Genomic DNA, 115,343 nt, shown 5'->3' on the forward strand with positions numbered 1-115,343 from the left:
TGTCCCAAGTTGCCTCGGCTGTCACACAGTTGTCATGAATGCTTGGCAAGGTACTCCCTGTAGACAAGAAGCCAACACTCAGTGGCTCATTCTTTTCGCAAGGAGTTTCAGGCATGCAGGCGTTCCTCAAAACGGGTATTGCAGTCGCGGTCATGGCCGCTTCCATCAGCGCAGCACAAGCACGTGAGCAGCTGCGTATTGTTGGCTCTTCCACGGTTTATCCGTTCTCCAGCTATGTGGCTGAAGAACTGGGCGCTACCAGCGACTTCCCGACGCCGGTCATCGAGTCCACCGGTTCCGGTGGTGGCATGAAGCTCTTCTGTGAAGGTGTGGGCGACAACACGCCGGACATTACCAACGCGTCTCGTCGTATGAAGACTTCCGAGTTTGAACGTTGCGCAGACAATGGCATCACCGACATCACCGAAGCCAAGATCGGCTTCGACGGTATCGCGTTCGCTCAGTCTGTCGATAACGGCAACATCAACCTGACCCGTGAGCAGATCGCCATGGCCGTGGCCGCCCAGGTCCCGGTCGATGGCAAGCTGGTCGACAATCCCTACATGAAGTGGTCTGACATCGACAATTCGCTGCCGGATCGCAAGATCACTGTCTACGGGCCGCCTTCTACTTCTGGTACGCGTGATGCGTTCGAAGAGCTGGTGATGGAAGTTGCCACTGAAGACATGGAAGGTTACGGCGGCGAAGGCTATACCAATATCCGCCAGGATGGTCACTACATCGCTTCCGGCGAGAACGATAACCTGATCATCCAGAAGCTGACGGAAAACACGGCAGCCTTCGGGATCTTCGGCTACTCCTTCCTCGAAGAGAATGCTGACAAGGTCGTGGGAGCTTCCATCGACGGTGTTGAGCCGGAAGCTGATGCCATCTCCTCTGGTGAGTATCCGGTCTCCCGCTCCTTGTTCTACTACATCAAGAACCAGCACAAGGATGACGTTCCTGCGCAGGAAGCCTACAACACGCTGTTCATGAGCGAGAAGATGATCGGTGAACTGGGCTACCTCAAGGGGATTGGCTTGATCCCGCTGCCGAAGGCAGAGCGTGAAGCCCTGCGTCAGCAGGTCGAGAGCCGTACCCAGCTGACCTTGGCTGACCTCAAGAAGTAATTGACGCAGCTGACCCTCGACGCGGCCGGCTGCCAATGGCAGCCGGCCCGTTTGCATGATTGCCCGCGGGCCTGTTTGAAGGCCATTGGCCTCAATCCCGCGGACAGCGCGACTCCGGGACCCGAAAGATGCAGACCCAGCAGATCTTTCTCTTCTTTATAGGCATCGTGGTGTTGTTTGGCCTCGCAGCCTTCTTCATCGGCCGCGGCAAGGCACAGAAAGTGCGTGCCGGCGGTGCCGAGATGTATGCCCAGCCTGATCAATACGGCTGGTTCACGGCGATCTCCAGTGCTGGTCCCGCCATTCTGGTCGGTCTGGCAGCGGTGATCGCCATCGCGACCACTGGCATCGACATCGAAGGCTTCACGCTGTTGGCGACCTGCCTGGTCGTGGCGGGGCTTGGTCTGATGCTGGGACTGTATCTGGTCAAACCCGACTTTCATGCGCGCACCGCCATTGAGACGCTGATTCGTTATGTTCTGATCGGGGCGGCGATGATTTCCATCGTCACTACGTTCGGCATTCTGATCTCCATCGTCTTCGAGGCCATTCGCTTCTTCCAGATGGAAAGCTTCTGGACCTTCATTACGGGCACTACCTGGGATCCGGGTAACAGCTTCCAGCTGTCCGCGGGTCGTGGCGAGGGTGTCGAGAGTACTGCCAACTTCGGTGCGGTACCGCTGTTTGCCGGTACCTTCATGATCACCTTGATCGCGATGCTGGTCGCCATTCCCATTGGCCTGCTGGCAGCGGTCTACATGGCAGAGTTCGCTCCCGCCAATGTGCGCACCATTGCCAAGCCGGTATTGGAAGTGCTCGCGGGTATCCCGACCGTGGTCTATGGCTTCTTTGCTGCCATCAGCGTTGCGCCGCTCGTCGTGGATATCTTCTCGCCGCTGGGCTTTGATGCGTCTTACAACAATGCGCTGGCGCCCGGTCTGGTCATGGGCATCATGATCATTCCCTTCATCTCTTCACTCTCCGATGACGTCATCACGTCAGTGCCTGACACCATGCGTCAGGGGTCGCTGGCACTGGGCATGACGCATGGAGAGACCATTCGTAACGTCATTCTGCCGGCTGCACTGCCGGGCATCATCTCGGCTTCATTGCTGGCGGTATCACGTGCGTTGGGTGAGACGATGATCGTGGTCATGGCAGCCGGTATGCGTCCGAATCTGACGGCCAACCCGCTGGAAGACATGACGACCGTCACGGTGCGTATCGTTGCTGCATTGACTGGCGATCAAGAATTCGCCAGCGCCGAAACGCTGTCAGCCTTCGCGCTGGGGCTGGTGCTGTTCGTGGTCACTCTGCTGCTCAACATGGTGTCGGTGATCTTGATTCGCCGCTTCCGTGAGAAGTACAGCGCCAATAACCTGTGAGGCCGAGACAAGACATGAGCCATTCATTCGACGACATCTCGGCCCAGCTGAAGGGCCGTCATCGCCGCACGCGGCGCCTGAAGATGATGTCCATGGGCGCTTTGGCCCTGGCGGCCAGCTTCCTGCTGGTGTTCATCGGCGACATGGTCATGCGTGGCTATCCTGCCTTCCAGCAGGCGGAGTTGAACGTCCCTGTCACGTACAGTGAACAGTCACGCGAGATCCCGCTGGCGGCGGTAGAAGAAGATGTCCGTAGCCTGGTCAGCCGTGGCTGGCTGCGTCAGCTGCCTCGTGCGATGAAAGCTGATCCGACATTGATGGGGCAGACGATCGACAGCTGGGTAATCTCGGATGACCAGGTCGATCAGTACCTCAAGGGTCACAAGTCACACCTGAAGCCGAAAGAGCAGCAGGTGCTGGACCGCATGATCGAAAACGGTACCGCCGAGCTCAAGTTCAACGTCAACTTCTTCACCACAGGTGATTCGAAGCTGCCGGAATATGCCGGTATCTGGTCTGCTGCGATGGGGACGATCCTGACACTGCTGGTCACCTTGGCCTTTGCCTTCCCGGTCGGCGTGATGACAGCGGTCTATCTGGAAGAGTTTGCACCGGACAACCGTCTGACGCAGGCCATCGAGATCAACATCAACAACCTGGCTGCCGTGCCGTCGATCCTGTTCGGTCTACTGGGCTTGGCAATCTTCATCAACTTCTTCGGTATGCCGCGCTCCTCACCGCTGGTCGGGGGGCTGACGCTGGGTTTGATGACACTACCGGTGATCATCATCACCACACGTTCGGCCCTGCGCAGCGTGCCAGATACCATCCGACAGGCGGCCTTCGGCGTGGGGTGCTCGCAATGGCAGGTAGTGCGTGACCACGTGTTGCCCTTGTCACTGCCGGGTATTCTGACGGGCTCGATCATCGGCCTGGCACAGGCGATGGGTGAGACGGCACCATTGATCATCATCGGCATGGTGGCCTTTATCCCGGATGCGCCGGAGTCTATTACTCAGGCAGCTACCGTGCTTCCGGCCCAGATTTTCACTTGGGCGGGCGAGCCGGAGCAGGCCTATGTTGAACGTACTGCGGCGGGCATCCTGGTGCTACTGTCAGTGCTGATCTTCCTCAACGCGGCAGCGGTCATGCTGCGCAAGAAATTTGAGCGTCGTTGGTAGGCAAGCGTCTGGCGACCTGTTGCAAGCAGGTCGCACCGTGCACGTCCTGGCCCACGACTGAATAAGGAATACGAGATCATGAGCATCACTGTCGCCAAGCAGCCTGCCGCAATTCAGCGTCTGGGCACCCCGATCAGCACCAACGAAGATGCCAATCACGAACTGGCCATTCGCGTCGAAAACCTCAATCTGTGGTACGGCGAGAAGAAGGCACTCAAAGATATCAATATCGATATCTTCCAGAAGAATGTCACCGCATTGATCGGCCCGTCAGGCTGCGGAAAGTCTACCTTCCTGCGCTGCCTGAACCGCATGAATGACCTGATTCGCAGCGTGCGTATCGAGGGTCTGGTCGAGATGGACGGTCGTGACGTCAACGCCCGCAAGATGGATGAGGTGGCTCTGCGTCGTCGTGTGGGCATGGTGTTCCAGAAGCCGAATCCGTTCCCCAAGTCGATCTATGACAACATCGCCTATGCACCGACCATGCATGACCTGGTCAGCCGTCGCGCTGACAAGGATGATCTGGTCGAGAGCGCGCTGCGTGATGCGGGCCTGTGGGAAGAAGTGAAGGATATTCTGGATCAGCCTGGCACCTCGCTATCCGGTGGTCAGCAGCAGCGTCTGTGCATTGCGCGCGCCATCGCGGTCAAGCCGGATGTCATTCTGATGGATGAGCCGACCTCGGCACTTGACCCGATTTCCACCGCGACCATTGAAGATCTGATGGACAAGCTCAAGTCTCAGTTCTCGATTGTCACCGTGACGCATAACATGCAGCAGGCGGCGCGTGTCGCCGACTACACCGCCTTCTTCCACATGGGTGAGCTGATCGAGTACAACGACACCAAGACGATGTTCTCCAATCCTCATACCAAGAAGGCCGAGGATTACATCACCGGCCGTTACGGTTAAGCCGTGGCCTGTCTGTGACGTCAGGCATGAGCTATCAGGTATGAGTCATCAGGCATGAACAAGAAAGCCCGGATCCATGATCCGGGCTTTCTGCGTTTTCACGAGCTCTGTTCAGCGGAGCTGGTGGACAGCGTTGCGTCAGCTTGCCAGCTCGACCGCAATGGCAGTCGCCTCGCCGCCGCCGATGCACAGTGCCGCGATGCCGCGTGTCTTGCCACGACGCTCCAATGCATTGATCAGCGTGACGATGATACGTGAGCCAGTCGAGCCGACCGGATGCCCCTGGGCACAGGCGCCACCGAAGACATTGACCTTATCGTGAGGAATCTTGTGAGCATCCATCGCCAGCAGCGTGACGACGGCGAAGGCTTCATTGATCTCGAACAGATCGACATCGTCGGTGGTCCAGCCGAGCTTCTTCATCAGACTATCGATTGCCCCGATCGGGGCCAGTGTGAACTCGCTGGGATGCTGGGAGTGAGTGCTGTGGCCGAGAATACGCGCCTTGATGGCCAGGCCACGGCTGTCTGCTTCGCCTCGGCTGGTCAATACCAGCGCTGAGGCGCCATCGGAAATGGAGCTGGCGTTGGCGGCAGTGATGGTTCCGTCCTTGGCAAATACCGGACGCAGTGTCGGGATCTTGTCGATATTGGCCTGGAAGGGCTGCTCATCGCGTTCGACGACGGTATCGCCCTTGCGGCTGGTGACGGTGACCGACGCGATTTCTGGCGTGATGTCTCCGGACTCGATGGCGGCCATGGCTCGCGTGAGCGACTCTATCGCGAAGTCGTCCATGCGCTGCCGAGCATACCCTTGCGCATCGGCTACGTCCTGGGCGAATACGCCCATCAGCTTGCCAGTCTCGGCATCTTCCAGGCCGTCGAGGAACATGTGGTCTTTCAGCTCACCGTGGCCGAGACGATAGCCACCACGTGCCTGCGTCAGCAGATGAGGAGCATTCGACATCGACTCCATGCCGCCCGCCAGCATGATGCGGTTGGTACCGGCGCGAATCAGATCGTGGGCCAGCATGGTGGCTTTCATGCCGGAGCCACACAGTTTGTTGATCGTGGTCGCGCCGATGCTGTCGGGTACGCCCGCCAGACGCATTGCCTGTCGTGCCGGCCCTTGCTTGACGCCAGCGGGAAGCACGCAGCCAAAGATGCCTTCGTCGATATCGGCAGGTGTGAGTCCTGAGCGCTCGATGGCGGCCTTGATGGCCACGGCGGCAAGCTCAGGGGCGCTCATGCTAGATAGCGCGCCCTTGAGGCCGCCCATTGGCGTGCGGGCACCGGCAAGAATGACGATGTCATCGGCGCTGGTGGCCGGAGAAAGAGTAGACATGGCGGTCTCCATTATTGTTGTCAACACTGTGTCAGAAGGTGGGGCTCACGACTGAATGAGCGGTATCCAATCACTGATGTGGCGCGGTATGACAGGCTCCCATGGCGTGTCATCAGTGGTTGCGTGGGCTGGGATGGCGTTGTGATCACTGCGTGGCTGTGCTTTGATCCATTCAATCCCATAAACCAAGCAAGCGCTAGTTATACGATGAATGTAGCCACCGCCTCACCCCGTCGCAAGGAGCTGGTCCGTATCGCCGCCCGCCTGTTTGTGGAGGAGGGGTACGACCGCACCACCGTCCGTATGCTGGCCCAGGAAATGGGCATCAAATCCGGCAGCCTGTTTCATCACTTCGCTGACAAGCAGGAAATCCTGTGTGCCGTGATCGAAGAGGGCATGTTCAGCGCGCTGGCCATCGCCCGTGAGCATCTGGCAACTCTCGATAGCTCTCTGGCTGCTGATACTTCCCGTGATCAGGCCCATCTGCGTCTGCTAGCGCTGGCGCGCGCCCATCTGGACACGTTGCTGACGGACCGCAACGCGCATGTCGTTGCGCTTTATGAATGGCGGCGTATTGAAGGCCCTGCCCGTGAGCACCTCGTTCAGCAACGTGACGAGTATGAAGCCTTGTGGCGCGATGCCATCGAGGCGGGCGTCGCGACCGGTCTGCTGCGTGGCGATGCTTCGTTATTGCGTCAGTTCGTGTTGGGCGCACTCAACTGGAGCGTGCGCTGGTACCGCGCAGATGGTGAACGCTCGCCGGATGAACTGGCAGAAGCCTTGATTGATAGCGTGTGTCATCCGCAGTGAGTGTTTCTCGTTGCCTTCAACTTTCGGCCAGTAGGGCCAACCAGTGCTTGCCGTGCGTCTGGCTTGCCGCTAAGTTGACGTTTACGTTAACTGTAAATCGGAGTTGCTGGCAACGACGGCTTCCCCGTAAAGCACTTACTGTGCTGCCCTGCGCCAGGAGTCTACCCTAGGAGCCAGACACGCCATGACGACACGCGATACAACAACAATCCGCACGTCACGCGCTAGCAAGGATACCCATCCCACCAGCCTCATCTCTCGCGCTATTTCTCGGTCCTCTGTCGCGGGCCATGCTTTCGAGCCAGCCCCCAATCAGACACTGAGCGATTATCTGGCTAGCTTCGATATAGACGCCCTGTGTAATGAGCTGCTGACGCCAGAGGCTGATGGCTTTATCGGCAATGCCTTCGAGGCATGTGTGGGTCGCCATCTACGTGCCGGGCATGGCGAGGCACTGGTGCTGGTGCACGAGGATGAGCACGGCAATGTCAGCGAATTGAGCTATGCGGAATTGGATGGCTTGAGTGCGCGGATGGCCACGGCGCTGGCAACTCAGGGTGTTGGGCCGGGAGATCGTGTGGCTTGCATGTTGTCGCGCACGCCGGAGCTGATGATTGCGCTGGCGGCGACATGGCGTTTAGGGGCGGTCTATCAGCCACTGTTTACGGCCTTCGGACCTGATGCACTTGAATATCGTCTGATGCGTGCCGAGACAAGAGTGGTGATTACCGAGACGGGACAGCGATCCAAATTCGATGCGTTGGAGCGCCATCCCCCCATCATCTGTGTGCGGCGTGAGGATGAAGCGCTGCAGGGTGCTGATCTTGATTGGCACGCACTCATGCAAAGTGAGCCGTTATCGCAGCCGCCAGTACAGTTATCAAGTGATGCGCCTTTCTTGCAGATGTTTACTTCCGGCACTGTTGGCAAGCCGAAGGGCGTGGCTGTGGCACTGAACGCATTGCCAGCCTTTTGGCTCTATCAGCGGTTGGCCGTTGATCTGCGTCCCGGCGAGCGTTTCTGGAACATGGCGGACCCCGGCTGGGCCTATGGTCTCTACTACGCCATTACTGGTCCGCTGCTGTTGGGGGCAACAACCTACTTCATGCAGTCGCCGTTCACGGCTGAGGGCGGCCTGGCCTTCATGGAGCGTCACCGCATCGACAACTTCGCGGCCGCCCCCACGGCCTATCGCATGCTCAAGGCCTCTGGTGTCTGCGAAGGCGCTTTTGAACGGCTGAATCTGCGTGTGGCCAGCTCTGCCGGCGAGCCACTGAATACCGAGGTGGTGGGATGGGTCGAGCGCGAGCTGGGCTGTACGGTGATGGATCATTACGGCCAGACCGAAACAGGCATGACCTGCTGCAATCATCACGCGCTGGCACATGAGATCGTCGTCGGTAGCGTCGGCTTCCCGCTGCCCGGCTATCGTCTGGCAGTCTTGGACGCCGAGTATCGTGAGCTGCCGCCGGGTGAGCCGGGCGTGCTGGCGGTGGACATCGCACGTTCTCCCGCCCACTTCTTCGCGGGCTACACCTGGCAGGAGAAGCAGCCTTGCGTGGAGGGTTATTACCTGACCGGCGATGTGGTGGTGGCCGAGGCCGATGGCCGCTTCACCTTTGCAGGGCGCGATGACGACATCATCACCACGGCGGGCTATCGCGTCGGGCCTGCAGATGTCGAGAATGCCATTCTGGTGCATCCAGCGGTTGCTGAATCTGCCGCTATAGGGAAGCCGGATGATATCCGCGGCGAGATCATCAAGGCCTATGTCGTGCTACGTGACGGCCATGTCGGCAGCGAAGCATTGGCGGATGAAATCCGCCAGAGTGTGCGTCAGCGACTCTCCGGACACAGCTATCCACGTGAGATTGCTTTCGTCGACAGCCTGCCCAAAACACCGTCAGGCAAGATTCAGCGCTTCCTGCTGCGCGCCGAGGCACGTGAAGATTGAATAGTCTAAGCCATAGTCGCTGACGGGCTGACAGCTAGCCTGCCTTGCCCTTTTTGGGAGAGTTTTGCATGAAGATTGCCAATCACTGCTTCTTGATCACGGGGGCGGCTTCCGGTCTTGGTGCTGCAACCGCTGCACGCCTTGTGGCGGCAGGTGGACGAGTAGTACTGGCAGATGTGTCTGAAGCTGCGCGCGCGCAAGCCGAAGCGCTTGGCGAATCTGCTCGCTTCTGCCATTGCGATATTACTGACAGCAGCAGTGTCGACGCTGCACTCGATGTTGCTGAGCAGATATTCGGCAGTCTGCAGGGCGTGATTCACTGCGCTGGCATCGTCAGCGTGGCCAAGCTGGTGGATCGCGAAGGGGAGCCTGCGCCGCTGGAAGGGTTCGAGCGAACGCTTGCGGTCAATCTTGTCGGCACCTTCAATGTGGCTCGCCTCGCAGCGGCACGCATGGCGCGCAATCCGACGGGAGACGAGGATGGCGAACGCGGCATCATCATCAACACCGCGTCGGTGGCGGCGTTTGATGGTCAGGTCGGCCAATGCGCCTACAGTGCTTCCAAGGCGGGGGTGGTGGGTATGACATTGCCGATGGCACGTGAGCTGGCACGCCACGGTATCCGCGTGATGGCCATCGCGCCTGGCGTATTTGAGACGCCGATGATGGCGGGTATTCCAGAGCCGGCCCGCGAAGCGCTATGTGAAGCGGTACCGTTTCCCAAGCGCCTTGGGCGGCCCGATGAGTTTGCCAGACTGGCCGAACACATCATCACCAATACCATGCTCAATGGTGAAGTGATTCGCCTCGACGGTAGCATTCGCATGGCCTGATACCCGCTATCCAAAGGGAATAGCGTCTGAGACAAGACATCGAATGCATGAATTGCTGGACTGTTTATCTCTGGGGGAGATATTGCTCGACCGCACTAGTGGTCGGGCTTTTTTGGGTCCGTCATTTGCCGTTTGTCAGGCTTCTGCCACCAATGTCTCAGGCTATTAATCAAACGATCGCTTGACTGAGCAGTGAGTGAAAGGCTAATTTCAAACGAATGTTTGATTGCGTGTCATGCTTTCCAGCGAGAACATGACGATCGCCATCCTGTTAACGCCCCCATCATTCAAGTACGCATCATTCAGGTATGCATTTTTTCGTGCACATGAGTGTCTGCGTCAGGTCAGCGCCGCCGCGTCGCGACGGCTCAAGGAGAACAGCATGCCGGACTATCAGGCGCCCTTGCGCGACATTCGCTTCGTGATGAATGAACTGCTCGATTATCCGACTCATTACGCACGTCTGCCCGGAGGTGATGAGGCGAGCGAAGATATCGTCAGTGCCATCCTGGAAGAAGGCGCGCGCTTCGCCAATGAAGTGCTGACTCCGCTCAATCAGTCTGGTGATCGCGAGGGCTGTACCTTTGAGGGCGGTGAAGTCAAGGTGCCGAGTGGCTTCAAGGCCGCCTATCAGCAGTACGTTGAGGGCGGCTGGCCGAGTCTGGCGGCTGCGCCTGAGCATGGTGGGCAAGGGCTGCCACCCTCACTAGCGATGGTGTTGTCCGAGATGGTCGCATCGGCCAACCTGTCATGGGGCATGTATCCGGGGTTGTCGCATGGCGCGATGGATGCGCTCAAGCATCATGGTAGCGAGACGCTCAAGGAAACCTATCTCACCAAACTGGTAGAGGGCCGCTGGACCGGTACGATGTGTCTGACGGAACCTCACTGTGGCACGGATCTTGGCCTGATCAAGACCCGTGCCGTGCCGCTGGATGCGATGGATGACAACGGTGGCTATGCCATCAGCGGCACCAAGATATTCATCTCTGCCGGCGAGCACGACCTCTCCGAGAATATCGTTCATCTGGTGCTGGCCAAGTTGCCGGACGCGCCGGAAGGTTCACGCGGTATCTCGTTATTCGTCGTACCCAAATTCCTGCCGAATGCCAATGGTGAAGCGGGCGAGCGCAATGGTGTCAGCTGTGGCTCCATCGAGCACAAGATGGGTATTCACGGTAACTCTACCTGCGTGATGAACTTCGATTCGGCTATCGGCTATCTGGTTGGCCCGCCTCACAAGGGCTTGGCCTGCATGTTCACCATGATGAATGCTGCGCGCCTTGGGGTGGGTATTCAGGGAGTGGCACTCGCGCAGGTCAGTTTCCAGAACGCCTTGGCTTATGCGCGCGATCGTTTGCAGATGCGGGCTCTCTCGGGCGCCAAGGCACCGGAGAAGGTCGCTGATCCGATCATCGTGCATCCGGATGTGCGCCGCATGCTGCTGACTCAGAAGTCGATTGCCGAAGGTGGGCGTATGCTGGTGATGTACGCCGCTCAGCTCAATGACATTGTCGAGAGCTTCGAAGATGGCGAAGAAAAGACGCGTGCCGAGACTGTATTGGGGCTGCTGACGCCCATCGTCAAAGCCTTCCTGACCGAGGCCGGCTTCGAAGCCACCAATCATGGTGTGCAAGTCTTCGGGGGGCACGGCTTCATTCAGGAATGGGGCATGGAGCAGTTCGTGCGCGATGCGCGCATCACGCTGCTCTACGAGGGCACCACCGGTATCCAGGCGCTGGATCTGCTCGGTCGCAAGGTGTTGATGAGCCAGGGCGAGTCGCTGAAGGTCTTTACCAAGGAAATTCACAAGTTCTGCCAGGCCAATGAAGGCAGCGAGTTTACCGGCCCGCTGTCTGAACTGAACCGCGAGTGGGGCGAGCTGACCATGGCAGTAGGCATGAACGCGATGCAAGATCGTGAGGCTGTCGGTGCTGCCAGTGTCGATTACTTGATGTATGCAGGCTACGTCACGCTGGGGTATCTGTGGGCACGTGCCGCGGAAACCGCCAGTGCGGCGCTCGCCGCCGGTGAAGGTGATGCTGCTTTCTATCAGGCCAAGCTGGATACCGCTCGTTTCTACTTCCAGCGCATCCTGCCCCGCACCCAAGGCCATGCTGCCATGATTCGCGCTGGTGGCGAGACGCTGATGGCGCCCACTGTCGAAGGTTTGGGCAGTGGTTTTGAGATCTAGGCATGTCGCCAGTGTTGCGAGGGCCACTGAGTCTGCCGTCAAGCCGGCTGATTGAAGCAGCCCTGATAAAGCGAATCGTGGTGAAACACGCTGTACGAGAAACATAAATATTTATCAGAAACAGCGGCTTGCAAGACGCCGTTGCTTGCATGAAACCTATACCTTCAGTCAGTGCGCTCTGACTCGGTACTCTTGGGGAGACTTCGGTCTCCCCATTTTTATCTGTGGTTCTGCGGGACCTTGAATGACAGGACTTGGCTTGGCTCACATAGGCGGCCAATATAAGCGAATTGCGGCACTGCATTGGGCAGTGAGCCGCAGGGCATGACAGCACAGGTGGCAGGATGCATAGGGACGATATTCATGAAACGTCGCAGATGGCAGGGGAGACGGCGATTTCTGCTGGAGAGGCGAGTGAGCAGGAGCCAAGCGACAATGCCGGGCTGAGTGAAGGCACGACCAGTGAAGAGGCTACCACGCGTATGGAGGTACCGCGGGATGAGCGGCAGCAGGAAGCACGCGTGCTGTCTGGTCGCTCCATTGCCAGGCCGACAGTGCATAAGGCGTTGGAAATCCACCCATTGCTACTCGGCATGGCTGCGCTGGTCATCATCATCGGTGGCATGAAACTGGCGGCCGATCTGGTGGTACCGCTATTGTTGGCTGTATTCGTGGCGGCAGTGTGCGATGCCCCCGTGCGCTGGTTGTCGCGGCATGGCATTGGTCAGCACTTTGGGGTGCCTATCGTCATACTGACGGTCTGTGTGCTGTTCTCTTCACTGGCGGCATTGCTGGTGTCACGCTTTACGGCGTTCAGCGATGAAATGCCCAAGCTGGAGGAGAGCCTGGGTGAGAGTTATCAAAGCTTTCTGGAGTGGCTGACCAGCCATGGCCTGTCTTTTGCGCCAGCGAATATCAGTGATCTGATTGATCCGGCATCAATGACACCGTGGGTACCCAACCTGCTCACAGGGCTGAGTGGTCTACTCTCTTCCGGTGTCATCATCATACTGACGGCGACTTTTCTGCTGTACGAAGCACTGTCGTTACGTGACAAGCTGGTCAGTACGCTACGCAGCCCACATGTCAGCCTGAGGCGCTTCACGCTCTTCTCACTGACGCTGCGTCGCTACCTGGCGGTCAAGACCTTGATCAGCCTGATCACCGGTGCCCTGGTCGGCGTCAGCTGTCTGGTGCTCGGGGTCGAATACGCCTTCCTGTGGGCGACGCTAGCGTTCTGTCTCAACTATATTCCTAATATCGGTTCAGCTTTGGCAGCCATTCCGGCAGTGATGTTGACACTGATAATGCCCGAGGGCGGCCCCGTCACGGCGCTGCTGCTGGGAGGCTGCTATCTGGCGATCAACTTCATTCTTGGCAACATGATCGAGCCACGAGTGATGGGCCGTACGCTGGGCCTCTCGACACTGGCCGCCTTCCTGTCGCTGGTCGTATGGGGGTGGGTGTTCGGACCGGTGGGGATGCTGCTGTCGGTGCCAATCACCATGACGTTGAAAATCGCGTTCGATTCTCATCCCAGTACCCGTTGGGTATCACGCCTGCTGGGTCCCTCGGTGAGACGCATTCGACGGCGCCAACAGATGTCGGGATGAGGTGAGCCAGTGAAGTGATGGTCTGAGCAGACAGCTTGCAATCAGTCATACAAAAAGCCCCGTCACGTGATACGTGACGGGGCTTTTCCAGTCGTGGGCCCAGGTGATTCCAAGAGGCCCACCATGCTACATATCGGGCTCAATCATTGCATCGAGACCGTAGCGCTCAAGCAGGCTCTATCAGAGGTTTTGCTCGATGAACTGGCTCAGCTGGCCCTTGGACTGGGCACCGACAAGTGACGCAACCTTGGCGCCAGACTTGAACAGGATGACAGTCGGCACGCCGCGCACACCTTGCTCGGCAGCAATTTCCGGCGCGTCATCGACATTGACGTTGACGATCTTCAGGCCTTCGCCTCGCTCGTTGGCCACTTCTTCGACCACCGGCGCCATCATCTTGCAGGGGCCGCACCACGGAGCCCAGAACTTCAGCAGTACCGGGGCTTCAGCGTTAAGAACTTCCTGTTCGAAGTTAGCGCCGGTGACATCGACGTGATTGGACATCTTGTTTCTCCAGGGGATTCGTTTCGCTGTCTGCGGCAATGCCGGGACATGCAGGCTGTGTCCGATGGTAGCGCCACTTTCCATCACTGACAAATGGACATTCACCATCGGCACAATAGCAGGGGGTTATGATCGCATGTGTTTTTATAGCTGTTTTATTGGTTTGAGGGAATATCTAGACACAGAGAAACGGCGCTGACCCGTGATTGATGGCCAGCGCCGCTACGATCAAACGCGCTGATGGGACAGCTTTCCTGCGATCAGAAGAAGGCGTAACGAATGCCCAATACCAACAGCAGTGTGGTTAGCAGGCCCTGCAGCAACCCGCTGGGCATATGACGCGTCAAGCGTGCGCCAAGGCTGATGGCAGGGAGTGAGCCGACCAGCAGCGCACCTAGCAGCATGAAGTCGACATTGCCTAGCCACAGATGCCCAAGCCCCGCGACCAGTGTCAACGGGACGGCGTGAGCGATATCGGTACCGACGATACGTGCCGTTGTCAGCAACGGGAACAGCATGATCAGTACTGCGGCACCGAAGGCGCCCGCCCCGACGGAGGACAGCGTGACGCAGACACCAAGCACGATGCCTGACAGGACTGTCAGTGGTGCGGCGTGACGCACGATGAAGCTTTCCGGGGTGATCAGGCTGAGCAAGCGCTTCTTGAACAACAGCACTGCGGCGGTGAGAATCAACATCACGCCAAGCATGCCCTTGATCAACCCGGCGTAGGCCGTCGGGTCAGTGAAGAAGGTATGCAGTACTGCAATGGTCAGCAGCGCTGCCGGCAGTGAGCCAATGGCCAAGCGTCGCGCGATGGTCCAGTCCACATGGCCTTGACGATGGTGCGCCCAGGCACCCCCCGCCTTGGTAATGGCGGCATAAAGCAAATCGGTACCCACGGCGACATGCGGTGGGAATCCGAACATGAGTAGCAGAGGCGTCATCAGTGAGCCACCGCCAACGCCAGTGACACCGACCGCGAACCCTACTCCGGCGCCTGCTAGCATGTATAGCAGCAGTTGTGTGACTTCCATCCCTACCTACCCCCTTGTCAGGTTACTGTCGCCAATCTACTCTTGAGCGTATATTCCCGAAAGGAATCATTATTCATGATTTTATCGCCCGATCATCTTAGCAGGGTGGCCGGCCATGTTTGGGCCACTGTCACGCTACCTTGCGTTGACGGGGCTTCTCAGGAGAGTGAAGTCGCATGAAACTCCAGCAGTTGCGTTATATCTGGGAAGTGACCCGTCACAATTTGAATGTGTCGGCCACGGCGCAGAGCCTCTATACCTCTCAGCCCGGTATCTCCAAGCAGATTCGTCTGCTGGAAGATGAGCTGGGTGTCGAGATCTTCGCGCGTAGCGGCAAGCATCTGACGCGTGTGACACCTGCGGGTGAGTCGATCGTCGAACTGGCAAGCCAGGTGCTGCGCACAGTAGAGAACATCAAGCACGTCGCTCAGGAACACAGTGATGATCGCCGTGGCAGCCTGTCGATTGCCACGACACATACTCAAGCGCGTTACGCCTTGCCGCCGGTGATTGCCGACTTCACGCGCAAATACCCCGACGTTGCACTGCACATGCAGCAGGGCACGCCCAAGCAGATCGCCAGCATGGTGAGTGAGGGGCAGGCGGACTTCGCTATCTGTACCGAGTCACTGGAGTTGTTCAACGATCTCATCCTGCTGCCCTGCTATCGCTGGAATCGCTGCATTCTGGTGCCGAAGGGCCATCCACTGGTGGCCGTCGCCGAAGGCAGCGGCCTGACGCTTGAGTGCCTGGCGGACTACCCGCTGGTTACCTATACCTTCGGCTTTACCGGACGTAGCCAGTTGGACGATGCCTTCAAGACGCAAGGGCTGACGCCGAACGTGGTGCTGACGGCTTCGGATGCCGATGTCATCAAGACCTATGTGCGGCTTGGGATGGGCATCGGTATCGTGGCCCACATGGCGGTGGACGACGTCGCCGATCAGGATCTTGTCGCGCTGGATGCCACACATCTGTTCGATAGCTCCACCACCAAGATCGGCATTCGTCGCGGCACCTTCATGCGCAGTTACATGTTTGAATTTGTCGAGCGCTTCGCGCCACATCTGACGCGTGATCGGGTCGAGGCAGCACTGGCGGCAGGGCCGCGTCATGAGCACGAGATCTTCCGCGATATCGAGCTACCGGTACGCTGAGTCTCATCAGCCGCGCATGAAAAAGCCCGCCTCCTGAGAGGCGGGCTTTTTGCATTCTGGCAGCATACTCACATGATGTGAGCGTTGGCACGGTTACCAATGTCAATGTGCCAGGTGCAGGCCACATTCGCGATTGTCTTCCGCCTTGGTCGGATCGACATAGTCGAACTCGTTGGGCAGATCATGAGCGACCAGGTATTCATGCATCTGCTTGGACGACCAGTTCAGTACCGGAGCGACCTTGAGCAGGCCATCGCCATTCAGCGATATCGGCTGCATGCCGGCACGGAAGGCGGTATCACTGGCACGTACGGCGGTGAACCACATTTCCGGATTCAGCTCACGCAGGGCACGTTCGAACGGCTCGAGCTTCACTTCACGAGTGAAGGCTTCGTGACGCGGATCATCGATATGCGGCGTCAGGCCATCGACCGCTTCACGGTGCGCACGAGTGCGCTGCGGTAGATAGATGATCCGATTGAGATTCAACTTGCGCGTCACTTCATCGGCGAAGCGATAAGTCGCATCGGTGTTGTAACCGTTGTCCATCCACACGATGGGGATGTCGGGCCGATAACGTGTGACCAGATGAAGAATTACTGCCTCAAAGGGACGGAAATTGGTCGTGCAGATGGCACGCTTATCCAGCGATAGCGCCCATTTGGCAAGTGCTTCAGGGTCATTGCCAAGCTCGGTATTGATACCAGCGAGATCGAAGGTATTAGACATGATGAGGCTCCAGAACGAAGGCACGTCCGAAGAAGCGGAGCGCAGGGCTGATCAGCGGGTGTGACTACCATCAGCAGGCGGAGATCGCTCAAGGAGACGTGCGGGAATGCACCTACCCTATCAAAGGCAGGCACCACTTCCCCAATACGAATTGGTTTGAAGGTTATATGCTATTGAGTTATGGAAGCGTCATGAGCTTATAACGCTACCCTCATCCTCATCTTCTGTCCGGATGCTCGTGTTCCCCTCACTCGGCGAGTGCTTCCATCAGACGCTGAATCTTGGCCAGGCTTTCACGATATTCGGACTCTTCTTCTGAGTCGGCCACCAAGCCGCCGCCGCCCCATAAATGCACGCGACCCTGGGCGATCACGGCGGTGCGAATGGCGATGGACGTGTCCATGTGGCCGCGGATATCCAGATAACCGAGACTGCCGCAGTAGGCGCTGCGGCGAACTGGCTCGAGCTCCTCGATGATCTGCATGGCGCGTACCTTGGGGGCACCGGTGATGGAGCCTCCCGGGAAGGCGGCCCCGAGCAGATCGAGTGCATCACGACCTTCCGCCAGCTCGCTGGTCACGGTACTCACCGAGTGATGCACATTGGCGTAGCTCTCCAGTGCAAACAGTGAGGGCACCTTGACGCTGCCGGGGGCTGAAACACGGCCGAGATCGTTACGTAGCAGATCGACGATCATCACGTTCTCGGCGCGGTCCTTGGGGCTTGCCATCAGCTCTTCCGCCAATCGAGCGTCTTCTTCGTGGGTCTCACCGCGCGGACGGGTGCCCTTGATGGGCTTGGTTTCGACGGCGCGATGATTGACCTCGACGAAGCGCTCCGGCGAGGCAGAGACGATGGCCATCTCTTCACCCTTGCCATCCTGCCAGCTGAGATAGCCGGCGTAGGGCGTCGGCGTAGCCTGGCGCAGGCGACGATAGGCATCCCAGCTGTCGCCATTGCAGTGGGCGGAGAAGCGTTGCGTCAGATTGATCTGATAGCAATCCCCCGCGTGGAGATAGTCCATCACCTGTCGGAAGCGGATGCCATAGTCTTCGCGATCGAGAAGTGGCACAAAGGGCGTGTCGAGTACGAAGTCTTCTGTGCTCGGCGCTGGCTGCTCAAGCCATTCAAGCACCTGCTTGCGTCGCTGTGGCGTGGCAATCAACCAGCTTTGCTGGCGTTTGTGGTCACAGATCAGTGCCCAGTCATACAGCCCGAGTCGGGCCCAGGGCAGTGGGATGTCGTCCTGTGCCGCCACCGGCAGCTGCTCCAATGCACGCCCGAAGTCATAGCTCCAATAACCAAGTAGGCCCGCGATGAACGGCAGGTCATTCGAGGCCAGATCATGCGCCGCAAGTTGCTCGCCGGAAAGCGAGTGGGGCAACAGCGACAGCAGTTGGCGCTGGGCATCAATCACCGGCAGGGTTTCGAGACGATCAAGTGCTGTACTGAATCGGTCCAGATCGCTGAGCGAGTCACGCAACGGGCCACTTAGCTTACCGCCCTGTTCGGTCTGCTCCAGGAGGGCGATGGGATCACTGCTCATGATGTCGAAGCGCCCGCCCGCGCTGGAGGGCTGTCCGCTATCGAGCAGCACTGCCTCCGGGCGCACGCGTAGCCGTGCGAAGCGGGAAAGTGTAGAGGCCTCGTCTTCAGAGGCGATGGAATAGGGCAGTGCGACGATTTCGAGCGTGATAGTCATGACAGCTTCCGTTGGCGGACAGGGCATTCTAGGCATCCCGAACCGATTTGTCCGTAGGTGTCTGCCAATTCACTCACTCGTCTTGCGTTAGTGCCTTGTCGTCAGCGCAACAGCTGATTAAGGTGCCTGTTTTTGAGATTGCGTCTCCTCTGACGCGTCAGTCGCTCAACCGGAGTCCATCTCATGCATCCTGAGTTTGAACACAGCCGTCATCTGCTCTCGCGCCCTGATCAGCAGATCTTCTGGCAGCGCCTGATTCGCCGCGAAGGGCAAGGTGGCCGACGCTTGCTGATGCTGCACGGTGCAGGTGTCGCCGGCACCCTGACATGGTCGCCGTTGGTTGGCCATCTCAGGGCTCATGATGAGCTGATCATTCCTGATCTGCGCGGGATGGGTGAGACGATGGCCCCCGAAGGTGGCGAGCCTTCCTTTACGCTCGAGCAGGTCGTCGATGATGTGATGGCGTTGCTGGAGACACAGCGCATCACACACTTTGATCTGCTGGGGTATAGCTTTGGTGGGTTGGTCGCCATGAAGCTTGCCCAGCGGCTGCGTCATGAACGCCCTGAGGTGCGCATTGGCAATATCAGTCTGCTGGAGCCCGCGCTATTGGAGCGTGAATGCCACTCCACCATGCTCAAGGTACGCGAGGGTTACGCTGAGGCTGCCCGAGCCATGCGCGAGGCGGCCAGCCCCGAGACCGGGATCACGACGTTTCTGGACCTCATCTCGCCGCACCGCACACGTAATCCACGGGCCGAACGCATGATGGTGGCGCGGCTGGCGCATCGCCACCTTGGCTTTGCCAATGCCCTGGATTGCGTCACCCACGCGGTGCGTGAGATTGATCGCGAGGCATTGCTGGCGGATGTTCTGGCAGTCGGTGGCGAAGTGCGCAGCATGGTAGGTGGCAAGAGTCCCGATACTTTGCGTGAGTATCATGATCTGTTGGCAAGACGTCATTCAGGTTGGCAGTCGCTGGAGATACCTGGTACCGATCACTCGTTACCGTTTCAGAAGCCACGCCGCATCGGGGCAGAACTGAGCTTTGAGTGAGCGCTGTCGGTGAGTGCTTGTGAGCTACCGCGAGAAGATTGTCGACAAGTCGTCTGATATCTCGTCATAGACCGTTATTGAAAAAGCCCTGTCAGTGGTTACTGACAGGGCTTTTTCTCATCTGTTATTCCACGCAAAATCGCTTTTTTTGATATCGAGCGAGTATGGATGTTGTGCAATATCAGGCTAATGGTGGCTGTTTTATCAGGCTTTTCTTTGGCGTAGCTATCATCGTCTACCGCCAAAGATGTAGACGTTGAGATGGATTGCATCTTGACCCCTCGGCGTGGTCTGGCTAGTCTGCCTATTATCGAATGATTGTCGACAATGGTGTGTTGTCATGATCGATATGCCCTTGCGCTGATTCCTGTCCCTTGCTTAGCCGGATTGCCTGACTGCCATGACCACCGATGCCTTTCACAACGCCACCACAGCCCGAAGCCTCGCGCGCGGCGCGACTGCCGAGCAGGCGGGCCATGTCGCTTCCACTGCTGCGGTGACGCCGGAAGTGCGCACGCTGGCCGAGCGTGTTTTCCACCAGCTGCAAGACGCCATCGTGCGTGGCGAGCTGGCGCCAGGCAGCAAGATCACCGAGCCAGGTCTGGCGCAGGCCTATGGCATCTCACGTGGGCCGTTGCGTGAAGCCATGCGCCGCCTTGAAGTGCATCGGCTGATTGAACGCGTGCCGCACGTCGGTGCGCGGGTGGTCAAGTTATCGATGACCGAGCTGTTGGAACTGTTCGATGTACGTGAGGCGCTGGAAAGCATGGCCGCACGACTGGCGGCAAAGCATATGACCCCAGAGGAGGTTGCTCGTCTGCGCAATGTGCTCAAGAGTCATGAACAGCAGTCGGACCTCAAGGCCGGTACCGCCTACTTCCAGAAGGAAGGGGATCTCGATTTTCATTACCAGATCGTACTCGGCAGCCATAACCACATGCTGATGACGCTTCTGTGCGATGACCTCTACTACCTGGTGCGCATGTATCGTACCCAGTTCAGCGCCAGCGGTTCACGTCCTCACAAAGCCTTTGTCGAACATCATCGAATCGTGGATGCCATCGAGTCCGGTGACGAGGAGTTGGCGGAGCTATTGATGCGTCGTCATGTCAGCGCTTCACGCGAGAACGTGGCACGTCGTTATGCCGCCACGCTCAAGGAAGAGCAGGGCGAGGATTAAGTCCGTTTCCAGCTCCAATGTTCCAACACTTCCATTACTTACATGGGCCTAGCCCGGGAGATGTCATGTCACGCCACCTGAGTTCCACCGCCTTGCCAAGCCCTGGCGCACGTTTTCGCGCCGCGCTTGAGGCCAATCGTCCGCTACCTATCGTCGGCACCATCAATGCCTATACCGCGATCATGGCGGAGCGCGTCGGGCATCAGGCGATCTATCTGTCGGGGGGGGGGGTGGCCAATGCCTCTTACGGCCTGCCGGATCTTGGCATGACCAGCATGAATGATGTGCTGGAAGATGCTCGCCGCATCACTGCGGCCAGCGAGTTGCCGTTGCTGGTCGACATCGATACCGGGTGGGGCGGTGCTTTCAACATCGCCCGCACGATCCAGGAAATGGAGCGCGCAGGCGTTGCAGCGGTACATCTTGAAGACCAGGTCGCCCAGAAGCGCTGTGGACATCGTCCCAACAAGGCCATCGTGTCCTGTCAGGAAATGGTTGACCGTATCAAGGCGGCCGCCGATGCACGCCGAGATGACAGCTTTTATCTGATCGCGCGTACCGATGCCTTCCAGAAAGAAGGGCTTGAAGCTGCCATTGCACGTGCCAATGCCTGTGTGGAAGCCGGTGCTGATGCCATCTTCGCCGAAGCGGTACACACGCTGGAGGATTATCGTGCCTTCTGTGAGGGGGTTGATGCGCCGATTCTGGCCAACATCACCGAGTTTGGTGCGACACCACTGTTCAACCAGCGCGAGCTGGGCGACGTCGGCTGTCGGATGGTGCTTTATCCGCTGTCCGCCTTCCGCGCCATGAATGCCGCCGCGCTCAATGTCTATCAGAACATTCATGACAAGGGGGATCAGAAGGATGTCGTCGATAGTATGCAGACGCGCATGGAGCTTTATGATTTCCTCGATTACCACACCTTCGAACAGAAGCTGGACTCACTTTTTGATGCCGAGAGCCAAAAAGACTAGTGGGCCGCGGTATTTACCTCCCAGAAGCGTACGGCACTGCTTCTGAGGAATGGCGATGTATGCCCTATAAGAAAAAGAACAATTCAATGACGTCACTGCCAAGGAGATCGCGCCATGTCTGATCACACCTCTGCGCCTGTAACCAAACCTGCTGCCACTGCTGGCTTGCGCGGCCAGAGTGCCGGCGAAACGGCCCTCTGTACCGTAGGCCAGACGGGTTCTGGACTGCGGTATCGCGGTTATGATCTGGAAGACCTCGCGGCCAATGCCGCCTTCGAGGAAGTTGCCTACCTGCTGCTCAAGGGCAAGTTGCCTAATCGTGCGGAGCTCGCTGCCTATATCGCGCGACTCAAGAGCCTGCGTGGCCTGCCGGAGGCGCTCAAGGCGGTATTGGAACAGATACCGGCCAGTGCTCATCCGATGGATGTGATGCGTACCGGTTGCTCGATGCTCGGCAATCTGGAAACCGAAGAAAGCTTCGATGAGCAGGCTGATCAGGCCGACCGAATGCTGGCCGTATTCCCGTCGATCATCAATTACTGGTATCGCTTCAGTCGCGATGGCGTGCGGATCGAGACCGAGACCGATGACGACTCCATCGGTGCACACTTCCTGCATCTGCTGCATGGGGAAGCGCCGAGTGAGTTGCATGCGGCGGTCATGAACACCTCGCTGATTCTCTATGCCGAGCATGAGTTCAATGCCTCGACCTTCACCGCACGTGTCTGCGCCTCGACGTTATCTGATCTGCATTCCTGCGTGACAGCCGCGATCGGCTCACTGCGTGGGCCGCTGCATGGCGGTGCCAATGAAGCAGCGATGGCGATGATTGAATCCTGGCGGTCACCGGAAGAGGCCGAGCGCGAGATTCTCGGCATGCTGGAGCGCCGGGAGAAGATCATGGGCTTCGGTCACGCCATCTATCGTGAGCGTGATCCGCGCAACGCCATCATCAAGGACTGGTCGCGCAAGCTGGCGGACGATGTGGGAGACAAGCAGCTTTATGTCGTCTCTGAGCGCGTCGAAGCCGTGATGTGGCGCGAGAAGAAGCTGTTCTGCAACGCCGACTTCTTCCATGCCAGTGCTTATCACTTCATGGGTATCCCCACCAAGCTGTTCACGCCGATCTTCGTCTGCTCGCGACTGACGGGATGGGCAGCGCATGTGTTCGAGCAACGTGCCAATAATCGCATCATTCGCCCGAGTGCCGACTACACCGGCCCAGAGCACTGCGAATGGCAGCCCATCGAACAGCGTGACTGAGCGTCTTCTCCACGTGTTGCTATCTCTCGGTAAGCCCTGACAGCAGGCACCTGCCAGCCCCACCTGTTCACCGGTGGGGTGTCATGACAACAATACTGACTGATCTGTCTCCTTACTTGATCCACTCCATTGCCTGATGAGTCCGGATACCCATGAATACCGACTATCGCAAGCGCCTACCCGGCACCGCGCTGGACTACTTCGACACGCGCGCCGCAGTAGAAGATATCGCACCTGGTGCCTATGACGGTCTGCCTTACACCTCTCGTGTGCTGGCCGAGAATCTGGTGCGTCGTTGCCCGCCTGAGCAGCTGCGTGAGAGCTTGGTCCAGATCATCGAGCGCCGACGAGATCTCGACTTCCCGTGGTATCCCGCGCGCGTGGTGTGTCACGACATCCTCGGTCAGACCGCGCTGGTGGATCTTGCGGGCTTGCGTGATGCCATCGCTGAGCGCGGCGGTGATCCTGCCAAGGTCAACCCGGTGGTGCCGACCCAGCTGATCGTCGATCATTCGTTGGCGGTAGAGCATGCCGGTTTTGATCCAGAGGCTTTCGAGAAGAACCGTGCAATTGAAGATCGCCGCAACGAGGATCGTTTCCACTTCATCAATTGGACGCGTCAGGCCTTTGAGAACATCGATATCATTCCGCCGGGTAACGGCATCATGCATCAAATCAATCTGGAGCGGATGTCACCGGTAATCGAATCGCGGGATGGGGTGGCCTTCCCGGATACGCTGGTCGGTACCGACAGTCATACGCCACATGTCGATGCACTGGGTGTACTGGCCGTCGGGGTAGGTGGCCTGGAAGCCGAGAGCGTAATGCTGGGGCGCGCATCTTATATGCGTCTGCCGGATATCATCGGTGTACGTCTGAGTGGTCGTCCGCAGCCAGGTATCACCGCGACGGATATCGTGTTGGCACTGACTGAGTTCCTGCGGGCTGAGAAGGTCGTCTCCGCCTATCTGGAATTCTTCGGCGAGGGGGCTGCGCACCTGACCTTGGGCGATCGTGCCACCATTTCCAACATGACACCGGAATATGGTGCAACGGCAGCGATGTTCCATATCGATCAACAGACGTTGGACTACCTCACGTTGACCGGCCGCGAGCCAGAAAATATCGCACTGGTCGAGCGTTATGCGCGTGAAACGGGTCTGTGGGCAGATGCGCTGACCAACGCTCACTATGAGCGCGAGCTGAGCTTTGATCTCTCCTCGGTGGTACGTACCCTGGCGGGCCCGTCCAATCCGCATAGTCGAGTGCCGACCAGCGAGCTGGCGGCACGTGGCATCTCGGGCGTGATCGAACATGAACAGGATGAAGAAGGTCGCGATCTGATGCCGGATGGCGCCGTGATCATTGCCGCCATCACCAGCTGCACCAACACCTCCAATCCGCGCAATGTGATTGCTGCCGGCCTGTTGGCGCGGCGTGCCAATGCGCTGGGTCTGACGCGCAAACCGTGGGTCAAGACCTCACTGGCACCCGGCTCCAAGACCGTGCAGCTGTATCTGGAAGAAGCGGAACTGCTGACGGAGCTCGAGCAACTCGGCTTCGGTATCGTCGGCTTTGCCTGTACCACCTGCAATGGCATGAGTGGTGCGCTGGACCCTGCCATCCAGAAAGAGGTTGTCGAGCGCGACCTATATACGACCGCAGTGCTGTCCGGTAATCGTAACTTCGATGGCCGCATCCACCCGTATGCCAAGCAGGCCTTCCTGGCATCACCGCCGCTGGTGGTCGCCTATGCCATCGCGGGTACCATCCGCTTCGATATCGAGAAAGATACACTGGGATACGCGCCGGATGGTTCGCCGATCATGCTCAAGGATCTGTGGCCCAGCGATGAGGAAATCGACGCCATCGTTGGTTCCAGCGTCAAGCCTGACCACTTTCATCAGGTCTATATCCCGATGTTTGAGGTCAAGGACGATCGCGAAGCCGGTATCAGCCCGCTCTATGATTGGCGTGCGCAGAGCACCTACATTCGCCGTCCGCCGTATTGGGAAGGTGATTTGGCTACGGCGCCCACTCTCAAGGGCATGCGAGCATTGGCGTTACTGGGGGACAACATCACCACTGATCACCTGTCGCCCTCCAACGCGATCATGGCCAGTAGTGCTGCCGGTGAGTACCTCACTTCGATGGGCCTGCCGGAAGAAGACTTCAACTCCTACGCGACTCACCGTGGTGATCACCTCACCGCCCAGCGTGCGACCTTTGCCAATCCCAAACTGATCAATGAGATGGCGGTCGTTATCAGTGGAGATGGCAAGAAGGAGATTCAGCAAGGGTCACTGACGCGTCTTGAGCCAGACGGCAAGGTCACACGCATGTGGGAGGCCATCGAAACCTACATGCAGCGTAAACAGCCACTGATCATCGTCGCTGGTGCTGATTATGGTCAGGGGTCGTCGCGTGATTGGGCAGCCAAGGGAGTGCGACTGGCGGGCGTCGAGGCCATCGTTGCTGAAGGGTTTGAGCGTATCCACCGTACTAATCTCGTTGGCATGGGCGTGATGCCCTTGCAGTTTGAAGCGGGCACCAATCGCAAGACGCTGGCACTTGATGGTAGTGAGATATACGCCGTTGAGGGCGAGGCGATACCAGGCGCGACGCTAACACTATTGATCGAGCGTACGCAGGGCGAGCAGGCAGGTCAGGTCGAGCGCGTACCGGTCACCTGTCGTCTGGATACACGTGAGGAGCTCTCCATTTATTCCGCCGGTGGTGTATTGCAGCGTTTTGCGGAAGACTTCTTGAGCTCACAGGCAGCGGGCACAAATGCTGAGGAGGCCTCCGCATGAGTCGCCAGGCACAACTGAAAATCCCTGCTACCTATTTACGTGGCGGGACGAGCAAAGGGGTGTTCTTCCTACGCGATGAGCTGCCAGAGGCCGCCCAAGTGCCAGGCTCGGCACGTGATGCCTTGTTACTGCGAGTGATCGGCAGCCCTGACCCTTACGCCAAGCAGATTGATGGCATGGGGGGAGCTACCTCCAGTACCAGCAAGACGGTCATCATCAGCAAGAGCGAGCAGCCTGGACACGACGTCGACTATCTATTTGGACAGGTATCCATCGACTCGCCCTTTGTCGATTGGAGTGGGAATTGCGGCAACCTGTCCGCTGCCGTGGGCCCCTTTGCCATCGAGAAGGGGTTGGTATCGGCTGAGCGGCTACCACAATACGGTATCGCGGAAGTCCGCATCTGGCAGGTCAATATCAGCAAGACGATCATTGCGCGCGTACCGATGCATGAAGGGCGTGTGCAGGAAACGGGTGATTTCGAACTCGACGGCGTGACCTTCCCCGCGGCTGAAGTCGCGGTTGCCTTCCGCGACCCTGCGGCAGGCGAGGGCAGCATGTTCCCTACCGGCAATGTGATTGATGAGCTGGAGGTGCCGGAATCAGTGGTGTCGGGCGGGCGGATTGAAGCAACACTGATCAACGCCGGTATTCCGACCATCTTCGTGCGTGCGGAAGATCTCGGTTACAGCGGTACTGAGCTTCAAGACGCGATCAATGGTGATGCTGCTGCATTGGCCCGCCTTGAAATGCTACGTGCCTATGGTGCGCTCCATATGGGGCTCATCAATGATCTGGCGGAAGCCGCGACTCGTCAGCACACACCTAAGGTGGCCTTCGTCGCAGCACCGGTGGATCACATGGTCTCCAGCGGCCGTGAGATCAAGTCAGATGAAATCGATCTTCTGGTCCGTGCCATGTCGATGGGCAAGCTGCATCACGCCATGATGGGGACTGCTGCGGTCGCCATCGCTGCTGCCGCTGCCGTGCCAGGCACTCTGGTCAATCTTGCGGCTGGAGGGAGTGAGGCAACCGGCATGTCGCGTGACTCGGTGTGCTTCGGCCATCCCTCTGGCACCTTGCGAGTGGGTGCCAGTGCCGAGTGGCGTGAAGAAGATGGCCGCGGGGAATGGACGGTCAGCGAAGCAGTGATGAGTCGTAGCGCGCGTATCCTGATGGAAGGCTGGATACGGGTGCCGACAGAAACACGGGGGCTTTAGCCTGCGGCACTGGCGGCCGTTGCATGACAAATACTAGACCGGCCCTGCATGGGATGTGCAGCTGAGCCGGTCTTTTATATTCCAGATGACGTAGAAAGCGTAGTCAGCATATTCACCTGACGATGCAGTGCCAGGTACATGGTTCGATTCTCGATGGGAGAGCACCGACATGAGCGATACATTTCCAGAGACGCATTCAGAGACGCAAACTGATACCACGCAGGCCAGTGATAACCAGCGTCCTGATTATGACCCTGAGTTGCAGCAGATCGCCGATTACGTGATGAATTACTGCCAGGGAGATGCGGAAGAAAAGCCTGGTCGTGAGGCGATGAATACGGCGCGACTGTGTCTGATGGATACGCTGGGCTGCGGCATCCTGGCGCTGCGTTTTCCCGAGTGCACCAAGCATCTGGGCCCATTGGTGGCTGGTACGCAGGTACCGCATGGAGCGCGAGTGCCGGGCACCAATCTGAGTCTCGATCCGGTCAAGGCGGCATGGGATATCGGCTGTCTGATCCGCTGGCTCGACTATAACGATACCTGGCTCGCGGCGGAGTGGGGACATCCGTCGGACAATCTGGGCGGTATTCTGTCGGTGGCCGACCACCTGTCCCAGCAACGTGTCGCCGAGGGTGAACTACCGCTGGTGATGCGCGACGTGTTGGAAAGCATGGTCATGGCTCATGAGATTCAAGGCGTGCTGGCATTGGAAAACAGCTTCAATCGCGTCGGGCTCGATCATGTGCTGTTGGTCAAGGTGGCGACTGCTGCGGTGACCGCTCGTCTGATGGGGGCAACGCGTGATCAGCTACTATCGGCGCTGTCTCACGCCGTCGTCGATGGACACAGTCTGCGCACTTATCGGCATGCTCCCAATGCTGGATCACGCAAGAGCTGGGCGGCAGGCGATGCTACCTCACGTGGTGTGCGGCTGGCGGATATTGCGCTGCGTGGCGAGATGGGAATTCCTGCAGCGCTGAGTGCTCCGCAATGGGGCTTCAACGACGTAGCCTTCAGTCATCTCAACCACGATCTGTCGCTCAAGCCTGAAGGCGAGCGCCGGTTGCGTCTGTCACAGCCCCTTGGCTGCTACGTGATGGAAAATGTGCTGTTCAAGGTCAGTTTCCCTGCCGAGTTTCATGCACAGACAGCTGCCGAGGCAGCAGTGCTCTTGCATCCTGTGGTGTGTGAGCGGTTCGATGAGATTGAACGTATCGAGATCACCACGCATGAGTCAGCGATTCGCATCATTTCCAAGCAGGGGGCGTTAGCCAATGCGGCAGATCGTGATCACTGCCTACAGTACATGGTGGCCGTGCCGCTGATCTTTGGTGATCTGACGGCTGAGCATTACGAGGATGACTTTCATGCGGCACATCCAGAGATCGATCAGCTACGAGACAAGATGGTAGTCCGTGAGTCACCACGTTATAGCCGCGAGTACCTGGCGCCTGACAAGCGCTCAATCGCCAATGCCCTGCGCGTGGTCTTCTGTGACGGCACTCAGACTGACGAAGTCGTGGTTGAATATCCGCTTGGTCATCGTCGTCGCCGCGATGAAGCGCTTGCACCACTGACGGCCAAGTATCGAGCCAATCTGGCGACCTGTTTCCCCGTTGCGCGCTGCGATGCTTTACAGGCACTTTTCAGTGATCAGGCGGCGCTGGAGTCGATGCCAGTGCATCGTTTCATGCATTACTGGATACGTTGAGGTTGTCTCTGCCGGTGCATAGGCGAGAATGCCGCGTTGGCAAGCTCCAGCGTTATCCGCTGGTGCCAAGGCGCGGCATGGGTAAACTGAAGGCCTCTACGCAAGGGATTACACAAGGGACTCCTCATGAAGACACTCCTGCTGCTCGGCGGTATCGCACTGATCGTCATTTATGTGATTGCCATCTACAACAAGTTGGTCAGTCTGCGCGGGCGCTTTGAAAATGCCTTTGCCCAGATCGAGGTGCAGCTCAAACGGCGTTACGATCTGATTCCAAATCTGGTCGAGACAGCCAAGGGCTATCTAAGTCATGAGCGCGAGACACTTGAAGGTGTGATCAATGCACGCAACAAGGCGATGGCGGCACTGAATGCCGCGGCTGCGCATCCCGGCAGCATGGACAAGCTGGCGAGCCTGGCGGGTGCAGAGCAAGGGCTGGCGGCGAGTCTCGGCAAGCTTGATGTGGTGGTCGAGGCCTATCCGGAACTCAAGGCAGACCAGACCATGAGTGACTTGATGGAAGAGCTGACGGCTACCGAGAATCGCGTCGCCTTCGCGCGCCAGGCATATAACGATGCCGTGACCGATTACAACGTCTATCGCCAGAGCTTCCCGCAAGTGATGCTCGCGCCGACCTTCGGCCATCGCAGTGATGCAGGCCTGCTGGCCTTTGATGACAGCGTGAAGATCCGTCAGGCGCCGGATGTCAGCTTTTGATGAATCAGCCTCAACGAAATGATATGGGCCATGATCTCGGATGAACTTCTATCACGAACAGGACAGTGCTCGCCGGAGAACGCGGCTATTGCTGCTGGCCTTCATCATCATGTCGCTGGTGGTCTCGTTGGCTGCCGGTGCTGTGGTACATATCGCCATCAGCAGCTTTCTTGGTCGGCCGGCCGCCACGACATTTGTGTATGTGATGCCGGTCGCCAGCATCATCTTTCTGTGCAATGCCTTCGTTGCGGCACGTGAGTTGCGTCGTTTGCAGCAGGGTGGAGCAGTGGTCGCCGCGCGACTGGGTGGTCAGTTGGTGGATGTCGAAACACAGAACTCCTCGGAGCGGCGTGCACTGAATGTGGTCGAGGAGATGGCGATTGCCGCCAACTTGCCGCCGCCACAACTATTCGTATTACCCCATGAAGCGATGATCAACGCCTTCGCGGCGGGGTATCGACCCCATGATGCGGTGATCGCGCTTAGTCGCGGAGCATTGGAGCAGTTGGATCGCAATGAGTTGCAAGGCGTCGTTGCGCATGAGTTCGCTCATATCGCCAATGGCGACATCCGACTCAACCTGCGGCTGGCGAGTGCCGTGCATGGTCTGGTGTTTCTCTCCGAGGCAGGACGCTTCTTGATGGGGGCTGGCCGCATGGGTGTGCTGGTAGGCGGTGTGAGTTCTTCTCGCTCAGACAAGAAAGGTGGCATGGGCAAGTTGATGCTACTTGGTGTGGCACTATGGCTGCTGGGAAGTCTCGGTGGGCTTGGTGGGCGGCTATTGCAGCGTGGGGTGTCACGTTCCCGTGAGTACCTTGCTGACGCGAGTGCTGTACGCCTGACGCGCTTGCCTGATGGGATAGCGTCGGCACTCAAACGTATTGGCGGGATGGGGTGGCAGGGGCGTATTCAGCATCCACGTGCCATGACGTATAACCATCTGTTCTTTGTCGAGACGCGCCCACCTTGGCTGACCGGGTGGTTTGATTCGCATCCGCCGCTGGACGATCGTATTCGACGCCTGGAGCCGCGCTGGGACAATCAATATCTATCGGTACGTCAGCAGCCGGTGCATACCTTTGAACAACAAGCACCCATCGGGTCAGAAATGCTGGGGGGGATGATGGCCGGTGTGGCTGGTGCGGTCGTCATGAACAAGCTCGCGCAGGCACGTGGTGAGCTCGAAAACCTGACGCTGTCGCGCTTTCTATGCCCGCAATTGGTAGTGGCGATGATTGCGCCAGATGACCTCAAGCATCGTGGCGTGTGGTTTACCGAGCTTGAGCGCCAACATGAGTGGCTGGATGGCAAGCGAGTCCGTGAGGCGCGTCAGCGGCTCGAGACCTTGCCGAGAAGAGAGTGGATTGCCTTGCTAAGTCGCCTGCTGCCGCGCTGGCGTGAAGCAGATGAGCGTGCGCACCGAATGCTCAAGGCACTAATACCCCCCAATGATCTCTTTAGCTGGTGCTTATGGCAGCTATTGATGGAATCGCTGGACCCCAGGGTAGACCGCAAGAGCGATTCGCTGGGGCTGAATCAATGTCGGGAAGCATGCCAGCATTGGCTTGGATTGATGGTAGGTATGATGGATGACGAGACGTTACGGCAAGAAGTCTTTGAAGAGGCGACGGCTGAGCTTGGCATGGTACTGGAGTATTCGGTCACAGCGGCGGGTATTGCTAACCCAGCATTACGTTGCCGCTATCTCACTCATCTTGCGCATCTGCGGCCTATGGACAAGCAGCGCTGGTTTGCGGCACTTGTCCAGGTCGTGCATACCGATCAGCAGGTAGTAGATGAAGAGGTCGCCTTGCTGACAGTGCTTGCACGGGTGATGCAGTTGCCTGAGGCGCGCCTGGAAGCCGCGTTGGAGATAAGGGTGCGTTCACAGGGTGGCTGGCATGCACAGCCAGTCTCTCACTCGGCTGGCGACAAGCAGGCCTGATGGGCGCGGGAATGGTAGATGGGTGTAGGGCGCTAAAGTAAAAGGACATTCCTGCCTAAAAGGCCTTGCGCTGAACCAGTTCGGTGCGTAAAGTACGCATCCGCTGCCGGTGACGCAGGGCGTTACCAGCGGTGAAAGAGGTGTGCAGGTGATTGTTTCGATTGATGTTTTTCAAATCTCTCCGAAACACTCCACTTGACAATCCCGGCAGATTCGCTAGAATACGCCGCACACCTTACGGAACACGTGAACGGGCATCGCCCCTCACTACTTGATGATGCTTAGAGGCAGTCGACTGACTCATCACCAAGTGCTTGACTTCTCAAGCGTTCCTGGTAGAATATGCCTCCTCGCTTAACAGCGACGCTCTTTAAAAATTTGATCAGGTAATTCGTGTGAGCGCTTGCCGATGAGTGGTGACAAGGTCACCAAATATCGGAGCAAGCCTCTCACGAGAAGTTTGACTCTGAACCAAGTTTGGTCTGCTTAACAGACTATCAAGCTTATCAACTGAAGAGTTTGATCATGGCTCAGATTGAACGCTGGCGGCAGGCTTAACACATGCAAGTCGAGCGGAAACGATTCTAGCTTGCTAGAAGGCGTCGAGCGGCGGACGGGTGAGTAATGCATGGGAATCTGCCCGATAGTGGGGGACAACCTGGGGAAACTCAGGCTAATACCGCATACGTCCTACGGGAGAAAGCAGGGGATCTTCGGACCTTGCGCTATCGGATGAGCCCATGTCGGATTAGCTAGTTGGTGAGGTAATGGCTCACCAAGGCGACGATCCGTAGCTGGTCTGAGAGGATGATCAGCCACACTGGGACTGAGACACGGCCCAGACTCCTACGGGAGGCAGCAGTGGGGAATATTGGACAATGGGCGAAAGCCTGATCCAGCCATGCCGCGTGTGTGAAGAAGGCCTTCGGGTTGTAAAGCACTTTCAGCGAGGAAGAAAGCCTTTGGACTAATACTCTAGAGGAAGGACATCACTCGCAGAAGAAGCACCGGCTAACTCCGTGCCAGCAGCCGCGGTAATACGGAGGGTGCAAGCGTTAATCGGAATTACTGGGCGTAAAGCGCGCGTAGGTGGCTAAGTCAGCCAGGTGTGAAAGCCCCGGGCTCAACCTGGGAACGGCATCTGGAACTGCTTGGCTAGAGTACAGTAGAGGAAGGTAGAATTCCCGGTGTAGCGGTGAAATGCGTAGAGATCGGGAGGAATACCAGTGGCGAAGGCGGCCTTCTGGACTGATACTGACACTGAGGTGCGAAAGCGTGGGTAGCAAACAGGATTAGATACCCTGGTAGTCCACGCCGTAAACGATGTCAACTAGCCGTTGGGTCCCTTGAGGACTTAGTGGCGCAGCTAACGCAATAAGTTGACCGCCTGGGGAGTACGGCCGCAAGGTTAAAACTCAAATGAATTGACGGGGGCCCGCACAAGCGGTGGAGCATGTGGTTTAATTCGATGCAACGCGAAGAACCTTACCTACCCTTGACATCCAGAGGACTTTCCAGAGATGGATTGGTGCCTTCGGGAACTCTGAGACAGGTGCTGCATGGCTGTCGTCAGCTCGTGTTGTGAAATGTTGGGTTAAGTCCCGTAACGAGCGCAACCCCTATCCTTATTTGCCAGCGAGTAATGTCGGGAACTCTAAGGAGACTGCCGGTGACAAACCGGAGGAAGGTGGGGACGACGTCAAGTCATCATGGCCCTTACGGGTAGGGCTACACACGTGCTACAATGGCAAGTACAAAGGGTTGCAATACGGCGACGTGGAGCCAATCCCATAAAGCTTGCCTCAGTCCGGATTGGAGTCTGCAACTCGACTCCATGAAGTCGGAATCGCTAGTAATCGTGGATCAGAATGCCACGGTGAATACGTTCCCGGGCCTTGTACACACCGCCCGTCACACCATGGGAGTGGACTGCACCAGAAGTGGTTAGCCTAACCTTCGGGAGGGCGATCACCACGGTGTGGTTCATGACTGGGGTGAAGTCGTAACAAGGTAGCCGTAGGGGAACCTGCGGCTGGATCACCTCCTTATCGACACTGTTTATCGCTCGCGGCAAGTGCTCACAACGAATTACCTGATCAAGTTAGTTTATCGAGTAGTAGTGTCGGGTCTGTAGCTCAGTTGGTTAGAGCGCACCCCTGATAAGGGTGAGGTCGGCAGTTCAAATCTGCCCAGACCCACCAAAAGCTTCGTGCTTTTGTCGACACGGTTTTGCCGACTTTGAGGGGCCATAGCTCAGCTGGGAGAGCGCCTGCCTTGCACGCAGGAGGTCAGCGGTTCGATCCCGCTTGGCTCCACCACAAAGACGACAGTTCACGCTTCTACTACCTGATAACGCTGACAGTTCACAGTGACAAGCATATCGCCTTCCTCGTGAAGGTTGTGTGACTTCTCACTGTTCACTGAACAGCCGCTCTTTAACAATGTGAATCATGCTGACGATGGATATGTGCGCCAAGCATATGTCCGTCAAACGATATGTCGGAGTTGTTCGACAATTCGTAATCCTTGACAGACCCCTTGGGGTTATATGGTCAAGCGATTAAGCGCATACGGTGGATGCCTTGGCAGCCAGAGGCGATGAAGGACGTGATAGCCTGCGATAAGCGTTGGCGAGGTGGCAAATACCCTGCGACCCAACGATTTCCGAATGGGGAAACCCACTCACCATCAGGTGAGTATCTATAGGCCAATACATAACCTATAGAGGCAAACCCGGGGAACTGAAACATCTAAGTACCCGGAGGAAAAGAAATCAACCGAGATTCCCCAAGTAGCGGCGAGCGAACGGGGACCAGCCCTTAAGCGATACAACTGACAGACGAACAGGCTGGGAAGCCTGACGATACAGGGTGATAGTCCCGTAGTCGAAGTCTGAGTATCGTGAAATCGAGTAGGTCGGGGCACGAGAAACCTTGACTGAACATGGGGGGACCATCCTCCAAGGCTAAATACTCCTGGCTGACCGATAGTGAACCAGTACCGTGAGGGAAAGGCGAAAAGAACCCCGGCGAGGGGAGTGAAATAGATCCTGAAACCGTATGCGTACAAGCAGTGGGAGCAGACTTGTTCTGTGACCGCGTACCTTTTGTATAATGGGTCAGCGACTTATATTCTGTGGCGAGCTTAACCGATTAGGGGAGGCGTAGCGAAAGCGAGTCTTAACTGGGCGACCAGTCGCAGGGTATAGACCCGAAACCGGGCGATCTATCCATGGCCAGGGTGAAGATTGAGTAACATCAATTGGAGGCCCGAACCCAAGTATGTTGAAAAATGCTGGGATGAGCTGTGGATCGGAGTGAAAGGCTAATCAAGCCCGGAGATAGCTGGTTCTCCTCGAAAGCTATTTAGGTAGCGCCTCACATATCATCATCGGGGGTAGAGCACTGTTTCGGCTAGGGGGTCATCCCGACTTACCAACCCGACGCAAACTCCGAATACCGATGAATGCAGTGTGGGAGACACACAGCGGGTGCTAACGTCCGTTGTGAAAAGGGAAACAACCCAGACCGTCAGCTAAGGTCCCAAAATCCTGATTAAGTGGGAAACGATGTGGGAAGGCTCAGACAGCTAGGAGGTTGGCTTAGAAGCAGCCATCCTTTAAAGAAAGCGTAATAGCTCACTAGTCGAGTCGGCCTGCGCGGAAGATATAACGGGGCTAAATCAGGTACCGAAGCTACGGGTTCATCCTTATGGATGAGCGGTAGAGGAGCGTCGTGTAAGCCAATGAAGGTGGATTGAGAAGTCTGCTGGAGGTATCACGAGTGCGAATGCTGACATGAGTAACGATAAGGGGAGTGAAAAACTCCCCCGCCGGAAGACCAAGGTTTTCTGTTCTACGTTAATCGGAGCAGAGTGAGTCGGCCCCTAAGGCGAGGCGGAAACGCGTAGTCGATGGGAAACGGGTTAATATTCCCGTACCGGATATGGTTGCGATGGGGGGACGAAGAAGGCTAGGTGAGCCAGGCGTTGGTTGTCCTGGTGAAAGCATGTAGGCCGAGGAATCAGGCAAATCCGGTTCCTCTGAGGTCGAGATGCGAGACGAACTGACTACGGTCAGGAAGTTGCCGATGCCACGCTTCCAGGAAAAGCCTCTAAGCTTCAGATCATATGCGACCGTACCCCAAACCGACACAGGTGGTCAGGTAGAGAATACCAAGGCGCTTGAGAGAACTCGGGTGAAGGAACTAGGCAAAATGGCACCGTAACTTCGGGAGAAGGTGCACCGGTTTGAGTGAAGGACTTGCTCCGTAAGCTCTTACCGGTCGAAGATACCAGGTGGCTGCAACTGTTTATTAAAAACACAGCACTCTGCAAACGCGCAAGCGGACGTATAGGGTGTGACGCCTGCCCGGTGCCGGAAGGTTAATTGATGGGGTTAGGATTCGTCCGAAGCTCTTGATCGAAGCCCCGGTAAACGGCGGCCGTAACTATAACGGTCCTAAGGTAGCGAAATTCCTTGTCGGGTAAGTTCCGACCTGCACGAATGGCGTAATGATGGCCACGCTGTCTCCACCCGAGACTCAGTGAAATTGAAATCGCAGTGAAGATGCTGTGTACCCGCGGCTAGACGGAAAGACCCCGTGAACCTTTACTATAGCTTTACACTGGATGCTGATGTTGTCTGTGTAGGATAGCTGGGAGGCTTGGAAACCTGGGCGCTAGCTCAGGTGGAGCCAACCTTGAAATACCAGCCTGACATCATTGGCGTTCTAACTCAGGTCCATTATCTGGATCGAGGACAGTGTATGGTGGGTAGTTTGACTGGGGCGGTCTCCTCCTAAAGAGTAACGGAGGAGCACGAAGGTACCCTCAGCACGGTTGGAAATCGTGCATTGAGTGCAAGAGCATAAGGGTGCTTGACTGCGAGACAGACACGTCGAGCAGGTACGAAAGTAGGTTCTAGTGATCCGGTGGTTCTGTATGGAAGGGCCATCGCTCAACGGATAAAAGGTACTCCGGGGATAACAGGCTGATACCGCCCAAGAGTTCACATCGACGGCGGTGTTTGGCACCTCGATGTCGGCTCATCACATCCTGGGGCTGAAGTCGGTCCCAAGGGTATGGCTGTTCGCCATTTAAAGTGGTACGCGAGCTGGGTTTAGAACGTCGTGAGACAGTTCGGTCCCTATCTGCCGTGGGCGTCGGAAGTTTGAGAAGAGCTGCTCCTAGTACGAGAGGACCGGAGTGGACGAACCTCTGGTGTTCGGGTTGTCACGCCAGTGGCATTGCCCGGTAGCTACGTTCGGACGGGATAACCGCTGAAAGCATCTAAGCGGGAAGCCCCCTTCAAGATGAGACTTCCCTGAGGCCTTGCGCCTCCTGAAGGGCCCTTGAAGACTACAAGGTTGATAGGCTGGGTGTGGAAGCACAGCAATGTGTTGAGCTAACCAGTACTAATTGCCCGTGAGGCTTGACCATATAACACCCAAGGGGTTTGCTTCGGCGAACCGCCGGGATTACGACACATGACAGTGTGCGTCAGACAGCTCCGACATAGCGTTCAGCATGATTCATATTGCGAGTCACGAGGCCCAAAAGCCTTGAGACTCAGGTACCGCAAGGTGCCACCGTTTCGCCTGACGACCATAGCGAGCGTGAACCACCCGATCCCATGCCGAACTCGGAAGTGAAACCGCTTAGCGCCGATGGTAGTGTGGAGTTTCTCCATGTGAGAGTAGGTCATCGTCAGGCACTTATACTGAACCGCCCCTGTAGCCTTGCTACAGGGGCGGTTCTCTTTGCAAGTCAAAAAGTATGCGTGAGATGTACCACTTCGGTGATTCAGTCACCGTCGCCATGCGTGCACGCTTGTAGAAGGCAGGGGCGAGAGGCTAGACTCCCGAGCCTTCTGTACTGGAGATGATGATGCAACCCCAAGAACTGTTGCTGTATTGCCGCCCCGGCTTTGAAGCCGATCTGGCCGCGGAAGTCTGCGAGAAAGCCGCTTATCTAGGCGCGCCGGGTTACCCCATTGCGGCACGTAACAGTGGCTTTGTGCGTTACGTGGTGACTGGTGACGAGCCCGCCAATACTCTGCATCGTGAAATGCCATTGGAAGCCCTGGTATTTGCACGCCAGACGCTCGTGGCATTGGAGCCGATGGTGGGCATGTCACGTGAAAACCGCGTCTCTCCGATTCTGCAGCAGGTCGTTGATGCTGGCTGGAGCTTTGAAGAGATTCGACATGAAATGCCGGATACCAATGATGGTAAATCTCTATCAGGGCTTGGCAAGGCGGTAGGCCGTCCGTTGGAGTCTGCACTCAAGAAGCGCGGTGCACTGCGTCGCAAAGCGGGTGGGCGTGCACTACACGTGTTCTGGACGGATGGCGATGAAGTACAGCTTGGGATGAGCTTCCCGGGTAATCGCAGCGAGTATGCCAATGGTATTCGTCATCTGCGTTCACCGAGCCGTGCACCAAGCCGATCTACGCTCAAACTGGAAGAAGCGTGGCATGAATTTGTGCCGCGCGATCAGTGGGAGCGTCGTATTGCCACTGGTATGCAGGCCGCTGACTTGGGCGCTGCCCCGGGCGGCTGGACCTTTCAACTGGTAGAGAAGGGCATGTTCGTGTTCGCCATTGATAATGGCCCCATGAACAAGGATCTGATGGCGACGGGACAGGTAGAGCATCTTAAAGAAGATGGTTTTACCTGGGAGCCGCCGCTACGTCTTGACTGGTTGGTCTGCGATATCGTTGATCGCCCCATCCGCGTGACAGAGATGGTCGAGCGATGGCTGAAGAAGCGCTGGTGCAATGAGGCCGTTTTCAACCTCAAGTTGCCGATGAAGCAGCGCTGGAAGGAAGTGTCACGCTGCCTGGACTATCTCGCACAAAGTCTTGAGAACTCCCATGTTGGGGCTGAGATTCGCTGCCGCCATCTCTACCATGATCGAGAAGAAGTCACTGTTCACGTGCGAATCACGCACTAGGTTCAGCGCCTGAAGCCGTAGTCTGACGTATCAAAAAAATCCCACGCCTGTGATTACAGTGCGTGGGATTTTTGTTTCCTGGGCAAACCAGTAAGCAGAGCGCACTCAGGTATGCTCGAGCATCACAATGCGTTCAGGCTGAGACAGCATAGGACCGAGACGCGCCATCATTCGCTCTCTTGCGTTGCTGACCGACCATTCCTGCCAAGCCCTTGCATCCCGCCACGAGGTGATCACAATACGATGACCTGGCCGACCGCCTTCCACCAGGTTCTCACCAGAAATGAAGCCTTGTGCATGCATGGCCTCTCTTACGACTTCTCGTGAGGCCTGTTCGTAATCCTGTTCCAGCCCCGGCATGATGTGCCGTTCGATCAGTACCTTGATCATGCCTGTCTCCCCATTTTACACATGCCGTCTTTTGGCGGCAGGATTTCAGGAGTCTTCGATGACCGATACTACTCTGCCTATACCAGATGCTGAGCTTGAAACCAGTGGTTTATATTGCCCTGAACCTATCATGATGCTGCATAACAAGGTGCGTGAGATGGCTTCAGGAGACTTGCTCCGAGTGGTCGCGACAGACCCCGCGACCACTCGGGATGTGCCCAAATTCTGTGCTTTTCTTGGGCACACTCTAGAGCTAAGCCACGAAACGCCTGAGCAGTTCCTGTATTACATCCGTATCAGCTGATCTCCGTTAGCCAGTAGATCCAGATGTCAGGCTTCGTGGTCATGAACCTCTACGCTGACCTGATCGCCTTCGCCTGTCATCATCACCGCGAGGGCTTCCAGCGTTGCCGGGTCCTGCTCGCGGATCTGATTCGCCACAGCACGCTGGAAGAAGTAGACCACATCATGGCGGCTGCGGCCGGGGTACAGGCAGTCATCACCTGCCAGCACTGGCGTCTGGGTAACCCGAGCTTCATCGACCAATAGTGCTTCGATGTTACCATCACTGTACAGGCGCCAGCCGAAGACCTGCTTGAGCTGCCACTGCGATGCACCGCTGGTCATGCACAGAGCATGCGTTCCCAGCGTATCAGGCAGCTGCTGCAGTAACGTGGTCTTTTCCGACGCTTCGTAGTCGTAATAGGCCGCAGCGTGCTCCAGCTCGAACACCTTGTGTTCAGGTGCCAGCATGAAGACATCATCGGTTTCCGGATCGCGATAACCGACGAAGTGACCTTGCTGTGGGTCTTCAAGTTCATGGCAGGGGATTAGACTTTCCATCCACGGCACCATGCCGACGACTTCACCATCCTCGCGCAGCCCCCAAGCCAGTACCGGAATGCTGTAATAGCTCTCGGGGTCACTGTCGAGCTGATAGAGCATTTCCAGGCCATCATTCTCCGGTGCAAGACGCAGCACGCGGCGCCTTGCACGCATTCTGTCGCGCATGACACTCAGGTCGATGACCTTGGCACAGCGGGGGGAAGAAACTGGTACGCCCATGACGAACCCTCCTCAGCAGCTTGTCGATCGCCCTCGGCGTGTGCTGGTATGCCTTCACCTCATTCACACATGGTGAATCTCGGGATAAAGGACATACCGCCCTTACTAATCATTAGCACAGCCTGAGCAATGACGGTAACCCCTCTTTGGACGAAATGACCGTCTATCCGTACTTTTTTGTTTAAACGCAAGAGCCCACTGACTGGGTGATGAACCAATCAGTGGGCTCTTGCGACATGTATTACCGTGTTGGGAAAGCCTGCTGTCAGGCTTTCTATGGCGTAGCCCGCAACACACATGCCCCATATGGCGCCTATCCGGGAAGGCCATCACCGGCAATGGCACGACGTGCAATTATCCATAGTCGCCAGCCGAGTAGAATCGCGGCCACTGTGAGGCCCGCGACCATACCAATCCAATAGCCATAGACACCCATTTCTTCTACATGCCATGGCCAGACGGGGAACGCTTCGCTACCGACACCCAATAGGTGACCACCGCCCAGTCCGACGATCCAGTAGGCGAACATGGTAATCAACATGATGATGCGAGTGTCCTTGAAGCCACGCAATGCACCAGCCATTGCGACCTGCAAGGAGTCGGATACTTGATAGAGCATCGCTAACGTAATCAATGATAGCGCCAGTGCTTGTACCTTGAGGTTATTGGTATAGAGGGCGACTGCCGGCTCAGCCAGTACCCAGATCACCAGGTCATTGACCAGCGCCACCACTAACGAGAAGGCGACACCGTTCCAGGCGACGAAACGGGCCTCGCGCATATCGCCACGTCCGATGGTATGACCGACGCGCACAGTGAGTGCCATCGCCATGGAGAGCGGTAGCATGAAGAGTAGTGAAGTGAAATTGAGCGCCACCTGATGTGCAGCGACCTTGGTTTCACCAAAGCTGGCGACGAACAGGGCAATTACCGTGAATAGGGTAACTTCGAAGAAGATGGCGATACCAATAGGTAGACCGACCTTGAGCAACTCCGAGATCTTCTTCAGTTGAGGAGCGCTGGGATGGCACCAGAGCGCGACGGCCTTGTAAGCACTGCAGCGTCGGGTATAAACGAACATGCTCAGGCACATGATCCACATGGCCAGGCCTGTCGCGATACCACAGCCGGCGGCTCCCATGGCAGGAATATCGCCCAATAGCCCGGGCAAGGTGATACCCAGTAGCTCATCCACACCCGCGGAGCCGTAGATCAACATGTAGTTGAGCGGAATATTCGACAGTAGCCCTATCAGGCTAATGATCAGGGCAGGGCGGGTATGATTCATACCATCAGAATACGCTCTCAGCACTTGATAGAAGGCTGCCCCTGGCATGCCCCACGCAATGGCCATCAAGTAGAGCGTTGCTTGCTCGGCGACGGCGGCAGGCACGTCCATGGCCGTGAAGATAGGTGCTGCCAGATACCATAGCGCTAGCGCTGACACGCCACCGAGCACGAGGGAAATCCATAGCGATTGATGCACATTGTCGCGAACTTCGCCGCTACGATTGCCTCCCATCAGCTGTGCGACAACAGGTGTCAGTCCCATCAGTGTGCCAGCCATCAGCAACAGCAAGGGCACCCAGAGGCTTGAGCCTACCGAAACGGCGGCAAGGTCTGTGGCGCTAGAGCGTCCCGTCATCAGTATGTCTACAGCACTCATGCCCGCTTGAGCTAGTTGAGCGCCACAGATGGGTAGCGCCAGTGTAAGTAAACGTGAAGTTTCTGCACGCACCCGAGGAATAAGGGGGGGAGGCGAGCCTGAAGAGGGCAATGGATCAGCGGCGTGCACGATGGGCTCCTGCTAGTAATTGAGAATCATTCTTGCTTAAGGGCGCCATCCTAGCAGATAAGGCCTGCCTGAGGGACGGAGTAGAGTGAATTATCGTGGCTATGCAGTGGGCTGTCAGCTGGAATGACGTTCAATAGGCAAGCGACGTACAATGACCACATCCAGAGGGCGATAGACAGCCTGCTGTGTCTCCACTGACATTGTCACGCGTGCCGTGACTGCTGAGAGTTGCCCGTGCTGTTGTCTCCAGAGTTCCATTCCTCTCATTGCTCAAACAATGCCGGTATCGTTGCCTCTGAGGCGACTCGGTCTGAGGCGTTACGCACCGATGATCTGACACTTCTTATCGCCTTATTCGATCGCTTGTTCGACGATACCTTCAATACTCTCTTGCGCTGTGCGCCTGATGAGCCGCTCTATTTACCAGCAGGGGTAGGGCCGGCTGAAGCGGCTGATCTCCAGCACCATCGCATCTATCTGGCGCGTGGTTACTTTTCCAGTGCACTGCATGAAATCAGTCATTGGTGCATCGCGGGCGCAGAGCGCCGCCTCCGTGAGGATTACGGCTATTGGTATGCGCCCGATGGACGTAATGTGGCGCAGCAGAAAGCCTTTGAAAGTGTTGAGGTCGCCCCACAGGCACTGGAGAAGTTATTCCACGCAGCTGTCGGGAAGCCGTTTCATGTCAGTGTCGATAATCTCGAAATTGAGGTCGATCGTGAAACCTTTGCTTGCCGCGTCACTCAGCGTTCTGTTGAGTTTGCGCAACATGGGTTACCGGCAAGAGCTGCGGCATTTTGTCATGCGCTTGAACATGTCTGGCAGCACGGAGTGTCACTGGAGCAAGCGATAAAGGAAGCACTACCGCTATTACCCCCACCGGGTGAGGACGGACGAGTCGCGTGATACGTGCTTACCGTGGTTATGACGCAGTGGCAGGATTGCGCTTTACGCAAGTCAGCGTTGCACTCACGTTGCGGTTGGAAAGGGTTTGTGATTAGAATGATTCGCATTGTCACAATCATTCTGCTTTTCCCGGATTGTCGGGCATGGGCGGAGACCTTTGAACAGGGGTATTCGATGACGGCTGTATCCATGATTTCTGCATCCTCCGCTCGTAAGTTGCTACTTGGCGCACTTGTGGGTGTCACCGCGGTAACTGCAATGCCGGCGCAGGCCCAGGAAGAGGTCAATGTCTATTCCTATCGTCAGGCTTATCTGATTGAGCCGTTCCTCAAGGAGTTCACTGAGGAAACTGGCGTGAAGGTCAATGTCGTCTTTGCCAAGCAGGGCCTGGCAGAGCGCCTCAAGCGCGAAGGACGTAATACACCTGCTGATGTGCTGCTGACCGTCGATGTGGGTCGCCTTCAGGAGTTGGTCGATGAGGAGCTGGTCAAGAGCGTCAACGACAGCGTCATTGAAGCCAATCTACCGGCGCAGTATCACGGCCCGGACAACCAGTGGTTCGGTATCACTACTCGTGCTCGTGTGCTTTACACCAGCGTAGATCGTCTTGATGCTGGCCAGGTCTCGAGCTATGACGATCTGGCTGATCCGAGCCTGAAGGGCCGTGTCTGCTCGCGTGCCGGTGATCACCCGTACAACGTAGCGCTGATTGCCTCGCGCATTGCGCACAATGGCGAAGAAGCGACCCGTGAGTGGCTGGAAGGCTTCAAGGATAATCTGGCGCGCAAGCCTCAGGGTGGCGACCGTGACCAGATCAAGGCGATACGAGATAACGTCTGCGACGTAGCCATTGGTAATAGCTACTACTACGGCAATATGTTGAATAACGAAGAGCAACGCCCGTGGGCCGAGAAAGCACGCATCGAATTCCCGGATCAGAACGGCGTCGGCACGCACATGAACATCTCCGGTATGGCGATGACCAAGTACGCGCCGCATGAAGAGAATGCGCTCAAACTGATGCGTTTCCTGACCGAAAAGACCGCGCAGCACATGTATGCTGAGGTCAATTACGAATATCCGGCCAATCCGGAAGCAGAGAGTTCAGAGTTGCTCGCCTCCTGGGGTGAGTTCAAACAGGATGATCTGTCACTGACGGACATTGCCAAGTATCGCAAGCGCGCCGCGCAGATGGTCAATGAAGTCGGTTTCAACCAGTAAAGGCGCTCGCCGACGGGAAATACCGCCGAGCGAGACGTCATGAACGAAGAGGGGCTGTCGCCAAGCGACAGCCCCTCTTCGTTTGCTTAATCCATGTAAAATAGACGCAATTGCAGTTGGCGGGATAGCGAGGAAGTGAGATGACGCAAGGCAAGCGGCTGTTGGCAGAGCAAGGTGCGGGCCTTGAAGGTGCTTCTTTCACGATGAAGAGCAACGCAGGTGGCTCACCCAGTAGCGACATGACAACTGATGATGCTGCCATTCGGCGCCGTCAGCGTCGTCTCGGCACTCATATGGGATGGTTCGTCACTGCATGGGGCGTCGCAGTACTGGTGGTCATGCCGGTGTTGGCCATCATCTGGTTGGCATTGTTTGGCGATGACGGCAGTGATCAGGCAGGTGTTGGCATCTGGCCGCATCTGGTATCTACCGTGCTGCCGGATTACGTGATGACAAGCCTCGCGCTAGTGGCGGGAGTGGCGGTGCTAAGTGGCAGCATGGGCGTGGTCTCGGCCTGGCTGACGACCATGTATCAGTTTCCGATGCGGCGCACCTTTGAGTGGTCGTTGCTGCTGCCATTCGCGATCCCTGCCAACGTGATCGCCTATATCTATACCGATGTCTTCGAGTACGCGGGGCCCTTTCAGGGTGCGCTGCGGGCACTGTTTGGCTGGAACTCACCTCAGGATTACTACTTCCCAGAGATCCGAAGCCTGGGCGGCGCCATCATAATGCTGTCACTGGTGCTGTTTCCCTATGTCTTCATGCTGGCACGCTCAGCATTTCTCGATCAGTCGCCCTCGCTGAGAGATGCCAGTCGTACCCTGGGCTGCAATGGCTGGCAGAGTTTCTGGCGCGTGGCGTTACCCAGTGCTCGCCCAGCGATTGCCGTCGGCCTGGCATTGGCCATGATGGAGGCGCTCAATGATTTCGGTACGGTTGATTACTTTGCGGTACGCTCGCTCACGGCTGGCATCTTCAACGTCTGGCTCAACATGGGTAGCCTGCGCGGCGCGGCACAGATCGCGCTATGCCTGATGATCTTCGTGGTGACGCTTATCTGGTTGGAGCGTCATGCACGCCGCCGTCAGCGCCAGTTTGGCAAGGGCGATCGTTATCGCCGCTATCAGCGTCCTCGGCTAACTGGCTGGCGCGCGGCAATGGCGTCGCTGGCGTGCTTGCTGCCGCTGCTATTCGGTTTTCTACTTCCTGTCGGACTGCTGGCGCGTCACGCCATTCGCTACTTCGATGAGTCGTGGACGCTCGACTTTGCTGGCTACGCACTGAATAGTCTGATGCTGGCAGTCAGTGCAGCAGTACTGACCTTGATCATTGGTGTACTGCTGGCCTACGCCAAGCGACTGGACCGTACTTCCAGCGTGCAACAGGCGCTCAAGCTATCGAGCCTCGGCTATGCCATGCCCGGTGCAGTACTGGGCTTGGGTGTACTAGTGCCACTCGCCGGCTTTGATAATGCGTTGGATAGCTTCATGCGTGCCAACTTCGGTATCTCCACCGGTCTACTGCTGACAGGCACCATGGGGGCAATCATCATTGCGTATGTTGTGCGCTTTCTGGCGATTGCGGCCGGGGCAATCGAATCGAGCCTCGATAAGGTCACACCCTCCATGGACATGGCGGCACGCTCTCTGGGCGAGAATACGCTCTCGACGCTCAGGCGCGTCCATCTACCCCTGATTCGACCAGGGCTCTTGACCGCGGCGTTGGTGGTATTCGTGGATGCCATGAAGGAGTTGCCTGCCACGTTGCTGCTGCGGCCCTTCAACTTTGACACTCTCGCTACGCATGTCTATCAGTACGCCTCTGATGAAATGCTTGAACAGGCTGCCCTGCCAGCGTTAGTGATCGTCGTGGTTGGTATCCTGCCGGTGATCGTGATCTCGCGCACTATCGTTGCCTCGCGTAGCGAGAATTAAGCCTGACGCTGCCTGAGCTTATTTCCATACAGCAGTTGCTCGTGCCATGTGCTTCGCATAGTGTGCATTGCTCGATAAATAGCGTGGACTGCTCGAGAAGTACACCATGAACATGTGCGGATATTGAAGATATGATCAAGCCTTACGTTGCCAAGATGCGTGGTGGACCCCTGACACGAGGCAAGCCACATATTGCTGATGCACTGTGGTCATGGTTGGGTGCCTTTCTTGGTATGGCACTGATTGGCTGGTTGTCTTCACACTACTTTGCGGTCAGCTCTCTGTTGCTGGTGGGGTCTTTCGGTGCCACCTCGGTATTGTTATATGGTGCCCCCCATAGCCCGTTGGCTCAGCCACGTAATGTGGTGGGAGGCAATATGTTGTCGGCGCTGGTGGGAGTCGCCTGCTTTCAATGGCTAGGTGATAGCTGGCTGGCGGCTGCCATGGCCGTGTCGGTGGCGCTGCTGGTGATGCAGCTGACGCACACGTTGCATCCTCCCGGTGGTGCCACGGCCTTGATTGCCGTGATTGGTGGGCCGACGCTCCATGAGCTGGGGTACTGGTACGCACTGCTGCCAGTGGGGTTGGGCTGCCTGGCGATGCTGGTACTGGCGGTGTTGATCAACAATCTGGCGCGCCATCGCCGCTATCCGTTGCACTGGCACTGAGGCGTTTTTTTGTTGCTCCATCAAGTGGAGCAGGCGTGTCTTGCCCCATTATGCAAAGCCCCTCGGTGCTGCCACTCAAATACGTGTGACGTCGGCTTCTGCAGTATCGAGCGGAAAGTGGTAGACTGGGCCATCGCCTGACGCGAGCGACTGGCAGCAGCACGACGAGGTCTCCCTGACCGACTCCATCATCTCTGCGCCTGATACGCCTCGCCCCCCCTCCCGGCACGTGCCCGGCCAGGCGCCATTCCTTAATGATCGACCAGTACGTGGCCGGTCAGCCGAAGAGATATTGATGACTGAGACTACTGCCAATTCCGTCCCGGCTTTTGCCGCTCTGGGGCTATCTGCTCCTATTCTTAAAGCAATTGCCGAGATGGGCTATACCACGCCTTCTCCGGTACAGGCTGGTGCCATTCCTGCTGTGCTGGAAGGCCGTGATGTCATGGCTGCTGCGCGCACAGGTACCGGTAAAACTGCTGGTTTTGCACTGCCGCTGGTGGAGCGCCTGAGCCAAAGCACCCCTGCAGGTGCCCGCAAGATCAAGGCCTTGATCGTCACGCCCACACGGGAGTTGGCCGCACAGATCGACGACAACGTCACGGCGTATTCACGTCATCTCAAGCTGCGTAATGCGGTGGTATTTGGCGGTGTGAAGATCAACCCGCAAATCAGTCGCCTGTCGACTGGTGTCGAGATTCTGACTGCCACACCGGGCCGTCTGCTTGATCTGCACTCTCAGAAAGCCATCGACTTCTCTGACCTTGAAACACTGGTGCTGGACGAAGCTGACCGCATGTTGGACATGGGCTTCATCCATGACATCCGCCGTCTTCTCAAGCTACTGCCGACCAAGCGTCAGACGCTGCTGTTTTCAGCGACGTTCTCCGATGAAATTCGCAGCATGACCAGCAAGCTGCTGAATAATCCGGTTGCCGTGGAAGCTAGTCCGCGTAACTCGGCTGCCGAGAAAGTCGAGCAGCATATCCACACCGTGGAGAAGAGCCACAAGCCTTCACTGCTCAAGCACCTGATCATCAAGGAAGACTGGCGCCAGGTGCTGGTCTTCACCCGTACCAAGCACGGTGCCAACCGTCTGGCCACCAAGCTTGAAAAGTCCGGTATCAGTGCCGCGGCGATTCACGGCAACAAGAGTCAGAATGCGCGTACCAAGGCGTTGGCTGGTTTCAAGAACGGCGAAGTGCGTGTGCTGGTCGCGACCGATATCGCAGCTCGTGGTCTTGATATCGAGCAGCTGCCGCAGGTAGTGAACTATGAATTACCCAATGTGCCGGAAGACTACGTACACCGTATTGGTCGTACTGGACGTGCCGGTGCAAGTGGTCGTGCCATCTCGCTGGTATCCAGTGATGAGCGCAAGGAGCTGAACGGCATCGAGCGCCTGCTCAACGGCAAGCTCAAGCGTGTTGTCGTGGAAGGCTTCGTGCCAGAAGTCGATGTCGAGCCGGAACGTGAGCCGCGTCAGCCGCGCGGCGGTCAGCGCTCAGGTACTGCCAAGCCGAGTCCCAAACCAGCCGGTGGTCAGCGTTCTGGCGGCCAGCGTTCTGACAGCAAGCCGACCAGTGAAGGTCGTGGCAATGGTGGCGGCCAGCGTACGGGCGGTCAGCGTTCTGATAGCCAGCGTACGGGCGGTCAGCGTTCTGATAGCCAGCGTACGGGCGGTCAGCGTTCTGATAGCCAGCGTACGGGCGGTCAGCGTTCTGATAGCCAGCGTACGGGCGGTCAGCGTACCGGCGGCCAGCACTCTGACAGTCAGCGCCAAGCGACACCGCGTGTCGTGCAGGACGACGATAACCGTGGCAATCGCGCGCCTGCACCGCGTGAAGTTGATGGCAATCGCGTTGCCGCCCGCCCTGAAGTGGACGGCAACCGTGTGCCAGGTGCACAGCTGTCAAATGATGAGCAACCTCGTCGTCGTGCTCGCGGGGGACGTAATCGTTCCAGCGGCGGTAATGGTGGCCAGTCCAACTGATCGACTGATGCCGTGAATGCTGAGTGTTGATCGTTATTCCTCTCGGTATGACACGTGTAAAAAAGCCCCGGTAACCATTGGTTGCCGGGGCTTTTCTATACTGAGTAGATATCAGACATCCTCTTCCCAGTCGATTTCATAATCCGGGCCAGTACCATTGATTATCTCATCACCCCGTATGCCATCACCGCGTAGACGAGTATGAATGGCCAGCATGACCAGCACTTCGTTGTCGGGACGGAAGGGCTGAAGGCCTTGCTCGAACATCACATTATTACGCTCGCGAGCCCACTCACCTGGCGAAAATTCCGGGTAGAGACTTTCTGCCGGAGCGAACTCGATGAAGGGGTCCATGTTATAGGCATCGAACAGGCGTGCGAGCGAGTGCTCGTCGTCATTGATGCCAGTGGTATAGAGCGTGGTCTGGTAATAGTCCTGCTCCAGCTCCTTGAGAACGTCGAGCGGACTGACACCAAAGCTCCGCAAGTCCTCAAGGCTGTAATCCCCTAGTTCGAGTAGCTCGTTATCAAGCCATTCATCATCGGGCTGGATCAGGACATGTTTCATCTGGCCATCAGGCAGCGCCCAGGCGATGGCCAGGGGCAGGCTGGAATCTTCACCGGTCTCGACGGCGATGAAGGCCGGAAAGTCGCCAGTTTCGGGTTCATATTCGTGCATGAGGTCGTGTCCACAGCAGGTGAAATCGGGGTAATGGCGTATCTGTCGTCGAGTTAATCACGTTTCCAGAATGGCCTTGCATGCTGGCCTTTCAGAAAGAGTCTTGGCAGGTCGGCAGACGGAAGAAGTGGGTAGCGGTACGCGTGGTGGTGTCGGCGAGTTCTTCGATGTCCATGTCACGTAATGCCGCGACCTCGGCCAGAATCCATACCAGTAGTGAGGGTTCATGGCGCCGGCCCTTGAGTTTGGCAGGCAGGTTGCGCGGCACCAGGTAAGGGCAATCCGTTTCCAGCATCAGGCGCTCCAGCGGGATCTCACGGCACAGACTACGCAGATGTTCGCCGCGGCGTTCATCGCACAGCCAACCCGTCAGGCCAATGTGTAGATCCAAGTCTAGATAACCATAGAGTGTTTCGCGCTCTCCGGTGAAACAGTGCACCACGGCATGTGAAATATCGTCTCGCCAGTGCTTGAGCATCTCAAGCATTTGACGACCCGCATCACGCTCATGAAGGAAGAGCGGCAAGCCACTTTCTGCCGCCAATGTCAGCTGTGCTTCAAAGGCTTGAGTCTGTTCTTGTGGTGTCGAGAAGTTGCGATTGAAGTCGAGGCCACACTCACCCACGGCGACCACCTCTGGCTGACTGAGAAGCTCACGGATACCGCTTTCTACGCTACGATTCCACTGACTGGCCTCGTGGGGATGCACGCCGGCGGTAGAAAAAAGGCCATGATAGCGGGCCGCCAACCCCCATGCGTCGCGCGATCCGTCGAGGCTGGTGCCTGTCAGAATCTGCTGCTGAACACCTGCCGCTCGGGCGCGCAGAAGTACCCCTTCGATATCACTGGCGTAGCTTTCGTGCGTCAGATTGGCCCCTATATCCACCAGCGGCACGCGGCTTGCGAAGCGAAGTTCCGGCACGAGACGTGTCAGAGAAGCCTCCTTGTCCTCATCACTGAGGGCGAGATCTGCGCATGCCTTGGTCAAGGTGCCATCAGAGAGGCTTTCTGCGGTGTAGCGTGGCAGGGCAGCGGGATCAGCATGCGGGAGAAGTGCAGACATCAGACACCCTTGAATCACGATAAGACAGAGAGAGCGCCATCAGACATGGCGACAGGAAAAGCAGGCAGTAGCGTGCGGCCTGGCCGGCACGATGCAGCCCGCCATTCTACCCAAGCTGGCGTTGTATTTCAGTCATCGATCGTGAATACCCCCACGGTAACGTCGTCTGTGCATCGCCTGTACGCCATGCCTCGGGTAGAATGCTTCCATTCATCAGCGATATTCGCTGTCGGCGGTTGTCATCGCCAGATTCCCACTTCCTCCGTGGCCTTCCCGGCCGTGGACCCGTCACGAGTTGCTGTTGCACATGGCATTGTTACGACTGGAAAATCTTCAGCTGGCCTATGGTCATCACGTTCTGCTCAATGGCGCCGACCTCGTGGTCGAGCGCGGCGAGCGTCTGGCACTTGTTGGCCGTAACGGCACGGGCAAGTCCACGCTGCTCAAGCTGATTACCGACGAGTTCCAGGCGGATTCCGGTGAAATATGGAAGGCGCCTGGTCTCAAGATCGGTGTGCTATCACAGGATCTGCCGGCCCCTGAAGGCCGTACCATCTTTGATATCGTCGCTGAAGGGTTGCCGAAAGCCGGTGCTCTACTGGCGGAATATCATCATCTGGTCAGCGACCCGGACCCGGACCTCAAGCGTCTCGAACATGTTCAGGACGAGCTGGAAAGCGTCGATGGCTGGCAGTTCCAACAGCGCATCGACAATGTGCTGACCCGCCTGGGCCTGCCGGAAGACACCATGATGGAAGACCTGTCAGGTGGCTGGCGTCGCCGTGTCGCGCTGGCGCGTGCGTTGGTCTCGGACCCTGATCTTCTGCTGCTCGATGAGCCGACCAACCATCTGGATCTCGATACTATCGCCTGGCTGGAAGAGCAGGTCGCGGCCTTCTCCGGTGCCGTGTTGTTCATCACCCACGATAGGGCTTTCCTGAAGCGTCTGGCGACTCAGATTCTGGAGCTGGACCGCGGCCGCCTCGGGCGTTATCCGGGCGACTACGAAGGCTACCAGGCTCAGAAGCAGCATGAAATGGATGTCGAGGCGAAGGAGAACTCCGAGTTCGACAAGAAGCTGGCTCAGGAAGAGACCTGGATTCGCCAAGGGGTCAAGGCACGCCGCACCCGTAACGAAGGCCGTGTACGGGAACTGGAGAAGATGCGAAATGAACGTGGCCAGCGCCGCGAAGTGCAGGGTCGTGCGCGTATCGCCGTCGACACTGCCGAGCGCAGCGGCAAGCGGGTCGTGGAGTTGGAAAATGTCAGCTATCGCTACGACGAGGCGCAGGAACAGTGGGTTATCCGTGATCTGAGTGTCGAGATTCAGCGCGGCGACAAGGTTGGCTTGCTAGGACGCAACGGCGCGGGCAAGACGACACTACTGCATATTCTACTCGGCCAGCTCGAAGCCAGTGAAGGCAAGCGTATTGAAGGCACCAAGCTGCAGATCGCCTACTTCGATCAGCTGCGCAAGGGCCTCGACATGGAAGCCACCGTCTACGACAACGTCGCGCGCGGTAGTGACCGTGTCACGGTCGGCGGGCGTGACATGCACGTGATGAGCTACCTGCAGAACTTCCTGTTCACCCCGGACCGCGCCCGTCAGCCGGTGCGCTCGCTGTCAGGGGGGGAATCCAACCGGCTGCTGCTGGCGCGGCTGTTCACCATGCCGGCCAACGTGCTGGTACTCGATGAGCCGACCAACGACCTGGATGTCGAGACACTGGAGTTGCTGGAAGAACTGCTGCTCGACTTCGATGGCACTGTGCTGCTGGTGTCTCACGACCGTGCCTTCATGGACAACGTGGTCACCAACATCCTCGCCTTTGAAGGCGAAGGTGTCGTCAAGCCGTATGTTGGCGGTTACAGCGATTGGGTGCGTCAGGGCGGACGTCTGCCGCCGGCGCCGTGGGAAGTCGAGCGTGAGCGCGAGGAGAAACATCGTCGCGATGCTCAGACCGAGGATGAGCGTCGCAAGCGCGAGGCTGCTCAGGCGCAGCAGGCCAACAAGAAGGTCAAGCTGGCCTACAAGTTCCAGCGTGAGCTGGACCTGATTCCGGCGGTTATCGAGAAGCTCGAGGGTGAAATCGCTACGCTAGAGGCATCCATTGCGGCGCCGAGCTTCTATGCAGGCGAGGCGACCGCTATTACCGCTACGCTCGAAAAGCTGAGCCACAAGCAGAAAGTGATGGAAGAAACGATGGAGCGCTGGATGGAGCTCGAGGCAATGCAGGAAGGCTGAGTGACGGCTTTGCGTGTTCCGACATGATCACAAGGGCTGCCCATGGGCAGCCCTTGTGATTTGTGACGCTGTCGCTAGCAACAGAACAGTGACGAGTTCATTCTTCGCTGTCATCAGCACCGACGCGTACTGCCAGTACGTCGCATTGAGCACCATGCAGTACGCCCGTCGAAGTAGAGCCCAGTAGCAGAGCAAAACCGTGCCGACCATGAGAGCCAACAACGATCAGGTCGACATCATGTTCGGCGGCGAAGCGATGAATCTCGCTGTCTGGCATGCCGACGACGACATACTGGTCTTCGCTGGCGATGCCGTGAGGTGTCGCAATATCGCCCAGACGCTCACGAGCGTGAGAATCCAGCTGATCCTGGATACTGGTCAGGTCCATCGGGATATCGCCGCCATAGGCGAAGCCCAAGGGCTCCAGTGTGTGGATGATGGATACCTTGGCACCGTTCCGCTTGGCGATGGGCAGTGCGCGTTCCAGTACCAGGTGGGAATCCTTGGTCAGGTCGACCGCGACCAGTACATGCTTGTATTCGTTGCTCATCCTGAGATCCTCCCGTAGGGGGTTGGCCATTCTAGTGGCGTCGTGCACCTGCTTCCATGCTAGGCTTGCCGCCCCCCTGAAGACAATGACGTACATCAACGTATTTTGAATGCGTGATACGCAACGACGCCGGAAAGTGGCTCAACGTCACCGTTGCCGTGCATTCATGTGTGCGTAATCACGAGATTTTTCTGATACCTGCCTGCTGGATACTTCATGACCACTGCACTGATCATTATCTTCATCATACTGGCAATGCTGTCGCCGCTGACCTGGCTACGCCCTAGCAAGCGCGAGACGCGTACGGCACGTGTGCGCAAAGCTGTCATTGCAGAGGGGTTACGGGTTGATCTCAAGAGCCCGGTACTCTCGGATGCTCCCAAGGGCATCGTGGGTTACCGGCGGCCGTGGCCGACCGAGCGGGATGTGACGCCGTTCATTCTGGTACATGAAGAATGGGCCAGTGAGGCGCTGCGTGAGGCTGTGCCGGGCTATCGCTGGCGTGAAGAGAGCCGGCTGGCGCAGGATATCGAAGTTTCTGCAGCACTTGAGAAGTTTACTCGTGCGCTGCCCGATGATGCGCTGATACTGGAGTCGTCCCTTTCTGGGCTCAGACTATGGTGGGGGGAGAGTCAGGATCTCGAAGACAGTGCTGAGTGGCGAAGTGAGTTCGAGGCATTGCACGCACTGCTGATTCACAAGGCCCCCATCTCACACAAGCGTCGACCATTGGTGGGTACTGAGCCAAAGATGCCTGACGTATGAGATGTGTGCTCTCTTTTCTCGCAGTCTTGTCTGCGTACCTCACATGAAAAGGCCCCGTCGATTCAATCGACGGGGCCTTTTCATTGCAGAGCAAGCCATAGGCTTTGCCTGCCGTGTCACCCAATCCATACGAGAACAGATGTGCCGTTTCCTGTTCCCATTCAGCGTTTGTCAGAGACGCTTTTCAGAGAGAGGCTTTAGACGACATCAGGCGCTTTCCGGCACCTTCTCGGAAATTTCCAGGCCATTCTTTTCCATGACTTTCAGGCATTCACAGAACTGATCAACCTGTTCAATGCTGAGCCCTTCGAGCATTTCGATGCGTGTCTGCTCGGCGATGGCATTAATCTTTTCGATCAATGGCAGAGCCTTGCGTGTCAGGAAGATACGCTTGGTACGTCGATCTTCTTCGCAGGCGCGGCGCTCGACCAGCCCCTGCTCACTGAGTTGATCAAGTGTACGGACCAGTGACGGTGCCTCGATACCGATGGAGCGTGCCAAGTCGCATTGTGGCTGGCCATCGCCCATGCGGCAAAGATGAACCAGCGTCATCCAGCGTGTTTGGGTGAGGCCCAGCGGGGACAGTCGCTGGTCCAGGATGGCGCGCCATAGGCGCGGCAGGCGGGAAAGCTTGAGTCCGATATCTTCATGCATGATGGGGTGTCCGCTGAGTGCAAATGATGAATGGGTCTTTTGTCCATGATGGCGCCTTTGCGCAGCCCTTCCTGTCAGGATGCTAGGCAGCTAGTGTAATTACAAGCCTGCGAACGAATTTTACGCCCAAGGTCGGGTAACCGACAGTTCCATTTGTGATGTTTCACCGACAAGCCCAATCATGCCGTCACTGGCAATGATGCGAGCCTACAGCTTGGGAATCAAATTGGTGATACGCCAGCCAGGAATGCCGGGTGGGTGGCCAAGACTGCTATCCGCCAGCGTGGCCAATGACGGATCGTCACTCACCGTGAAGCGCAGGCTGCCAATTCGCTGGCCGTTCATGGTCTCGACATCAATTCGCCACTCGCCCTCACTGTCGCTTGAGAAGGCATTCTTGTGTGTCCACGCGCGATAGCCCTCGCCGCGTCCGCCATTGATATTGAGCGCGATGCGATCGACGACTTTTCCCTCATGACGCCAGACATGATAGACCTTTTCCGACAGGCCGCGCGGGGCTCTGATCGCCGTAAAGGCATACAGGCCATTGGCGGACAATTGGGCCGGTGTCAGGAGCATCTCACCTTTAGGTGCACGGGCAGCAGTATCAAAGGCGGGCGACAGGCTGCTCTCGTTGATCCACAGGGTGGCAGGCGGAATCCATGCACGTGCACTCCAGGCACCGATCCCCAACATTACGCTGATGCCGATCATCGCAAGCCCCCCCGTCAGCCCACGAGCAATTCGCAGGTTGGCAACGCTGGGCAACGCAAACAGGCTCATGGCTGCGCAGGCAGCCAACAGACTCTCGCCGGTGGTCAGCTCCAGCATCAGTGGCAGGGTGACCAGTACCACGACAAATACACACAGTGCATGGAAGCCGAAATACAGCCAGCGATGACGCTCCGCCAGACGGTAATAGAATGGGTCCAGAATCGATAGCAGAGTCGCGCCGCATAACAACAGCGTGAAACCGGCCTGGCCGCTAGCCCAGTCGGTGGTCGCCAGGAAGAAGGGCAGCGTGAAGCATAGCGTTTCCTGCTGGATCAGCTGCGCCACGAAGGTTGCCAGCTTGCGCGGCAGTGCATTCTGGCCACGGTGGCGACGGAAGCGACTCCATAGTCCTTCAGTGATCAGTATCAGCCAGGCCAGTAGCATGCCAATCGCCAGCATGGCACCTAGCCATTGCTGACGATTGACGAGAAAGAAGCTGCCGATACCTGCCGCAAAGCCGATAGGGGGCCAGAGCCAATGCCAGCGCTTGGTGTATTCGACCACACTGGTCAGGCGAAGATAGAGGGTGGTGAGAGTCTTGCTCATGACAGCATGGTATCGATGGGCCTTTGAAGGCGCGTTTGCCAGCGTTCTCTCACACTTGAAAGAAGTGAGAGGCAGTCAGCGCGCATGGAGAGAACAAAAAGCGCTACAGAGTAACGCGAGTGACTGCGCGGGTGTAGCGTCGATCATTCGACACGCGGACTGTCGAGATTCTGCGTCATGCCACCCAGCCCTCCAATCCTGGCTGTCCTCGGCGCTGCCGTATCGCCAGGCCTCTGATACACCCACGACCTTTCGCTAATATCAGCAAGCTTGATCTTTGTCGGCTGCTGGCCCAAGCTGAGGCTATTCAAACGCTTGTATGAAGCATTGGGGGGGCGGCATGCAAGACGCTTCTTCTGGTGCTTCTACCAGCGACGAGTTCGACGAGGTCGGCTGCGCGAGTGCCAAGCACCGTTGCGACCGCCTCCACCTCTTTCTCTTGTGGAGATCCGCGGATGATCTATTCAGGCAAAACGCTTTCGGTCGAGGCCAATCAGGATGCCATCGCCCTGTTGACCATTGATCTTGAGGGCGAGTCGGTCAACAAGCTGGCCAGCTATGTGATCAAGGAGCTGGGTGAGGCGGTCGAGGTGATCAAGGCCACTGCCGATCTGAAGGGGCTTGTCATCCGCTCCGGCAAGGAAGCGTTCATTGTCGGTGCCGATATCACCGAATTTCATCAGATGTTCGAGAAGGACGAAGCCTTCCTCGTCGACATGAACATGACCATTCATGGCATCTTCAATGCCATCGAGGATTTGCCATTCCCGACCGTCACGGCCATCAACGGCCTGGCACTGGGCGGCGGTTGCGAGATTACTCTGACTACTGATTTCCGTGTCATGGCGGACAACGCCAAGATTGGCCTGCCGGAAACCAAGCTCGGGATCATCCCGGGGTGGGCTGGCTGTGTCCGTCTGCCGCGCCTGATCGGGGCGGACAACGCCATCGAGTGGATTTGTGGTGGTACCGAAAACCGTGCTGATGCGGCGCTTGCAGTAGGAGCTGTGGATGCCGTGCTACCCGTGGCTGAACTGGACGCGGCCGCGCTCGACATCCTGGCACGCGCCAATAGTGGTGAGCTTGACTATCTGGCACGTCGTCTCGAGAAGACGTCGCCGCTCAAGCTCAATGCCATCGAGCAGATGATGGCCTTCGAGACGGCCAAGGGCTTTGTGGCTGGCAAGGCGGGACCGCACTATCCCGCGCCGGTGGAGGCGATCAAGGTCATCCAGAAAGGTGCGGGTGAAACTCGTGAGCGCGCTCAGGCGATTGAAGCCAAGACCTTCGCCCGCATGGCGCTGACAGACGTGGCGTTCAATCTGGTCGGCCTGTTCATGAACGATCAGGTGGTCAAGAAGAAAGCCAAGGGCTTCGAGAAGCAGGCGCGTGAAATCAAGCAGGCGGCAGTGCTGGGTGCGGGCATCATGGGCGGCGGTATCGCGTACCAGAGCGCCAGCAAGGGCACGCCGATCCTGATGAAGGATATCAACGGCGAGGCCATCGAACTCGGCTTGAAAGAGGCACGCAAGCTGTTCGGCAAGGGTCTTGAGCGCGGCAAACTGACCACTGCCAAGATGGCAGAAGGCCTGTCCAACATCCGCCCGACACTGAGCTACGGCGATTTCGGAACCGTCGATCTGGTCGTCGAGGCTGTGGTCGAGAACCCCAAGGTCAAGGCAGCGGTATTGTCTGAGCTTGAAGATAATGTCTCTGAAGACACCATTCTGACCTCCAATACATCGACCATCTCCATCACGCGTCTGGCCGAATCACTCAAACGCCCTGAAAACTTCTGTGGCATGCACTTCTTCAATCCCGTGCACCGCATGCCGCTGGTGGAAGTCATTCGTGGCGAAAAATCCAGTGATGCTGCTGTGGCCGCCACCGTGGCCTATGCCCGACAGATGGGCAAGACGCCAATCGTGGTCAACGACTGCCCGGGCTTCCTGGTCAACCGCGTGCTGTTCCCCTACTTCGGCGGCTTCAGCTTGCTGGTAGAAAAGGGGGCTGATTATCAGCACGTCGACAAGGTGATGGAGAAGTTCGGCTGGCCGATGGGCCCGGCCTACCTGCTGGATGTGGTCGGCATGGATACCGCCGTGCACGCCAATGCCGTGATGGCTGAAGGCTTCCCGGAGCGCATGGCGCGCGAGGGCAAGAGCGCCATCCAGGTGATGTACGACAACAAGCGTCTTGGTCAGAAGAATGGCGTGGGCTTCTATCGTTACGAAGAAGACCGCAAGGGCAAGCCGAAGAAGCTTGCAGACGAGACTGCGCAGGCACTGGTGGCGGAAGTGGTGACCGAGCAGGGTGAGTTCTCCGATGAAGACATCATTGCGCGCATGATGGTGCCGCTGTGCATGGAGACCATCCGTTGCCTGGAAGACAACATCGTTGGCTCACCGGCAGAGGCCGACATGGCCTTGATCTACGGTATCGGCTTCCCGCCGTTCCGCGGTGGCGCACTGCGCTATGTCGATGCCATGGGTGTGGCTGAGTTCGTCGCTCTGGCCGATAGCCTCGCGGAAGAGCTGGGTGCGCTGTATCGCCCGACCGAGGCACTGCGCGAACGTGCTGCCCGCGGCGAAGCCTTCTACGGCTGACAGGTCAGCACCTGTCGCTCGGGCCACTTGGCCCTGATGCGCGCTCGTCGCGGCAATGCCTCCGAGCGCGCCTGTTAGTCCCAACCGACCAGAATTTGTGGCCCGCGCGCAAGCGGGGGCCTTGAGGGAGCCAGACCATGAACCTGAATCCGAGAGATGTGGTAATCGTCGATGGCGTGCGTACCGCCATGGCCAAAACCAAGAATGGTGCCTTCCGCCATGTGCGGGCCGAGAACCTCTCCGCAGCCGTGATGCAGGCACTGTTTGACCGCAACCCCGGCCTGGTACCGGCTGAGGTCGATGACATCATCTGGGGCTGCGTCAACCAGACCCTTGAGCAGGCCATGAACATCGCGCGCAACGCCGCCATCATGACTGGTATTCCACGTAGTGTGCCGGCTCAGACGGTCAATCGTCTGTGTGGCTCTTCGATGAGTGCACTGCATATCGCGACCGCCAATATCAAAGCTGGTATGGGGGATTTCTATATCATTGGCGGCGTTGAGCACATGGAACATGTGCCGATGGCTCATGGTATCGATATCAATCCGAGTGCCAGCAAGTATGCCGCCAAGGCTGCAATGATGATGGGACTGACAGCTGAGCTATTGGGCAAGATGCACGGTGTCAGCCGCGAGAAGCAGGATGAATTCGGTGTGCGTTCTCATCAGCGAGCTCAGGCAGCATCTGATGAAGGCCGTTTTGACAACGAGATCATCGGTGTTGAAGGGCATGATGCGGAAGGTCACCGTGTGATGGTGACGCGTGATGAGGTTATTCGTGGTGATGCCAGCATGGAGTCCATGGGCAGCCTGAAGCCGGTGTTTGATCCCAAGAACGGCACCGTGACGGCGGGGACTTCCTCTGCCCTATCAGTCGGTGCTTCCGGCATGGCCGTAATGAGTGCTGAGCGTGCTGAAGCACTGGGCCTCAAGCCGATTGCGCGTGTACTGGCGACGGGCGTGGCAGGTTGTGATGCTTCCATCATGGGCTATGGCCCGGTGCCCGCAACCAAGTTGGCGCTCAAGGCAGCTGGCCTGACCATCGATGATATCCAGACCGTTGAGCTCAACGAAGCCTTCGCGGCCCAGTCGATCCCGGTGCTCAAGGATCTTGGTTTGCTGGAGCGCGCTGATGCCGTGGTCAATCTCAACGGCGGCGCCATTGCGTTGGGCCATCCACTGGGATGTTCGGGCTCACGTATTTGCACCACACTACTCAATGTCATGAAGCAGCAGAATACACGTATCGGGCTAGCGACCATGTGTATCGGCATGGGGCAGGGTGTGGCGACGATCTTCGAGCGTCTCGACTGAGCGATTCCTTGCAGGCGTAAGATCGTCACTCAGATCATCACGCCGGCCATTACACAGAAAGCGGCATGTCTTCGGACATGCCGCTTTTTTAGCTGGGAATAGTTGTCTGAGAGTTGCTGTCTAGCTGTGGCTGTCTGGAATTAGGGCAGTCAGCGCAGTATCGTGACAAGGACGGTAGCGCTTGGCGGCCGTCTGATTCTTCATGAGGTAGGTTTACGCGAGGGAGTCGTATCGATGGATTGGAATCATGTCGAGCAGGACCTGCCGAGCGCGGTGCCGCCCCGGGCTCTGCCACATCCGCTGACCTTCCGATTGCCGGCGGGCAGTATTGATTGTCACCTACACCTGTTTGATGACCCGGTACGCTACCCGCTCTCCGAGGATAGAACCTACAATCCTGCCGAATTCGGTCTCAAGGATGCGCTGGAGATGCATCATGCAATGGGGGCCAGGCACGGTGTGCTGATTCAGCCCAGCGTCTATGGCTATGACAACCGACTACTATGCGACAGCCTGATAGCCTGCCGTGAGCGCGGACTGGATTACCGGGGGATTGCGGTGGTCACTCCCGATATCAGTGATGAGGAGCTAGAACACCTTTCGGCGTTGGGTGTGTGTGGTATACGCCTCAATCTCATCTTCTCGGGCGGGCTTCGCTGGCGGGATGTCGTGTTGCTGGCAGATCGATTGGTGCGCTTCAACTGGCATCTGGAATGCCTGATCGATGTCTCGACCTTCCGCGACATGGAGGCGCGACTCGGCAGTTTGCCAGTCCCTGTGGTGATTGATCACATGGGCCATCTGGCCGCGACTCGGGGGCCTGAATGTCCGGGGTTCGCCGCGCTGTGTCGCATGCTCAAGCAGGGACGCACCTGGGCCAAGCTGTCAGCGCCTTATCGCCTGACGACACGGGGACGTCTGCCATACTCCGATGTCACCGCACTGGCGCGTGCGTTGGTGAATGCCAATCCGGAGCGTGTGGTATGGGGAAGTGACTGGCCGCATCCGTACATCGGTGTCGAGATGCCAGAGGAAGACATGCTCGCCGAATTGATGCAGCGTTGGCTGCCGGAGCGTGAGATGCGGGAGAAGATCTTCCGCGATAATCCGCGTGCTTTGTATGGCTACAAGGCCTTCGTCAAGTCCAAGGCGGATGCTGCACACTGAGCCAATCATGAAAATAGCCCCCACCCAGTAGATGACTGGGCGAGGGCTATTGGTGTGTCTAGAAAATGCTTCTTGGTATGTTACATCACCTTGTAGGCATGCGGCAGTTCTGCCAGCGGGCCACGGCCACCGGCTAGTGTCAGCGCCAGATCCACCATGCCATCCCATACCGGCAACGCCATGCCGCCCTTGATCGCCATATCAAGACGCTGAGCAAACAGCAGTAGCTTGTGCAGGCGCTTGTGAGGCAGTCGATTGACTGCCTGCTGATAGAAGGGCCGACGTTTATCGAAGATCATCGGCTTCTGTGCCTTGCAAGCGTGCTCGAAGCTTTGCCCTTGATCGAGATGCTGGCGGAGCGAGAGCAGGGTGCGCAGCTCACGCGTCAGCGCCCACAAGATGACAGGAGGCTCGACCCCCTCGCCACGCAGGCCCAGCACGATACGTCCACTGCGCTCTATCTCACCTTTCAGGCAGGCATCGGCCAGTGTGAAGACATCGTAACGGGCATTGTCCTCGACGCCTTGTGCGATGGCATTGCCATCCAGTCGTGCGCCGGGCGGATGCAGCAGTGCCAGCTTCTGTAGCTCCTGGTCTGCTGCCAGCAGGTTGCCCTCGATGCGCTCAGCCAGCAGTCGTGACGCATCCTGATTTAGCTCAAGTCCGTGAAGGCGGGCGCGATCCCTGATCCAGAACCCCAATCGCGAATGATCGACGGGCCACACGGTAACGAAGACACCGACCTTTTCCAGACTCTTGAACCACGCCGTCTGCTGAACCTTGCGATCGAGGCGGGCGGCGGAGATCAACAGGATATCGCCGTTCTTCTCGATGCGTTCAGCGTAGGCCTTGAGCACCTTGCTGCCTTCCTGGCCAGCACTGTGACTACCAAGGCGCAGCTCAATCAGCTTGCGCGAGGCAAACAGTGACATGCTTGCGGCAGATTCCGTCAACCGCCCCCATTGAAAGCCATTTTCGACGTGTAGCACTTCGCGTTCTTCGACACCCGCTGCACGCGCCGCTTTTCTGATCGCGTCGCAGCTCTCCTGATGAATGAGCGGCTCGTCACCGGCCACGATGTAGACGGGATAAAGACGCTTGCTGAGCTGCTCGTCCAGCTTGTCGGGATAGACCTTCATGAATGTCCTTCGGTCATGCACATGGCGTCATGGGATGGCTGCGCTGCCGGGATCAGGGTTTGATCGTGTGCAGACGCTCCAGCAGCTGACGACTCAGCTCACTATTGTTTTCCTGACCGGCGCGTTCACGCACCTCATCAGAATTGAGCAGGCTATCGTCGTTGGTGTAGTAGTAGCTGTTGGCTTCCAGCTCTTGCTGGTTGGCCAGGTAGGCACCATCGGACTTGCGCTGCACCGAGTAGACGAGATGGTAGGTCAGTTCGCGTTTGATACTGCCTGCGTCACCCCAAGTGATTTGATGAACTTTTTCGCTCACCTTGCCCAGATTCAGCTTGAGCGGTGCATTGTCACTCAGGTCGATATCGGCACGCTCCAGCGCTTCGCGCAGGGTGCGGTGCGTTTCACTGTTCGATGAATTGACGTCGAGCTGAGTGATGGCCATGGGGGCCGAATCTACGCCGCGCAGCTGAAAGCCGCAGCCACTCAATGTCAATGTCATGCCGACACCAAACGCCATCAGCAGTCGGCGGCGGCCAGCGCTGCGGGGTGTACCAGTCAGTGCGGGGGAAGAGTTCGCTTGCGTCACCGTGACCTCCTGTCATGAGCGGGTGTCATGAATATCTTGCGAGAGCGCGACCTGATCGCAAGTAGCTTCAATAGCAGGTCGCGCGCGGAAATGTGGCGCTGCCGGTCTGGTGTGAACTGCTCCCGCGAGACATGGCGAGCGGGAACAAGGAGACAGATCGGCAGCGAATCCTGACGACACATGCTGTCGAGAGGTAATGCTATCCAGCGAGCCAGGCGTCAGTTGGCAACGATATTGACCAGCTTGCCAGGGACGACGATTACCTTACGTACGGTCTTGCCATCGATGAATTTCGCAACGTTGGCATCGGCCAGCGCGGCAGCTTCGATGGTGTCGCGGTCAGCGTCGGCCGGGAAGGACAGGCGCGCACGCAGCTTGCCGTTGACCTGCACGACCAGCTCGATGCTGTCCTTCTTCATGGCATCGGCATCGATGACCGGCCAGGTGGCATCGATCACCGCTTCTTCATGACCCAGCGTCGCCCACAGGGAATGTGTGGCGTGAGGGATGATCGGTGACAGCAGCAGCACACAGGCTTCGACAGCTTCACGGCTTACCGCGAGCCCCTGTGCGCAGGTGTCATCGAAGCGGCTGATGGCGTTGACCAGCTCCATCACGGCAGCAATCGCGGTATTGAAGGTGGTGCGACGGCCGATGTCATCGCTGCACTTGGCAATGGTTTCGTGTGTCTTGCGGCGCAGTGCTTTCTGATCATCGTTCAGTGCAGACAGATCCAGTGTCTCCGGAGTACCGGTCGCCACATGCTCGTGGACCAGACGCCAGACGCGTTTGACGAAGCGGTGTGCACCTTCGACCCCGGTGTCAGACCATTCCAGGGACTGTTCGGGCGGCGCGGCAAACATCATGAACAGGCGCACGGTATCGGCACCGAAGCGATCGATCATCGACTGCGGATCAACGCCGTTGTTCTTGGACTTGGACATCTTCTCGGTACCACCGATGACCACAGGCAGGCCGTCCGAGAGCAGGGTAGCACTGAGAGCACGTCCCTTGTCGTCAGTCTTCACCTCGACCTCGAGCGGGTTGAACCAGTCACGGCCGCCTTTGTCGTTGATACGGTAGAAGGTATCCGCGATCACCATGCCCTGGGTCAGCAGCTGCTTGAACGGCTCGTCACTGTCGACGAGGCCGAAGTCGCGCATCAGCTTGTGGAAGAAGCGCGCATAGAGCAGATGCAGGATGGCGTGCTCGATACCACCGATGTAGTAATCGACCGGTAACCAGTAGTTGGCGCGCTCGTCCAGCATGGCGTCGGTATTGTCCGCACAGCAGAAGCGCGCGTAGTACCAGGAAGACTCCATGAAGGTATCAAAGGTATCTGTCTCACGATGCCAGCCATCACCCAGGTCGCTGAAGGACGGCATCTTCTTGATCGGCGAGCCGCCTGAGGCATCGAACTCGACATCCAGTGGCAGTGCGACTGGTAGCTCAGCATCGGTCAGCGGAATGGATTCGCCGTTCGGGCCGTTCTTGACCGGAATCGGTGCGCCCCAGTAACGCTGACGGGAGACACCCCAATCACGCAGGCGGAAGTTGGTCTTGATCTCGCCACGATTCTGCTCGATCAGACGGGCTGCGATCGCATCGAAGGCACTCTCGAAGTCGAGGCCATTGAATTCACCGGAGTTGATCAGTACGCCGCGCTCGGTGAAGGCAGTCTCACTGATGTCCGGTGTGTTGCCTTCGGCGTCTGCGATGACAGCTTCGATGGGCAGCTCGTACTTGGTGGCGAATTCATGATCACGCTCATCGTGTGCCGGCACGGCCATCACGGCACCGGTACCGTATTCCATCAGCACGAAGTTAGCGACGAAGACCGGCACTTCACGGCCCGTCAGCGGATGGATGGCCTTGAAGCCAGTGTCCATGCCGCGCTTTTCCATGGTTGCCATGTCGGCTTCGCTGGTACCACCGCGCGCGCACTCGGCGTTGAACTCGGCAAGCTCTGCATTGTGCTCTGCCGCGGCCTTGGCCAGCGGATGTGCCGCGGCGACGCCAACGTAGGTCACACCCATCAGGGTGTCGGGACGGGTGGTGAACACGGTCAGCGATTCCTGCACCTGGCTTGCCGTTGTATCGAGACCGAAGCTCAGCTCGACCCCCCGCGACTTGCCGATCCAGTTGCGTTGCATGGTCTTGACCTGCTCCGGCCACTCGACCTTGTCGAGATCCGTCAGCAGTTCTTCGGCGTAATCGGTGATGCGCAGGAACCACTGCGGGATTTCCTTGCGCTCGATCAGTGCGCCGGAACGCCAGCCGCGACCGTCAATGACCTGCTCATTGGCGAGCACGGTCTGGTCCGCCGGGTCCCAGTTGACGATGGAGCTCTTCTTGTAGACGACGCCTTTCTCGACCAGCTTGGCGAAGAACCACTGTTCCCAGCGATAGTACTCAAGGTCACAGGTCGCGAACTCACGGCTCCAGTCGTAGGCAAAGCCCAACGCCTTGAGCTGATCGCGCATGTAAGCGATGTTCTCGTGCGTCCACTTGCCCGGCGGCACGTTGTTCTTCATCGCGGCATTTTCTGCCGGCAGGCCAAACGCATCCCAGCCCATCGGCTGCATCACGTTCTTGCCCTGCATGCGCTGGAAGCGGGAGATCACGTCACCAATGGTGTAGTTACGCACGTGCCCCATGTGTAGCTTGCCGCTGGGGTAAGGGAACATCGACAGGCAGTAAAACTTCTCGCGGTTGGCATCTTCCACCGCCTTGAAGCACTGATTTTTCTCCCAGTACTGCTGAGCAGCCTGTTCGATCTGATCGGGAGCGTACTGTTGAGAAGCGTCCTGTGAGTCCATCGGTTCCGTTGCTACCTTGGCATTGGCCTGCACCTGTCGGTGAGACAGGCGGGGCGTGAAGAAATGAGCAGGCACGACAAGGTGCCATTACTGTCAGTGATAGCGCCAAGTCTACCCCAGACGTCAGGCCTCAGGTAGGGGAGTCGGTACGGGAGGGGAGGGGAGAAGCGGTAGTGGTGAGCCGACAAGAAAGTCGCGAAGAGATAGTAAGCGGCGCACGAAGGAGTCGGCACAACATATGGCCGGCACCTGACGCGGCGCAAGGTGTGTGCAGGCGTGACTTGTTAAGGGGCGGCATCGCCGCCATGCTGAGAGAAGAGCGCCATGCTCTTCCGCAGGCGGGAGAGGGCGAAGACACAAGGAGAGACCATGAGCCAACAACGTGAATCCCGCGATCCACATGACCCGATCAGCGATGTGAGTTCCTCGCGTGCCAGTGTCTCTAAAGGTGATAGTGCCTCAAAAGAGAGTGGCTTCGAAGATACGCCAATGGCGGCACAAGCGCGTGCCGATAATGCCGGGCCGTCCGGTGCCGGACAGACCGTCGACGGCGAAGGGCGGCTGGGAGACGCATATGGCCGTATTCTGACGCGCTTGGAAGATAGCGGTAATGAGCTTTCCTGGGATGGGCTGAAGGCCGAGCTGGACGAGGCCGTGCGCTTCGAGGCGGAAGTCGAGGAGTTCACGCTCGACGAGCTGGCGCTGCTACGTGCCTGGGTCGAGCGTGACATGCACGAGTTCCGTCGTCACCTTGCAGCCGGTGGTGAAGGTATTGCCAGCTGGTTGGGCATTGATCTCGATGTGCTGTCACGCAGTGTCAGCTCGGCATTGCTATCGATCGCCGACCGCACCGTCCTGGACCAGGCACATTTTGAAGAAGATCTTGAAGCTGCGCGCGCTGACTACACTAGCGGCGAAGTCATCGCGCCAGGCTTGCTGCATTGCGTGCACTGTGACGGGATCACCACGCTGACGCGCCCCTGCGTGCTTGAATCCTGTCATGCCTGCGGCCATCGCTTCTTCGCGCGTGGCGCACCGCGGCCCTCACGCCCTGACATTGTTGCTGGTAGTGAGGACTGATGTCAGCCCAGAAGGGCTGGTTTGCGCCTGCGCACAAGGTATGGCTGGCGGGGCGCAAGCCTAAAGCAGTGCAGCTGATGATTGAGCACTTCAATCACCAACCGCGTCCGCGTGATGCCGGCATGTTCAAGCAGATGTCCTATTACCTGTTTTTACTGGGAGATTACCGTGCCGCCAGCCAGATTCTTGGGCACGGATGTACGGAATGTCCACAGGATGAGGAAATCGCGCTCAACCATGTCGTGTGTCTGTCGCGTGCTGGTGATACTGCCGCCTCTCGTGTAGCAGGGAGAAAGCTCGCAGAGCAGCAATGCACGAATCCGGTGCTATTTGATTCGCTGGCCAGCAGCTGCGCGTATCTTGAGCGGTACGATGAGGCACGTGAGTATGGCAGCCTCGCCTTGATGCTCAAGGATGCTCAGCATGGCAGGTCGCCGTTGACCACTGGTTGGCAGCTATCCACAGTCTCGCCGAGTGCGCTTGCGGCGGGCAAGGCGCGGGTGCTGTCTTTTGGCATGTGGGGCCGTCAGGCGCGCTATGTGAATGGCATGCTGCACAATCTTCTGCTCGCCCCGGTGCTCTATCCCGGCTGGCAGGTGCGTCTCTATCACGATGCCAGCGTTCCTGCGGATTTCTTGATAATGGCACGTCAACTAGGTGCCGAGCTGATTGAGCGACCCGACAGTGACAGCCTTTGCCAGCGGTTGTGTTGGCGATTCGCGGTCGCTGATGATCCAACCGTTGGCTACTTCGTGGTACGTGACTGTGACAGTGTCATTAGCTTGAGGGAGGTGCGCGCGATACAGATGTGGTTATCCTCCGGCCGTTTCTTCCATGTCATGCGGGATTGGTGGAGCCATACCGATCTGGTGCTGGCGGGGCTGTGGGGAGGCGTCGCTGGAGTATTGCCGTCACTGGAAGCTATGTTGAGCCAATGGCAACCCAGGCAGGCTGAGACGCCAAATATCGATCAGTGGTTCATGAAGGAATGTGTCTGGCGCTATATGCGCACCAGCATCATCAGTCATGATCGCTGTTATTCACTATTGATAGAGGGGCGTGACAGCCTGCGCTTTCCGGATGATGTGCTTGGGGAGTTACCGCGCGGCAATGTCCATGTTGGCAGTGATGAGTGGACGCGAGACCGCGCTTTTCAGCTTCGCCAGCTGGGGCCATGGCTCAAGGGCGTCAGTTGGATGCCGCGCGTGAAGTGATCTGAAAAGTAGGGCGTGTCGTAAAACAACGCAGGGCTGCCAGATGGCAGCCCTGCGTTGTTTTCAGCAATGACGGCAATGGATTCTAGCGGCCTACCAGCCAGCCTATCCACTCATGCAGCGCCCAGCGGGACTGGGTAAGTGCAGAGCTATTGGGTACCCAGGCATCTGGCCCAAGACTGGAGACCGAGGTATAGCCGACTGGCGCCGGGATGATGGTACGGAAGCCCTGATTCTGGAAATTACGCATGGCGCGCGGCATGTGCCATGCACTGGTTACCAGCACGATCTTGTTGATATCGTCCTTCTTGAGCATTTCGCGAGTGTACAGCGCATTCTGCTGCGTGTTCTCGCTACGATTTTCCAGCCAGCGAGCAGGGTAATCGAACTCATCGATCAGGGAGCGCTGCATCAGATCTGCCAGCGTGCCACTGTCAGAGTTGGAGACCTTGCCACCTGTGAGCAGGATCGGCAGCTCTGCATTGCGCGCCACGCGCACGCCTTCATCCAGCCGACTGAGCGTCTCGCCATTGATGCGGTCACTCCCCTGCAGCTCCGGCGCGTTGTAATAACGACCACTGGACAGTACCACCACGGCTTGCGCCTGGATCCATTCGGCTGGCTCGCTGGGTTTGATGCGTTCCAGCCCTGCCATCAAGCGGGTAGACACGACCGGTGATGCCAGCAGCCACAGGCTGATGATGGCCAGCGCCATGAATACACGTGCTGTGCTTGGCCAGCGCTTGAGGATCAGCATGGCCAGAATCAGCAGCAACAAAGGCCCGCCGGGCGGCAGTATCAGATCCTTGATGATGCCGAGTAACTCGGTGAAGCCCATGACATTCTCGCTTGATCAGATGCAATGCCGGGCGTCTGCCCGGCAGATGATTATGATGAACGACGTACCTGACGGCGGGCACCGATACCTTCGGTAATACCTATGATCAGCCCCGGTGTCAGCAGCAGGGCGATCAATATCCATACCGGCAACATGCCAAGGCGCATCCAGGGTGTCATACCCAGCTGTAGTCGAACATCGCCCGTGACGGTAGCTTCCTCGAATTGTGGCGCCTGCTCAAGAATTTCACCTTGCGGCGAAATGATGGCAGTCACGCCGTTGCTGGTCGCACGTAGCAGATAGCGGCCATTTTCCAGTGCTCGCATCTGGGCCATCTGCAGATGCTGCAGCGGACCGATCGAGTGCCCAAACCAGGTGTCGTTGGAGACGGTCAACAAAATGGTAGAACTGAGCGCACGCTGGCGTACCAGTTCCGGATAGACGATCTCATAGCAGATCGCCACACCAATGCGTAGGCCACTGACGTTGAGCGGTGGCTGTTTGCTGCCCCCTGCAGCCATGCTTGACATGGGCAGGTCGAGGAAGCTGATCACACCACGGAGCACGCTTTGCAGTGGCACGTATTCCCCGAAAGGTACCAGGTGTTCCTTGCGATACTGGGTATCGGGCGAATCGATGGGAATCACGCTGTTGTAGAAGCGGCCATCGGTATCACGTTCCACGATCCCGGTAATAAGACCTGTTTTGGGTGGCAGAGTTGCCTGAATGCGTTCAAGAAAAGGCTCGGCTTGATCACGAAGCATCGGTAACGCCGTTTCTGGCCAGACGATAAGGTCGGCGTCATCTTGGACGGCACGTGTCATGGCGGCGTAAGTATTGGCGGCGCGACGCTGACCCTCGGCACTCCACTTGATCAACTGAGGGAGATTGCCCTGGAGTAGAGCGACGCGCGCAGGTTGGCCGCCGGGTTGGGTCCAGCTGGCGGGGAGTAACAGGCCAGCACTCCACAGTACGATCAACGGTACGATCGCCCACCAGCGCCGACGCAGGGCCATATTCCACAGTAGCGCCCCGGACAGCGCGATGATCAACGAGATGCCGTAAACGCCGAGCACCGGCACCCAGTTGGCCAATGGCGAGCCCACTGCACTGTTGCCGAGCAGCAGCCAGGGGAAGCCGGTGAAGGCCCAGGTGCGAAACAGTTCACTGATCACGAACACGGCAGCAAACGACAGCACGTCGAGCTTGCGTGAGCAGAAGCGTTGCCACAAGCCCATCCACAACATCGGGAACAGCGCCATGGTCGCGACGAACAGCATCGTCAGCAGCACGGCCAGTGGCATGCCGGTGTAGCCGTAATCGTGGATCGAGACATACACCCAGCTGGCGCCGCTGCCGAACAGGCCGACACCGAACCACCAGGCACGCAGGAAGCCACCGCCTTCCATGCGCAGCGCACCGTAGAGCAAGCCGGCGCCGAGAGGCCCCAGCCACCAATGTTCGAAGGGGGCAAAGCTCAGCGTGACAAGACCGCCAGCAATGATTGCCAGTACGTGACCCAGTATTGATATGCCGGTGAAGGCGGCTGGGCGGGGGGAATCGGACATACCGCTCTCCTTGTAAAATGCCAGACACACCGAAAGATGTGTCTGGCATTGTCCGTCATCATCACGGGCGACATCGGTAGCCCGTCTGATATGCGTCATGGCGTACTGCTGCGTCTTGTGAAGACGTCATTCAGTGACTCACACTTTCATTCACCGCTGATATGCGCGCGGTGCTCTTCCGAGGGCGGTGCATCACCGGTGGCATCTTCCAGTCGGCACACCTGTATCTGGCGTATGCGTCGATTATCGGCATTGAGCACCGTAAAGCGCCAGCCGGTGAAGTCAGTCGATTCCTGCCGGCGTGGCATGTGACCGAAACGCTGGATCATCAGTCCACCGATGGTATCGAACTCTTCATCCGGGAAGTCGGTAGCGAAGTGCTCATTGAAGTCGTCGATGGTGGTCAAGGCGCTGACGGCATATTGGCCATCGCCCAGCTCACGGATATCTTCATCTTCATCGGTATCGTGCTCATCCTCGATGTCACCGACGATCTGCTCGAGAATGTCCTCGATGGTGATCAGGCCGGCGGTACCGCCGTACTCATCAATGACCACTGCCATGTGATTACGGGTTTCGCGGAATTCCTTGAGCAGGCTGTTGAGGCGTTTGGACTCGGGAATGAACATGGCTGGACGAATGGCTTCACGTAGATCGAAGCGCTTGCGCTCGCTGTCATTTTGCAAGATCAGCGGCAGCAGATCCTTGGCCAGCAGAATGCCGAGTACCTCGTCGAGATTCTCGTCGATGACAGGATAGCGTGAGTGCGCTGATTCGAGAATCAGCGGCAGGTACTCTTCCGGGCGCTGATCGACCTGAATGGCCTGCATCTGGGAACGGGGGATCATCACCTCACGAACTTGCTGGTCACTTATTTCCAGCGCGCCCTCGATGATGGCAATCGCGTCCTGGTCAAGATTGAGGCGTGGGCCTACCTCTGACAGGAACTGGAGCAGCTCGCTACGGGAGCTGGGTTCGTCGGTGTCGCTTGAGAAGGCGCCGAACAGCTTATCGAGCCATGATTTCGATTGGCTTCCCGATCGGTCTTCGCTCATGCGTTATTTTCTCTTTTCCTCGGTGGCGATACCCCATCGTCGTGGGGGCATCGGGGCTGCCGAGTACGAAAGGGAACTTCCCTGACGTACTCGGCGGCGGTCGATGCGGATGCTTGCAGGCATCCGCATCAGTGATTCTCTTCCCGGTACGGATCGGCAAATCCCAACCCGGCGAGCACATGACGCTCGAGTGCTTCCATCCGCTCGGCTTCATCGTCCTCGATATGGTCATAGCTGAGCAAGTGCAAGGTGCCATGTACCAGCATATGAGCGAAATGCGCCTCCAGCGACTTGCCTTGTTCGCGAGCTTCGCGGGCCACGACATGGACACTGATGATCAGATCACCCAAAAAGCGCTGCTCATTCTCTTCCGCCGGCTCAAATGACGTATCAGTATCGTCGAGGTCACCTGACGTCAAGCTGACATCCTCGGGAGATTCCTCCTCCAAGTTGTCAGTCTCACCGATATCCTGCACTAGTGCATCGCTGTCGTCGTCATCTTCTTCAGCAAAACGAGCGGCCAATTCCGGCGGTAGAGTGAAGTCGTCGAGATCCAACGGCTCATGCGGGAAGGAGAGCACATTGGTGGAGTAGTCCTTGCCACGATAATCGCGATTGAGGCCTTGGCTCTCTTCCTCTTCCACCAGTCGCACGGTCAGCTCGCACAGCGTGCTACCGGAATCAAGCGCACCATCCTGTGCTGCGCCGACGAGTGCTGCGGCGACCCATGCTTCCAGCTGATGGCTTGCTGGCAAGGGTTGGCCATCGAACTCATGCTCGCCAACGGCCAGTTGCAGGTCAACGATGACGGCAGGAGCCTGACTCATTGCTGGCCACCGACAGCGGGCACGTTCCCCTGGGCATTCAGCACAGCCATGCGGTTTTCTCGCTCGATCTGACGCTGTTCGCGGCGCTCGCCTTCCTGCTTTTCTTCCTCGGCCTCGAAGCTGTCGTATGCCTCGACAATACGCTGTACCAGCGGGTGGCGAACGACATCCTTGGAGAGGAAGTGCGTGATGCTGATGCCTGAAGTTTCCTTGAGCACTTCCATCACATGCGCCAAGCCTGACAGGGTGCCACGTGGTAGATCGACCTGAGACACGTCACCGGTAATCACGGCAGTGGAGCCGAAACCGATACGTGTCAGGAACATCTTCATCTGTTCGCGAGTCGTGTTCTGCGCTTCATCGAGAATGATGTAGGCATTATTGAGCGTACGGCCGCGCATATAGGCCAGCGGGGCAATCTCGATGACCTGGCGTTCAATCATCTTGTTGACTTGCTCAAAGCCCAGCATTTCATAGAGGGCGTCGTAGAGCGGGCGCAGGTAAGGGTCGATCTTCTGTGCCAGGTCACCTGGCAGGAAGCCTAGCTTCTCGCCAGCCTCGACCGCAGGGCGCACCAGCAGAATGCGACGGACTTCCTGATTGTTGAGTGCTTCAACGGCAGCCGCCACGGCGAGATAGGTTTTCCCCGTTCCTGCTGGACCAATACCGAAGTTGATGTCGTGGTTACGCATCTCGGTGACATAACCCTGCTGATTGAAACCGCGCGGGCGAACCAGCACCTTGGGCGTACGAACGACCACATCGCCGTAGCTGACAGCGCTATCTTCAGCGGCTTCTACCAGTGCTTGGACACCGGACTCCTGCAAGAAGAGATGAACAGTTTCGGCTTCAACCTCACCGGCACCTGTCTCACGGTACAGATGCTCCAGCACATTGGCAGCAGCCTTGACGGCACTTGAAGGGCCGGCGATCTGGAAGTCGTTGCCGCGATTGCGCAGGGTGACGCCGAGTCGAGATTCAATCAGCTTGAGGTGCTCGTCGCGCTGACCGGTCAGGCTGGCAAGACGCTGCGGGTCTGCCGGCTCAAGCGTCATGTTGAGAATGCGATTGGCTTGCTGGGGCTGGTGGCTCAAGGCGTCGAATGTCCTGATGCAGATGAATGCGAGAGTCGGTGTGGGCATACCTTTCGCCATCGGCGAATGGGCATGCAGCACGTGGATGTAAAGAGCTTAATGCGCGCTGACCGTACAGGGCAATTGTCCGGTACGGTCATCATGACTATCTACTTGATAATGAGGGACTTGAGCATTGTCGGCTAGTGCGACCTTTGCTCAATAGCGATAAGGAGAGCTGAGCTCGCCGCGCAGCGAGTTGGGATAGGCCTCGGTGATCTCGACATCCACCAGGTAGCCGATCAGCTCGGTCGGGTTGGCGGCGCGGAAGTTGACCACGCGATTGTTTTCGGTGCGCCCGGATAGCATGCCCGGATCGCGCGGCGAGAAGCCCGACACCAGAATGCGCTGAGTGGTACCCACCATCTTGCGGCCGATCTGCATCGATTGCTGATTGATGCGCTCCTGCAGAATCAGCAGGCGCTCCTTCTTGACGTCGTCAGGCGTGTCATCGTCGAGATTCGCCGCCGGTGTACCCGGGCGTGATGAGTAGATGAAGCTGAACGAGTGATCGAAGCCAATCTGGCCAATCAGGTCCATGGTGTCCGCAAAGTCCTGATCCGTCTCACCGGGGAAACCGATGATGAAATCAGATGAGAAGCTCATGTCCGGACGCAAGGCCCGAATGCGTTCGAGCTTGTCAATGTACATGTCACGCTCATGGCCACGCTTCATCGCCGCCAGAATCCGGTTGGAGCCTGACTGCACCGGCAGGTGCAGGTGGCTGACCAGTTCCGGGATTTCGCCAAAGGCCTCGATCAACGAGTCCTTGAACTCCACCGGATGCGAGGTAGTGAAACGGATGCGATCAATGCCCTCGACCTGCGCTACACAACTGATCAACTCGGCGAGATCGATTTCCTCGCCCAGCAGATTGAGTCCCGCATAGGCATTGACGTTCTGGCCGAGCAGATTGATCTCACGCACGCCTTGATCGGCGAGGTGAATGACTTCGTCCATCACCTTCTCGAACGGGCGCGACACTTCTTCGCCACGGGTATACGGCACCACGCAGAAGGTGCAGTACTTGGAGCAGCCTTCCATCACTGAGACAAAGGCGCTGGCACCGTCACTGGTTGGGGCGGGGAGATTGTCGAACTTCTCGATCTCGGGGAAGGTCACGTCCACCACGGAAATCTGCTTGAGGCTCTCGCGGCGTGTGTCGAGCATCTTCGGTACGCGGTGCAGTGTCTGCGGGCCAAAAATCATGTCGACGTGCGGCGCGCGCTTACGCAGGTTGTCGCCTTCCTGGCTGGCCACGCAGCCGCCAACACCGATCACTAGCGCCGGATTCTTCTCCTTGAGCTTCTTCCAGCGCCCTAGCTGATGAAAGACCTTCTCCTGCGCCTTCTCGCGAATGGAGCAGGTATTGAGAAGGATGACGTCCGCTTCGGATTCGTCAGTGGTGACTTCCATCTGATGAGATTCGCCGAGCAGATCCGCCATGCGTGCGGAGTCATACTCGTTCATCTGGCAGCCGTGGGTCTTGATGAAGAGTTTCTTCGCCATTGCCTTGTGTGAACGCTCTGAGCTGCGCGCCGAACCTTCATACACTTGCGGCCTGCGACACATCGAGGTGACAGGAGGCGCGCAAGCAGTCAGGAGAAGGGGCACGACTTGTAATGAATGAGTCCCGAGACGTTGACGCTGATCGGGAGTCTGGGGCGCGGCATGTCGCCGAGGCCTGAAACAGGACGGCACAGTATAAGAGGCTGCTGGCCATGCGGCCAGTCTTGTCGACATGGCGCTTCAAAAGGTGAGCCATGGTGAGCGCTCCTGCCTGCCAATGGCTGTGGTATCCTCACGAGCAGCCTGGCTGAGGCTGCGTGTTTCTTCCTTGTTTTGTCCACGTCATAAGTCGGCAATGGCGAGAACATGGAACTGTCAATGGCTTGATTTGTTAAGGTTTTCATGCCGGCAGCATGTAGGTCTTTGCTGGTTAAAAAATGAACAATGTGTTGGCGGGGCAGGCATTTCGCCGTGCGTGGACCCTCTCTTCCAACGTTGTCCCAAGACTTATCCACAGAAAGTGTGGATGTCTGAAGACACTTAAATTTTTAGTACGTCCAAGCGCTATAGTGATGCCAGGCAGGAAGCCTTGCATTACGCAACCTGGCAGACAACGCATGGGCAGGCAAGACGCGCTTTGGCGCGTCGCTTCGCGGTTGATTGTGTTCAACAAGTGCGCCCTGTGGACTCATCATTACCACCTTGCATGAACATGACAGCCATCGCCCTCAGACAGCCATGAAGAACGTGACATGACGCGATTACTCTCTTTCAGTAGCTTCTTATCTCTTGATGACTTTTCATCTCGCTCACTCCGCGAAATAACGCTGCGTTCACTGCGCCGCGCCCTGATGGGACTTGGCATTACCGGCAGCCTGATGCTGGGCCTGTCTGCACCGGTCGCCAGTGCCGCCGAAGACCATTGGGTCTCTGATGCCTTGACCACCTTCGTGCGCAGTGGACCCACCGATGGTTATCGTATCGTGGGCACGGTTGAAGCCGGTCAGCCTGTTGAATTGCTCGAGGTGCAAAACGACTACAGCAAGATCCGCACTGACGGTGGTGACGTCGTGTGGTTGCCGTCTTCTGAGCTTCAGCAGACGCAAAGCGTCAATGCTCGAGTGCCGGCGTTGAGTGCCAAGGTCAAGCAGTTGACCACCAAGCTCGATGGCATCAATGAAGAATGGGAAGCTCGTGTGTCCGATATGAAGGCTGGTCTCGAGACCCGTCAGGCCCGTATCGAGGAGCTTGAGCAGGCGAGCAATAGCCAATCATCAGAGCTTGAACAGGCGCGTAGCAAGATGCGTGAGATGGATACCAAGCTTGATACGAAGAAGCAGGACCTGTTGATGCGTTACTTCATGTATGGCGGTGGCGTTGCGGGTATCGGGCTATTGGTTGGCTTGATCGTGCCGCACCTGCCGCGTCGCAAGAAGAAGCGTCACGGCTTCCTGTAGGCCTTGACTCTCGAGCCGGATAGCGCAGGACGACAGCAGGACAACAGCAGGACAACAGGAGTGACGATGTCAGCAACTGCCTCTGATAGGCCCGCCAGTGACCCTTGGTTGTCCCGCTGGCAGGAAGGCCGGATCGGCTTTCATCTGCCTGCGACACATTCAGCGTTGGAGCGTTGGTGGCCGTCTCTGGGTGTAGCCCCAGGAGCCAAGGTGCTGGTGCCTCTGTGCGGCAAGAGTCTGGACATGCGTTGGTTGGCAGCTCAAGGCTATCCCGTGTTGGGTATCGAGCTGGCACGTCAGGCCTGTGAGCAGTTTGTGGCGGAAGGAGCAGGCGATGTCTCACGCTATCGTCTCGAGTATTTCGATTGCTTCCGTCAGGGGCCGGTGGAGTTATGGTGTGGTGATTTCTTCCACTTCCATATCGATCATGTGGATCATCTCGATGCCTTCTATGATCGCGCGGCCTTGATCGCGCTGCCGCCGGCCACCCGTCAGCGTTATGCCTTTCATCTGGCGCAGCTGTTGCCACCGGGGGCACGTGGGCTGTTGATCAGTCTTGAGCGTGAAGAAGACACGCAGCAAGGGCCGCCGTTCCACGTGACCGAAGACGAGATTCGTCAACTGATGAGTCCCAACTTCACGCTTGAGGTATTGGAACGTCGAGCGGCAGATGACCGTGGGCTACGTGAAACTGTATGGGGACTGGTACGCAAGGGGCCTCTGTTGTAAATCTGACGCTGCTCTGAATCGTGTAACGTAAAACGCCACCGGCGGCCAATGGCCGCCGGTGGCGTTTTTGCATCTGAGGTTATTGAGGTAGTGCTGAGGTAGTGCTGAGGAATCACTGATCCAGCTGGCGGATCAGTGCGGTGTCCTGGAAGGCGCGAGTCAGCGCATCGCCGATTACCTTGGAGACCAGCTCAGTGTTCTTCTCCTGGCTCGGCTTGAGGGCATACCCCTGGTCACGCGTGGCCGTGTAGCTGCCGGTGTAGCGCTGTTTGCCAGAGACCGCGACTGCCTGAATGACACCGTTGAGAGCTGCGGTATCGGTGATCAAGCCGCCACGCTTCACGCCATAGGCCAGCTCGGTCAGCGAGATGGTCAGCTGGGTCGCGCCCGGAGTGGCCTGCTCGGTGGACACCGGCACGAAGCCCATGCGACGCAGCGCGCTGACGGTCTGGGCTTCAAGCTTCGGCGTCAGGTCGCCGGTTGGCACGACGAGATAGCTTGAGGCATTGGTCGCGCCATCGCGTGATCCGATCCGCTCGGAGGGCCGCTTGTCGACGACATCGACGATGACCTGCTGGCCGTGTCCGACGACGCCCATCTCGCCCACCTGAGGGTTGACGTAAAGGCGTTGCGGGCTGGTGCCGCAGGCGCTGAGCAGTGTGGCGGCAGCCACCACGGCAAGGGTCATGCAGGTTGTACGCAAGTTACGCATCATTGTCAGAGCTCCAGGGCCCAGGGCCCACTGTTATCAAGGGGGGATGCCACGAATGGCGCGAGTATAGGGTCAGACAGGGCCTCGAGCGAAGTGGAAATTCGGGCTCGTACCTGTCACTCGACTCGACGCGTCAATGCCAGCAGTCCCAGCAATGGTCCGGGCAGGATGGCCAACAGCATCAGACTGCCATGACTGGCCACCAGCGGAGTGAGTAGGGCGATGGACACCAGCGACAGACTGAAGCCGAAGGCATTCATCAGGGCGAGGGCACTGGCCTGAAGCTCGACTGGCGTGCCGCCTGCGGCCAGTGCCGAGAACTGCGGTGAATCGATGACGGCCAGCAGACTCCAGAGTGATAGCAGAAGGAAAAGCACTCCGTATCCCGCTTCCTGCTGCATGGCGAAGACGAAGAGCATCGTGAGTGCGACGGAACCTGCCAGTCCCAGACGTGCGACCCATAGACTGCCACGGCTGCGCGACAACCAGCCGCCGACTACACAGCCTGGCGCACCTACCGCGATCACCACGAAGCTATGCAGCGCTAGCTGGGCAGGCGAGAGTGTCATGCCATTCAGACTGGCCATTTGCGAGAGTAACAAGGGGACCAGTGCCCATAATGTGTAAAGCTCCCACATGTGGCCAAAGTAGCCCAGCGCGCCACGCACGAAGCCCGGATGCTGCCAGGCCGCCAAGCCTCGTGTCGCCCGAGCAAAGAGGGTAGTACTGGCAGGTGCTGCGTTGGTCGATGTTACCTGTGGCTGAGGAGTCTGTGGTTGGCGTGTCTGTATCTGATGAGCCGACGGTGTTGTCAACAGCGCGACCAGTCCAGCACCAGCCACGGCCAATACAGAGGCGATGCCGATGGCGGCGCCCCAAGCTAGCGACAGGCTGCCACCTTGTTGCAGCGCTGCCAGGGCATGCGGCAATCCGGTGCCCAATACCAGCATGCCCACCAACCAGGCCAGCGCCGCGCCAGCGCGATCCGGCGCCGTCTGTACCATCAGCTTCAAGCCGACCGGATAGATGCCTGCCAGTGCCAGTCCGGTCAATACGCGCAGCGCCGAGGCACTCAAGAGCTCGGGGGCGATCAGCAGTGCCAGATTGGTCACGGCGCCCAACAGGCAGGAAGCGATGAAGAGATGGCGTGCCGCGAAGCGATCCGCCAGTCCGGCCAGTCCCAGCACAAGCGTGCCAACGATAAAGCCACCCTGTACCGAAGACGTCAGCTGGCCAAGGGCAGCTGCGCTGTCGCCATTGAACTGCCAGCTCTCCAGCATCGGAGTCAGCACGGCATTGGGAGTGAACCAGAGACTGGTCCCGAAGAGCTGGGCCAATGCGATGAGCGCCACGGGATAACGGTTGGCAAGCTGTCGCCAGCGAGACATCGGAGACACGACGGAAGAAGGCGAGGAAGACAAGTGAGTACCTTTCAAGGGCAGTGAAACCAGCAGGGTGGCGGGCAAGGCAGGACGGGCCTTGCCGAGACGAAAACGGGCGACACCGCAGTGTCGCCCGTTACGTACAGTCTGACCAGTCGCTGAAGGTCGCGTCTGGTCACGGCAGTGGTTGCCTCTACCGCTTATCCCTCATGTGGTACTCAAAGCCCCATGGCTGATGACGTGGAACGACGCGGGTCGGCACCGCCATAGAAGGTGCCATCGTCGATCATCACCGACTGGATGGCGCCCATGGCGTCCTGGGTCACCACCTTGTGGCCCATCGCTTCCAACAGACGAATGGTGTCCGGGCTGATGCCGGCTTCCACCCGGATTTCATCCGGGAACCACTGATGGTGGATGCGCGGCGCGCTGACGGCTGACTGGATGTTCATGCCGTGGTCGATCACGTTCATGATCACCTGCAGCGTGGTAGTGATGATGCGTGAGCCGCCCGGGCTACCGGTGACGAGGAAGTTCTTGTCGTCCTTCTTGACGATGGTCGGGCTCATCGAGGATAGCATGCGCTTGCCCGGCTCGATCTTGTTGGCCACGCCGCCGATCAAGCCGTAGGCATTTGGTACGCCCGGCTTGGCGGAGAAATCATCCATCTCGTTGTTGAGCAAAAAGCCCGCCCCATCGACCACGATGCCGGAGCCGTAGCTGAAGTTGATGGTGTAGGTGTTTGAGACCGCCAGGCCATTGCCATCGGCAATCGAGAAGTGGGTCGTCTGATTGGACTCATAAGGCTGCGGTTTACCGGGCTTGACCTCACTGGAGGGGGTGGCCTTATTGAGATCGAACTGGGCGCGCAGCTCCTTGGCGTAGTCCTTGGAGATGATGCCGGCCAACGGCACGTCGACGAAGTCGGTATCTCCCAGATACTCGGAGCGGTCTGCATAGGCGCGACGCATGGCTTCGGCCATCACATGGATGGTGGCGGCGGAATTGAAGCCCATCGCCTTGATGTCATCGCCTTCGAGCATGTTGAGTATCTGGACGATGTGTGCGCCACCGGAAGAGGGCGGGCTCATCGAGAAGATGTCATAGCCGCGGTAGGTGCCGTGGACCGGCTCGCGGATTTCCGGCTGATACGCCTTGAGATCATCCATCGTCATGATGCCATCGTGACGGTCCATCTCGGCGACGATCAGCTTGGCGGTCTCACCTTCGTAGAACTCACGCGGACCCTCGGCGGCAATCCGCTTCAGCGTGGCGGCCAGTTCCGGCTGCTTGAACAGCTCGCCTGCCTGATAGTTGCTGCCATCCGGCTTGTAGAAGACCTTGGCAGTACTGTCCCACTTGGCGAGACGCTCCTTGGCATCGGTGAGGCCTTCGGCGAAGCGTGCCGGAATCACGAAGCCGTCCTCGGCCAGCCTGATAGCCGGTGCCATTGCCTGTTCAAGCGTCAGTGTGCCGTATTCCTCGAGTGCCTTGGCAAGCCCTGCCACGGTGCCGGGTACCCCAGCAGCACGATGTGTGAAGCGTGACCACTCGGAGACGGCTTCACCGTTCTCATCCTGGAACATCGCCTCGCTGGCCGCCGCCGGTGCCTTTTCGCGATAGTCGATGGCGACCACCTTGCCGGTCTTCTCGTCCGAGACCAGCATGAAGCCACCGCCGCCGATATTGCCGGAACGCGGTTGCGTCACGGCGAGGGCAAAGCCTGCCACGACGGCGGCATCCACTGCATTACCGCCTTCTGCCAGCACATCGCGCGCGACCTGTGAGGCCAGATAGTGGCTGGTCGCGACCATGCCATGCTTGCCTTCCACCGGATGGAATCGTTCGCCCTCCAGAATCGCGGACGTGTCTGCGAAGGCGGCAGGAATGGCGGTCGGCAATAGACCGGCAAGCGGCAACAGGACGGTCGCCGCCAGTGTCTTCAGGCGCTTGCGGCCTGCGAGAGAGATATCAAGCATGAGTAGGGTACGTTCCATTTATCGTTATTGGAGTCGCTGCAAGGCAATCGTGAGGCTTCGACCCTGCGTATGATCGAATCGCGCCGGCGTCCATCCCGCGGCGGATAGCTTAACTATCAGATGCTAATACATTAATTTCAATACTGAACTGCCTGATTGACGCCAAGTCCTCACTTTTTACCGGCTTCAATGTCTTCACAGCCTGCCTGTTTTTTGTGAGAGGGTGGCGTAAAATGTCCTTTCCACTTTCTGCTGGCGCCTGATGACATGTCTGATCTACTGCCGAATGACTTCAAGATTGCTCCGTCTATCCTGTCGGCTGATTTTGCCCGCCTGGGACAGGAAGTCGATGATGTGCTCGCCTCTGGTGCTGACATCGTCCACTTCGACGTGATGGACAATCACTATGTGCCCAATCTCACCATCGGGCCAATGGTGTGCAAGGCATTGCGTGATTACGGCATCACGGCCGACATTGACGCGCACCTGATGGTGACGCCGGTGGATCGCATGATCGGTGATTTCGCGGAAGCGGGCGCCAGCTACATCACCTTCCACCCGGAAGCCTCCGGTCACGTTGATCGTTCCTTGCAATTGATTCGCGACGCAGGCTGCAAGTCGGGCCTGGTCTTCAATCCGGCCACACCGCTGTCCTATCTCGATTACGTGATGGACAAGGTCGACATGATTCTGTTGATGAGCGTCAATCCGGGCTTTGGTGGCCAGTCATTCATTCCGGGCACGCTCGACAAGCTGCGTGAAGCGCGTCGTCGTATCGATGCCTCTGGCTACAATATCCGTCTCGAGATCGATGGCGGCGTGAAGGTGGATAATATCGCCGAGATCGCCCGTGCGGGCGCCGATACCTTCGTCGCAGGTTCCGCTATCTTCAATGCGCGTAGCGACAACGATGCCAATCGTTATGACAGTGTGCTGGCCAGGTTGCGTGCTGAGCTGGCCAGTGTGCGTGGCTGATAAAAGTGTGAGCGAGCAGGCCACGAACAAGGAAGTCGTTGGCAGTCAGTGGTCGCTTTATATGCTGCAGACGGCGCAAGGACGCTTGTATACCGGCATCAGTACTGACGTCACTCGGCGGCTGGGTGAGCATGAATCCGGCAAGCGGGGAGCACGTGCACTACGAGGTAAAGGGCCACTGACACTGTGTTATCAACAGGCGGTAGGTGATCGCTCGCGAGCACTCAAGCTTGAGTATCGCGTCAAGCAACTCAGCGTCACCGCCAAGCGGCAGTTGATAGCGGGTGAATTGAGGCTGGATAGCTTGCTTGAGTGAGCGGGGCGAGGGCTGTAAAAAGCAGTCAGTGTCTGTACTTGAGCCTGTACCTGAAATGAAAACGCCCTCAGCGAGTTTCGCTGGGGGCGTTTTGCGTTCTGACCACTGATGAGTCAGACGTTTGACGTGTGGCGAGTGATCAATGCAGCTTCATCTTCGGACGCAAGTAGCGGTTGAGTCCATCGACCACGACCGTCATGACTGTCTTGACCACACCATGAATCGCCATCTGGTGCATGCGATATAGCGAGGCATAGAAGAACTTGGCCAGGCGACCCTCGATGAACAGTGAGCGAGCGGAGGCGCCACGCATCAGCGAGCCGACCGCGTCGAAGTGTGCAAGCGAGATCAATGAACCGTAGTCCTTGAAGAAGAATTCCTTCAACGGCTTGCCGTCCAGTGCAGCCCGCAGGTTCTTGACCATCAGTGTTGCTTGCTGGTGTGCGGCCTGAGCACGTGGCGGAACACGCTTGTCGTCCGGCTGAGGGCAGCTGGCGCAATCACCAAGTGCGAAGATGAACTCGTCATCAATGCTCTGCATGGTCTGATGTACCTTGACCTGATGATTGCGTTCGGTGGAAAGACCCAGCTCCGAGAGGAACGACGGCGCACGAATACCGGCAGCCCACACGCTGAGATCAGCCTCGATCAGCGTGCCATCGGCAGTAGTGATACCGCGTGAGTCGGCGCAGATCACGCGGGTATCGATGTGAATATCGACGCCCAGCTTGCACAGCTCCTTGGCAACCGGCTTGCCGATACGTTCCGGTAGCGCCGGCAGGATGCGCGGAGCAGCTTCTATCAGGTGCACTTTTACCTGACGGTCTTCCAGGGAAGAGAAGCCATAGCTGTGCAGCATCTTGGAGGCATCGAAGAGCTCGGCTGACAGCTCCACACCCGTGGCGCCCGCGCCAATGATGGCGACGTTGAGCTGCTGGCGCTCACACTTGTCGCCATTGGCGCTGAACCGCAGGAAGGTATCGAGCATGTCGCGGCGGAACTTCTCCGCCTGCTGCGGGCTGTCGAGGAAGTGACAGTGTTCGGCCACGCCTTCGGTGCCGAAGTCGTTGGAGACGCTGCCCAGCGAGAGCACGAGATAGTCATAGCTGAGCTGACGGGCGGGTAGCAGCACGGTGCCTTTTGCATCATGAATGGCAGCCAGTGTCAGCTGCTTCTCTTCCCGCTCGAGGCTTTCCAGAGTGCCACGCTGGAATTTGTAACCGTGGGTCTTGGAGTGTCCCTGATAAGACACCTCATCAAGACCGGAATCCAGCACGCCGGTCGCCACTTCGTGCAGCAGTGGCTTCCATATGTGCGTGGAATTGCGATCAATGAGGATGATTTCGGCTTTCTTCTTGCGGCCCAGCTTGTGGCCAAGCTTGGTGACAAGTTCTAGCCCGCCAGCGCCACCGCCGACAACAACGATGCGAGGAATAGCCATGAATAGCTCCTGAAAATGACAAGATCGAAAAGGACAGACAAATCTGGCTGTCGCCGGAGCGTCGGGCTGCGCGGTTTCTCGATGTCACTGGCGCCACACCCGGAGGACGGTCGACTGAATGGCGCTATGGTAACGCTCTGGGTGGCATGCTAATAGTGGCTACACTCAGTAATGTAGTTTTTATACGAAATTTTCCAACGAAAGTTGAGAAACACCGAGTTGCACGGATAGGCTCACTCACGTCTCGTGCTCTCATGGCGATGACATCACAGGAATTTTCATGTCCGATACCACCGAAGATAGCCCCATGGCGGCTTCTCAGAACGCCCATGGACTCAGCCATCCTGCACTGAAGGGGATTGCGCTGATTGCTTTTGATCTCGACGGTACCTTGATCGACTCCGTGCCGGACCTTGCTCATGCCATCGATCTGATGCTTGAAGATGAAGGATTGTCGGCATTGGGTGAGGCACGCGTGCGTGACTTCGTCGGCAATGGCTCGCGCGTGCTGGTCGAGCGAGCGCTGGAGGCGCATGGACGGAAAATCGATGATATCGACATGGTCGAACGCACACATCATGCCTTCCTGGCCCATTACGCAGCAGACCCCAGCAGTCGAACACGGCTGTATCCCGGCGTGCGTGAATGCCTGGATGGCTTGTGCCGCGCGGGTGTGTCACTGGTGCTGATCACAAACAAGCCAGAAGCCTTCATTGAGCCTTTGCTAGCGCACTTCTCGCTGGCGGAGCATTTTGTGCTGGCACTGGGTGGTGACTCCCTGTCGACATGCAAGCCAGACCCTGCACCGCTTTTGTTCGCTGCTGAGCGTTTGGGCGTATCACCGAATCAGGCATTGATGGTAGGTGATTCTCGTCACGATATCGCAGCCGGCAAGGCAGCGGGCTTCCGCACGTTGGCCGTTCCTTATGGCTATAACCATGGTGATCCGATCTCTGCCAGCCAGCCGGATTATCTGGTTGAATCACTCGACGCGTTGGTGGCTGTCCACTGATAGGTCACGCGGTACGCTATTGCCTCGTCAGAGCGCTGCTGCCACTCGTCGGCAATGATAGACTTGCCTGAAAATACACGTCGGCCGCGTGCTGACAAAGCATCCCCCGTGCAAGGAACAGCAGGTCATGATGACCCCACAACGCTTCACTGAACTGGCCGCTGCCGGCTATAACCGCATCCCCGTCACTCGTGACGTGCTGGCGGATCTCGACACGCCGCTGTCGACCTATCTCAAGCTCGCCGACATGCCGTGGACGTTCTTGCTGGAGTCCGTGCAAGGGGGGGAGAAGTGGGGACGCTATTCCATCATTGGCCTGCCGTGTCGTGAACGTATCGAAGTGCGTGGTCAGGTTGTCTCGCACCTGGTCAATGGCGAACAGACCGGCATGACTGAGGTAGAAGATCCGCTGGACTGGATCGAGACATTCCAGACCCGTTTTCGTGTGCCTGTCATCGAAGGAGCACCGCGCTTCAATGGCGGCCTGGTCGGTTATTTCGGCTATGACACGGTGCGCTATATCGAGCCGAAGCTGCGCGGTGTCGTGAAGCCTGATCCTCTGGGCGTGCCGGATATCCTGTTGATGGTGGCGGATGAGTTGGTCGTCTTCGACAATCTCTCCGGACGCCTCACCCTGCTGACCCACGCTGACCCCGCGACTGACGATGCCTACGTGAATGCCTGTGGGCGTCTTGAACGTCTCGAGATCCAGCTGCGTAGTGCAACGCTGAATACGGTAAGTCCAGGAACGGGCGGCGAGCCGGTCAAGGAGACGGACTTCACCTCCGGTTTCACCGAGGAAGGCTTCAAGGGTGCCGTCGAGAAGATCAAGGAATACGTGCTGGCCGGTGACGTCATGCAGTGCGTGCCGTCCCAACGGATGTCGATTCCCTATCGCGCAGCGCCATTGGATCTGTATCGCGCGCTGCGTAGCTTGAATCCGTCGCCGTACATGTTCTTCTTCAATCTTGATGACCACCATGTCATCGGCTCGTCGCCGGAGATCCTCTCGCGTCTTGAAGACGGTGAAGTCGCTGTCCGTCCGATTGCGGGAACACGTGTGCGTGGCGCCACGGAAGAGGAAGATCTCGCGCTGGAAAAGGATCTGCTGTCGGACCCGAAGGAAGTCGCCGAACATCTGATGCTGATCGATCTGGGGCGTAACGATGTTGGTCGCATCAGTCAGACCGGTACCGTCAAGGTGACAGACCAGATGGCGGTGGAGCGTTATTCCCACGTCATGCACATTGTCTCCAACGTCACCGGCAAGTTGAAGGAAGGCCTGGGGCCGATGGATGTGCTGCGAGCGACTTTCCCGGCGGGGACGCTTTCCGGCGCGCCGAAGATTCGCGCGATGGAAATCATCGATGAGCTGGAGCCGGTCAAGCGTGGCATCTACTCCGGTGCAGTCGGTTATCTGTCCTGGCACGGCAACATGGATACCGCGATCGCGATTCGTACCGCAGTGCTCAAGGACAAGGTACTGCACGTACAGGCGGGCGCCGGCATCGTGGCTGATTCCGTGCCGCAGTCCGAGTGGGATGAAACGCTCAACAAGGGCCGGGCATTGTTCCGCGCTGTCGCGATGGCCGAGCGTGGTCTGGATAATCTGGACTGAAGTCATTCCTCGTAAGCTGATCGCAGGAGTGGGCATGTGATTGCCCTTCCTGCGATTGACACCCCTGTCAGCGCGAAGCACTATTGAGAACATGACAATACGCACCCCGAACGAACTCAGCCTGCAGTGGTGGCGCTCCTGACAAGGGGGCGGCTTTCGCATGTCTGAAGTTTGAGGACGTACGACCACGAAGATGCCGCCGACCAGGGCGGCATTTTTGTTACTGGACGGCAGGCGCGAATCACAGGAGTGCAGGCAGTCAGGTGTTCATTTACCTTCTGACTTGTTCCCGACAATGGACACGAACCATGCAAGCATTTACTGCTCAGGATGCCAGCACCCCACGCGTGCTGATGATCGATAATTTCGATAGTTTCACCTACAACATCGTCCAGTATCTGAGTGAGCTGGGGGCTGAGGTGCTGACGGTGCGCAACGACGCGCTGACGCTTGACGATATCGAGACGCTCGCACCGACGCATCTTGTGCTGGGCCCCGGGCCGTGTACGCCCAATGAAGCCGGCATCACGATGGACGTCATTCGCCACTTTGCTGGCAAGCTACCGATCCTGGGTGTCTGCCTTGGCCATCAGGCCATCGGTCAGGTTTATGGTGGCAAGGTGGTGCGTGCGCCGAAGGTCATGCACGGCAAGACCTCTGCCGTGCGTCATAACAATAGTGGTGTCTTCGCTGCACTTTCTGAGCCGCTGGAAGTGACTCGCTATCATTCACTGGTTGTGGATCGTGACAGCTTGCCGGAAGTACTGGAAGTCACCAGCTGGACGGATGATGACGATGTGACACCGCAGCTGATCATGGGTCTGCGTCATCGCGAGCTTGATGTCGAAGGTGTCCAATTCCACCCTGAGTCAATTCTCACTTTGCAGGGTCATGAGCTTTTGGCTAACTATCTAAAGCGCGGCGTGGGTGTTAAGCACGCTTGATTCGTTGCTGTCATTGCAGAAGCTCGCTGGTCATTTTTATTGTCATGCGTCAGTGCTGACGGTTTGGCGTTGGCGGCATAGCGCTTATGGAGAGATTGAACATGCAGATGCGAGAGGCGATTGGCGCAGTGATGCGCCACCAACACCTGAGCTACGACGATACCCATGCGGTGATGATGGCCATCATGACGGGCGAGGCGACTCAGGCGCAGATAGGGGCGCTATTGATGGCATTGTCGATGAAGGGTGAGACGGTCGATGAGATAGCGGCTGCCGCGCAGGTGATGCGTGAGCTGATGACGCGCGTGACTGTGCGCGCCACCGATGCCGTGGATATCGTGGGTACCGGCGGTGATGGTGCCAATCTGTTCAATGTCTCCACCGCGGCGAGTTTCGTGGTGGCAGCAGCGGGCGGTCATGTCGCCAAGCATGGCAATCGCAGTGTCTCTTCCTCTTCTGGCAGTGCAGACCTGCTCGAAGCCGCTGGTATCAATCTCGCGTTGAATGCAGTGCAGGTGGGGCGTTGCATCGATGATATCGGTGTCGGCTTCATGTTCGCACCGAATCACCATGCTGCGATGCGTCACGTCATTGGTCCACGGCGTGAGCTGGGTGTGCGTACGGTGTTCAACATTCTTGGCCCGTTGACCAATCCTGCGGGGGCTACCCGTCAGGTGCTCGGCGTATATGACGCCGCACTGGTGCCGCTGATGGCTGAAGCGCTCAAGCGTCTCGGGGCCGAGCACGCGTTGGTGGTACACAGCGATGATGGGTTGGATGAGATTTCGCTGGCCGCACCGACACTGGTCAATGAGCTCAAGGATGGTGAGATCATCGAGTATCGCATCGCGCCGGAAGACTTCGGGATCGCGCGTCAGTCACTTGGTTCGCTGGCCGTGCACACCTCTGCTGAGAGCCTTACGCTGGTTCAGCAGGCGCTCAAGGGTGTGGAGGGGCCTGCCAGTGACATCGTGGCACTCAATGCGGGTGCGGCGCTGTATGTCGCCGGTATCGCCGACAGTTTGAAGGAAGGCGTCAATATTGCCGAGGACGTGCAGGCCAGCAAGCTGCCGTTTGAAAAGATGAAGGAGTTGGCCGATTTCACGCGCGTGTTCGCCCAGGTCAATAGTGAAGGAGCTTCCCACTGATGAGTACCGATACGCTGACAAGTGCTAACGACAAGGCACTGCCGACTATCCTGGCCAAGATTCTTGCGCGCAAGGAAGAAGAGATTGCCGAGCGTAGCGCTGCCGTGGGGGAGGCGGACCTTCATGACTTGATCGAAAAGCAGAGTGCGCCGCGCGGCTTCATTGAAGCACTGACGTCACGGATCGATCGTGGTGAGCCGGCGATCATCGCCGAGGTCAAGAAAGCCTCGCCATCCAAGGGTGTGATTCGCGAAGACTTCATGCCGGCTGAGATTGCCGTCGCCTATGAGCGGGCAGGCGCGGCTTGTCTGTCCGTGCTCACCGATGCCGATTTCTTTCAGGGTCACGAAGACTTCATGATCGAGGCGCGCGACGCCGTTTCGATTCCGGTGATCCGCAAGGACTTCATCATTCATCCGTATCAGGTGCTTGAGGCACGTGCCATTGGCGCCGATTGCATCCTGTTGATCGTTGCAGCATTGGACGATGCCACCTTGGGAGCGCTATACGCACAGGCGCGTGAGCTGGGAATGGATGTGCTGGTCGAAGTGCATGATGTGGATGAGCTAGCCCACGCACTGGCGCTGGGTATCGAATTGGTCGGCATCAACAACCGTGATTTGCGTACTTTCGAGACATCGCTGGATACCACGCTTGATCTGCTGGCGAACATGCCGGACGATGTGCGCGTCGTGACCGAGTCTGGTATTCATACCCGTGATGATGTCGCGAAGATGCGTGCTCGCGGGGTGCATGGGTTTCTGGTCGGCGAGGCTTGCATGCGCTTTGATGATCCGGGGATGGGGCTGAAGCAGTTGTTCTTCTGATATCATGCCATCATGATGAAGTGTAAATTGTTATCCTTATGATAACAAAAGCCCGTTACGGCATGTCGTAACGGGCTTTTTAATGCATTACTGTTAGTAATTGTGTTCAGAGGTGCAAGTTTTTGAGGTCAGATGCTGTTGCGCGCTGCCAGCAGCGCGTCGGCAATTTCTTCGACGCCTGCCCCGTGGCTATGACGGGTTAGCCAAGTGGGCTCCCAGCCGAGTGTGGCCCGATGCTTGAGAATATTGGCGACACCCGCCGTATGACGGAAGGTGGCAAACATCGGTGCATCATTCGGTGCATCGCCGACATACATCACCTCGTTCTCCAGCTGCATGCGATCAAGCCCGAAGGTCTCGGTCAGCACACGCACCGCCATGCGGGCCTTGTCGAATTCACCCTGCCAGGCATTGATGTGAATGGAGCTGGCACGTGCCTGGATGCCGGCAGCGGTGAACCCGGTAATGATGGCTTGTATCTCCTGCTGGGATAGCGGTGTCACGGCCTGGCAGTGGTCCACCGCGACGTCGGCAAAGCGGAAGGGTTGATCTTGTGCGAGTGCCGCCTGTGGATGATTGAGCAGCAGCTGACGCGCGATTGTCATCACGTGGCGCTGACGCGCGCGCAGGCGTGATTCATCTTCCCACCAGGTCGTGAGAATGCGCTGCCCTTGCAGCTGAAAGGCAAAAGCGCCGTTCTCGCCGATCACGGCTGCTACCGGCCAGGCGCGTGCAATGTGATCACACCAGCCAGCGCAACCGCCTGTCACCGGAATGACCTTGATGTCGGCAGCGGCAAGGCGCTCCAGCGCTGCCAGCGTTGAGGCATTCAAGCGACCTTCTCGCGTGAGAGTGTCGTCAATGTCAGTCAACAGATAGCGAACACCTGACAGAGTGCTGACAGGGCAATGAGCGAAGGCTTGCATGGTGATTCCGGCCATCCTTGTGGGCGACGAGTGACGAAATGCGCAGTGAGTCATCTCATTCAATAACGGCTCAGGCGGTAAATCTGACCTGCAGGGAGTGCTTGCCCGCTGCATTCAGTGCAGTGCGATAGTCTGCACGATGCGGCGGCTCGTCAGTGACCAGCAAATCGATATCGGTGAGTGTGCCAATGCGGCACATGGCGGCACGTCCCCATTTGCTCGCATCCACGACCAGAATTCGTCGTTGTGCATGATCGAGCAGGGCACGGCTGACTGCTGCCTCTTCAGGGTCGAAATCCAACAATCCACCGGTATCCAACCCTCCACAGCCCAGCACGGCAATATCCACTTGATGACGCGTGAAGAACGCCACGGTGGCGCTGCCGACCACATCTAGATCCTGCGGTCGTAATCGTCCTTCGGCTAGTTGTACGGCGATATCGGGGTGGTTGGACAACACCTGCGCGACCTGCAGATTGTTGGTGATGACCCGAAGGCCACGCCGCGCAATCAGCGCCTCTGCGACAGCGACCACACTGGTGCCAATACCGAGGGCCAGTGAGGCTCCATCGGGAATCTCATCTACCACTATGGCTGCCATCTTCTGCTTGGCAGAGCGCGCCATGATGCTGCGCCGGGAGTGCACGAGATTATGACCGCCCGAAGGACGTTCTATCCCACCATGACGACGGCGCGCCAACCCGTGTTCACACAGAACGCCGAGATCACGCCTGATGGTCTGCGGCGTGACGGAATAATGCGCTGCCAGTGGCTCTACCGCCAGCTGCCCTTCGCGCACTAGCTGCTCGAGAATCTGCTGCTGGCGTGGGGTCAGGGTGTCAGTGATCTGATTTCCAGCGCCTTTTTTCTCGGCGTTCTTGTGATTGATTTCACTATTCTGGTTCATGGCGACCTCAACATGAGGACTGCGCAACAGGGCTGGTGGTTGAGTGATCTTCCTCGCTGAAGATGCCCGGGTCATCACTGATCACTGCATTGACGCCCCAAGCCCAGCGTGGCGCAAAGGCAGCGGCATCATTGGGCGTATAGCAAAGTAGCTTGCGGCCACTGACGGTGACATCACTGGCGACGACGCGAGTCAGTGCACGCCAGTCGGCATGTACCGTGACAGCGGAAAGTTCATCGGCCAGCGCTAGCCAGTCCTGGGGAATGTCGTCGTAGAGCAGGCCGATATTGACGTCTGCATCCCGACGGCGTGTCAGGCGTAATGCCTGCGGGTCGAAGGAGGAAATGATCAGCCGTTCGGCTGGCAGGCGTGAGACGGCCATGGGAATGACGGCATCAACCAATGCTTGCACATCATGTCCGGGGCTGAGCTTGAGCTCGAGATTCAGCCCCATGTCGAGGCGTGAGAGTAACGCCAGCATATCGTCGAGTGTGGCCATGCGCTCATCAGCGAAGCAGGTATTGAACCAGCTGCCGACATCCAATGCCTGTGCAGTGGCTAGATCAAGATTCTTGAGACGCCCACGTCCACTGGAGCAGCGATTGACGCTGGCATCATGCCAGATGACAGGAGTGCCATCACCCAGCAGCTGGACATCCAGCTCTATCCAGCTGTATCCGGCCTCATGCGCTGCACGTGCGGCCGCGAGTGTATTTTCAGGGGCATAGGCAGACAGTCCGCGATGCGCGATTGCAAGCGGTAGAGAGAGGGCATCAGAAGCAGGCAATAACGATGATGACATCGGTGATCCTCACGTATTCGTGGCTTAGGCCCGCGTCGACTACGCAGGCCCTTCTGCAGTATTACCATCCAATGATGACGCTATGGGGGCAACTGATTTCGATGACCAATCGTGAAATGTGCAGTGCTGGGTGCTCATGTCAGTTCGTTCAGTAACGCGTCGCCAGTCGCCTGCCATCAGTGCCAAACAGATGGGCACGGGCGGGACTGATCGCTAGCCGAAGTTGTTGATCTTCCGCTACGACATGTTCGCCATCCAGACGTACCACCAATGGTTCGGTCTGACCGGCCAGGCGGCAGTAAGCGAGGGTATCGGCACCGAGTGGCTCTACCAGCTCCACCTGCACGCTCAGCTCGGCAGCTCCTTCGGGTAGCGGGCTATCGGCTTCCAGTACATCAAGGTGCTCAGGGCGGATACCTAGGGTCAGCGTATTGTTGGTGACAGCATCGATGTCAGTATTGATGACAGTATTGATGATAGTACCGATGACCGCAGTATCCGCCGGCTCCAGTGTCAAACGTGCTCCGCAGGGAAGGACGAGCGTCGAGCCTTGTCCATTGCCTTCAGCGCCTTCGAGTGTGGCGTCGAGGAAGTTCATGGACGGTGAGCCAATGAAGCCGGCGACAAACTTGCTGGCAGGCTTGTCATATAGCGCCATCGGCGTGCCGAACTGCTCGACACGGCCACCATTCATCACCACGAGGCGGTCTGCCAGTGTCATGGCTTCGGTTTGATCGTGCGTCACATAGACCGAGGTGACCTTGAGGCGCTTCTGCAGACGCCGGATCTCGAGGCGCATCTGCACGCGCAGCTTGGCATCCAGGTTCGAGAGCGGCTCATCGAAGAGGAAGACCTGTGGCTTGCGCACGATGGCACGGCCCATGGCCACCCGCTGACGCTGCCCGCCGGAGAGTTGCTTGGGACGACGATCGAGCAATTCAGTCAGGCCCAGTAGTTCGGCGGTTTCACTGACGCGGGTTTGGATCTCGTCCTTGGGTGTACGGCGATTGCGTAGGCCATAGGCCATATTGTCGAACACGCTCATGTGCGGATAGAGCGCGTAATTCTGGAACACCATCGCGATGTCGCGCTCGGCTGGCTCGAGATCATTGACACGCTTGCCGTTGATCTCGAGATCGCCTTCGGAGATGTCTTCAAGACCGGCCAGCGTGCGCAGCAGAGTGGACTTGCCACAGCCGGAGGGCCCGACGATGACGATCAGCTCGCCTTCACCAAACTCCAGATCGATGCCATGCAGGGCCTTGTAACCATTGGGGTACTGCTTCTTGAGCTGTTTGAGAGCAAGTGTTGCCATGAGATGAAGTATCCACAAGCGATGCCGTGATCGGAAATTGAAGGCTCATCACGACGGGACGGAATCAGGAAAGCGTGTGCCAGGCGTCGATGCCCAGTGATGAGAAGCGAGAAGACGCAGCGAGCGTCATTTCTCGGTATCGACCAGCCCCTTGATGAAGTAGCGCTGCATGAACAGGATCACCAGTACCGGTGGTCCCATGGCCAGCAGGGTCGTGGCGGTCACGTCCTGCCACGGCACCAGACCATCGCCACTGGTCAACATGCGCTTGAGACTGACGACGATAGTCAGATAGTCGGCATCGGTGGTGATCAACAGCGGCCACAGATACTGATTCCAGCCGTAGATGAACATGATCACGAACAGCGCCGCGATATTGGTCTTCGACAGTGGCAGCAGAATGTCCTTGAGGAAGCGCCATGGCCCGGCGCCATCAATGCGCGCAGCCTCGACCAGCTCTGCCGGGATGGTCAGATAGAACTGACGCAGCAGGAAGGTAGCGGTGGCACTGGCGATCAGCGGCAGAATGAGTCCTGCGTAGCTGTCGAGCATGTTGAGGTCGGCGACCACCTTGAAGGTCGGCAGAATGCGCACTTCTACCGGCAGCATCAGGGTGATGAAAATCAGCCAGAAGCACAGCTTGCGAAAGCGGAACTCGAAAAACACGATGGCGTAGGCGGCCATTACCGAGATGATGATCTTGCCGATGGCGATGCCCAGCGCCATGACCATCGAGTTGAACAGTAGCGTCATGACATCAGCGCCCAGGCTGCTGACAGGGTCTTTCAACAGATGGCGGTAGTTGTCGAGCCCTGCCTCGCCAATCCAGACCGGCGCCACGTTGGAATACAGATCCCCCATCTCATGGGTACTGGCGCTGAAAGCGATCCACACTGGCAGGAAGAATAGTGCACAGCCGATGATCAGCAGTATGTGGCTTGCGATATCAAGCCCTGGACGGTTGTAGCGCATCAGTACTGCACCTTCTTCTCGACATACTTGAACTGGATCAGCGTCAGCACGCCGACGATCACCATCAACAGCACCGATTGGGCGGCACTCGAACCCAGGTCCTGCCCGACGAACCCATCCTCATAGACCTTGTAGACCAGCGTACGCGTCGATCCGCCCGGGCCACCGGACGTGGTGGCATCAATGGTGCCGAAAGTCTCGAAGAAGGCGTAGACGACATTCATCACCAGCAGGAAAAAGCTGGTCGGCGAGAGTAGCGGAAAGGTGATGGTCCAGAAGCGGCGCCACGGGCCGGCGCGGTCCATCGCGGCAGCTTCCAATAGGCTCTTGGGAATGGCCTGTAGTCCGGCGAGAAAGAACACGAAGTTGTAGCTCATCTGCTTCCAGATCGACGCCAGCACAACCAGTAGCAGTGCTTGATTGCCATTGAGGTTGTGATTCCAGTTGACGCCGATGGCGGACAGTAGCTCTGGCAGGATGCCCAGCGTCGGATCAAACAGGAATAGCCACAACACACCCGCCACGGCGGGCGCGACGGCATAGGGCCAGATCAGGAAGGTCTTGTAGATGTTGGCTCCACGAATCACGCGATCCGCGAGCACGGCCAGTCCCAACGCAAGCGCCATGGCGCCCACTGCTACCGAGAAGGAAAAGACCATCGTGGTCCATAAGGTCTCGAAGTATTCCGGTTCGCTCAGCACGTTGATGAAGTTGGTGAATCCGGTGAATTCACGAGATAGCCCGAAAGCATCCTCGATGTAGAAAGCCTGTTCGACGGCCTGAAAGGCTGGCCAGAAGAAGAACACGCCGACGATGATCAGCTGAGGCGCCATCAGTAGCCATGGCGTGATGGGGTGTCGGTTGAAATGGGCCATGCAGGAGGTGTCTCGCAAGGGGTGAAGTACTGATTGAGTCAGTCGCGCCAAGGGAAACCGGCATCGTGTAGACGGTCCAAATTCTGGAAAGAAAGCACCAAGAGAAGGGAAAGGGCACCTGCTTCGGATGTGCACTTTCCGCTCCCTGCCACAGTGAAGGGCGAACTGCAGATGCAGTCCGCCCGTGGCACGTGAGCATTATCAGCCGTTGGTACGCTCAAATTTCTCTAGCAGCGAGTCGCCCCGCTTGACGGCGTTATCGAGGCCGCTCTGCACGTCTTCCTTGCCGGCAAAGATCTTCTCGAGTTCTTCGTTGATGATGTCGCGGATCTGGACCATGTTACCCAGACGCAGGCCTTTGGAATTCTCTGTCGGCGTTGCATTGGTCATCTGGGTGATGGCCACATCGGTGCCCGGGTTCTTGGCGTAGAAGCCTTGCTCGCGCGTCAGATCAGCCGCAGCGGTAGTGATCGGCAGGTAGCCTGTGAACTGGTGCCAGTCAGCCTGGACTTCCGGTTTGGAGAGGTACTGGAAAAACTTGGCGACACCCTTGTATTCCTCGTCACTGTGGCCGGAAAGCACCCACAGTGACGCGCCACCGATGATGGAGTTCTGCGGGGTATCGATCACGTCGCTGTCGTAAGGTAACGGCGCAACGCCGAACTCGAAGCCCTTGGCGCTTTCCTTGACGCCGGCATAGCTGGCGGAAGAGGCCATCATCATGGCGCATTCACCAGAGTAGAACTTGGGCGCAGCATCATCGAATCGACCACCGAATACGAAGCGCTTGTCCGCTTGCCAGTCGTCGAGCCGCTGGATGTGGTCGACCACTGCGGTCTTGTTGAATTCAAGACGCGTATCGATACCAGCGAAGCCATTGGCCTGGCTGGCGAAGGGGATGTTGTTGCGCGCCGAGAAGTTTTCCAGCATCACCCAGGACGGCCAGGTAGTGGTCAGGCCGCAGGTAGCCGCACCGGAGTCGACAACTTTCTTCAGCGCGACACCCAGCTCTTGCCATGTCTCGGGAACGGACTCTACGCCCGCCTTGGCAAGCATATCCTTGTTGTAATAGGTCACCGGCGTAGAGGAATTGAAGGGCATCGACAGCATCTGGCCGTCAGTGTCGGTGTAGTAACCGGTAACAGCAGAGAGATAGGCTTTAGGATCGAAGGCTGCCCCCTGTTCAGGAGCATACTCATCCATCAGCTGGTAGACCGGCAAGATCGCGCCCTTGGCGCTCATCATGGTCGCGGTACCCACTTCGAAGATCTGCACGATATCCGGGCCTTTGCCGGCACGGAAGGCAGCAATCGCGGAGGTCATGGTCTCGGAGTAGTTGCCCTTGAAGACTGGCTTGACGATAAATTCATCTTGGCTCTTGTTGAAGTCGGCAGCGATCTCGTCAACTTTTTTGCCTAGTCCACCGCCCATGGCATGCCACCATTCAATTTCGGTGGCAGCGAGTGCACTGGTAGAGGCAGCGGCAAAGCCAGCTGCCATGGCCAGACTGACGAGGCGGCGAGTCGCGCGATTGCTGAGGGTTGCTTGATGAGTCGGGCGGCGCATGGTCGAACTCCTGAAAGGTTCCCTGGCCAGTTTTCGCAATGGGATGGAAGGTACTGGCGGCTGACGATCAATGGCGAGCGATCAAGTGAACATTTTTTTGTTCTTTTAATGATCGTCCGAAAAGCGTAGACGACTTTAAAGCGCTATCCTTACAACTTTGTGACAAGTTGATGTTCGTTCGAGTGTATGTGGGTGTTGGCGTGTGCGTGTGAATCGGACGTCTTTCCGTACCTGTCGAGAGGGTTTTCGGTCACTGATGCGTCACTGATAAGCAGTAGATAAGTGGGCCTGTAAGCCATCACCAGATGAGTGTGCTAGGCTTGCGCGCTGAAAATGCCTGTGGCGGAGAATCCGATGAAAGTGGTTGAAGTGAGTGCCGGTGCCCGGCGTGATGCGTGTCTCGCGATGCTGTGTGCCGAGGTACATGGGCGTGAAGGTGGCCTGGATGCACTGGTGAGTTACGCCGGTGTTCGTGGCGTCTGGTTCGAGAACGAGAATGCCCGCCTGTTTGCGCTGGTGGATAGCGGCGAACGCATCCACTCTGTCGCCCTGTTGGTGCTCGACGAGAACGCTCGCGGCCTGAATCTCGCTCTGTGGGCAACACCGCCAGTGCATCGCGGCCACGATCACGGTATCGCGCTAGTTTCGCAGCTGTCTGATCACGGCCGTCTGCAGGTGCGCCTTACCGATAGCGCGCTGGTCAGTGTGCTGCGTCGCGCGGGCATCAATGACTGGCTGGAAGCGGAAGCAGAGGGTGATCGTCCGCGTGAGCTTGTCGGCATGAATCCAGCAGCGCGGGTGGGGAAACTCTCAGCCCTTGATGCTCCGTTGCGTCTTGATCGCGAACGAATCAAGCGTACCTTCAAGGCGCGCCCGAAGGACTTCGAGACATATAAGAATGCCTTTGTACGTGACCTTGAGCACTTTGCTCGTCACGTTTGAGGCTCGTCAGGAATTGGGTTCGTTACCACTGATGTCCGCCAACACAAAGGCCCCGCTCAATGAGCGGGGCCTTTGTGGTTTCCAACGTAGGTGTCTAGCGTGCACTTCTGGCGTGCGATGCCAATGCCGTGATCAGGCGGCGTCCTGCTGATCACCGGAATCAGTAGCTTCGGTAGCCATTGGCTTGCGTATGAAGGCATCGAAGTCAAAGTGATCGACGGTCAGCATATCGAGCACCTCAGCTTCGAATACACGCATGAAGTTGCCATCTTCACCGGACAGAATGCCAGCCTCGACGGCAGCTTCGATGCGCTCTTCCGGGGACAGGGCATCAGCCGGAATCTCGCCCTTGTGATACGCCTTGGCCAACGTCTTGTAGATCGGCTCTGCACGCGGGTAGTCCTTGAGCAGGGCATTGTAGCGAGCCAGTGCATTGTCTTGCTGGCCTTCGTCCTGCACATCCCAGGTATTGGATGTCAGCTTGGTGCGCAGTGCACTGTCAGTGGAGACAGCACGTGCGATCTCGCGAGTCAGAATATCCTTCGGCATGGCGAACTGACGGCCGCGCGGTAGCGTGATGACGCGCAGGGCTGTGCCGAGTGCTCGGTTGGGCAGGTTGGCAAACAGCGCATCCAGCGCAGTCTCTGCACGGTGCAGCAGCCACTGCATGCTGTAGTGGAACAGCGCCTCTTCGTGCTCAGTGGCGTCCGTCTCGTGCCACTGTTTGAGCGTCAGTGATGCCAGGTACAGATTGGAGAGTACATCGCCCAGGCGAGCGGAGAGCATCTCGCGCGCTTTGAGACTGGCACCGAGACTCGCCATGGCGGCATCAGCAGACAGTGAGAAAGCAGCGCTGAAGCGATTGATGTGTCGTGCGTAAGGGGTAGCGATCGCATCGAAGCCACTAGCCTTGCCACCGATACCGAAGCTTTGCGTAAAGGCGCGTGCGGCGTTACCGAAGATCAGGCCGGCATGGCTGAAGAAAGCGTGGTCGAAGGCACTCAGATCATCAGCATCCTTGGCAGCCAGCTCTTCCAGGACATACGGATGACAGCGAATGGCGCCCTGACCGAAGATCATCAGGTTGCGGGTCATGATGTTGGCGCCTTCCACCGTGATGGAGACAGGTGTTCCGGCGTAGGCAATGCCCATGTAATTACGCGGACCCAGCGTCACGCCACGGCCACCGTGGATATCCATGCCGTCCGCCAGTAGCGAGCGGGCCATTTCGGTCAGCTGGCTCTTGAGGATGGCGGAGGGCACGGCCGGCTTGTGGCCATTGTCGATCATGTTGGCAGTATGCAGTACCGCGGCCTGGCTGATGTAGTTCATCGCGGCCATGCGGGCCAGCGGCTCCTGCACGCCTTCCATCTCGGCGACCGGCAGGTTGAACTGGCGACGAATACGCGCGAAGCCAGCACTCCAGCCCAGTGCATACCGCGAGATGCCGGCAGAGCCTGACGGCAGCGTGATGCAGCGTCCGACGGACAGGCACTCGACCAGCATCTTCCAGCCCTGACCGGCCATCTCCTGGCCGCCAATCAGATAGCTGAGCGGGATGAAGACGTCGGTGCCGAAGATCGGGCCATTCATGAACGGCGCGCCAATCGGGTGATGGCGACGACCGATGTCCATGCCATCGGTGTCACGCGGGATCAGCGCACAGGTGATGCCGATATCTTCCACGTCGCTGAGAAGATGCTCAGGGTCAAACATGCGGAAGGCCAGGCCAACCACGGTGGCGACTGGTGCCAGTGTGATCCAGCGCTTCTCGAAGTTGAGGCGGATACCAACCACTTCTTCGCCATCGTGCATGCCGCGACACACGATGCCGGTGTCAGGGATGGAGGTCGCGTCACTGCCGGCACGCGGGCCAGTCAGGCCAAAGCAGGGGATCTCACGACCATCCGCCAGGCGCGGCAGGTAATAGTCCTTCTGTTCTTCGCTACCATACTTGAGCAGTAGCTCGCCCGGGCCGAGCGAGTTAGGGACGCCCACGGTGACCATCAGCGTTTCGTTGACCGACAACTTCTGCAGCACCAGTGACTGCGCCTTGGCCGAGAAGCCGAGGCCGCCATATTGCTTGGGAATGATCATGCCGAAGAATTTTTCGCGCTTGAGGAACTCCCATAGCTCGTTGGGGAGATCTGCACGCTCACGGGCAATTTCCCAGCTATTGGTCATGCCACAGGCGACTGAGCACTGGTGATCGATAAAGGCCTGTTCTTCGCTGGAAATGCCTTCATTGCGCTGGGCAGTGAGGATGTCCCACTGCGGCTTGCCAGAGAACAGTTCGGCGTCCCAGAACACGGTACCGGCTTCCAGAGCGACCTTTTCGGTTGCGGAAACCTTGGGTGAGACCTTCTTGAACATGGTGAACAGGCGCGGGCTAAGCCACTTGGTGCGCAGTGCCGGTAGACCACACACGGCCACTATTGCTGCTGCGATCAATAACAGGCTGCCAAGTACCGGTGCATTTACACCGAGACCAATCAAGCCGGTGAGGGCGAGTACGCCGATAGCGGCGATTGCGCCGGCTTCACGCGCCATGACAGTCAATAGACCGGCTAGCGCGACAAGGATAAGGATGAGCTGCGTCATGGCAGGACCTCCGAGGGATGGCGAAAGGAAATGGCGCTGTTCAGCATGTGTGGCTATCGATCAGCGACGATCAAAAAGTCTCGTAGCCTGAGTAGAGCATAGCAGGCATGCGTTTAGAACAGTTGTTTGAATTGTTTTCAGCGTACCTCATGTCTCGTCTTCCTGCCAGTGCGCCCAAGGTCGAAGATCAATGTCATGTGATGAATATTGTCGGTATCCACACAAGAGTATTCTGGAGGCGCAGATACAAAAAAGGCCCCGCGATGCGAGGCCTTTGGTTATCGATCAGTCATGGACACTTGCGTGCATCAGCTGCTGGTCGGAGCAGAATCGATCTGACGCTTTGATGGCTGCTTGGCTGGGGTGCCTGGCTCGATCACGAAATAGTCTGCCTCGGAGGCTGGCAGTGGCTCTTGACCCCGAATCTTGTCAGCCATTTTTTCGGCCAGCATGATCGTCGGCGCATTGAGATTGCCTGTCGGGATGATCGGGAATAGTGAGGCATCCACGACGCGCAGGTTTTCGATGCCATGCACGCGGCCAGCGCCGTCAACGACGGAGGTCTCGTCACTGCCCATTCGGCAGCTGCCACATGGGTGGTAGGCAGTTTCTGCGTGGTTGCGTACGTACTCGTCGAGCTCTGCATCGGTCTGTGCCTGCACACCCGGTGCCAGCTCTTTGCCACGATAGTCGTCCATCGCCGGTTGCGCGACGATTTCACGGGTCAGGCGGATAGCGGCGCGGAATTCCTGCCAATCACGTTCTTCGGCCATGTAATTGAAGAAAATCGACGGTGCGGCCTTGGGGTCCAGTGACGTCAGGCTGACGCGCCCTCGACTCTGGGACCGCATGGAGCCGACATGTGTCTGGAAGCCATGGCCCTGCACTGCACTCTTGCCGTTGTAGCTGATCGCGATCGGCAAGAAGTGGTACTGCAGGTTCGGCCACGCTTCACTGCTGTCGCTGCGAATGAATCCAGCAGCTTCAAATTGATTGCTGGCGCCAATACCGGTGCCCTTGAGCATCCATTCCAGTCCGATGGGCGGCTGGTTGTACCACTTGAGTGACGGATACAGTGAGATTGGCTTCTTGCACTCGTACTGAATGTAGAGCTCCAGGTGATCCTGCAGGTTCTCGCCAACCCCCGGTAGGTGATGCACCATCTTCACGCCTAGCGGCTCGAGGCGTTCACGGTTACCGATACCGGAGCGCTGCAGAATCTGTGGCGAAGCGATAGCGCCTCCACACAGCAGTACTTCCTTGCGCGCGCCAATACGATGATCCTGACCTTTACGCTCGTATTTCACGCCGACAGCCGTCTTGTCCTCGAAGAGGATGACGTCAGTCGTCGCGCGCGTCTCGATAGTGACGTTGGGGCGCCTCCTGGCAGTATCCAGATAGCCGCGGGCGGTGGAAGCACGACGACCATTCTTGGTGACGAAGCGATCCATCGGGCCGAAGCCTTCCTGCTGGTAGCCGTTGACGTCTTCTGTTGCCGGATAGCCCGCCTCGATACCCGCAGCGATAAAGGCATGATACAGCTCGTTGTTGCCTTTCTTGGGTGTCGTCACCGACACCGGACCCTCTCCACCGTGATAATCGTTCGCGCCGATATCACGTGTCTCACACTTGCGGAAGTAGGGTAGACACTGACGATAGTTCCAGTCGGCCAGAATTGGATCCTTGGCCCAGTTGTCATAATCCAACGCATTGCCGCGGATATAGCACATGCCATTGATCAGTGAGGAACCACCCAGGCCCTTGCCGCGGCCACATTCCATGCGGCGATTATTCATGTGCGGCTCGGGATCGGTACGGAAGTCCCAGTTGTAGCGCTGGCCCTGTAGAGGGAAGGCCAAGGCTGCCGGCATCTGGGTGCGGAAGTCGAAGCGATAATCCGGACCACCAGCTTCCAGCAGTAGCACGCTGACATCAGCATCTTCACTCAGGCGGGTGGCCAGCACGTTGCCGGCGCTACCTGCACCGATGATGACGTAGTCGTATTCACGATCGAAATGGCGCATGTGTTCTCCTCTGGCATTCTGCGTTTCTGTTATGAAACTTCACGGGACACCGACTGGCTCGCGAGACTTGCAAGATTGATGTGATCTCGTCACAAGACTCACGAGACCGAGCATGTCCCGTGTAGCAGGTGCGTCAGATTGTCGGGGGGCTAGGTGTGTCGGTCATGAATCGCCGTCGGGGTCCTACATGACAGGCAGGGCTGTCACCAGGGGCGAGAAGACGACACATTGAAATTCGCGTACTGTCAGCGCCGCGTTGTAGCGTGCCCAATTGAGGTAGGAGGCGCTGTCACGTGGAATATAGGCGTGCAGTACGAACCGGCATGACGAGTGATCGACATGCCGGCGGGTAGGGCTTCTGGCGCGTTGTTGTCCGGCGTCAGGCGGATATGACGATTAGAAATGACCAGGGGCGTTCGGTGTGCGTCTGGTCGAGGCCTTGCAAGCCTGGGTAATACGAATTAGAAGGCAGACTCGAACGGGCCCATCTCAATCAGAACGGACTTGGTTTGAGTGTAGTGCGCAAGCGTCTCGACGCCATTCTCACGGCCAATACCGGACTGCTTGTAACCACCGACCGGCATTTCGGATGGGGATTCACCCCAGGTGTTGACCCAGCAGATGCCCGCTTCAAGCTGATGAATCACGCGGTGAGCGCGATTCAGGCTCTCGGTGAACAGGCCTGCAGCCAGGCCGTAGGTGGTGTCGTTGGCGCGACGGATGACTTCTTCTTCACTATCGAAGGATAGAATGGCCATTACTGGGCCGAAGATCTCTTCCTTGACGATGCGCATGTCATCGCTGCAATCGGTAAAGACGGTCGGGGCTACCCAGGCGCCTTTGGCGAACTGGCCTTCGGTCATGCGTTCGCCACCGGCGATCAGACGGGCACCGTCCTGACGGCCGATCTCAAGATAGGACACGACCTTGTCGAGGTGCTCGAAGCTGACCAGCGGACCGAAGGTGGTGGTGCGATCCTGAGGGTCACCCGCCTTGATGCGTGCCACACGCTCAACAATCTTGGCCTCGAACGCATCCTTGACGCTTGACTCGACGAACACGCGAGTACCGTTGGTGCACACCTGGCCGGAGCTGTAGAAGTTGGCCATCATGGCGCCATCGGCAGCGCGATCGAGGTCGGAGTCCGCGAATACCAGCAGCGGGGACTTGCCGCCCAGCTCCATGGTGACTTCCTTGAGACTTGACGAGGCAGAGGCAGACATGACTTTCTTGCCAGTCCCCGCTTCACCCGTGAAGGAAATCTTGGCGATATCCGGATGCTCGGTCAGCATCACGCCGACGCGAGCATCGCCTTGCACGACGTTGAATACACCGTTCGGCAGACCCGCTTCGGTGAAGATCTCAGCCAGCTTCAGCGCGGTCAACGGGGTGACTTCGCTGGGCTTGAAGACCATGGCGTTGCCTGCTGCCAGCGCCGGCGCTGCCTTCCAGCAGGCGATCTGGATCGGGTAGTTCCAGGCGCCGATAGCGCCAATGACGCCCAGCGGTTCCTTGCGGGTATAAACAAAGGCTTCGGTGCGCAGTGGCACTTGAGTACCCTCGATTGCTGGCGCAAGGCCTGCATAGTATTCGAGTGCATCAGCACCAGTGACGATATCGACGACTTCGGTCTCGGACAACGGCTTGCCAGTGTCGAGTGTTTCGAGTAGCGCTAGCTCGTCGTTACGTTCGCGTAGCAGGTCAACGGCGCGACGCATGATGCGTGAGCGCTCCATGCCAGTCATTGCGGCCCAGATTTTTTGGCCTTTTAGTGCACTGGCGACGGCGGTATCGACATCAGCGCCGCTGGCTTGCTGTACGTTGGCAATGACGTCGCCAGTCGCCGGATTGACGGTTTCGAAGGTCTCGCTGGAAGAGGCGTCTACTCGACGGCCATCGATATAAAGGGTCTGGGTCGGGAAGCTAGTGTTGTCGTTAGCCATGCTTGCGCTCCTGCAGGATTCAGGGAAATGGGGATAGGTGTTTTATTGGGGGCTGGTAGTCATGACGGCAGTGCTAGGCATTGATCAAGCGTTCGCTTGCGGTTTGGCGGCAGGCGCGGGAATCAGGTGTACTTGCCGACTCGGCCATCATCGAGGTGCTCGCGTGAAGCGTTAGCTGATACTCGACATATTCATAGGCCAGGCGTCGCGCGCGCTCGACATCAAGGCCATCCGGTGCCAATGCACCGCGCAGCCAAAGGCCGTCAATCAATGCGGCGAGTCCTGCTGCTGCATCGCGCGCTGCTTCACGTAGCATGACGCGTCGGAACAGTGCTGACAGATTGGACACTAGCCTGCGATCGTTGACCTTCTGTAGGCGTTCAAGTGGAATGCGATGCATGCTGGAGGCCCAGAATGCCAGCCAGGTCTTGGAGACGGCCCGACTGACCTGGCTGCGATCGAAGTTGCCGTCGATCACAGCGTGCAGGTGACTGCGCACATCATCGCTGGCCAGGCTGGCGCGGCGTTCGCTGACAGCACTGCGCAGGTCGGTCAGGATCTGACGCATGGTGGCTTCCATCAAGCCATCCTTGCCGCCGAAATAGTGGCTGATGATGCCAGCAGAAACCCCCGCGTGGCGTGCAATACGCACCACGGTCGCATCAGCCAAGCCAGCCTCATCGATAGCCTGCATGGTGGCCAGGATCAATTGGCGGCGGCGGATGGGCTCCATTCCCACTTTCGGCATCAGTTTGCTCCTTATCAAGTGGCATATCGGGGGTGATCACGTAATGATACTAGGGTACGTGATGATTACCGCTTTGCTGAGAGCAACGTGCATTCTGCTCTAGCGCCTCTTCATTGCTGAGGCCGCAGGGTGCATCGCTTCAAAATATTTTATTGAACGTTCAATTAACAAAAATTGTAATAGCTGCTGAGATGCGCGTCAAGTTGCATAATAAATAGTTATTGAAAGTGGGGTGTAGTAGAACACATGATGTCAGGTAGGACGCTGTATAGCACTGCCAGAATATCGTGAAGTATGCATCATGGTGGCCTGTGCAAGGTGATGCCTCGTGCAGGGTGTATGGATGCCGAATAAAAATCGAAAAACAAGACAAGGGGTAGGTATGAAAGCATTATTGAGCATTGCAGCGTTGCCGGTAGGCTTGGCGACGGGATTGCTATTGGTGCCACAGGCGCAAGCAGACGTTTCGGAAGAGTGTCGTACGGTACGTTTCGCTGAGGTTGGCTGGTCAGATATCACAGCGACCACAGCGCTCACGCGCAGCGTGCTTGAGGGGCTGGGCTACGAGACCACTTCTGACACCATCTCTGTACCGATCGCCTATGCCGGGATGAAGAATGGCGACTTTGATGTCTTCCTTGGTAACTGGATGCCATCGATGGCTTCTATTAGCGATCCTTATATCGAGAAAGGGCAGGTCGAGCGTCCGCGCGCCAACCTTGAAGGCGCCAAATATACCCTCGCCGTGCCGCAGTATGTACTGGATGCGGGCGTAACGTCAGTGGCAGATCTCGTCAAGAATATTGATAAGTTCGATGGGCGTATCTACGGCATCGAAGCTGGCAATGATGGTAACATGATCATTTCTGACATGATTGATGATGATGCCTTCGGCATGAGCAAATTCGAGATGATTGATTCCTCCGAGGCCGGCATGCTGGCTGAGGTGAAAGCAAAGATTTCTGCCAAGGAATGGATCGTCTTCCTCGGTTGGGAGCCGCATCCCATGAATACGCGTTTTGACATGGGATATCTAAAGGGTGCTGATGACTATTTCGGCCCGAACCTTGGTGGGGCGACTGTCTATACCAATACCCGGGCGAGCTATAGCACTGAGTGCAGTAACGTAGGTGCCCTGCTGGCCAATCTTGAGTTCACGCTCGAGATGGAGAATCAGATCATGGGCGACATTATGGATGAGGGGGCTGATCCTGATGAGGCTGCATCCAGTTGGCTCAAGGACCATTCGCAGGTACTGGAGGCCTGGCTGGAAGGTGTGAATACTGTTGATGGCAAGCCGGGTCTTGCAGCAGTGAAAACGTCACTTGGGCTTTAAGCTTTCCGATATACGGTGAGCATGTCGTGAGAGAGAGCATGGCGGATGAATGTCAGGGTTTTTGATAAAAACTGCTTGCAATTCAGCAGCCTGACCTGCAATATACGCTCCGTCGTGTGGCTACATAGCTCAGCTGGTTAGAGCACATCACTCATAATGATGGGGTCCCCTGTTCAAATCAGGGTGTAGCCACCAGTGATTCCAAGGCCTGCATACGTGCGGGCCTTGTCACATCAAAAAGTCGCTTTTCGTGCTTTTGGGTGTGAATTCGAAAGGATGAATTAGGTGGGTTCTACGGCAGTCTGAATGGCTGAAGGTGGTTGACGCCATTGAGTATTTCCGTATAATTCGTCGCGTGCTTAAGGTTGTTCCTCGATAGCTCAGTTGGTAGAGCAAATGACTGTTAATCATTGGGTCACAGGTTCGAGTCCTGTTCGAGGAGCCAATAGCGCATGCTTGAAATGTCATGCAGATAGCGTCAGAAATGACGATGTCGATGACAGAAGGATTTCCGGTCGTTCCTCGATAGCTCAGTTGGTAGAGCAAATGACTGTTAATCATTGGGTCACAGGTTCGAGTCCTGTTCGAGGAGCCAATCCAAGGCTACCTGCCAATGCCGGAAATTACGCTGAACGATGAATCTCTTCATCGTCAGTAACAGTATCAGCTATGATGCTGCCTGATATTTTATGTTCCTCGATAGCTCAGTTGGTAGAGCAAATGACTGTTAATCATTGGGTCACAGGTTCGAGTCCTGTTCGAGGAGCCAATATCACACTTTCTATCTTTCCCCTTCTTCGTCGACATGCTTTGCTTGGCTCTGCTGCTTCCTGAAGATCTCCTGTAGATTCGAGATTCCTTGTCCGCTTGAACCCTTGTGTGTCATTTATCTGTCGTTCGACGTCTCCCTGTCTTTTGTGGCTATCATTGCTGGCATCTCGCTTGCAGTATTTCATCGTGAGCGTCTTCCTTCTCTCAGGGCATGGCTCTCGATCGCCTATCGCTATTTTTATCTCTATCTGTTTTTAACGAATTGACGAAAAGGGCCCCTGCGCTCATGGAGGGCAGGGGCCTTGATCTTCAAAAGCAATGAAGTGGTGTATTACTTGTCGCCGTTCAGGTGGGCATAGTCGAGCAAGATCTCTGCACTCTCTTGAAGTTGCGCCTGGTCAATAGGATCCTTGGCTTCCTTGTCTTCGATGGCATCATCGATTTCAGGAGTCTTTTGCGGGTCACTATCAGCGGCAGAAACGTGATCGCTGGCAGCATCCAGCTCTGCAAAGCTTTTCAGTTCCTTGAGGCCCAGTGCACGGCGGCGCTTGTTTTCCAGTGCTAGCTGTTCGGCTTCCTGTGCGTCCATTTCACGCTTGCGCTGCTCGCGATTGAGGCTGATGCTCGTCTGTTGGGCGCGCAACGTTCTGGACAGTGAAACTTCACTCTGCAGGTAGGAGAAGTTCGGTTCTTGCTCGGCGCGGCTTTCGTGGCGGGCACGTAGTGCTGCCAGATAGCGTGCGGGATCTCCGTGGCGGCGATATTTCACCGGACGTACCTGGTCCCAAGGTAAGGCGTAGTCGAGGCTGGATTCACCGATTTCCTTCGGGTCAATGACACTTGGGAAGTCGATATCCGGCTTGACGCCCTTGTTCTGAGTGGAGTCACCGGAAATACGGTAGAACTTGGCGCGTGTCAGCTTGATCTCACCCTGTGTCAGCGACGAGATGGTCTGTACGGTCCCCTTGCCGAAAGTCTGGCTGCCAATGATCAGGCCGCGTCCGTAGTCCTGGATAGCACCGGCAAAGATCTCGGATGCTGAAGCGGAAAGACGATTGACCAGTACGGTCAGCGGGCCATCGTAGTGCGTGCCAGCTTCGGTATCGCCATACAGACTGATGCGTCCGCGTGCGTCACGTACCTGCACGGTGGGGCCGCGATCGATGAACAGGCCGATCATCGAGTTGGCCTCCTGCAGTGCACCGCCGCCATTGTTACGCAGGTCCAGTACGATACCTTCGACCTTCTTGGCCTTGAGTTCGTCGATCAGGCGCGCCACATCACGAGTCGTGCTGCGGTAGTCGTCTTCACCGGCCTGCCAGGCATCGAAGTCGACATAGAAGGCGGGTACGTGAATCACGCCGATCTTGTGCATGCCATCTTCGCGTTTGACATCGATGACCTTGGCGTTGGCTGCCTGATCTTCAAGCTTGACGGTGTCACGAGTGATGTCCACTTCACGTGTCTTGGTGACATCCAGTGACTGAGCCGGGATGACCTCAAGGCGCACGATGGAGCCCTTGGGGCCACGGATCAGATCGACCACTTCGTCCAGGCGCATGCCTACGACGTTGGTCCATTCATCATCTTCCTGGCCGACGGCCACGATGCGATCCGCTGGCTTGAGCTCACCATCCTTCTCGGCAGGGCCGCCAGGTACCAGGCTGGACACCTTGACGTACTCGCCTTCCGACTGAAGTAGCGCACCGATGCCATCCAGCGACAACTTCATCTGGATGTCGAAGGATTCCCCTTGGCGCGGCGAGAAGTATTCGCTGTGCGGATCAATGCTGCCAGTAACGGCATGCATGATCAGCGTCAGAATATCTTCGTCATTGGTCTGCTCTATGCGATTGAGCTGATTGCTGTAGCGCTCGCTCAGCGTCTTGCCGATATCTTCGTCAGTCTTGTCAGAGAGCGACATTGAGAGCCAGGCATTCTTGAGACGCTTGCGCCATAGCGTGTCGAGGTCATTTTCGCTATCGGCCCACGGGCTGTCCTTGCGATCCAGCGCCAGGCGGTCATCCTTTTCGAAATCAAATTTCGGATGTGCATCCAGCGTCTTTACCAGCCATTTCAGGCGTGAGGTAAGGCGCTGCTGATAGCGGTCATATAGCGCATAGACTCGCTCCAGGTTGCCATCGACCATGGCGTCGTCAAAATCACGACGCAAATCGCTGAACTCACTGATATCAGTGTCGAGCAGATAGGCTTTCTGTGGATCGAGGGTCTTCAGGTACTGGGCGAAAGCTTGGTTGGCCCAGTGATCATCCAGCGTCACATCTTCGTAATGCCCATAGCGCAATGACTCGGCAACTTCGCGAGCAGCCTGTGCATCGGCGTCAGTAGGTGTGACCGCGGCACTGGCAGGGCCAGCCAAAGCAAGGCACAGGGCAATAAATGCCGTGCGCCGGACGTTTACGAACAGGCTCATCAATGAAGCACTCCCGATTCATGTACACTCTGCTCCCTGAACGACCACCCCGCAGGGCAGTCGAGCGGGCATTGTAGCAGTCTCCCGCGTCAGGCACAGTTGCCTGCCGTTGATACGCGGGTCTTGTGGCATGTCGCGTCGGCGCAGGGGGTGTCGTAGCCACAGCGCTTCGGTCGACAGCCTAAGTAGAATCTGCTCGCTGGCCATCACCTCGCAAGATGGATGGCCTGAGGCTTTTTTCTAGCGTGTCTCTTCTTATACAGTGCCTTGCATTCATCTTCGAGGACTTGACGCCATCATGACTCATGCGATTGCAGATTCCCGTGTTCCAGCGCTACTCAACTTCCTTTCAGCCTCGCCGACACCTTGGCATGCTACGGCTACCATGGCACAGCGTCTTGAGCAGGAGGGCTATCGACGCCTTGACGAAACTTCGAGCTGGCAGCTGGAAGCGGGTGAGCGTGGGTATGTCACGCGTAACGACTCTTCACTGATTGCCTTTCGGCTTCCTGAGAGTCATACGCCGCTAACCTCATTACGGATGATAGGCGCGCATACGGATTCACCCTGTTTGCGACTAAAGCCCAATCCGGCTCAAGCCAGTCAAGGCTGGTTGACGCTCGGTGTCGAGACCTATGGCGGCGTACTGCTGAGTACCTGGTTTGATCGTGACCTCGGCTTGGCAGGTCGCATACAGGTGCGTCATCAGGATGGCAAGCGAGAAAGTCTGCTATTGACCGTGGCGCGCCCTGTGGCTTGTGTACCAAGCCTGGCCATCCATCTTGACCGTGATGTTAACAGCGGGCGTGCCATCAATGCCCAGACACAGATGTCAGCAGTGGTCATGCAGCTGCCTGAAGGCAGCAGTACCCCAGCTGATGTTTTTCACGCATTGCTGATCGAGCTCCTTGAGGAGCAGTACGGCGTGCGTGTTGCCGACGTCATTGATTTCGAGCTTGGGCTACATGATCTGCAGCCGGCAGCGCAGTCGGGCCTGCGTGGTGAGCTGATCACCAGTGCACGACTCGATAACCTGCTGTCCTGCTTCGTGGGGCTTGAAGCATTGCTCGAGGCTGATGGTGAGCAGGGAGCCTTGTTCGTCGCGACAGACCACGAAGAAGTTGGCAGCGCCAGTGCCTGTGGCGCGCAGGGGCCTTTCCTGGCCGATGTGCTCAAGCGCATAAATCACTACGCGGGTTTGGACAACGAAGAAGGCTATCAGTGCCTCGTGCAGCGCTCATTGATGATTTCTTGCGACAATGCGCATGCCGTGCATCCCAATTTTGCCGACAAGCATGACGCGGGTCATGGTCCGAAGTTGAATGCCGGGCCGGTGATCAAGGTCAATGCCAACCAGCGTTATGCTACCAACAGCGTGACGGCCAGTCTGTTCCGTGAGTTGTGTCGTGAGCAAGACGTACCGGTGCAGACCTTCGTCAGCCGTGCCGATATGGGCTGTGGCAGTACGATTGGGCCGATTACTGCCAGCGAAGTGGGTGTGCCGACATTGGATGTCGGCCTGCCGCAGTGGGGGATGCACTCGATTCGTGAAACGGCAGGCAGTCGGGATGTTGCTCTGCTGATCAAGGTGCTGGTGGCGTTCTGTAATCGCGAGTTGTTGGACTGATGAGGTCTTGGCCGTGACATGATTGGTATTGCATGCATGAGTCATGATGTGCTGGCAGCATGATGCAAAAAGGCAGCCGCAGGGCTGCCTTTTTCAGTTGGCGCGTAAGCAATAGTGCAATGTCTATCCTGTGTCGCCAACGAAAAAGGCCCTGACTGTTACCAGTCAGGGCCTTTCGTAATCTTGGTTGGTGGCTACACCCTGATTCGAACAGGGGACCCCATCATTATGAGTGATGTGCTCTAACCAGCTGAGCTATGTAGCCGTCCAACGGGGGCGAATAATACGGATAGCCTGTAACGCTGTCAAGAAACAGGCTGAGATTACCGATAGCCACCGATATGTGTCTTGAGATTTTCGGGTAGCTCATCGCCTGAAATTGCGTGCGCGACAAGATCGGCACTGGCGCAGGCTAGCGTGAAACCAAGGCTGCCATGGCCGGTATTCAGCCATAGATTATCTGGTGCATCATGTCGGGGCTTCACTCCGCGGATACTCGCATGATGAGTGCGTCCGATGAGCGGCGGCCCCTTGGGGGTGCTAGGGCGCAGCCCTGCCCATGGCGTTGCATCGGCAAAATTACCTGCCTCGGGAAAGGTATCGCTGGCAATGCGACGGAGTGCAGCAATCCGGTCTTGTTCGATAGCAGGGGAGAATAGATCACGTTCGCGGCTGCCGATATCCACCATTGCGGCGATGCGTAACTGAGGAGTATCGCCGTATTCGAGGTGTGCATAGACCACCTTGCGAGCAGCGTCAGTGACACTGATACGCGGTGCGATAGCCTCTTGTGAGAGCGGCAAGGTGAGGCTGTATCCCTTCAGTGGCTGGATAGGCAACTGAATGTCGAGTGTACGGACTAATGCTGCGCTGTGATTGCCTGCTGCCAATATGACTTCATCCACTTCCAGGCGCTCACGACTGCCATCGATATGGGTGAGCTCAAGATGCTGAATGCGCTGATTCTCCATCGCAAGGGGTGCCACCCGGGTGCTTGCGAGACGCGTGTAACGACCGGAATGGGTGAGTTGACGCTCCAGTGCCTGGCAGAAGGCTCGGCAGTCAGCTGTTTCATCCGAGGCACTGAAAATGCCACCAGCGAGTATTGATGTCTGTGTGGCAAGTGCGGGCTCCAATGACACACATTGTTGGGCACTGAGTGGCTGCTGTTCATCAGGGGCTATTCGCGTAGCGATGGCCTTGTCGAGTGCCTGCTGATCGCGATGAATGACCAGTTTGCCGGTCTTTCGCCAAGCGAAGTCTGTCAGCCCATCTTGCTCGCGCCACTGTGTCAGTATCTTCTGGCTGTGGTGTGCCAGTGACAAAAGCTGTGCGGCACTTAGTTGATGCTGACGACGATGACAGGCCGCCAGGAATTGTGCAGCCCAGCGCCACTGTGCAAGGTCGAGTTGTGGACGTACTCTGAGTGGGGCCTCGCTGCCGGCCAGTAACCACTTGATGGCCTGTAAGGGCACGCCACTGTCTGCCAATGGTGCCACATAGCGATAGCTGAGCTGGCCGCCATTGGCATGACTGGTTTCGCTGGCAACCTCAGCATGAGCATCGATGAGTGTGACGTTGTGGCCGGCGCGGATGAGTGCGTATGCACTGGTAAGGCCGATGACGCCGCCGCCGATGATAGTGACATGACGCTGCATGGCAGGCTCCTGATAGAAGATCGTCTGAGCATGCCTGTTGAACAAGAGCAGGGCGAATGAAAGCCTGTCGATATGGCATAACCTTGGGTTATGGCTGCGAGGGTGCAGTGGCGCATGTCGCTCGTCGCCATGACTCGCGTATGCTGCCTATCCAGAGGATATTCAGCACTGGCTACTGAAGCGTGACGGGAAGGCAGAATGCGACTCAGAGATCTCGAGATATTTCATGCTGTGTTGCAGGCGGGCAGTGTCACGGGTGCCGCACGGCTGCTACATATCTCCCAGCCAGCGGCGAGCAAGGCCTTGCAGCAGATTGAGCGGCAATGGGGCATCGTGTTGTTCACGCGTAGCGCAGGGCAGCTGTACCCCACTGAGGCGGCTCGCCAGATGGAGACGGCGAGCCAGGGGATGCTAGGGCAGCTGGACGAGGTAAAGCGGCTAGCGGTTGGTTTGCGGTGTGGCGAGGAGCAAGCGCTCAAGGTGGTTACCACGCCCGCGATTGCTCAACAGCTGCTACCACAAGCGTTAGGGCAATGGCGTCGTCGTCATGCGCAGGTTAGGTGTGAGCTGGCGACTCAGCATACGCGAGAAATCGTCGATGCCTTGCTGCTGCATGAAGCAGAGCTCGGCTTTACGCTTAGCCCACCCATGCACCCGGCGCTGGCAACGCGTACGCTCTTGAGGATGCCGCTGATGGTACTGGCTCCTGAAGGCTACTGGACGCGGGATTGCCACAATATGGCCTTGCCATTATCAGCATTGGCGGGCGTGCGCCTGGTTGCATTGGGAGTACATGATCCATTGGCCAGGCATCTTGATAGTCTATTGGCGAGCGCAGAGCAGCACCTGCGTGATAATCCGGCACATATCATCACGCGCGTACAGACATACCCACTGGCAGCGGCCTTGGTGCAGGCGGGGGAGGGCCTTGCGGTTGTCGACGCGTTGACGGCATATACCGCCAGCGCGACACAAGGGCTGATGGCGCGCCCTTTGCCAGCGGCAGGTGAGCTGATGCTTAGTGCGGTGTGGCGGCGCAAGGAGGGGCGCTCTCGCATCGCGCAATCACTTGCTGACAACCTGGCACGTCAGGCGGCGCAGTGGTTGGAGCTTGCGTCTGACGTTTGAGGACTGATGCACTGAGAGGCTGAGTCTCATGAAGACGCAAAACGCCCCTGATCTCGTAAGAAATCAGGGGCGTTTGCCAGATCACCCGATGATCATCGGGTGATCACTGCCTATCAGTCGGTTCACGCGTGGGCTTCATGCATGAGACAAGACTCAGACATTGAAGCGGTAGTGCACCACGTCGCCATCCTTGAGGATGTAGTCCTTGCCTTCCAGACGCCACTTGCCAGCATCCTTGGCGCCCTGCTCACCGGTGTAGGCGATAAAATCGTCATAGGCGACGACTTCGGCACGAATGAAGCCTTTCTGGAAGTCGGTGTGGATGACACCAGCGCCTTCCGGTGCCGTTGCCCCAATCTTGATGGTCCATGCACGAACTTCCTTCACACCCGCGGTGAAGTAGGTCTGCAAGCCGAGCAGCTCATAGCCGGCGCGTATCACGCGATCCAGCCCCGGCTCTTCCATACCCAGTTCGCTGAGGAACATCTCGCGCTCTTCTTCATCAAGCTCGGAGATTTCAGCTTCGATCTTGTTGCATACCGGCACCACGCTTGCGCCTTCAGTAGCCGCAATCTCGCGCACGATATCGAGGTAGGGATTGTTCTCAAACCCTTCTTCACTGACGTTGGCGATATACATGGTCGGCTTGAGGGTCAGGAAGCCGAAGCCTCTGAGCGCCTTGAGATCATCCTCGGTCAGGCCAAAGCTACGCAGCGGCTGACCTTCGGCCAGGTGCGGCTGGATACGCTCCAGTACAGCCTTGGTGACAATGGCTTCCTTGTCGCCGCCCTTGGCGACACGTGCCAGGCGCTGAATGCTGCGCTCGACGCTATCGAGATCAGCCAGTGCCAGCTCGATATTGATCGTTTCGATATCGGCAGCCGGATCGACATGGTTGGCAACATGGATGACGTTCTCGTCTTCGAAGCAGCGAACCACGTGCGCGATGGCATCGGTCTCGCGGATATTGGCGAGGAACTTGTTGCCCAGGCCTTCACCTTTCGATGCGCCGGCGACAAGGCCTGCGATATCCACGAATTCCATGGTCGTCGGCAGCACCTTCTCAGGCTTGACGATCGCGGCCAGTGCAGCCAGGCGCGGATCCGGCATCGGCACGATACCGGTGTTCGGCTCGATGGTGCAGAAAGGGAAGTTCTCGGCGTCGATGCCTGACTTGGTCAGTGCATTGAAGAGAGTGGACTTGCCGACGTTCGGGAGGCCGACGATGCCGCAATTGAAACCCATGGCGCTAGATCCTGGTGTGACGTATCGAATGAGGGTGTCGCTGTCAGTTGTCTCAACCGGCTGGCCATTATCTACGAGGCGCAAACGCTGCTGGGAAACCGACTGACAGGCACGATTTAACTAGGCGGGAAGTGTAAGGCCTCATGCCGCTTAGGTCATCCATTGGGCGCATGTGGAGCGACAAATGATGAAAAAAGAGGTGCTGCGATAGGGGATGCTGCGATGTTACTGCAATAGCGGTACTGCGATAGATAACGCGCACAGAGGCATGTCATCTGAATTCGAGGGGGTGTCGCTGATCTCACGTCTGCACTCGTCACGCAGTCGCTGATGCTGTGCATCGACTGGGCTTTGCGCTGGACGGTTGAGCTAAGGCTTGAAGGAATGCAGGCGGTTCATGGCACGTGCCCACTCACCATTGATGGCTTCAGGCAGAGTCATGACAATTTCGTCGATAGCAGCGTCAATGGATTGACGTTCTGCCTTGCCGGGGCGGCCGAGTACGAAATTGGTCACCAGATTGGCATTGCCGGGATGACCGATACCGAT

The 115,343-nt window shown here is 57.7% G+C and carries 87 protein-coding genes, 7 tRNA genes and 3 rRNA genes (1 of these 97 running past the window's edge); 55 read left to right on the forward strand and 42 right to left on the reverse strand.

All coding sequences use genetic code 11. The features are described 5' to 3' along the window. Positions 1-113 precede the first annotated feature (113 nt). The 4 genes from GQR90_RS02735 (at position 114) to pstB (ending at position 4,611) form a co-directional block, all read left to right on the forward strand. Positions 114-1,130, forward strand: coding sequence for a substrate-binding domain-containing protein (locus GQR90_RS02735; protein ID WP_158772786.1), 1,017 nt, complete (start codon positions 114-116; stop codon positions 1,128-1,130). A gap of 128 nt (positions 1,131-1,258) precedes the next feature. Next, on the forward strand, positions 1,259-2,515 hold the full coding sequence (gene pstC / locus GQR90_RS02740; protein WP_158772787.1) for a phosphate ABC transporter permease subunit PstC: 1,257 nt from the start codon (positions 1,259-1,261) through the stop codon (positions 2,513-2,515). Positions 2,516-2,529: 14 nt separating this feature from the next. Beyond that, positions 2,530-3,696, forward strand: coding sequence for a phosphate ABC transporter permease PstA (gene pstA / locus GQR90_RS02745; protein ID WP_024952406.1), 1,167 nt, complete (start codon positions 2,530-2,532; stop codon positions 3,694-3,696). A gap of 78 nt (positions 3,697-3,774) precedes the next feature. After that, the gene (gene pstB, locus GQR90_RS02750) at positions 3,775-4,611 is read left to right on the forward strand and encodes a phosphate ABC transporter ATP-binding protein PstB (protein WP_169734530.1); all 837 of its coding nucleotides are present in this window, start codon (positions 3,775-3,777) and stop codon (positions 4,609-4,611) included. Positions 4,612-4,749: 138 nt separating this feature from the next. On the opposite strand, the gene GQR90_RS02755 is transcribed toward pstB, so the two are convergent. Further along, positions 4,750-5,955, reverse strand: coding sequence for an acetyl-CoA C-acyltransferase (locus GQR90_RS02755; RefSeq protein WP_158772788.1), 1,206 nt, complete (start codon positions 5,953-5,955; stop codon positions 4,750-4,752). 207 nt (positions 5,956-6,162) lie between these two features. Between GQR90_RS02755 and GQR90_RS02760 the strand changes: the two genes are divergently transcribed. From GQR90_RS02760 to GQR90_RS02780, 5 genes are all read left to right on the forward strand, one after another. Continuing rightward, positions 6,163-6,765 (forward strand): TetR/AcrR family transcriptional regulator, encoded by a 603-nt coding sequence (locus GQR90_RS02760; protein ID WP_158772789.1) that lies wholly within the window; start codon positions 6,163-6,165, stop codon positions 6,763-6,765. 184 nt (positions 6,766-6,949) lie between these two features. Further along, the gene (locus GQR90_RS02765; protein WP_158772790.1) at positions 6,950-8,719 is read left to right on the forward strand and encodes an AMP-binding protein; all 1,770 of its coding nucleotides are present in this window, start codon (positions 6,950-6,952) and stop codon (positions 8,717-8,719) included. Positions 8,720-8,787: 68 nt separating this feature from the next. Then, positions 8,788-9,552 (forward strand): SDR family NAD(P)-dependent oxidoreductase, encoded by a 765-nt coding sequence (locus GQR90_RS02770; protein WP_158772791.1) that lies wholly within the window; start codon positions 8,788-8,790, stop codon positions 9,550-9,552. A gap of 382 nt (positions 9,553-9,934) precedes the next feature. Further along, positions 9,935-11,746, forward strand: coding sequence for an acyl-CoA dehydrogenase C-terminal domain-containing protein (locus GQR90_RS02775; protein WP_158772792.1), 1,812 nt, complete (start codon positions 9,935-9,937; stop codon positions 11,744-11,746). 344 nt (positions 11,747-12,090) lie between these two features. Beyond that, a complete protein-coding gene (locus GQR90_RS02780) occupies positions 12,091-13,359 on the forward strand; it encodes an AI-2E family transporter (protein WP_233266405.1) in 1,269 nt (422 codons plus the stop codon). 180 nt (positions 13,360-13,539) lie between these two features. On the opposite strand, the gene trxA is transcribed toward GQR90_RS02780, so the two are convergent. Both trxA and GQR90_RS02790 read right to left on the reverse strand, forming a co-directional pair. Beyond that, positions 13,540-13,863: a thioredoxin gene (trxA, locus tag GQR90_RS02785; protein WP_024952398.1), complete on the reverse strand. Its 324-nt coding sequence runs from the start codon at positions 13,861-13,863 to the stop codon at positions 13,540-13,542. A gap of 260 nt (positions 13,864-14,123) precedes the next feature. Beyond that, positions 14,124-14,900, reverse strand: a complete 777-nt coding sequence (locus GQR90_RS02790; RefSeq protein ID WP_158772793.1) for a sulfite exporter TauE/SafE family protein — start codon at positions 14,898-14,900, stop codon at positions 14,124-14,126. 176 nt (positions 14,901-15,076) lie between these two features. On the opposite strand from GQR90_RS02790, the gene cysB reads away from it, so the two are divergent. After that, a complete protein-coding gene (gene cysB / locus GQR90_RS02795) occupies positions 15,077-16,057 on the forward strand; it encodes an HTH-type transcriptional regulator CysB (protein WP_158772794.1) in 981 nt (326 codons plus the stop codon). 102 nt (positions 16,058-16,159) lie between these two features. Here cysB and GQR90_RS02800 read toward each other — a convergent pair whose 3' ends face one another. Both GQR90_RS02800 and pabB read right to left on the reverse strand, forming a co-directional pair. Further along, positions 16,160-16,786 carry a phosphoadenosine phosphosulfate reductase domain-containing protein gene (locus GQR90_RS02800; RefSeq protein WP_158772795.1) on the reverse strand — a complete coding sequence of 209 codons (627 nt, stop codon included), beginning with the start codon at positions 16,784-16,786 and terminating at the stop codon, positions 16,160-16,162. 247 nt (positions 16,787-17,033) lie between these two features. Further along, positions 17,034-18,488: an aminodeoxychorismate synthase component I gene (gene pabB, locus GQR90_RS02805; protein ID WP_158772796.1), complete on the reverse strand. Its 1,455-nt coding sequence runs from the start codon at positions 18,486-18,488 to the stop codon at positions 17,034-17,036. Between the two features lie 183 nt (positions 18,489-18,671). Here pabB and GQR90_RS02810 point away from each other — a divergent pair, with 183 nt between their 5' ends. The 15 genes from GQR90_RS02810 to rlmM all read left to right on the forward strand — a co-directional run bounded on the left by GQR90_RS02810 (position 18,672) and on the right by rlmM (position 38,327). Further along, positions 18,672-19,544 (forward strand): alpha/beta fold hydrolase, encoded by an 873-nt coding sequence (locus tag GQR90_RS02810; protein WP_158772797.1) that lies wholly within the window; start codon positions 18,672-18,674, stop codon positions 19,542-19,544. Between the two features lie 400 nt (positions 19,545-19,944). Then, positions 19,945-20,724 carry a GntR family transcriptional regulator gene (locus GQR90_RS02815; RefSeq protein WP_158772798.1) on the forward strand — a complete coding sequence of 260 codons (780 nt, stop codon included), beginning with the start codon at positions 19,945-19,947 and terminating at the stop codon, positions 20,722-20,724. A 65-nt stretch (positions 20,725-20,789) separates the two neighbouring features. Continuing rightward, the gene (gene prpB / locus GQR90_RS02820) at positions 20,790-21,701 is read left to right on the forward strand and encodes a methylisocitrate lyase (RefSeq protein WP_158772799.1); all 912 of its coding nucleotides are present in this window, start codon (positions 20,790-20,792) and stop codon (positions 21,699-21,701) included. Positions 21,702-21,815: 114 nt separating this feature from the next. Beyond that, a complete protein-coding gene (prpC, locus tag GQR90_RS02825) occupies positions 21,816-22,964 on the forward strand; it encodes a bifunctional 2-methylcitrate synthase/citrate synthase (protein WP_158772800.1) in 1,149 nt (382 codons plus the stop codon). A 152-nt stretch (positions 22,965-23,116) separates the two neighbouring features. After that, positions 23,117-25,777, forward strand: coding sequence for a Fe/S-dependent 2-methylisocitrate dehydratase AcnD (gene acnD / locus GQR90_RS02830; RefSeq protein WP_158772801.1), 2,661 nt, complete (start codon positions 23,117-23,119; stop codon positions 25,775-25,777). Further along, on the forward strand, positions 25,774-26,997 hold the full coding sequence (gene prpF, locus GQR90_RS02835) for a 2-methylaconitate cis-trans isomerase PrpF (RefSeq protein WP_158772802.1): 1,224 nt from the start codon (positions 25,774-25,776) through the stop codon (positions 26,995-26,997). The genes acnD and prpF overlap by 4 nt, the downstream gene beginning before the upstream one ends. A gap of 169 nt (positions 26,998-27,166) precedes the next feature. Continuing rightward, entirely contained in the window at positions 27,167-28,711 is a 1,545-nt protein-coding gene (locus GQR90_RS02840) for a bifunctional 2-methylcitrate dehydratase/aconitate hydratase (RefSeq protein ID WP_158772803.1), read from the forward strand. Between the two features lie 126 nt (positions 28,712-28,837). Further along, positions 28,838-29,428 (forward strand): LemA family protein, encoded by a 591-nt coding sequence (locus tag GQR90_RS02845; RefSeq protein WP_158772804.1) that lies wholly within the window; start codon positions 28,838-28,840, stop codon positions 29,426-29,428. 40 nt (positions 29,429-29,468) lie between these two features. Further along, a complete protein-coding gene (locus GQR90_RS02850; protein WP_158772805.1) occupies positions 29,469-31,373 on the forward strand; it encodes a M48 family metallopeptidase in 1,905 nt (634 codons plus the stop codon). Positions 31,374-31,880: 507 nt separating this feature from the next. Further along, a 16S ribosomal RNA gene (locus GQR90_RS02855) occupies positions 31,881-33,421 on the forward strand. Positions 33,422-33,497: 76 nt separating this feature from the next. Then, a tRNA-Ile gene (locus GQR90_RS02860) sits at positions 33,498-33,574 on the forward strand. Between the two features lie 41 nt (positions 33,575-33,615). Continuing rightward, a tRNA-Ala gene (locus GQR90_RS02865) sits at positions 33,616-33,691 on the forward strand. Positions 33,692-33,923: 232 nt separating this feature from the next. Further along, positions 33,924-36,812, forward strand: a 23S ribosomal RNA gene (locus GQR90_RS02870). A gap of 157 nt (positions 36,813-36,969) precedes the next feature. Then, positions 36,970-37,085: ribosomal RNA gene (rrf, locus tag GQR90_RS02875) — 5S ribosomal RNA — on the forward strand. The 16S, 23S and 5S rRNA genes sit together here with 2 tRNA genes alongside, the layout of an rRNA operon. Positions 37,086-37,253: 168 nt before the next feature. Then, a complete protein-coding gene (gene rlmM, locus GQR90_RS02880; protein WP_158772806.1) occupies positions 37,254-38,327 on the forward strand; it encodes a 23S rRNA (cytidine(2498)-2'-O)-methyltransferase RlmM in 1,074 nt (357 codons plus the stop codon). 105 nt (positions 38,328-38,432) lie between these two features. Here the strand turns inward: rlmM and GQR90_RS02885 are convergent, their stop codons facing one another. Beyond that, on the reverse strand, positions 38,433-38,717 hold the full coding sequence (locus tag GQR90_RS02885; RefSeq protein ID WP_158772807.1) for an antibiotic biosynthesis monooxygenase family protein: 285 nt from the start codon (positions 38,715-38,717) through the stop codon (positions 38,433-38,435). A gap of 58 nt (positions 38,718-38,775) precedes the next feature. Here GQR90_RS02885 and tusA point away from each other — a divergent pair, with 58 nt between their 5' ends. Beyond that, positions 38,776-39,021, forward strand: coding sequence for a sulfurtransferase TusA (gene tusA / locus GQR90_RS02890; RefSeq protein WP_158772808.1), 246 nt, complete (start codon positions 38,776-38,778; stop codon positions 39,019-39,021). A gap of 26 nt (positions 39,022-39,047) precedes the next feature. On the opposite strand, the gene GQR90_RS02895 is transcribed toward tusA, so the two are convergent. Next, positions 39,048-39,782, reverse strand: coding sequence for a hypothetical protein (locus GQR90_RS02895; protein ID WP_158772809.1), 735 nt, complete (start codon positions 39,780-39,782; stop codon positions 39,048-39,050). Between the two features lie 313 nt (positions 39,783-40,095). Further along, positions 40,096-41,559: an MATE family efflux transporter gene (locus GQR90_RS02900; RefSeq protein WP_442778545.1), complete on the reverse strand. Its 1,464-nt coding sequence runs from the start codon at positions 41,557-41,559 to the stop codon at positions 40,096-40,098. Positions 41,560-41,811: 252 nt separating this feature from the next. Between GQR90_RS02900 and GQR90_RS02905 the strand changes: the two genes are divergently transcribed. The 5 genes from GQR90_RS02905 to GQR90_RS02925 all read left to right on the forward strand — a co-directional run bounded on the left by GQR90_RS02905 (position 41,812) and on the right by GQR90_RS02925 (position 48,302). Further along, positions 41,812-42,483, forward strand: coding sequence for an elongation factor P hydroxylase (locus tag GQR90_RS02905; RefSeq protein ID WP_325064285.1), 672 nt, complete (start codon positions 41,812-41,814; stop codon positions 42,481-42,483). Between the two features lie 174 nt (positions 42,484-42,657). Next, the gene (locus GQR90_RS02910; RefSeq protein WP_233266407.1) at positions 42,658-43,704 is read left to right on the forward strand and encodes a Fe(3+) ABC transporter substrate-binding protein; all 1,047 of its coding nucleotides are present in this window, start codon (positions 42,658-42,660) and stop codon (positions 43,702-43,704) included. A gap of 140 nt (positions 43,705-43,844) precedes the next feature. Continuing rightward, on the forward strand, positions 43,845-45,641 hold the full coding sequence (locus tag GQR90_RS02915; RefSeq protein WP_233266408.1) for an ABC transporter permease: 1,797 nt from the start codon (positions 43,845-43,847) through the stop codon (positions 45,639-45,641). Between the two features lie 131 nt (positions 45,642-45,772). Beyond that, entirely contained in the window at positions 45,773-46,309 is a 537-nt protein-coding gene (locus tag GQR90_RS02920) for an HPP family protein (RefSeq protein WP_199269465.1), read from the forward strand. Between the two features lie 295 nt (positions 46,310-46,604). Beyond that, entirely contained in the window at positions 46,605-48,302 is a 1,698-nt protein-coding gene (locus GQR90_RS02925; protein ID WP_158772810.1) for a DEAD/DEAH box helicase, read from the forward strand. Between the two features lie 111 nt (positions 48,303-48,413). Here GQR90_RS02925 and GQR90_RS02930 read toward each other — a convergent pair whose 3' ends face one another. Both GQR90_RS02930 and GQR90_RS02935 read right to left on the reverse strand, forming a co-directional pair. Then, entirely contained in the window at positions 48,414-48,980 is a 567-nt protein-coding gene (locus GQR90_RS02930; protein ID WP_233266409.1) for a hypothetical protein, read from the reverse strand. Between the two features lie 91 nt (positions 48,981-49,071). After that, positions 49,072-50,043 carry a TatD family hydrolase gene (locus tag GQR90_RS02935; RefSeq protein WP_158772811.1) on the reverse strand — a complete coding sequence of 324 codons (972 nt, stop codon included), beginning with the start codon at positions 50,041-50,043 and terminating at the stop codon, positions 49,072-49,074. A gap of 307 nt (positions 50,044-50,350) precedes the next feature. Between GQR90_RS02935 and GQR90_RS02940 the strand changes: the two genes are divergently transcribed. Beyond that, entirely contained in the window at positions 50,351-52,288 is a 1,938-nt protein-coding gene (locus GQR90_RS02940) for an ATP-binding cassette domain-containing protein (protein ID WP_158772812.1), read from the forward strand. Positions 52,289-52,385: 97 nt separating this feature from the next. Here GQR90_RS02940 and GQR90_RS02945 read toward each other — a convergent pair whose 3' ends face one another. Further along, positions 52,386-52,838: a universal stress protein gene (locus tag GQR90_RS02945; protein WP_158772813.1), complete on the reverse strand. Its 453-nt coding sequence runs from the start codon at positions 52,836-52,838 to the stop codon at positions 52,386-52,388. 216 nt (positions 52,839-53,054) lie between these two features. Between GQR90_RS02945 and GQR90_RS02950 the strand changes: the two genes are divergently transcribed. Then, positions 53,055-53,603, forward strand: coding sequence for a hypothetical protein (locus tag GQR90_RS02950; RefSeq protein WP_158772814.1), 549 nt, complete (start codon positions 53,055-53,057; stop codon positions 53,601-53,603). A 207-nt stretch (positions 53,604-53,810) separates the two neighbouring features. Here GQR90_RS02950 and slyA read toward each other — a convergent pair whose 3' ends face one another. Next, positions 53,811-54,257 (reverse strand): transcriptional regulator SlyA, encoded by a 447-nt coding sequence (slyA, locus tag GQR90_RS02955; protein ID WP_158772815.1) that lies wholly within the window; start codon positions 54,255-54,257, stop codon positions 53,811-53,813. Positions 54,258-54,464: 207 nt separating this feature from the next. After that, positions 54,465-55,577, reverse strand: a complete 1,113-nt coding sequence (locus GQR90_RS02960) for a DUF5924 family protein (RefSeq protein WP_158772816.1) — start codon at positions 55,575-55,577, stop codon at positions 54,465-54,467. 455 nt (positions 55,578-56,032) lie between these two features. Here GQR90_RS02960 and fadB point away from each other — a divergent pair, with 455 nt between their 5' ends. The 3 genes from fadB (at position 56,033) to GQR90_RS02975 (ending at position 60,666) form a co-directional block, all read left to right on the forward strand. Continuing rightward, the gene (fadB, locus tag GQR90_RS02965) at positions 56,033-58,183 is read left to right on the forward strand and encodes a fatty acid oxidation complex subunit alpha FadB (protein WP_158772817.1); all 2,151 of its coding nucleotides are present in this window, start codon (positions 56,033-56,035) and stop codon (positions 58,181-58,183) included. A gap of 137 nt (positions 58,184-58,320) precedes the next feature. After that, positions 58,321-59,499, forward strand: a complete 1,179-nt coding sequence (gene fadA, locus GQR90_RS02970) for an acetyl-CoA C-acyltransferase FadA (protein WP_158772818.1) — start codon at positions 58,321-58,323, stop codon at positions 59,497-59,499. 234 nt (positions 59,500-59,733) lie between these two features. Continuing rightward, positions 59,734-60,666 carry an amidohydrolase family protein gene (locus GQR90_RS02975; RefSeq protein ID WP_158772819.1) on the forward strand — a complete coding sequence of 311 codons (933 nt, stop codon included), beginning with the start codon at positions 59,734-59,736 and terminating at the stop codon, positions 60,664-60,666. 80 nt (positions 60,667-60,746) lie between these two features. Here GQR90_RS02975 and holA read toward each other — a convergent pair whose 3' ends face one another. From holA to leuS, 3 genes are all read right to left on the reverse strand, one after another. Next, positions 60,747-61,805 (reverse strand): DNA polymerase III subunit delta, encoded by a 1,059-nt coding sequence (gene holA, locus GQR90_RS02980; protein WP_158772820.1) that lies wholly within the window; start codon positions 61,803-61,805, stop codon positions 60,747-60,749. Positions 61,806-61,857: 52 nt separating this feature from the next. Beyond that, complete coding sequence (locus GQR90_RS02985) at positions 61,858-62,391, reverse strand: LPS-assembly lipoprotein LptE (protein WP_158772821.1); 534 nt, start codon at positions 62,389-62,391, stop codon at positions 61,858-61,860. A gap of 218 nt (positions 62,392-62,609) precedes the next feature. Then, on the reverse strand, positions 62,610-65,210 hold the full coding sequence (gene leuS / locus GQR90_RS02990; protein ID WP_158775268.1) for a leucine--tRNA ligase: 2,601 nt from the start codon (positions 65,208-65,210) through the stop codon (positions 62,610-62,612). A gap of 369 nt (positions 65,211-65,579) precedes the next feature. Between leuS and GQR90_RS02995 the strand changes: the two genes are divergently transcribed. Both GQR90_RS02995 and GQR90_RS03000 read left to right on the forward strand, forming a co-directional pair. After that, complete coding sequence (locus tag GQR90_RS02995) at positions 65,580-66,290, forward strand: zinc ribbon-containing protein (protein ID WP_325064286.1); 711 nt, start codon at positions 65,580-65,582, stop codon at positions 66,288-66,290. Further along, complete coding sequence (locus tag GQR90_RS03000) at positions 66,290-67,504, forward strand: tetratricopeptide repeat protein (protein WP_158772822.1); 1,215 nt, start codon at positions 66,290-66,292, stop codon at positions 67,502-67,504. The genes GQR90_RS02995 and GQR90_RS03000 overlap by 1 nt, the downstream gene beginning before the upstream one ends. Positions 67,505-67,589: 85 nt before the next feature. Here the strand turns inward: GQR90_RS03000 and GQR90_RS03005 are convergent, their stop codons facing one another. The 6 genes from GQR90_RS03005 to miaB form a co-directional block, all read right to left on the reverse strand. After that, a complete protein-coding gene (locus GQR90_RS03005; RefSeq protein WP_158772823.1) occupies positions 67,590-68,342 on the reverse strand; it encodes a YdcF family protein in 753 nt (250 codons plus the stop codon). 50 nt (positions 68,343-68,392) lie between these two features. Beyond that, positions 68,393-69,910, reverse strand: coding sequence for an apolipoprotein N-acyltransferase (gene lnt / locus GQR90_RS03010; RefSeq protein WP_158772824.1), 1,518 nt, complete (start codon positions 69,908-69,910; stop codon positions 68,393-68,395). A 146-nt stretch (positions 69,911-70,056) separates the two neighbouring features. Next, positions 70,057-70,965 (reverse strand): HlyC/CorC family transporter, encoded by a 909-nt coding sequence (locus GQR90_RS03015; protein ID WP_158772825.1) that lies wholly within the window; start codon positions 70,963-70,965, stop codon positions 70,057-70,059. Between the two features lie 128 nt (positions 70,966-71,093). Then, positions 71,094-71,792: an rRNA maturation RNase YbeY gene (gene ybeY, locus GQR90_RS03020; protein WP_158772826.1), complete on the reverse strand. Its 699-nt coding sequence runs from the start codon at positions 71,790-71,792 to the stop codon at positions 71,094-71,096. Continuing rightward, a complete protein-coding gene (locus GQR90_RS03025) occupies positions 71,789-72,886 on the reverse strand; it encodes a PhoH family protein (RefSeq protein ID WP_442778535.1) in 1,098 nt (365 codons plus the stop codon). Before GQR90_RS03025 ends, ybeY begins: the two co-directional genes overlap by 4 nt. Positions 72,887-73,084: 198 nt before the next feature. Next, positions 73,085-74,434 (reverse strand): tRNA (N6-isopentenyl adenosine(37)-C2)-methylthiotransferase MiaB, encoded by a 1,350-nt coding sequence (gene miaB / locus GQR90_RS03030; protein WP_158772828.1) that lies wholly within the window; start codon positions 74,432-74,434, stop codon positions 73,085-73,087. 752 nt (positions 74,435-75,186) lie between these two features. Here miaB and GQR90_RS03035 point away from each other — a divergent pair. Beyond that, entirely contained in the window at positions 75,187-75,891 is a 705-nt protein-coding gene (locus GQR90_RS03035) for a TIGR04211 family SH3 domain-containing protein (RefSeq protein WP_233266410.1), read from the forward strand. 66 nt (positions 75,892-75,957) lie between these two features. Next, positions 75,958-76,620 carry a thiopurine S-methyltransferase gene (gene tmpT, locus GQR90_RS03040; protein WP_158772829.1) on the forward strand — a complete coding sequence of 221 codons (663 nt, stop codon included), beginning with the start codon at positions 75,958-75,960 and terminating at the stop codon, positions 76,618-76,620. Between the two features lie 112 nt (positions 76,621-76,732). Here tmpT and GQR90_RS03045 read toward each other — a convergent pair whose 3' ends face one another. The 3 genes from GQR90_RS03045 to ggt form a co-directional block, all read right to left on the reverse strand. Continuing rightward, on the reverse strand, positions 76,733-77,335 hold the full coding sequence (locus tag GQR90_RS03045; protein ID WP_158772830.1) for a YajG family lipoprotein: 603 nt from the start codon (positions 77,333-77,335) through the stop codon (positions 76,733-76,735). 113 nt (positions 77,336-77,448) lie between these two features. Beyond that, complete coding sequence (locus GQR90_RS03050) at positions 77,449-78,753, reverse strand: MFS transporter (RefSeq protein ID WP_233266411.1); 1,305 nt, start codon at positions 78,751-78,753, stop codon at positions 77,449-77,451. A gap of 179 nt (positions 78,754-78,932) precedes the next feature. After that, a complete protein-coding gene (ggt, locus tag GQR90_RS03055) occupies positions 78,933-80,693 on the reverse strand; it encodes a gamma-glutamyltransferase (RefSeq protein ID WP_158772831.1) in 1,761 nt (586 codons plus the stop codon). Positions 80,694-80,960: 267 nt separating this feature from the next. Here ggt and rpe point away from each other — a divergent pair, with 267 nt between their 5' ends. Together rpe and GQR90_RS03065 are read left to right on the forward strand one after the other, a co-directional pair. After that, on the forward strand, positions 80,961-81,668 hold the full coding sequence (gene rpe / locus GQR90_RS03060; RefSeq protein WP_158772832.1) for a ribulose-phosphate 3-epimerase: 708 nt from the start codon (positions 80,961-80,963) through the stop codon (positions 81,666-81,668). After that, positions 81,661-81,984, forward strand: coding sequence for a GIY-YIG nuclease family protein (locus GQR90_RS03065; protein ID WP_325064287.1), 324 nt, complete (start codon positions 81,661-81,663; stop codon positions 81,982-81,984). The genes rpe and GQR90_RS03065 overlap by 8 nt, the downstream gene beginning before the upstream one ends. Before the next feature lie 139 nt (positions 81,985-82,123). Here the strand turns inward: GQR90_RS03065 and GQR90_RS03070 are convergent, their stop codons facing one another. Beyond that, on the reverse strand, positions 82,124-83,425 hold the full coding sequence (locus tag GQR90_RS03070) for an NAD(P)/FAD-dependent oxidoreductase (RefSeq protein WP_158772834.1): 1,302 nt from the start codon (positions 83,423-83,425) through the stop codon (positions 82,124-82,126). 280 nt (positions 83,426-83,705) lie between these two features. On the opposite strand from GQR90_RS03070, the gene GQR90_RS03075 reads away from it, so the two are divergent. The 5 genes from GQR90_RS03075 to trpC all read left to right on the forward strand — a co-directional run bounded on the left by GQR90_RS03075 (position 83,706) and on the right by trpC (position 88,974). After that, positions 83,706-84,437 carry a phosphoglycolate phosphatase gene (locus tag GQR90_RS03075; RefSeq protein ID WP_233266412.1) on the forward strand — a complete coding sequence of 244 codons (732 nt, stop codon included), beginning with the start codon at positions 83,706-83,708 and terminating at the stop codon, positions 84,435-84,437. 130 nt (positions 84,438-84,567) lie between these two features. Next, complete coding sequence (gene trpE / locus GQR90_RS03080) at positions 84,568-86,055, forward strand: anthranilate synthase component I (RefSeq protein ID WP_158775273.1); 1,488 nt, start codon at positions 84,568-84,570, stop codon at positions 86,053-86,055. Between the two features lie 308 nt (positions 86,056-86,363). Continuing rightward, positions 86,364-86,999 carry an anthranilate synthase component II gene (locus GQR90_RS03085; RefSeq protein ID WP_233266413.1) on the forward strand — a complete coding sequence of 212 codons (636 nt, stop codon included), beginning with the start codon at positions 86,364-86,366 and terminating at the stop codon, positions 86,997-86,999. A 101-nt stretch (positions 87,000-87,100) separates the two neighbouring features. Further along, positions 87,101-88,147 carry an anthranilate phosphoribosyltransferase gene (trpD, locus tag GQR90_RS03090; protein WP_158772835.1) on the forward strand — a complete coding sequence of 349 codons (1,047 nt, stop codon included), beginning with the start codon at positions 87,101-87,103 and terminating at the stop codon, positions 88,145-88,147. After that, positions 88,147-88,974, forward strand: a complete 828-nt coding sequence (gene trpC / locus GQR90_RS03095) for an indole-3-glycerol phosphate synthase TrpC (protein WP_158772836.1) — start codon at positions 88,147-88,149, stop codon at positions 88,972-88,974. The genes trpD and trpC overlap by 1 nt, the downstream gene beginning before the upstream one ends. A 128-nt stretch (positions 88,975-89,102) precedes the next feature. Here the strand turns inward: trpC and GQR90_RS03100 are convergent, their stop codons facing one another. The 7 genes from GQR90_RS03100 to ugpB form a co-directional block, all read right to left on the reverse strand. After that, positions 89,103-89,900 carry an HAD-IIB family hydrolase gene (locus GQR90_RS03100; protein ID WP_158772837.1) on the reverse strand — a complete coding sequence of 266 codons (798 nt, stop codon included), beginning with the start codon at positions 89,898-89,900 and terminating at the stop codon, positions 89,103-89,105. Between the two features lie 70 nt (positions 89,901-89,970). Next, the gene (locus GQR90_RS03105; protein WP_158772838.1) at positions 89,971-90,807 is read right to left on the reverse strand and encodes a DeoR/GlpR family DNA-binding transcription regulator; all 837 of its coding nucleotides are present in this window, start codon (positions 90,805-90,807) and stop codon (positions 89,971-89,973) included. A gap of 7 nt (positions 90,808-90,814) precedes the next feature. After that, entirely contained in the window at positions 90,815-91,609 is a 795-nt protein-coding gene (locus GQR90_RS03110) for a glycerophosphodiester phosphodiesterase family protein (RefSeq protein WP_158772839.1), read from the reverse strand. Positions 91,610-91,757: 148 nt separating this feature from the next. After that, positions 91,758-92,924: a sn-glycerol-3-phosphate import ATP-binding protein UgpC gene (locus tag GQR90_RS03115; protein WP_158772840.1), complete on the reverse strand. Its 1,167-nt coding sequence runs from the start codon at positions 92,922-92,924 to the stop codon at positions 91,758-91,760. Positions 92,925-93,050: 126 nt separating this feature from the next. After that, on the reverse strand, positions 93,051-93,896 hold the full coding sequence (gene ugpE, locus GQR90_RS03120) for a sn-glycerol-3-phosphate ABC transporter permease UgpE (protein WP_158772841.1): 846 nt from the start codon (positions 93,894-93,896) through the stop codon (positions 93,051-93,053). After that, complete coding sequence (gene ugpA / locus GQR90_RS03125) at positions 93,896-94,771, reverse strand: sn-glycerol-3-phosphate ABC transporter permease UgpA (RefSeq protein WP_158772842.1); 876 nt, start codon at positions 94,769-94,771, stop codon at positions 93,896-93,898. The genes ugpE and ugpA overlap by 1 nt, the downstream gene beginning before the upstream one ends. 201 nt (positions 94,772-94,972) lie before the next feature. Beyond that, complete coding sequence (gene ugpB / locus GQR90_RS03130) at positions 94,973-96,337, reverse strand: sn-glycerol-3-phosphate ABC transporter substrate-binding protein UgpB (RefSeq protein ID WP_158772843.1); 1,365 nt, start codon at positions 96,335-96,337, stop codon at positions 94,973-94,975. A gap of 354 nt (positions 96,338-96,691) precedes the next feature. Between ugpB and GQR90_RS03135 the strand changes: the two genes are divergently transcribed. Continuing rightward, positions 96,692-97,279, forward strand: coding sequence for a hypothetical protein (locus GQR90_RS03135; protein WP_158772844.1), 588 nt, complete (start codon positions 96,692-96,694; stop codon positions 97,277-97,279). A 132-nt stretch (positions 97,280-97,411) separates the two neighbouring features. Here the strand turns inward: GQR90_RS03135 and GQR90_RS03140 are convergent, their stop codons facing one another. The 4 genes from GQR90_RS03140 to betI all read right to left on the reverse strand — a co-directional run bounded on the left by GQR90_RS03140 (position 97,412) and on the right by betI (position 104,595). Further along, on the reverse strand, positions 97,412-99,880 hold the full coding sequence (locus GQR90_RS03140; RefSeq protein WP_158772845.1) for an acyl-CoA dehydrogenase: 2,469 nt from the start codon (positions 99,878-99,880) through the stop codon (positions 97,412-97,414). 308 nt (positions 99,881-100,188) lie between these two features. Continuing rightward, positions 100,189-101,904, reverse strand: a complete 1,716-nt coding sequence (gene betA, locus GQR90_RS03145) for a choline dehydrogenase (protein ID WP_158772846.1) — start codon at positions 101,902-101,904, stop codon at positions 100,189-100,191. A gap of 461 nt (positions 101,905-102,365) precedes the next feature. Next, positions 102,366-103,847, reverse strand: a complete 1,482-nt coding sequence (betB, locus tag GQR90_RS03150; protein ID WP_158772847.1) for a betaine-aldehyde dehydrogenase — start codon at positions 103,845-103,847, stop codon at positions 102,366-102,368. Between the two features lie 73 nt (positions 103,848-103,920). Beyond that, a complete protein-coding gene (gene betI / locus GQR90_RS03155) occupies positions 103,921-104,595 on the reverse strand; it encodes a transcriptional regulator BetI (RefSeq protein WP_199269466.1) in 675 nt (224 codons plus the stop codon). A 382-nt stretch (positions 104,596-104,977) separates the two neighbouring features. On the opposite strand from betI, the gene GQR90_RS03160 reads away from it, so the two are divergent. The 5 genes from GQR90_RS03160 (at position 104,978) to GQR90_RS03180 (ending at position 106,700) form a co-directional block, all read left to right on the forward strand. Further along, entirely contained in the window at positions 104,978-105,931 is a 954-nt protein-coding gene (locus GQR90_RS03160) for a choline ABC transporter substrate-binding protein (RefSeq protein WP_158772848.1), read from the forward strand. A gap of 118 nt (positions 105,932-106,049) precedes the next feature. Then, positions 106,050-106,126, forward strand: a tRNA-Met gene (locus tag GQR90_RS03165). A gap of 174 nt (positions 106,127-106,300) precedes the next feature. Further along, a tRNA-Asn gene (locus GQR90_RS03170) sits at positions 106,301-106,376 on the forward strand. Positions 106,377-106,450: 74 nt separating this feature from the next. Next, positions 106,451-106,526 (forward strand) — tRNA-Asn (locus GQR90_RS03175). 98 nt (positions 106,527-106,624) lie between these two features. After that, positions 106,625-106,700 (forward strand) — tRNA-Asn (locus GQR90_RS03180). A gap of 333 nt (positions 106,701-107,033) precedes the next feature. Here the strand turns inward: GQR90_RS03180 and GQR90_RS03185 are convergent. Next, on the reverse strand, positions 107,034-109,136 hold the full coding sequence (locus tag GQR90_RS03185; RefSeq protein ID WP_158772849.1) for a carboxy terminal-processing peptidase: 2,103 nt from the start codon (positions 109,134-109,136) through the stop codon (positions 107,034-107,036). 298 nt (positions 109,137-109,434) lie between these two features. Between GQR90_RS03185 and GQR90_RS03190 the strand changes: the two genes are divergently transcribed. After that, a complete protein-coding gene (locus tag GQR90_RS03190; protein WP_158772850.1) occupies positions 109,435-110,763 on the forward strand; it encodes a M18 family aminopeptidase in 1,329 nt (442 codons plus the stop codon). A 188-nt stretch (positions 110,764-110,951) separates the two neighbouring features. Here GQR90_RS03190 and GQR90_RS03195 read toward each other — a convergent pair. Continuing rightward, positions 110,952-111,028, reverse strand: a tRNA-Met gene (locus tag GQR90_RS03195). A 58-nt stretch (positions 111,029-111,086) separates the two neighbouring features. After that, positions 111,087-112,466: a D-amino acid dehydrogenase gene (locus GQR90_RS03200; protein WP_267902041.1), complete on the reverse strand. Its 1,380-nt coding sequence runs from the start codon at positions 112,464-112,466 to the stop codon at positions 111,087-111,089. A gap of 153 nt (positions 112,467-112,619) precedes the next feature. Here GQR90_RS03200 and GQR90_RS03210 point away from each other — a divergent pair, with 153 nt between their 5' ends. Next, on the forward strand, positions 112,620-113,549 hold the full coding sequence (locus tag GQR90_RS03210; protein WP_158772853.1) for a LysR family transcriptional regulator: 930 nt from the start codon (positions 112,620-112,622) through the stop codon (positions 113,547-113,549). A 153-nt stretch (positions 113,550-113,702) separates the two neighbouring features. Here GQR90_RS03210 and ychF read toward each other — a convergent pair whose 3' ends face one another. Together ychF and pth are read right to left on the reverse strand one after the other, a co-directional pair. Further along, entirely contained in the window at positions 113,703-114,794 is a 1,092-nt protein-coding gene (gene ychF, locus GQR90_RS03215) for a redox-regulated ATPase YchF (protein ID WP_158772854.1), read from the reverse strand. A gap of 369 nt (positions 114,795-115,163) precedes the next feature. Continuing rightward, positions 115,164-115,343, reverse strand: partial view of an aminoacyl-tRNA hydrolase gene (pth, locus tag GQR90_RS03220; protein ID WP_158772855.1) — the final stretch only. It continues 405 nt past the right edge of the window; 180 of the gene's 585 nt are visible here — the last part of the coding sequence; the start codon falls outside the window, past its right edge; the stop codon is at positions 115,164-115,166.

Origin of the sequence: Cobetia sp. L2A1 (assembly GCF_009796845.1) — a bacterium.
In the GTDB taxonomy this organism is placed as follows: domain Bacteria; phylum Pseudomonadota; class Gammaproteobacteria; order Pseudomonadales; family Halomonadaceae; genus Cobetia.

Coding starts and splice junctions, on each gene's coding strand:
- pstA (WP_024952406.1), top strand. CDS start 2,530: ATGAGCCATTCATTCGACGACATCTCGGCCCAGCTGAAGGGCCGTCAT.
- ychF (WP_158772854.1), bottom strand. CDS start 114,794: ATGGGTTTCAATTGCGGCATCGTCGGCCTCCCGAACGTCGGCAAGTCC.
- GQR90_RS03135 (WP_158772844.1), top strand. CDS start 96,692: ATGAAAGTGGTTGAAGTGAGTGCCGGTGCCCGGCGTGATGCGTGTCTC.
- slyA (WP_158772815.1), bottom strand. CDS start 54,257: ATGCATGAAGATATCGGACTCAAGCTTTCCCGCCTGCCGCGCCTATGG.
- GQR90_RS02790 (WP_158772793.1), bottom strand. CDS start 14,900: ATGGAAGTCACACAACTGCTGCTATACATGCTAGCAGGCGCCGGAGTA.
- GQR90_RS03115 (WP_158772840.1), bottom strand. CDS start 92,924: ATGGCAACACTTGCTCTCAAACAGCTCAAGAAGCAGTACCCCAATGGT.
- GQR90_RS02850 (WP_158772805.1), top strand. CDS start 29,469: ATGAACTTCTATCACGAACAGGACAGTGCTCGCCGGAGAACGCGGCTA.
- GQR90_RS02840 (WP_158772803.1), top strand. CDS start 27,167: ATGAGCGATACATTTCCAGAGACGCATTCAGAGACGCAAACTGATACC.
- GQR90_RS02765 (WP_158772790.1), top strand. CDS start 6,950: ATGACGACACGCGATACAACAACAATCCGCACGTCACGCGCTAGCAAG.
- prpB (WP_158772799.1), top strand. CDS start 20,790: ATGTCACGCCACCTGAGTTCCACCGCCTTGCCAAGCCCTGGCGCACGT.
- betB (WP_158772847.1), bottom strand. CDS start 103,847: ATGGCTAACGACAACACTAGCTTCCCGACCCAGACCCTTTATATCGAT.
- leuS (WP_158775268.1), bottom strand. CDS start 65,210: ATGGACTCACAGGACGCTTCTCAACAGTACGCTCCCGATCAGATCGAA.
- rlmM (WP_158772806.1), top strand. CDS start 37,254: ATGATGATGCAACCCCAAGAACTGTTGCTGTATTGCCGCCCCGGCTTT.
- ugpA (WP_158772842.1), bottom strand. CDS start 94,771: ATGGCCCATTTCAACCGACACCCCATCACGCCATGGCTACTGATGGCG.
- tmpT (WP_158772829.1), top strand. CDS start 75,958: ATGTCAGCAACTGCCTCTGATAGGCCCGCCAGTGACCCTTGGTTGTCC.
- GQR90_RS02910 (WP_233266407.1), top strand. CDS start 42,658: ATGACGGCTGTATCCATGATTTCTGCATCCTCCGCTCGTAAGTTGCTA.
- GQR90_RS02995 (WP_325064286.1), top strand. CDS start 65,580: ATGAGCCAACAACGTGAATCCCGCGATCCACATGACCCGATCAGCGAT.
- trxA (WP_024952398.1), bottom strand. CDS start 13,863: ATGTCCAATCACGTCGATGTCACCGGCGCTAACTTCGAACAGGAAGTT.
- GQR90_RS02945 (WP_158772813.1), bottom strand. CDS start 52,838: ATGAGCAACGAATACAAGCATGTACTGGTCGCGGTCGACCTGACCAAG.
- trpC (WP_158772836.1), top strand. CDS start 88,147: ATGAGTACCGATACGCTGACAAGTGCTAACGACAAGGCACTGCCGACT.
- GQR90_RS02800 (WP_158772795.1), bottom strand. CDS start 16,786: ATGTCTAATACCTTCGATCTCGCTGGTATCAATACCGAGCTTGGCAAT.
- GQR90_RS02735 (WP_158772786.1), top strand. CDS start 114: ATGCAGGCGTTCCTCAAAACGGGTATTGCAGTCGCGGTCATGGCCGCT.
- GQR90_RS03085 (WP_233266413.1), top strand. CDS start 86,364: ATGCAAGCATTTACTGCTCAGGATGCCAGCACCCCACGCGTGCTGATG.
- holA (WP_158772820.1), bottom strand. CDS start 61,805: ATGAAGGTCTATCCCGACAAGCTGGACGAGCAGCTCAGCAAGCGTCTT.
- betA (WP_158772846.1), bottom strand. CDS start 101,904: ATGCGCCATTTCGATCGTGAATACGACTACGTCATCATCGGTGCAGGT.
- tusA (WP_158772808.1), top strand. CDS start 38,776: ATGACCGATACTACTCTGCCTATACCAGATGCTGAGCTTGAAACCAGT.
- GQR90_RS03100 (WP_158772837.1), bottom strand. CDS start 89,900: ATGCAAGCCTTCGCTCATTGCCCTGTCAGCACTCTGTCAGGTGTTCGC.
- GQR90_RS02770 (WP_158772791.1), top strand. CDS start 8,788: ATGAAGATTGCCAATCACTGCTTCTTGATCACGGGGGCGGCTTCCGGT.
- GQR90_RS02815 (WP_158772798.1), top strand. CDS start 19,945: ATGACCACCGATGCCTTTCACAACGCCACCACAGCCCGAAGCCTCGCG.
- betI (WP_199269466.1), bottom strand. CDS start 104,595: ATGCCGAAAGTGGGAATGGAGCCCATCCGCCGCCGCCAATTGATCCTG.
- lnt (WP_158772824.1), bottom strand. CDS start 69,910: ATGTCCGATTCCCCCCGCCCAGCCGCCTTCACCGGCATATCAATACTG.
- GQR90_RS03110 (WP_158772839.1), bottom strand. CDS start 91,609: ATGTCATCATCGTTATTGCCTGCTTCTGATGCCCTCTCTCTACCGCTT.
- GQR90_RS02845 (WP_158772804.1), top strand. CDS start 28,838: ATGAAGACACTCCTGCTGCTCGGCGGTATCGCACTGATCGTCATTTAT.
- GQR90_RS03210 (WP_158772853.1), top strand. CDS start 112,620: ATGCGACTCAGAGATCTCGAGATATTTCATGCTGTGTTGCAGGCGGGC.
- GQR90_RS02935 (WP_158772811.1), bottom strand. CDS start 50,043: ATGTCTGCACTTCTCCCGCATGCTGATCCCGCTGCCCTGCCACGCTAC.
- GQR90_RS03035 (WP_233266410.1), top strand. CDS start 75,187: ATGACGCGATTACTCTCTTTCAGTAGCTTCTTATCTCTTGATGACTTT.
- ugpB (WP_158772843.1), bottom strand. CDS start 96,337: ATGCGCCGCCCGACTCATCAAGCAACCCTCAGCAATCGCGCGACTCGC.
- GQR90_RS03105 (WP_158772838.1), bottom strand. CDS start 90,807: ATGAACCAGAATAGTGAAATCAATCACAAGAACGCCGAGAAAAAAGGC.
- GQR90_RS02950 (WP_158772814.1), top strand. CDS start 53,055: ATGACCACTGCACTGATCATTATCTTCATCATACTGGCAATGCTGTCG.
- GQR90_RS03070 (WP_158772834.1), bottom strand. CDS start 83,425: ATGGCTATTCCTCGCATCGTTGTTGTCGGCGGTGGCGCTGGCGGGCTA.
- GQR90_RS03160 (WP_158772848.1), top strand. CDS start 104,978: ATGAAAGCATTATTGAGCATTGCAGCGTTGCCGGTAGGCTTGGCGACG.
- fadA (WP_158772818.1), top strand. CDS start 58,321: ATGAACCTGAATCCGAGAGATGTGGTAATCGTCGATGGCGTGCGTACC.
- GQR90_RS03005 (WP_158772823.1), bottom strand. CDS start 68,342: ATGGGCTTCACCGAGTTACTCGGCATCATCAAGGATCTGATACTGCCG.
- ybeY (WP_158772826.1), bottom strand. CDS start 71,792: ATGAGTCAGGCTCCTGCCGTCATCGTTGACCTGCAACTGGCCGTTGGC.
- GQR90_RS02810 (WP_158772797.1), top strand. CDS start 18,672: ATGCATCCTGAGTTTGAACACAGCCGTCATCTGCTCTCGCGCCCTGAT.
- ggt (WP_158772831.1), bottom strand. CDS start 80,693: ATGCTTGATATCTCTCTCGCAGGCCGCAAGCGCCTGAAGACACTGGCG.
- pabB (WP_158772796.1), bottom strand. CDS start 18,488: ATGACTATCACGCTCGAAATCGTCGCACTGCCCTATTCCATCGCCTCT.
- GQR90_RS02940 (WP_158772812.1), top strand. CDS start 50,351: ATGGCATTGTTACGACTGGAAAATCTTCAGCTGGCCTATGGTCATCAC.
- fadB (WP_158772817.1), top strand. CDS start 56,033: ATGATCTATTCAGGCAAAACGCTTTCGGTCGAGGCCAATCAGGATGCC.
- cysB (WP_158772794.1), top strand. CDS start 15,077: ATGAAACTCCAGCAGTTGCGTTATATCTGGGAAGTGACCCGTCACAAT.
- GQR90_RS02960 (WP_158772816.1), bottom strand. CDS start 55,577: ATGAGCAAGACTCTCACCACCCTCTATCTTCGCCTGACCAGTGTGGTC.
- prpC (WP_158772800.1), top strand. CDS start 21,816: ATGTCTGATCACACCTCTGCGCCTGTAACCAAACCTGCTGCCACTGCT.
- GQR90_RS02755 (WP_158772788.1), bottom strand. CDS start 5,955: ATGTCTACTCTTTCTCCGGCCACCAGCGCCGATGACATCGTCATTCTT.
- GQR90_RS03190 (WP_158772850.1), top strand. CDS start 109,435: ATGACTCATGCGATTGCAGATTCCCGTGTTCCAGCGCTACTCAACTTC.
- pstB (WP_169734530.1), top strand. CDS start 3,775: ATGAGCATCACTGTCGCCAAGCAGCCTGCCGCAATTCAGCGTCTGGGC.
- GQR90_RS02925 (WP_158772810.1), top strand. CDS start 46,605: ATGACTGAGACTACTGCCAATTCCGTCCCGGCTTTTGCCGCTCTGGGG.
- prpF (WP_158772802.1), top strand. CDS start 25,774: ATGAGTCGCCAGGCACAACTGAAAATCCCTGCTACCTATTTACGTGGC.
- GQR90_RS02915 (WP_233266408.1), top strand. CDS start 43,845: ATGACGCAAGGCAAGCGGCTGTTGGCAGAGCAAGGTGCGGGCCTTGAA.
- GQR90_RS03185 (WP_158772849.1), bottom strand. CDS start 109,136: ATGAGCCTGTTCGTAAACGTCCGGCGCACGGCATTTATTGCCCTGTGC.
- GQR90_RS03015 (WP_158772825.1), bottom strand. CDS start 70,965: ATGAGCGAAGACCGATCGGGAAGCCAATCGAAATCATGGCTCGATAAG.
- GQR90_RS03140 (WP_158772845.1), bottom strand. CDS start 99,880: ATGACGCAGCTCATCCTTATCCTTGTCGCGCTAGCCGGTCTATTGACT.
- trpE (WP_158775273.1), top strand. CDS start 84,568: ATGACCCCACAACGCTTCACTGAACTGGCCGCTGCCGGCTATAACCGC.
- ugpE (WP_158772841.1), bottom strand. CDS start 93,896: ATGCGCTACAACCGTCCAGGGCTTGATATCGCAAGCCACATACTGCTG.
- pstC (WP_158772787.1), top strand. CDS start 1,259: ATGCAGACCCAGCAGATCTTTCTCTTCTTTATAGGCATCGTGGTGTTG.
- trpD (WP_158772835.1), top strand. CDS start 87,101: ATGCAGATGCGAGAGGCGATTGGCGCAGTGATGCGCCACCAACACCTG.
- GQR90_RS02885 (WP_158772807.1), bottom strand. CDS start 38,717: ATGATCAAGGTACTGATCGAACGGCACATCATGCCGGGGCTGGAACAG.
- GQR90_RS02920 (WP_199269465.1), top strand. CDS start 45,773: ATGATCAAGCCTTACGTTGCCAAGATGCGTGGTGGACCCCTGACACGA.
- rpe (WP_158772832.1), top strand. CDS start 80,961: ATGTCTGATCTACTGCCGAATGACTTCAAGATTGCTCCGTCTATCCTG.
- GQR90_RS03000 (WP_158772822.1), top strand. CDS start 66,290: ATGTCAGCCCAGAAGGGCTGGTTTGCGCCTGCGCACAAGGTATGGCTG.
- GQR90_RS02975 (WP_158772819.1), top strand. CDS start 59,734: ATGGATTGGAATCATGTCGAGCAGGACCTGCCGAGCGCGGTGCCGCCC.
- GQR90_RS02780 (WP_233266405.1), top strand. CDS start 12,091: ATGCATAGGGACGATATTCATGAAACGTCGCAGATGGCAGGGGAGACG.
- GQR90_RS02775 (WP_158772792.1), top strand. CDS start 9,935: ATGCCGGACTATCAGGCGCCCTTGCGCGACATTCGCTTCGTGATGAAT.
- GQR90_RS02760 (WP_158772789.1), top strand. CDS start 6,163: ATGAATGTAGCCACCGCCTCACCCCGTCGCAAGGAGCTGGTCCGTATC.
- GQR90_RS03075 (WP_233266412.1), top strand. CDS start 83,706: ATGTCCGATACCACCGAAGATAGCCCCATGGCGGCTTCTCAGAACGCC.
- miaB (WP_158772828.1), bottom strand. CDS start 74,434: ATGGCGAAGAAACTCTTCATCAAGACCCACGGCTGCCAGATGAACGAG.
- GQR90_RS03045 (WP_158772830.1), bottom strand. CDS start 77,335: ATGATGCGTAACTTGCGTACAACCTGCATGACCCTTGCCGTGGTGGCT.
- acnD (WP_158772801.1), top strand. CDS start 23,117: ATGAATACCGACTATCGCAAGCGCCTACCCGGCACCGCGCTGGACTAC.
- GQR90_RS02895 (WP_158772809.1), bottom strand. CDS start 39,782: ATGGGCGTACCAGTTTCTTCCCCCCGCTGTGCCAAGGTCATCGACCTG.
- GQR90_RS02930 (WP_233266409.1), bottom strand. CDS start 48,980: ATGCACGAATATGAACCCGAAACTGGCGACTTTCCGGCCTTCATCGCC.